General features: G+C 58.4%; 116 protein-coding genes and 4 tRNA genes (1 of these 120 cut by a window edge). 36 read left to right on the top strand and 84 right to left on the bottom strand.

Annotation, left to right across the window (positions count from 1 at the left end; all coding sequences use genetic code 11):
• Window positions 1–403, bottom strand: partial view of a sigma-54-dependent Fis family transcriptional regulator gene (locus tag SLW74_RS19795; RefSeq protein WP_410929842.1) — the 5' end (the start) only. It extends 1508 nt beyond the left edge of the window; only the first 403 of its 1911 coding nucleotides appear in the window; the start codon lies at window positions 401–403; its stop codon lies beyond the left edge, outside the window.
• A gap of 313 nt (window positions 404–716) precedes the next feature.
• Between SLW74_RS19795 and SLW74_RS19790 the strand changes: the two genes are divergently transcribed.
• The 8 genes from SLW74_RS19790 to SLW74_RS19755 all read left to right on the top strand — a co-directional run bounded on the left by SLW74_RS19790 (window position 717) and on the right by SLW74_RS19755 (window position 12956).
• Window positions 717–2237 carry an aldehyde dehydrogenase family protein gene (locus SLW74_RS19790; RefSeq protein ID WP_410929841.1) on the top strand — a complete coding sequence of 507 codons (1521 nt, stop codon included), beginning with the start codon at window positions 717–719 and terminating at the stop codon, window positions 2235–2237.
• A gap of 369 nt (window positions 2238–2606) precedes the next feature.
• On the top strand, window positions 2607–3254 hold the full coding sequence (locus SLW74_RS19785) for a DedA family protein (RefSeq protein WP_410929840.1): 648 nt from the start codon (window positions 2607–2609) through the stop codon (window positions 3252–3254).
• Between the two features lie 4 nt (window positions 3255–3258).
• Window positions 3259–4056, top strand: a complete 798-nt coding sequence (locus tag SLW74_RS19780) for a zinc-dependent peptidase (RefSeq protein ID WP_410929839.1) — start codon at window positions 3259–3261, stop codon at window positions 4054–4056.
• A 141-nt stretch (window positions 4057–4197) separates the two neighbouring features.
• Complete coding sequence (ppa, locus tag SLW74_RS19775) at window positions 4198–4725, top strand: inorganic diphosphatase (RefSeq protein ID WP_065988394.1); 528 nt, start codon at window positions 4198–4200, stop codon at window positions 4723–4725.
• A 439-nt stretch (window positions 4726–5164) separates the two neighbouring features.
• Window positions 5165–5887, top strand: coding sequence for a helix-turn-helix transcriptional regulator (locus SLW74_RS19770; protein ID WP_410929838.1), 723 nt, complete (start codon window positions 5165–5167; stop codon window positions 5885–5887).
• Between the two features lie 498 nt (window positions 5888–6385).
• The gene (locus SLW74_RS19765; RefSeq protein WP_410929837.1) at window positions 6386–8362 is read left to right on the top strand and encodes an N-6 DNA methylase; all 1977 of its coding nucleotides are present in this window, start codon (window positions 6386–6388) and stop codon (window positions 8360–8362) included.
• The gene (locus tag SLW74_RS19760; protein ID WP_410929836.1) at window positions 8359–9756 is read left to right on the top strand and encodes a restriction endonuclease subunit S; all 1398 of its coding nucleotides are present in this window, start codon (window positions 8359–8361) and stop codon (window positions 9754–9756) included. The genes SLW74_RS19765 and SLW74_RS19760 overlap by 4 nt, the downstream gene beginning before the upstream one ends.
• The gene (locus SLW74_RS19755) at window positions 9756–12956 is read left to right on the top strand and encodes a type I restriction endonuclease subunit R (RefSeq protein ID WP_410929835.1); all 3201 of its coding nucleotides are present in this window, start codon (window positions 9756–9758) and stop codon (window positions 12954–12956) included. Before SLW74_RS19760 ends, SLW74_RS19755 begins: the two co-directional genes overlap by 1 nt.
• A gap of 146 nt (window positions 12957–13102) precedes the next feature.
• On the opposite strand, the gene SLW74_RS19750 is transcribed toward SLW74_RS19755, so the two are convergent.
• A complete protein-coding gene (locus tag SLW74_RS19750) occupies window positions 13103–14119 on the bottom strand; it encodes a hypothetical protein (protein WP_410929834.1) in 1017 nt (338 codons plus the stop codon).
• 393 nt (window positions 14120–14512) lie between these two features.
• Complete coding sequence (locus SLW74_RS19745) at window positions 14513–14755, bottom strand: helix-turn-helix domain-containing protein (RefSeq protein WP_410929833.1); 243 nt, start codon at window positions 14753–14755, stop codon at window positions 14513–14515.
• 143 nt (window positions 14756–14898) lie between these two features.
• Here SLW74_RS19745 and SLW74_RS19740 point away from each other — a divergent pair, with 143 nt between their 5' ends.
• The 4 genes from SLW74_RS19740 to SLW74_RS19725 all read left to right on the top strand — a co-directional run bounded on the left by SLW74_RS19740 (window position 14899) and on the right by SLW74_RS19725 (window position 18764).
• On the top strand, window positions 14899–15303 hold the full coding sequence (locus SLW74_RS19740) for a hypothetical protein (protein WP_410929832.1): 405 nt from the start codon (window positions 14899–14901) through the stop codon (window positions 15301–15303).
• 516 nt (window positions 15304–15819) lie between these two features.
• A complete protein-coding gene (locus SLW74_RS19735; RefSeq protein ID WP_410929831.1) occupies window positions 15820–16410 on the top strand; it encodes a type VI secretion system-associated protein TagO in 591 nt (196 codons plus the stop codon).
• A 342-nt stretch (window positions 16411–16752) separates the two neighbouring features.
• Window positions 16753–17340, top strand: a complete 588-nt coding sequence (locus SLW74_RS19730) for a DUF262 domain-containing protein (protein WP_410929830.1) — start codon at window positions 16753–16755, stop codon at window positions 17338–17340.
• A gap of 158 nt (window positions 17341–17498) precedes the next feature.
• Complete coding sequence (locus SLW74_RS19725; RefSeq protein WP_410929829.1) at window positions 17499–18764, top strand: DUF262 domain-containing protein; 1266 nt, start codon at window positions 17499–17501, stop codon at window positions 18762–18764.
• 151 nt (window positions 18765–18915) lie between these two features.
• On the opposite strand, the gene SLW74_RS19720 is transcribed toward SLW74_RS19725, so the two are convergent.
• The 7 genes from SLW74_RS19720 to SLW74_RS19690 all read right to left on the bottom strand — a co-directional run bounded on the left by SLW74_RS19720 (window position 18916) and on the right by SLW74_RS19690 (window position 23984).
• Window positions 18916–19749 (bottom strand): hypothetical protein, encoded by an 834-nt coding sequence (locus SLW74_RS19720; protein ID WP_410929828.1) that lies wholly within the window; start codon window positions 19747–19749, stop codon window positions 18916–18918.
• 107 nt (window positions 19750–19856) lie between these two features.
• Complete coding sequence (locus tag SLW74_RS19715; protein WP_410929827.1) at window positions 19857–20510, bottom strand: helix-turn-helix domain-containing protein; 654 nt, start codon at window positions 20508–20510, stop codon at window positions 19857–19859.
• Window positions 20511–20512: 2 nt separating this feature from the next.
• Window positions 20513–21100, bottom strand: coding sequence for a recombinase family protein (locus SLW74_RS19710; protein WP_410929826.1), 588 nt, complete (start codon window positions 21098–21100; stop codon window positions 20513–20515).
• 211 nt (window positions 21101–21311) lie between these two features.
• A complete protein-coding gene (locus SLW74_RS19705) occupies window positions 21312–21719 on the bottom strand; it encodes a recombinase family protein (protein ID WP_410929825.1) in 408 nt (135 codons plus the stop codon).
• On the bottom strand, window positions 21719–21961 hold the full coding sequence (locus tag SLW74_RS19700) for an AlpA family transcriptional regulator (protein WP_410929824.1): 243 nt from the start codon (window positions 21959–21961) through the stop codon (window positions 21719–21721). Before SLW74_RS19700 ends, SLW74_RS19705 begins: the two co-directional genes overlap by 1 nt.
• Before the next feature lie 107 nt (window positions 21962–22068).
• Complete coding sequence (locus SLW74_RS19695) at window positions 22069–22749, bottom strand: hypothetical protein (protein WP_410929823.1); 681 nt, start codon at window positions 22747–22749, stop codon at window positions 22069–22071.
• A gap of 20 nt (window positions 22750–22769) precedes the next feature.
• Window positions 22770–23984 carry a tyrosine-type recombinase/integrase gene (locus SLW74_RS19690; RefSeq protein ID WP_410929822.1) on the bottom strand — a complete coding sequence of 405 codons (1215 nt, stop codon included), beginning with the start codon at window positions 23982–23984 and terminating at the stop codon, window positions 22770–22772.
• A gap of 319 nt (window positions 23985–24303) precedes the next feature.
• Between SLW74_RS19690 and SLW74_RS19685 the strand changes: the two genes are divergently transcribed.
• Genes SLW74_RS19685 through SLW74_RS19675 form a run of 3 tightly spaced genes read left to right on the top strand, consistent with a single transcriptional unit; the run spans window position 24304 to window position 26101 of the window.
• A complete protein-coding gene (locus SLW74_RS19685) occupies window positions 24304–24816 on the top strand; it encodes a TIR domain-containing protein (RefSeq protein ID WP_192133497.1) in 513 nt (170 codons plus the stop codon).
• Entirely contained in the window at window positions 24813–25610 is a 798-nt protein-coding gene (locus SLW74_RS19680) for a macro domain-containing protein (RefSeq protein ID WP_410929821.1), read from the top strand. The genes SLW74_RS19685 and SLW74_RS19680 overlap by 4 nt, the downstream gene beginning before the upstream one ends.
• A gap of 50 nt (window positions 25611–25660) precedes the next feature.
• Window positions 25661–26101: an HIT family protein gene (locus SLW74_RS19675; RefSeq protein WP_410929820.1), complete on the top strand. Its 441-nt coding sequence runs from the start codon at window positions 25661–25663 to the stop codon at window positions 26099–26101.
• 547 nt (window positions 26102–26648) lie between these two features.
• On the opposite strand, the gene SLW74_RS19670 is transcribed toward SLW74_RS19675, so the two are convergent.
• The 9 genes from SLW74_RS19670 to SLW74_RS19630 form a co-directional block, all read right to left on the bottom strand.
• Window positions 26649–26981: a hypothetical protein gene (locus tag SLW74_RS19670; RefSeq protein WP_369319235.1), complete on the bottom strand. Its 333-nt coding sequence runs from the start codon at window positions 26979–26981 to the stop codon at window positions 26649–26651.
• A gap of 184 nt (window positions 26982–27165) precedes the next feature.
• Window positions 27166–27414 (bottom strand): hypothetical protein, encoded by a 249-nt coding sequence (locus SLW74_RS19665; protein ID WP_410929819.1) that lies wholly within the window; start codon window positions 27412–27414, stop codon window positions 27166–27168.
• Between the two features lie 36 nt (window positions 27415–27450).
• The gene (locus SLW74_RS19660) at window positions 27451–28563 is read right to left on the bottom strand and encodes an endonuclease NucS domain-containing protein (protein WP_410929818.1); all 1113 of its coding nucleotides are present in this window, start codon (window positions 28561–28563) and stop codon (window positions 27451–27453) included.
• A 269-nt stretch (window positions 28564–28832) separates the two neighbouring features.
• A complete protein-coding gene (locus tag SLW74_RS19655; protein WP_410929817.1) occupies window positions 28833–29888 on the bottom strand; it encodes an ADP-ribosylglycohydrolase family protein in 1056 nt (351 codons plus the stop codon).
• A 223-nt stretch (window positions 29889–30111) separates the two neighbouring features.
• Window positions 30112–30543: a DUF6933 domain-containing protein gene (locus SLW74_RS19650; RefSeq protein WP_410929870.1), complete on the bottom strand. Its 432-nt coding sequence runs from the start codon at window positions 30541–30543 to the stop codon at window positions 30112–30114.
• Window positions 30544–30698: 155 nt separating this feature from the next.
• Window positions 30699–31580, bottom strand: a complete 882-nt coding sequence (locus SLW74_RS19645; protein ID WP_410929816.1) for a LysR family transcriptional regulator — start codon at window positions 31578–31580, stop codon at window positions 30699–30701.
• A gap of 58 nt (window positions 31581–31638) precedes the next feature.
• Window positions 31639–32391: an Asp/Glu racemase gene (locus SLW74_RS19640; RefSeq protein WP_410929815.1), complete on the bottom strand. Its 753-nt coding sequence runs from the start codon at window positions 32389–32391 to the stop codon at window positions 31639–31641.
• A 127-nt stretch (window positions 32392–32518) separates the two neighbouring features.
• Entirely contained in the window at window positions 32519–33904 is a 1386-nt protein-coding gene (locus SLW74_RS19635) for an MFS transporter (protein WP_410929814.1), read from the bottom strand.
• A gap of 134 nt (window positions 33905–34038) precedes the next feature.
• A complete protein-coding gene (locus SLW74_RS19630) occupies window positions 34039–34980 on the bottom strand; it encodes a LysR family transcriptional regulator (RefSeq protein WP_192133480.1) in 942 nt (313 codons plus the stop codon).
• Between the two features lie 121 nt (window positions 34981–35101).
• Here SLW74_RS19630 and SLW74_RS19625 point away from each other — a divergent pair, with 121 nt between their 5' ends.
• Both SLW74_RS19625 and SLW74_RS19620 read left to right on the top strand, forming a co-directional pair.
• Window positions 35102–36277, top strand: a complete 1176-nt coding sequence (locus tag SLW74_RS19625; protein WP_410929813.1) for a fumarylacetoacetate hydrolase family protein — start codon at window positions 35102–35104, stop codon at window positions 36275–36277.
• Between the two features lie 47 nt (window positions 36278–36324).
• On the top strand, window positions 36325–38109 hold the full coding sequence (locus tag SLW74_RS19620) for an IlvD/Edd family dehydratase (protein ID WP_410929812.1): 1785 nt from the start codon (window positions 36325–36327) through the stop codon (window positions 38107–38109).
• Between the two features lie 204 nt (window positions 38110–38313).
• On the opposite strand, the gene SLW74_RS19615 is transcribed toward SLW74_RS19620, so the two are convergent.
• Window positions 38314–39219 (bottom strand): LysR family transcriptional regulator, encoded by a 906-nt coding sequence (locus SLW74_RS19615; protein ID WP_296313260.1) that lies wholly within the window; start codon window positions 39217–39219, stop codon window positions 38314–38316.
• 116 nt (window positions 39220–39335) lie between these two features.
• Between SLW74_RS19615 and SLW74_RS19610 the strand changes: the two genes are divergently transcribed.
• The 6 genes from SLW74_RS19610 to SLW74_RS19585 all read left to right on the top strand — a co-directional run bounded on the left by SLW74_RS19610 (window position 39336) and on the right by SLW74_RS19585 (window position 46991).
• The gene (locus tag SLW74_RS19610; RefSeq protein WP_065988420.1) at window positions 39336–40343 is read left to right on the top strand and encodes a zinc-binding alcohol dehydrogenase family protein; all 1008 of its coding nucleotides are present in this window, start codon (window positions 39336–39338) and stop codon (window positions 40341–40343) included.
• Window positions 40344–40412: 69 nt separating this feature from the next.
• Window positions 40413–41582 (top strand): L-dopachrome tautomerase-related protein, encoded by a 1170-nt coding sequence (locus SLW74_RS19605; protein ID WP_410929869.1) that lies wholly within the window; start codon window positions 40413–40415, stop codon window positions 41580–41582.
• Window positions 41583–41866: 284 nt separating this feature from the next.
• On the top strand, window positions 41867–42109 hold the full coding sequence (locus SLW74_RS19600) for an exodeoxyribonuclease VII small subunit (protein ID WP_062384761.1): 243 nt from the start codon (window positions 41867–41869) through the stop codon (window positions 42107–42109).
• Entirely contained in the window at window positions 42106–42993 is an 888-nt protein-coding gene (gene ispA / locus SLW74_RS19595; RefSeq protein WP_410929811.1) for a polyprenyl synthetase family protein, read from the top strand. The genes SLW74_RS19600 and ispA overlap by 4 nt, the downstream gene beginning before the upstream one ends.
• Before the next feature lie 158 nt (window positions 42994–43151).
• Window positions 43152–45041, top strand: a complete 1890-nt coding sequence (dxs, locus tag SLW74_RS19590) for a 1-deoxy-D-xylulose-5-phosphate synthase (RefSeq protein WP_410929810.1) — start codon at window positions 43152–43154, stop codon at window positions 45039–45041.
• A gap of 66 nt (window positions 45042–45107) precedes the next feature.
• Window positions 45108–46991, top strand: a complete 1884-nt coding sequence (locus SLW74_RS19585) for a TonB-dependent receptor domain-containing protein (RefSeq protein WP_410929809.1) — start codon at window positions 45108–45110, stop codon at window positions 46989–46991.
• Between the two features lie 17 nt (window positions 46992–47008).
• Here the strand turns inward: SLW74_RS19585 and SLW74_RS19580 are convergent, their stop codons facing one another.
• The 11 genes from SLW74_RS19580 to nrdR all read right to left on the bottom strand — a co-directional run bounded on the left by SLW74_RS19580 (window position 47009) and on the right by nrdR (window position 55444).
• Complete coding sequence (locus tag SLW74_RS19580; protein ID WP_410929808.1) at window positions 47009–47806, bottom strand: cobalamin-binding protein; 798 nt, start codon at window positions 47804–47806, stop codon at window positions 47009–47011.
• A gap of 46 nt (window positions 47807–47852) precedes the next feature.
• Entirely contained in the window at window positions 47853–48470 is a 618-nt protein-coding gene (ribA, locus tag SLW74_RS19575; protein ID WP_074891807.1) for a GTP cyclohydrolase II, read from the bottom strand.
• Window positions 48471–48576: 106 nt separating this feature from the next.
• A complete protein-coding gene (locus SLW74_RS19570) occupies window positions 48577–49368 on the bottom strand; it encodes a substrate-binding periplasmic protein (RefSeq protein WP_410929807.1) in 792 nt (263 codons plus the stop codon).
• An 11-nt stretch (window positions 49369–49379) separates the two neighbouring features.
• A complete protein-coding gene (locus SLW74_RS19565; protein WP_065988427.1) occupies window positions 49380–49889 on the bottom strand; it encodes a phosphatidylglycerophosphatase A in 510 nt (169 codons plus the stop codon).
• Entirely contained in the window at window positions 49886–50851 is a 966-nt protein-coding gene (gene thiL, locus SLW74_RS19560) for a thiamine-phosphate kinase (RefSeq protein WP_410929806.1), read from the bottom strand. The genes SLW74_RS19565 and thiL overlap by 4 nt, the downstream gene beginning before the upstream one ends.
• Before the next feature lie 37 nt (window positions 50852–50888).
• Window positions 50889–51389, bottom strand: a complete 501-nt coding sequence (gene nusB / locus SLW74_RS19555) for a transcription antitermination factor NusB (RefSeq protein ID WP_065988429.1) — start codon at window positions 51387–51389, stop codon at window positions 50889–50891.
• Window positions 51386–51862 carry a 6,7-dimethyl-8-ribityllumazine synthase gene (ribE, locus tag SLW74_RS19550; protein ID WP_037017809.1) on the bottom strand — a complete coding sequence of 159 codons (477 nt, stop codon included), beginning with the start codon at window positions 51860–51862 and terminating at the stop codon, window positions 51386–51388. Before ribE ends, nusB begins: the two co-directional genes overlap by 4 nt.
• A 148-nt stretch (window positions 51863–52010) precedes the next feature.
• A complete protein-coding gene (gene ribBA / locus SLW74_RS19545; RefSeq protein ID WP_065988430.1) occupies window positions 52011–53102 on the bottom strand; it encodes a bifunctional 3,4-dihydroxy-2-butanone-4-phosphate synthase/GTP cyclohydrolase II in 1092 nt (363 codons plus the stop codon).
• Between the two features lie 17 nt (window positions 53103–53119).
• Window positions 53120–53791, bottom strand: a complete 672-nt coding sequence (locus tag SLW74_RS19540; RefSeq protein ID WP_065988431.1) for a riboflavin synthase — start codon at window positions 53789–53791, stop codon at window positions 53120–53122.
• 46 nt (window positions 53792–53837) lie between these two features.
• A complete protein-coding gene (gene ribD / locus SLW74_RS19535) occupies window positions 53838–54977 on the bottom strand; it encodes a bifunctional diaminohydroxyphosphoribosylaminopyrimidine deaminase/5-amino-6-(5-phosphoribosylamino)uracil reductase RibD (RefSeq protein ID WP_410929805.1) in 1140 nt (379 codons plus the stop codon).
• Between the two features lie 2 nt (window positions 54978–54979).
• A complete protein-coding gene (gene nrdR, locus SLW74_RS19530; RefSeq protein ID WP_065988433.1) occupies window positions 54980–55444 on the bottom strand; it encodes a transcriptional regulator NrdR in 465 nt (154 codons plus the stop codon).
• A 174-nt stretch (window positions 55445–55618) separates the two neighbouring features.
• On the opposite strand from nrdR, the gene SLW74_RS19525 reads away from it, so the two are divergent.
• The 3 genes from SLW74_RS19525 (at window position 55619) to trxA (ending at window position 57700) form a co-directional block, all read left to right on the top strand.
• Complete coding sequence (locus tag SLW74_RS19525) at window positions 55619–56071, top strand: hypothetical protein (RefSeq protein ID WP_133776016.1); 453 nt, start codon at window positions 55619–55621, stop codon at window positions 56069–56071.
• Window positions 56068–56724: a class I SAM-dependent methyltransferase gene (locus SLW74_RS19520; protein WP_065988435.1), complete on the top strand. Its 657-nt coding sequence runs from the start codon at window positions 56068–56070 to the stop codon at window positions 56722–56724. Before SLW74_RS19525 ends, SLW74_RS19520 begins: the two co-directional genes overlap by 4 nt.
• A gap of 103 nt (window positions 56725–56827) precedes the next feature.
• On the top strand, window positions 56828–57700 hold the full coding sequence (gene trxA, locus SLW74_RS19515) for a thioredoxin (protein ID WP_065988436.1): 873 nt from the start codon (window positions 56828–56830) through the stop codon (window positions 57698–57700).
• 88 nt (window positions 57701–57788) lie between these two features.
• On the opposite strand, the gene SLW74_RS19510 is transcribed toward trxA, so the two are convergent.
• Entirely contained in the window at window positions 57789–58142 is a 354-nt protein-coding gene (locus SLW74_RS19510) for a hypothetical protein (protein WP_065988437.1), read from the bottom strand.
• A gap of 182 nt (window positions 58143–58324) precedes the next feature.
• On the opposite strand from SLW74_RS19510, the gene SLW74_RS19505 reads away from it, so the two are divergent.
• From SLW74_RS19505 to SLW74_RS19485, 5 genes are all read left to right on the top strand, one after another.
• Window positions 58325–58903 (top strand): DUF2796 domain-containing protein, encoded by a 579-nt coding sequence (locus tag SLW74_RS19505; protein ID WP_065988438.1) that lies wholly within the window; start codon window positions 58325–58327, stop codon window positions 58901–58903.
• A 63-nt stretch (window positions 58904–58966) separates the two neighbouring features.
• A complete protein-coding gene (locus SLW74_RS19500) occupies window positions 58967–59677 on the top strand; it encodes an ABC transporter ATP-binding protein (protein ID WP_065988439.1) in 711 nt (236 codons plus the stop codon).
• Between the two features lies 1 nt (window position 59678).
• The gene (locus tag SLW74_RS19495; protein WP_369319259.1) at window positions 59679–60944 is read left to right on the top strand and encodes an ABC transporter permease; all 1266 of its coding nucleotides are present in this window, start codon (window positions 59679–59681) and stop codon (window positions 60942–60944) included.
• A gap of 16 nt (window positions 60945–60960) precedes the next feature.
• Window positions 60961–61476, top strand: a complete 516-nt coding sequence (locus SLW74_RS19490) for a DUF3299 domain-containing protein (protein ID WP_369319269.1) — start codon at window positions 60961–60963, stop codon at window positions 61474–61476.
• A 113-nt stretch (window positions 61477–61589) separates the two neighbouring features.
• Window positions 61590–62276, top strand: a complete 687-nt coding sequence (locus SLW74_RS19485; protein WP_065988442.1) for an OmpW/AlkL family protein — start codon at window positions 61590–61592, stop codon at window positions 62274–62276.
• A gap of 66 nt (window positions 62277–62342) precedes the next feature.
• Here SLW74_RS19485 and SLW74_RS19480 read toward each other — a convergent pair whose 3' ends face one another.
• Both SLW74_RS19480 and SLW74_RS19475 read right to left on the bottom strand, forming a co-directional pair.
• The gene (locus SLW74_RS19480; RefSeq protein ID WP_065988443.1) at window positions 62343–63272 is read right to left on the bottom strand and encodes an NAD-dependent epimerase/dehydratase family protein; all 930 of its coding nucleotides are present in this window, start codon (window positions 63270–63272) and stop codon (window positions 62343–62345) included.
• Complete coding sequence (locus SLW74_RS19475) at window positions 63265–64149, bottom strand: sugar nucleotide-binding protein (RefSeq protein WP_065988444.1); 885 nt, start codon at window positions 64147–64149, stop codon at window positions 63265–63267. Before SLW74_RS19475 ends, SLW74_RS19480 begins: the two co-directional genes overlap by 8 nt.
• A gap of 191 nt (window positions 64150–64340) precedes the next feature.
• On the opposite strand from SLW74_RS19475, the gene SLW74_RS19470 reads away from it, so the two are divergent.
• On the top strand, window positions 64341–68654 hold the full coding sequence (locus tag SLW74_RS19470; protein ID WP_410929804.1) for a DNA glycosylase AlkZ-like family protein: 4314 nt from the start codon (window positions 64341–64343) through the stop codon (window positions 68652–68654).
• Window positions 68655–68657: 3 nt separating this feature from the next.
• On the opposite strand, the gene SLW74_RS19465 is transcribed toward SLW74_RS19470, so the two are convergent.
• Entirely contained in the window at window positions 68658–70775 is a 2118-nt protein-coding gene (locus tag SLW74_RS19465) for a mechanosensitive ion channel family protein (RefSeq protein ID WP_410929868.1), read from the bottom strand.
• Window positions 70776–71028: 253 nt separating this feature from the next.
• Between SLW74_RS19465 and SLW74_RS19460 the strand changes: the two genes are divergently transcribed.
• From SLW74_RS19460 to SLW74_RS19450, 3 genes are read left to right on the top strand one after another with little or no spacing between them, the layout of a single operon-like run.
• The gene (locus SLW74_RS19460; protein ID WP_410929803.1) at window positions 71029–73383 is read left to right on the top strand and encodes an FdhF/YdeP family oxidoreductase; all 2355 of its coding nucleotides are present in this window, start codon (window positions 71029–71031) and stop codon (window positions 73381–73383) included.
• 57 nt (window positions 73384–73440) lie between these two features.
• Complete coding sequence (locus SLW74_RS19455; RefSeq protein ID WP_410929867.1) at window positions 73441–74019, top strand: TetR/AcrR family transcriptional regulator; 579 nt, start codon at window positions 73441–73443, stop codon at window positions 74017–74019.
• A 50-nt stretch (window positions 74020–74069) separates the two neighbouring features.
• Complete coding sequence (locus SLW74_RS19450) at window positions 74070–74549, top strand: DUF1348 family protein (protein ID WP_410929802.1); 480 nt, start codon at window positions 74070–74072, stop codon at window positions 74547–74549.
• Window positions 74550–74640: 91 nt separating this feature from the next.
• Here the strand turns inward: SLW74_RS19450 and SLW74_RS19445 are convergent, their stop codons facing one another.
• Window positions 74641–75180, bottom strand: a complete 540-nt coding sequence (locus SLW74_RS19445) for a single-stranded DNA-binding protein (RefSeq protein ID WP_410929801.1) — start codon at window positions 75178–75180, stop codon at window positions 74641–74643.
• A 9-nt stretch (window positions 75181–75189) separates the two neighbouring features.
• Window positions 75190–76584, bottom strand: a complete 1395-nt coding sequence (locus tag SLW74_RS19440; RefSeq protein ID WP_074891760.1) for an MFS transporter — start codon at window positions 76582–76584, stop codon at window positions 75190–75192.
• A 189-nt stretch (window positions 76585–76773) separates the two neighbouring features.
• Here SLW74_RS19440 and uvrA point away from each other — a divergent pair, with 189 nt between their 5' ends.
• Window positions 76774–79608 (top strand): excinuclease ABC subunit UvrA, encoded by a 2835-nt coding sequence (uvrA, locus tag SLW74_RS19435; protein ID WP_410929800.1) that lies wholly within the window; start codon window positions 76774–76776, stop codon window positions 79606–79608.
• Between the two features lie 72 nt (window positions 79609–79680).
• Here the strand turns inward: uvrA and bfr are convergent, their stop codons facing one another.
• From bfr to birA, 47 genes are all read right to left on the bottom strand, one after another.
• Window positions 79681–80145 carry a bacterioferritin gene (gene bfr / locus SLW74_RS19430; RefSeq protein WP_122623962.1) on the bottom strand — a complete coding sequence of 155 codons (465 nt, stop codon included), beginning with the start codon at window positions 80143–80145 and terminating at the stop codon, window positions 79681–79683.
• Window positions 80146–80384: 239 nt separating this feature from the next.
• Window positions 80385–80771, bottom strand: coding sequence for a 50S ribosomal protein L17 (gene rplQ / locus SLW74_RS19425; RefSeq protein ID WP_065988453.1), 387 nt, complete (start codon window positions 80769–80771; stop codon window positions 80385–80387).
• Window positions 80772–80813: 42 nt separating this feature from the next.
• On the bottom strand, window positions 80814–81815 hold the full coding sequence (locus tag SLW74_RS19420; RefSeq protein WP_007970428.1) for a DNA-directed RNA polymerase subunit alpha: 1002 nt from the start codon (window positions 81813–81815) through the stop codon (window positions 80814–80816).
• Between the two features lie 22 nt (window positions 81816–81837).
• Window positions 81838–82458 (bottom strand): 30S ribosomal protein S4, encoded by a 621-nt coding sequence (gene rpsD / locus SLW74_RS19415; protein WP_037017742.1) that lies wholly within the window; start codon window positions 82456–82458, stop codon window positions 81838–81840.
• An 18-nt stretch (window positions 82459–82476) separates the two neighbouring features.
• Window positions 82477–82866, bottom strand: a complete 390-nt coding sequence (gene rpsK, locus SLW74_RS19410; protein WP_002555466.1) for a 30S ribosomal protein S11 — start codon at window positions 82864–82866, stop codon at window positions 82477–82479.
• 30 nt (window positions 82867–82896) lie between these two features.
• Window positions 82897–83253 carry a 30S ribosomal protein S13 gene (rpsM, locus tag SLW74_RS19405; protein ID WP_037017739.1) on the bottom strand — a complete coding sequence of 119 codons (357 nt, stop codon included), beginning with the start codon at window positions 83251–83253 and terminating at the stop codon, window positions 82897–82899.
• A 130-nt stretch (window positions 83254–83383) separates the two neighbouring features.
• Window positions 83384–83500, bottom strand: a complete 117-nt coding sequence (gene rpmJ / locus SLW74_RS19400) for a 50S ribosomal protein L36 (RefSeq protein ID WP_002555468.1) — start codon at window positions 83498–83500, stop codon at window positions 83384–83386.
• A gap of 28 nt (window positions 83501–83528) precedes the next feature.
• On the bottom strand, window positions 83529–84860 hold the full coding sequence (gene secY, locus SLW74_RS19395; RefSeq protein ID WP_065988454.1) for a preprotein translocase subunit SecY: 1332 nt from the start codon (window positions 84858–84860) through the stop codon (window positions 83529–83531).
• On the bottom strand, window positions 84861–85292 hold the full coding sequence (gene rplO, locus SLW74_RS19390; protein ID WP_037017733.1) for a 50S ribosomal protein L15: 432 nt from the start codon (window positions 85290–85292) through the stop codon (window positions 84861–84863).
• Between the two features lie 3 nt (window positions 85293–85295).
• The gene (rpmD, locus tag SLW74_RS19385) at window positions 85296–85472 is read right to left on the bottom strand and encodes a 50S ribosomal protein L30 (protein WP_410929799.1); all 177 of its coding nucleotides are present in this window, start codon (window positions 85470–85472) and stop codon (window positions 85296–85298) included.
• A gap of 2 nt (window positions 85473–85474) precedes the next feature.
• Entirely contained in the window at window positions 85475–85975 is a 501-nt protein-coding gene (gene rpsE / locus SLW74_RS19380) for a 30S ribosomal protein S5 (protein ID WP_037017729.1), read from the bottom strand.
• A gap of 3 nt (window positions 85976–85978) precedes the next feature.
• Window positions 85979–86329, bottom strand: coding sequence for a 50S ribosomal protein L18 (rplR, locus tag SLW74_RS19375; protein ID WP_037017727.1), 351 nt, complete (start codon window positions 86327–86329; stop codon window positions 85979–85981).
• Between the two features lie 10 nt (window positions 86330–86339).
• Window positions 86340–86873 carry a 50S ribosomal protein L6 gene (gene rplF / locus SLW74_RS19370; protein ID WP_122536825.1) on the bottom strand — a complete coding sequence of 178 codons (534 nt, stop codon included), beginning with the start codon at window positions 86871–86873 and terminating at the stop codon, window positions 86340–86342.
• Between the two features lie 13 nt (window positions 86874–86886).
• A complete protein-coding gene (rpsH, locus tag SLW74_RS19365; RefSeq protein ID WP_037017722.1) occupies window positions 86887–87279 on the bottom strand; it encodes a 30S ribosomal protein S8 in 393 nt (130 codons plus the stop codon).
• Window positions 87280–87493: 214 nt separating this feature from the next.
• Entirely contained in the window at window positions 87494–87799 is a 306-nt protein-coding gene (gene rpsN / locus SLW74_RS19360; RefSeq protein WP_003186042.1) for a 30S ribosomal protein S14, read from the bottom strand.
• Between the two features lie 13 nt (window positions 87800–87812).
• Window positions 87813–88352 (bottom strand): 50S ribosomal protein L5, encoded by a 540-nt coding sequence (gene rplE / locus SLW74_RS19355; RefSeq protein ID WP_037017720.1) that lies wholly within the window; start codon window positions 88350–88352, stop codon window positions 87813–87815.
• 20 nt (window positions 88353–88372) lie between these two features.
• On the bottom strand, window positions 88373–88687 hold the full coding sequence (gene rplX, locus SLW74_RS19350; protein WP_002555478.1) for a 50S ribosomal protein L24: 315 nt from the start codon (window positions 88685–88687) through the stop codon (window positions 88373–88375).
• 11 nt (window positions 88688–88698) lie between these two features.
• Window positions 88699–89067: a 50S ribosomal protein L14 gene (gene rplN / locus SLW74_RS19345; RefSeq protein WP_002555479.1), complete on the bottom strand. Its 369-nt coding sequence runs from the start codon at window positions 89065–89067 to the stop codon at window positions 88699–88701.
• Between the two features lie 23 nt (window positions 89068–89090).
• On the bottom strand, window positions 89091–89357 hold the full coding sequence (rpsQ, locus tag SLW74_RS19340; protein WP_003194644.1) for a 30S ribosomal protein S17: 267 nt from the start codon (window positions 89355–89357) through the stop codon (window positions 89091–89093).
• 2 nt (window positions 89358–89359) lie between these two features.
• Window positions 89360–89551, bottom strand: coding sequence for a 50S ribosomal protein L29 (gene rpmC, locus SLW74_RS19335; protein ID WP_002555481.1), 192 nt, complete (start codon window positions 89549–89551; stop codon window positions 89360–89362).
• Window positions 89551–89964, bottom strand: a complete 414-nt coding sequence (rplP, locus tag SLW74_RS19330; RefSeq protein ID WP_003186052.1) for a 50S ribosomal protein L16 — start codon at window positions 89962–89964, stop codon at window positions 89551–89553. Before rplP ends, rpmC begins: the two co-directional genes overlap by 1 nt.
• 12 nt (window positions 89965–89976) lie before the next feature.
• Entirely contained in the window at window positions 89977–90663 is a 687-nt protein-coding gene (gene rpsC, locus SLW74_RS19325; RefSeq protein WP_003176422.1) for a 30S ribosomal protein S3, read from the bottom strand.
• 13 nt (window positions 90664–90676) lie between these two features.
• Entirely contained in the window at window positions 90677–91009 is a 333-nt protein-coding gene (gene rplV / locus SLW74_RS19320; protein ID WP_003103908.1) for a 50S ribosomal protein L22, read from the bottom strand.
• A gap of 13 nt (window positions 91010–91022) precedes the next feature.
• Window positions 91023–91298, bottom strand: a complete 276-nt coding sequence (gene rpsS / locus SLW74_RS19315) for a 30S ribosomal protein S19 (protein ID WP_002555486.1) — start codon at window positions 91296–91298, stop codon at window positions 91023–91025.
• A gap of 16 nt (window positions 91299–91314) precedes the next feature.
• Window positions 91315–92139: a 50S ribosomal protein L2 gene (rplB, locus tag SLW74_RS19310; RefSeq protein WP_003176423.1), complete on the bottom strand. Its 825-nt coding sequence runs from the start codon at window positions 92137–92139 to the stop codon at window positions 91315–91317.
• 14 nt (window positions 92140–92153) lie between these two features.
• Window positions 92154–92453: a 50S ribosomal protein L23 gene (gene rplW, locus SLW74_RS19305; protein ID WP_065988457.1), complete on the bottom strand. Its 300-nt coding sequence runs from the start codon at window positions 92451–92453 to the stop codon at window positions 92154–92156.
• A complete protein-coding gene (gene rplD, locus SLW74_RS19300; protein WP_410929798.1) occupies window positions 92450–93052 on the bottom strand; it encodes a 50S ribosomal protein L4 in 603 nt (200 codons plus the stop codon). The genes rplW and rplD overlap by 4 nt, the downstream gene beginning before the upstream one ends.
• A 12-nt stretch (window positions 93053–93064) precedes the next feature.
• Window positions 93065–93700 (bottom strand): 50S ribosomal protein L3, encoded by a 636-nt coding sequence (gene rplC / locus SLW74_RS19295; protein ID WP_065988459.1) that lies wholly within the window; start codon window positions 93698–93700, stop codon window positions 93065–93067.
• Window positions 93701–93781: 81 nt separating this feature from the next.
• On the bottom strand, window positions 93782–94093 hold the full coding sequence (gene rpsJ, locus SLW74_RS19290; RefSeq protein ID WP_003186070.1) for a 30S ribosomal protein S10: 312 nt from the start codon (window positions 94091–94093) through the stop codon (window positions 93782–93784).
• 139 nt (window positions 94094–94232) lie between these two features.
• Window positions 94233–95426, bottom strand: a complete 1194-nt coding sequence (tuf, locus tag SLW74_RS19285; RefSeq protein ID WP_024646116.1) for an elongation factor Tu — start codon at window positions 95424–95426, stop codon at window positions 94233–94235.
• A 31-nt stretch (window positions 95427–95457) separates the two neighbouring features.
• Window positions 95458–97563, bottom strand: coding sequence for an elongation factor G (gene fusA / locus SLW74_RS19280; protein ID WP_065988460.1), 2106 nt, complete (start codon window positions 97561–97563; stop codon window positions 95458–95460).
• Window positions 97564–97593: 30 nt separating this feature from the next.
• The gene (rpsG, locus tag SLW74_RS19275; protein WP_002555493.1) at window positions 97594–98064 is read right to left on the bottom strand and encodes a 30S ribosomal protein S7; all 471 of its coding nucleotides are present in this window, start codon (window positions 98062–98064) and stop codon (window positions 97594–97596) included.
• Between the two features lie 116 nt (window positions 98065–98180).
• A complete protein-coding gene (rpsL, locus tag SLW74_RS19270; protein WP_002555494.1) occupies window positions 98181–98552 on the bottom strand; it encodes a 30S ribosomal protein S12 in 372 nt (123 codons plus the stop codon).
• 232 nt (window positions 98553–98784) lie between these two features.
• Window positions 98785–102984 carry a DNA-directed RNA polymerase subunit beta' gene (gene rpoC / locus SLW74_RS19265; protein ID WP_192133301.1) on the bottom strand — a complete coding sequence of 1400 codons (4200 nt, stop codon included), beginning with the start codon at window positions 102982–102984 and terminating at the stop codon, window positions 98785–98787.
• 63 nt (window positions 102985–103047) lie between these two features.
• Complete coding sequence (gene rpoB / locus SLW74_RS19260) at window positions 103048–107121, bottom strand: DNA-directed RNA polymerase subunit beta (RefSeq protein WP_410929797.1); 4074 nt, start codon at window positions 107119–107121, stop codon at window positions 103048–103050.
• A gap of 221 nt (window positions 107122–107342) precedes the next feature.
• Entirely contained in the window at window positions 107343–107708 is a 366-nt protein-coding gene (gene rplL, locus SLW74_RS19255; protein ID WP_019409897.1) for a 50S ribosomal protein L7/L12, read from the bottom strand.
• A 78-nt stretch (window positions 107709–107786) separates the two neighbouring features.
• Window positions 107787–108287: a 50S ribosomal protein L10 gene (gene rplJ / locus SLW74_RS19250; RefSeq protein ID WP_065988463.1), complete on the bottom strand. Its 501-nt coding sequence runs from the start codon at window positions 108285–108287 to the stop codon at window positions 107787–107789.
• A gap of 197 nt (window positions 108288–108484) precedes the next feature.
• Complete coding sequence (gene rplA / locus SLW74_RS19245) at window positions 108485–109180, bottom strand: 50S ribosomal protein L1 (RefSeq protein ID WP_410929796.1); 696 nt, start codon at window positions 109178–109180, stop codon at window positions 108485–108487.
• Window positions 109180–109611 (bottom strand): 50S ribosomal protein L11, encoded by a 432-nt coding sequence (gene rplK / locus SLW74_RS19240; RefSeq protein WP_037017696.1) that lies wholly within the window; start codon window positions 109609–109611, stop codon window positions 109180–109182. Before rplK ends, rplA begins: the two co-directional genes overlap by 1 nt.
• Before the next feature lie 119 nt (window positions 109612–109730).
• Entirely contained in the window at window positions 109731–110264 is a 534-nt protein-coding gene (gene nusG / locus SLW74_RS19235; protein ID WP_003317113.1) for a transcription termination/antitermination protein NusG, read from the bottom strand.
• A 9-nt stretch (window positions 110265–110273) separates the two neighbouring features.
• Entirely contained in the window at window positions 110274–110642 is a 369-nt protein-coding gene (gene secE, locus SLW74_RS19230; protein WP_037017694.1) for a preprotein translocase subunit SecE, read from the bottom strand.
• Window positions 110643–110686: 44 nt separating this feature from the next.
• Window positions 110687–110762: transfer RNA gene (locus tag SLW74_RS19225), tRNA-Trp, on the bottom strand.
• 174 nt (window positions 110763–110936) lie between these two features.
• A tRNA-Thr gene (locus SLW74_RS19220) sits at window positions 110937–111012 on the bottom strand.
• A 26-nt stretch (window positions 111013–111038) separates the two neighbouring features.
• Window positions 111039–111112: transfer RNA gene (locus tag SLW74_RS19215), tRNA-Gly, on the bottom strand.
• Between the two features lie 27 nt (window positions 111113–111139).
• Window positions 111140–111224, bottom strand: a tRNA-Tyr gene (locus SLW74_RS19210).
• Window positions 111225–111366: 142 nt separating this feature from the next.
• Entirely contained in the window at window positions 111367–111804 is a 438-nt protein-coding gene (locus SLW74_RS19205; protein WP_410929866.1) for a hypothetical protein, read from the bottom strand.
• A gap of 57 nt (window positions 111805–111861) precedes the next feature.
• Window positions 111862–112818, bottom strand: coding sequence for a bifunctional biotin--[acetyl-CoA-carboxylase] ligase/biotin operon repressor BirA (gene birA / locus SLW74_RS19200; protein WP_410929795.1), 957 nt, complete (start codon window positions 112816–112818; stop codon window positions 111862–111864).
• Between the last annotated feature and the right edge of the window lie 256 nt (window positions 112819–113074).

The following is a 113074-nucleotide window of genomic DNA, read 5'->3' as shown; positions in this document are numbered from 1 at the left end:
CGTTGGTGCCCTCTCGCGCCTCGCTCCAGTCGGCGCCCAGCCAGAGGCCGGCGCGCTCAAAAATCCGTCGATCCCCTGGCTCGGTCACGCAATTGAGGATGATCCCGCGGGCGTCGGTCAGAAGCACCGCGCTGCCGCCGGCAAGCTGACGGTGCAGGCTGTTCATCTCGTCGCCGGCGATGGTCAGGACTTGCTGCAACTGCTCGCGACTCTCCAGCACGCGCGCATGCTCCAGCACGGTGGGCGCCATGGCCTGCGCAGGGTCGAGGTGGTAGTCCTCCAGGCACCGCAGCCAGGAGCGGGCAATGGAAGGGTCGGCGCCGGGGCCGTATTGATGGGGGATTTTGCCTTGAGTAACGGTCAGCACTTGTTCGGCGTGACGCGCCAGGTGATTGCTGTGCATTTTTATTCTTCATCCTGAGCCAGGGCTCTGCGGAGGATTTGCCGATCAGCATCCTCCTCGCCCCGATTCATTGCAATGCTGCGAAAGGCGGGGTCCGCCAAGCTGTCACGCAAAGGGTACAAAGTGTCACCCTTGCCGCCCCGCCGTTGATACACCACTCGGGCATGACCACAGGATTCATCGACAAAACCCCGATAAACAGGGCGCCGGACGGCAGTGGCCCGCGCTTTGCTCTACGCTCTACCCATGCGACCTAGTCATGCGCCGCAACGCGTTATCCCCAGACAATCACAAGAGCAAGGAGATATTCACCATGCGTTATGCCCACCCCGGTACTGAAGGCTCAATCGTTACCTTCAAGACCCAGTACGGCAACTACATCGGTGGCGAATTCGTGCCGCCGGTCAAAGGCCAATACTTCGAAAACATTTCGCCGATCACCGGCAAGCTGATCGCAGAATTCCCTCGCTCCACCGCCGAAGACATCGACAAAGCCCTCGACGCCGCCGATGCCGCGGCCGATGCGTGGGGTAAAACCTCGGTGCAGGAACGCTCGCTGACCCTGCTGAAAATCGCTGACCGCATCGAACAGAACCTGGAATTGCTGGCCGTCACCGAGACCTGGGACAACGGCAAAGCCGTGCGCGAAACCCTCAACGCGGACATCCCCCTGGCAGTCGACCACTTCCGTTATTTCGCCGGCGTGCTGCGGGCCCAGGAAGGCTCCGCTGCAGAGATCGACGGCAACACCGTGGCGTATCACATTCACGAGCCGCTGGGCGTGGTCGGGCAGATCATCCCGTGGAACTTCCCGCTGTTGATGGCCGCCTGGAAACTCGCACCCGCCCTCGCCGCCGGGAACTGCATCGTCCTCAAACCCGCCGAGCAAACGCCACTGGGCATCACTGTGCTCATGGAACTGATCGGCGATCTGCTGCCAAAAGGCGTGCTCAACGTGGTGCAGGGTTATGGCCGCGAGGCCGGTGAAGCGCTGGCCAGCAGCAAGCGTATCGCCAAGATCGCTTTCACCGGTTCGACGCCGGTGGGTTCGCACATCATGAAACTGGCGGCCGACAGCATCATCCCGTCCACCGTCGAGCTGGGCGGCAAGTCGCCGAACATTTTCTTCGAAGACATCATGCAGGCCGAACCGGAGTTTATCGACAAAGCCGCTGAAGGCGTGGTGCTGGCATTCTTCAACCAGGGCGAAGTCTGCACCTGCCCGTCCCGCTGCCTGGTTCAGGAATCGATCTACCCGCAGTTCATGGAAGTCGTGATGAAGAAGGTCCTGAAGATTCAGCGCGGCGATCCGCTGGACACCGACACCATGGTGGGTGCGCAGGCGTCGCAGCAGCAGTTCGACAAGATTCTTTCGTACCTCGAAATTGCTCAGGGCGAAGGCGCCGAGCTGCTGACCGGTGGCAAGGTCGAGAAGCTCGAAGGCTCGCTGGCGACCGGCTATTACATCCAGCCGACGCTGCTGAAAGGCAACAACAAGATGCGCGTGTTCCAGGAAGAAATCTTCGGCCCGGTAGTCAGCGTGACCACCTTCAAGGACGAAGCGGAAGCCCTGGCCATCGCTAACGACACCGAATTCGGCCTGGGTGCCGGCGTCTGGACCCGCGACATCAATCGCGCCTATCGCGTGGGCCGCGCAATCAAGGCCGGTCGCGTCTGGACCAACTGCTATCACTTGTACCCGGCCCATGCTGCCTTCGGCGGCTACAAGAAATCCGGCGTCGGCCGCGAAACCCACAAGGTCGCGCTCGAGCACTATCAGCAGACCAAGAACCTGCTGGTGAGCTACGACATCAACCCGCTGGGCTTCTTTTGATTTAGCGTAAACGAGCGACAAGCAACGGCCTCTTCGGAGGCCGTTTTTGTTGGCAGATAGCGACTATGCACCCTGTAGGAGCGTGGCTTGTCCCGCGATCTGGCGCGCAGCGGCAGCAATCCGGCCAATGCGGGCTATCCATAATCGCGCGGCGGCAGGTTTACGACTGCTTCGCAGCCGATCGCGGGGCAAGCCACGCTCCTACCGGTTCGTACCCGCCGCTGACACGTAGCAGACGCAAACCCTGCGGGAGTGAAAGGGGGCGGCATGTCGAGCGCCATAATTGCATTGCATGCCTCTATAATGCCGCGCACATTTCCCCTCTTCGCCCCGCACGACCCGGATCGGGTCTCAAAACCAGGTGCCTACATGGATTTCAATCCGCTTGATCTGATTATTCACCTCGACGTTTACCTCGACCTGCTTGTGACCCAATACGGCACCTGGGTGTACGCGATCCTGTTCCTGGTGATCTTTTGCGAAACCGGCCTGGTGGTCATGCCTTTCCTGCCAGGCGATTCGCTGCTGTTCATCGCGGGCGCCGTCGCGGCCGGTGGCGGCATGGACCCGGTGTTGCTGGCGTGCCTGCTGATGGCGGCGGCGATACTCGGCGACAGCACTAACTACATCATCGGCCGCACGGCCGGCGACAAGCTGTTCAGCAACCCGAATTCGAAAATCTTCCGTCGCGATTACCTGACCAAAACCCAGGAATTCTACGGTCGCCACGGCGGCAAGACCGTCACCCTCGCGCGCTTCCTGCCGATCATCCGCACCTTCGCACCCTTCGTGGCCGGTCTTGGCCGCATGCCTTACCTGCGCTTTCTCGGGTTCAGCTTGCTGGGCTCGGTGCTGTGGGTCGGCGGGCTGGTCACTCTGGGCTTCTTCTTCGGCAATATCCCGTTTATCAAGAAGAACCTCACGCTGCTGGTGCTGGCGATCATTCTGATCTCGCTGCTGCCGATGATCATCGGTCTGATCCGCAGCCGCGCAGGTCGCTCCGCCGAGGCGCGCTGAGGCCATGTGGTCGTTCCGGGAATGGCGCAAACGGCGCACGCTGGCCCGCCATCCGGTCGATCTGCAACTGTGGGAGCGCGTACGCCAGCGCTTGCCGATCCTCGACGGGCTGACGGCCGATGAGGACCGCTACTTGCTCGACGGTTGCGTGCTGTTTCTGCAAGCCAAACACCTGACCGAGCTGGAAGGGGTCGAGCTGGATGATGAATCGCGTCTGTTTCTGGCTGCTCAGGCGCAGCTGCCGTTGCTCGCCCTGGGCGATCTGAACTGGTACCAGGGTTTTCACGAAATCATCCTCTACGGCGACGATTTCATCAGCCCGCAACGCCACCGCGATGCCAGCGGCGTCGAGCACGAATGGGATGGCGAGCACAGCGGTGAGGCGTGGTCCCAGGGCCCGGTGATTCTGGCCTGGCCCGGTGTGCTGACCAGTGGCGGGTGGGACGCCTACAACCTGGTGATCCACGAACTGGCGCACAAGCTGGACATGCTCAACGGCGAAGCGAACGGCCTGCCGCCGCTGCACCCCGACATGCGCGTCAGTGACTGGGCCAGCGCCATGCAGAGCGCGTACGACGATCTCAACCGGCAACTCGACGCCAACCCGGACGCTGAGACGGCCATCGATCCGTATGCCGCAGAAAACCCCGCCGAGTTTTTCGCGGTCATCAGCGAATACTTCTTCAGCGCCCCGGATTTGCTCGTCGACGCCTATCCCGCCGTCTACGGGCAGCTGAAAGCGTTCTATCGGCAGGATCCGTTGGCGCGGCTGACGGCATTCCAGCGTGGCACTTTAGACTAGGACGCCGGTCTATCAGGCTCAACACGACGCCTGAAGCCCGCCGTCACGCATGGCAACGCTTCAGGAATGTGCCTATAATCCGGGCCACTTTTTGGCGTTGCATGCCAGATTCTGAATGGTCAACCAAGGGGGCAAAGCCCAATGAGCTACAGCAAGATTCCGGCCGGTAAAGACCTGCCGAATGACATCTACGTCGCAATCGAGATCCCGGCCAACCACGCGCCGATCAAGTACGAAATCGACAAAGAAAGCGACTGCCTTTTCGTTGACCGTTTCATGGCCACCCCGATGTTCTACCCGGCCAACTACGGTTTCATCCCCAACACTCTGGCTGACGACGGCGACCCCCTCGACGTGCTGGTCGTGACCCCTTATCCGGTCACCCCGGGTTCCGTGATTCGCGCCCGTCCGGTCGGCGTGCTGAACATGACCGACGACGGCGGCGGCGATGCCAAAGTCATCGCAGTCCCCCACGACAAGCTGTCCCAGCTGTATGTGGACGTGAAGGAATACACCGATCTGCCACCTCTGCTGATCCAGCAGATCGAGCACTTCTTCGCGAACTACAAAGACCTCGAAAAAGGCAAATGGGTGAAGATCGAAGGTTGGGCTGGCGCTGACGCCGCTCGCGAAGCGATCACCAAATCGGTAGCGGCCTACAAGGGCTGATCCGGTTGCGCCCCGCCGAAGCGCTCGCCGCTTCGACGGGGCCATGTTTGACCCGCATGTCCCCGCCTTCTGCTTTTTGAATACCCCTCCCCCGTACATCCCGCTTTTTTTGTCCTCTGTCGTTTCGCAAATGTTTAAAACTCGTCTCGTGCACACAGAGTGTTTAATTGCGTCGTATGATTTTCTTCTTTGAACACGATCGGGCGTTTGAAACTTCTCTGGCAGCCGCTTTAATCAGGCCGCTGTGTCCGTTAATCGCCCAAGCCCAAGAAGGACAACGGTTTCAGCCATTGTTGACGCAAACGAAAACAGTGAAAGAAACGGCCTACAAAAACAGCCGAAAGTTGTAATCCTTACATTCACGCCCAGGCATGACGGCGTGCTCATTTGAACACTTCGTTCATTTAAACGAGCTTCAACCCGCCGTAAACTTCGGCCCATGAATACATCAGGTGATCGACTGCGCGGCCTTTTGCGAGAGTGCCATCTCTCCGCAACAGACTTTGCCGCCAACCGAAAGGTTACGCCGCAACACGTGAACAACTGGTTCAAGCGCGGCATCCCCATGGCGCGCATTGAAGAAGTCGCTGAACTGCTGAGCGTCAACGCGCGCTGGCTGCGCAGTGGCGAGGGACCCAAGCACCCTGGACACGATCGGGACACTGGCCAGAAGGCAGAGACTCAACCACCCCGGCCCGAGCGAAACGTACGCGAAGAACTGGAAATGCCGGTCTACACCGAACTGGAGACGCAAAGCTCCGGGCGGACCGCGGTGGGCGAGATCCACAACCACAAAGTGCGCTTGTCCCGGCGCGTGCTCGAAACCATGGACGTGGAGCTGCACAACGCGATCTGCGTGGCGATGGTCGGCAACAGCATGGCGGACAAGATCCAGGACGGTTCGCTGATTGGCATTGATCGCGGGCGCGTGCAGATCATCGATGGCGAAATGTACGCCCTCGAGCACGACGGCATGCTGCGGGTGAAATACCTGTATCGCCTGCCGGGCGGCGGTTTGCGTCTGCGCAGCCACAATTGCGCCGAGTACCCGGACGAGATCTTCAGCGCCGAACAGGTGCAGGCGCAGCACATTCAGATCCTGGGGTGGATCTTCTGGTGGTCGACGCTCAACAACCGCCGCCATCCGGCCACATTGCGGTGAGGCTAGGAATGAGCGTGTTTCGGAACTGGGCAGACGCGAACAACATGGGTATCCTGCACGCCTTCGTTTCAGCACCCGTCGGCCACACGCGGATGGGTGATCGACCTGGCACCGTCTCCGTGACCTGCCCGGTCTACCTTACAAGCGCCTCCTCGCAGCGCGCACTTTTGCGGACGGGTGCGGTTAGCCAAAAACTAACCAAACCCGTCACCGAGAAGCCGGCCACAAGCCGGCTTTTTAATGTCTGAAGCCCTTATAAAATAAGGCCCCAACTACAGGACCACCCTCAGCCCATACCTCAGCCCATGCCCAGCCTTCAACCTTCCTATATCAATATGGCAAGCTCTAGGCTGTGGCGAATCGGACAGTTGCTGCTAATAAGTTCCGGTTGACCACAAGCAGAACCTCAAACTTTTACCGATCTTGCATTGCCTGAGGCATGTTGGCAGTTCAACGGGTTAAACTCGGCTTTTTTCGATTACCCCAAGGAACTGTCGCGTGAACACGGAAAATCATTCCCAAACGGCCGCCTTTCTCTGGTCGATTGCCGACCTGCTGCGCGGGGATTTCAAACAGTCCCAGTACGGCCGCATTATCCTGCCGTTCACGCTGCTACGACGTATGGAATGTGTGCTCGCACCAACCAAGGCTGAGGTGATCAAACAAACCTTCGCTCAGGAAGGCCGTCCGGACCAAGTGCGTGAGATGATTCTGCTCCGCGCTGCCGGTCAGCAGTTCTTCAATGGCTCGCCGCTGACCCTTGGGACACTGTCCGATACCCAGACCGCTGCCGATCTGATGAGCTACGTACAGGCGTTCAGTAAGGATGCTCGCGAGATTTTTGAGCATTTCCACTTTGAAGATTTCGCTCAGCAACTGGAAACCGCCAACTTGCTGTATCAGGTGGTGCAGCGCTTCGCCGCCACCGATCTAAGCCCCGAGTTCATCAGCAACTTCGGCATGGGCATCATCTTTGAAGAGCTGATTCGCAAGTTCGCCGAAAGCTCCAACGAAACCGCAGGGGAACACTTCACCCCACGCGACATTGTGCACCTCACCACATCCTTGGTGATCACCGATCAGGACCACAAGCTCGCGCCCAACAGCATCGTCACCATCTATGACCCAACCGCGGGTACGGGTGGCTTTCTGTCTGAGGGGGATGAGTACATCCAGTCCATCAGCGAAAAGGTCAGCGTGTCACTGCACGGCCAGGAGCTCAACCCCGAGTCTTACGCCATCTGCAAGGCGGACATGCTGATCAAGGGCCAGGACGTGGCCAGCATCAAGCTCGGCAACACCCTCTCCAACGACCAACTAGCTGACAAGCGCTTCGACTTTATGCTCAGCAACCCGCCGTTCGGCGTGGAATGGAAGAAGGTGCAAAAGCAGATCACCGACGAGCACACGGTGAAGGGCTTCGACGGCCGCTTTGGCCCAGGTCTGCCACGGGTGTCTGACGGGTCGCTGCTGTTCCTCCTGCACCTGGTCAGCAAGATGCGTGACCCGCGAGAAGGCGGCTCGCGCATCGGCATCATCCTCAACGGCTCGCCGCTGTTTACCGGCGGTGCGGGCTCGGGTGAGTCGGAGATTCGCCGCTACCTGCTGCAGAACGATCTGGTCGAAGCCATCGTCGCGTTGCCCACCGACATGTTCTACAACACCGGCATCGCCACCTATGTATGGATACTCAGTAACCACAAGGCCGCTGCGCGCCAGAACAAGGTGCAATTGATCGATGGCAGCCAGTACCACGCCAAAATGCGCAAGTCGCTGGGCAGCAAGCGCCAGTACATCACCGAGGATCAAATCAGCGAGCTGGTGCGCCTGTATGGCAGCTTCGAGCAAACCGCCCAGAGCAAAATTTTCCCCATCGACGCCTTCGGCTACCGCCGTATCACCGTCGAGCGCCCGCTACGTCTAAACTTCCAAACCAGCGCCGAGCGCATTGCCAAAGTGCTGGAAGAAAAAGCCCTGCAGAAGCTCGACAGCGCCGCTCACCAGCAACTGCTGGCAGCCCTGCAAACGATGGACGCCAGCGTGTTGCACCGCAACCGCGAGCAGTTCAGCAAGCAGCTGAAAAAAGCCCTCACCGCACACAGCGTCAGCCTCAGCACACCGGAACTCAAAGCCCTGATGAGCGCCCTAAGCGATCGCGACCCCGAGGCGGATATCTGCACCACCAAAGGCCAGCCGGAAGCGGACGCTGGCCTGCGGGATAACGAGAATGTGCCGCTTGGCGAATCGGTGTACGAGTACTTTGCGCGCGAAGTCATCCCCCATGTGCCGGATGCCTGGATCGACGAAAGCAAAACCGATGCGCAGGACGGCGAAGTTGGCATCGTCGGCTTCGAGATTCCCTTTAACCGACACTTTTACGTGTTCCAGCCGCCGCGCCCCTTGGCCGAGATCGATAGCGACCTGAAAGCCTGCACCGACAGCATCAAGCAGATGATCGAGGGGCTCTCGGCATGAGTTTTTCAGCTTATCCGGCGTACATGGATGCTGGTGTCGATTGGTTGGGCAAGATACCCGAGCATTGGCAGCAAAAATGGTTAGGGCTTCTTGCTGTGGAGTCACGCACAGCATTCGTAGATGGCCCTTTTGGTTCTGACTTGAAAAGCAGTGATTACCAGGAAGAAGGTGTTCCTTTAATACAGCTAAATAACATCAGGGATGGCCATCACGTTCTTCGGAACATGAAATTTATCAGTGAAGAAAAAAGAAACGAACTATCCCGGCACTCTGCTTTTCCAGGCGACATAGTCATTGCAAAAATGGCTGACCCTGTTGCGCGTTCAGCCATCGTTTCTGATACGTTCGCTGAGTATGTGATAGTTGCTGATTGCGTGAAAATGACTCCTGATTTGGCCTCAGTTGATCTGAGCTTCCTAATTTGGGCAATAAATTCTGACTGCGTACGAATTAGCGCAGAGCTCATGTCCTCCGGTGTCACGCGGATACGCATCAATCTTGGTCAAGTTAAGAAGCTCAAGATTCCTTACCCTCCTATTTGTGAACAAAACCAAATCGCCCGCTTCCTCGACCACGAAGCCGCCCGCATCGACGCGCTGATCGAAGAGCAGCAGCGCCTGATCGAACTGCTCAAGGAAAAGCGCCAGGCCGTGATCTCCCACGCAGTCACTAAAGGCCTCGACCCCACGGTGCCGATGAAAGACTCCGGCGAGGAGTGGCTGGGCGAGGTGCCGGCGCATTGGCCCTTGCCAAAACTTGGCCACTTAGCAAGGGTGTTGAATGGCTCAACCCCGAGTCGGGAGAATATGGATTATTGGCGTGAAGGAGATATCCCTTGGGTCGCGTCCGGTTCACTCAACGACTATCGAATTGACTTGGCATCCGAATTTATAACTAGGAAGGCTCTCAAAGAGTGCTCTGTAGAAATGATTCCTCGCGGGGCGATATTGGTTGGCCTGGTTGGACAAGGTAAAACTAGAGGGTTGGCTGCATTACTAAACATCGAAGCTACGATAAATCAGAATGTTTGCGCAGTTGTACCTAATAAAGAGAAGGTGCTTTCTGGTTTCTTGCACCTCTACTTGCACTGTATCTACGAAACTTTGAGGGATTTTGGTCGAGGAGCAAACCAAGCAGCGCTTAACTGCGAGCTGGTTTCGGCGGTGCGTATTCCATTGCCTTGTATGGAAGAGCAAAGTCGGATTGTTAAGTATGTTGAGAGCAAGTTGAACGAGTTTGATGCTTTGGAAGATTACGCGCAGCGCTCTATCGCTTTTATGCAAGAACGCCGCTCCGCCCTAATCTCCGCTGCCGTCACTGGCAAAATCGACGTGCGCGACTGGCAGCCACCCGCCAGCGCGCCAACTCCCGAATTAGCACAAGAGGCCGTGTAATGGCGGACAGCAAGGAAGCTCAGTTTCAACAAGACATCATCGACGCCCTGGCCGCCCAAGGCTGGTTGGTCGGCACTGCCAGCGGCTATGACCGCCGTACCGCGTTGTATACCGAGGATGTGCTGGGCTACTTCAAGGATGCCTGGCCGGAGCGTTGGGATAAATTCGCCAAGGCCAACCCGAATAACCCGGATGATGTGCTGGTGCAAAAGCTGGTACGCGAGCTGGAACAGAGCGGCACACTCGATGTGCTGCGCCATGGCTTTAAGCTGCCGGCGGTAAAGGTGGAGCTGTGCAGCTTCCAGCCCGACCACGGCATGAACCCGGATACCCTCAAACGCTATCAGTGCAACCGCCTGCGCGTGGTGCCGGAGGTGTCCTACTCGCCGCATGCGCGTGAGGCTGGCAGCAGTGGCCAGAGCTATAACCCACGGCTGGATCTGGTGTTGTTCGTCAACGGCATCCCCACCGCCACACTGGAGCTGAAAAGCGAGTTCAAACAGTCGGTGGAAAACGCCAAGCGCCAATACCGCCAAGACCGCCCGGTGAAAGACCCGCTCACGCGCAAGCCCGAGCCGCTGCTGATCTTCAAACGCGGCGCGCTGGTGCACTTTGCCGTGGGCCAGAACGAAGTGGCGATGACCACCAAGCTGGCGGGTAAAGACACGCTCTTCCTGCCGTTCAACCTCGGCAGCGCGGAAGGCGGCGCGGGCAACCCCATGCCGGAGGATGACAGCCAGTACGCCACCGGCTACCTGTGGCAACGCGTGCTGCAGCCGGATGCCTGGCTCAAAGTGCTGGGGCGCTTTTTGCATCTGGACAAGAAAACCAGCGAAGGCCTCGACGGCACGCCGGTGACCAAGGAAACGATGATCTTCCCGCGTTACCACCAGTGGGAAGTGGTCAACACGTTGATCAACACCACCCGCGCCGAGGGGCCGGGCAAGCGTTATTTGATCCAGCACAGCGCCGGCTCTGGAAAATCCAACTCCATCGCCTGGACGGCCCATCAACTGGCCTCGCTGTACGACGATGCCGGCCAGCGCCTATTCAATTCGGTGATCGTGATTACCGACCGTACCGTGTTGGATAAGCAGCTGCAGGACACCATCTACCAGTTCGAGCATGCCCAGGGCGTGGTCAAGCAGATCAACCGTGAAACCAGCAGCCAGAGCAAATCCGAGCAACTGGCCGAGGCGCTAGCCGAGCAGACGCGCATCGTCATCGTCACCATCCAGACCTTCCCGGCACTGTTCGATGCCCTGGACAAATACCCCAAGCTGGCCAGCGGGCGCTATGCGGTGATCGCCGACGAGGCGCATTCCTCGCAAACCGGCTCATCGGCCAGCAAGCTGAAACAAATTCTCGGCAGTGATGCCCTGGAAGGGGAAGAAGTCAGCGCCGAAGAGCTGCTGGACGCCGCCGTGCAGGCGCGCCAACCGAATGAGCGCATCAGCTACTACGCCTTTACCGCCACGCCCAAGGCCAAGACTCTGGAGCTGTTTGGTCGCCCAGCCGACCCAGCGCTGCCGACCAGTGCCGGCAACAAGCCCGCGGCTTTTCACCTGTACTCCATGCGCCAGGCCATTGAGGAGGGTTTTATCCTCGACGTGCTGCGTAACTACACCACCTACAGCACCGCCTGGAAGATCGCCCATCCGGATGGCGAAGACGACGAGGTGGATAGCAAGAAGGCGCGCATCAAGCTGGCGCGTTGGGTGCGCTTGCACCCGTACAACATCAGCCAGAAGGTTGAGGTGATCGTCGAGCACTTCCGCGCCAATATCCGTGGCCTGCTGAATGGTCAGGCCAAGGCCATGGTCGTCACCAGCAGCCGTCAGGAAGCGGTGCGTTACCAGTTGGCGCTGAAGGCTTACGTGCAGCAGATGGGTTACAACGATGTGCACCCGCTGGTGGCGTTCTCCGGCAGCGTGTTGCCGGATGAGGTAATCCCCGAAGAGGTGACGGAAAGCAGCAGCCTGCTCAACGCTGGCTTGAATGGCCGCGACCTGGCGCAGGCGTTCGACACCCAGGACTTCAACGTGATGATCGCCGCCAACAAGTACCAGACCGGCTTCGATCAGCCCAAGCTGTGCGCCATGTACGTGGACAAAAAGTTGCAAGGTGTAGACTGCGTGCAGACCCTGTCGCGGCTGAACCGCACCTTCGGTGACACCAAGGAAACCTTCATCCTCGACTTCTTCAACGAGCCGCAGGACATCCTCGACGCCTTCTTGCCGTACTACACCAAGGCCGAGCTGACCGACGTGACCGACCCGCAGATCATCTATGACCTGCAGAAGAAGCTGGATGCCGAGGGCATCTATCACTGGCAAGAGGTCGAGGCGTTCGCTATGGCCTTCTTCGACCCCAAGGCGGCCGCCAGCAAGCTCAGCTACTACTGCACGCCGGCCAAGGAGCGCTTTGCCAAGCGTTATGCCTTCTCCGTTGAGTCGCGCCAGCAGGCGCTGGACTTCAAACGCACCGCCGAGGCCAATGGCGACAGCGCCGGCCTGAAAAAGGCCGAGCACGCACTGAAAGAGGCCGGCGAGCAGGTGGATCAGCTCGACCTGTTCCGCAAGAACCTGCAGAGCTTTGTGCGCCTGTATGAGTTCCTCTCGCAAATTGTGCCTTATGAGGACCGCGAGCTGGAGCAGCTGTGTGTGTATGCCAAGCACCTGCACCCGCTGCTGCGCGTGGATCGCCTGCAAGAAGACGACGTGGACGTGGGCGAGCTGCAACTTAGCCACTATCGCCTGAGCAAGCGAGCCGAGCACCAGCTGCGGCTAAGTGAGGGGGAAGGCGAATACAAGCTAAAGCCGGGTAGCGATGTGGGCAGCGGTAAGCCGCATGACCCGGAGAAGAAGCGCCTGTCGGAAATCATCGACGCGCTGAACGATATCTTCGGTGCCGAGGTGAGCGATGACGACCAACTACAGTTCCTCACCGGTATCGCCCAGCGCATCAGCCGTCAGGAAGATGTGATGGCTCAGGTGAACAACCATTCGGTGGAGCAAGTAATGCACGGCCTGTTCCCCAAGCGCGTGCTGGATACCGTGTTGGACGCCATGACCGACCACGAGAAGCTGTCGCTGGAAGTGTTGGATAACGAGACGAACAGTCGTGCGTTCGCCTTGGTGATCCTGAAGATGCTGAAGACGGCATCAGGTCGCGATCACAGCGACTTGAACGGTATCTGAAAACAGACTCGAGAGTAACGATGTGCCGAGGGCTTCCTATTTCCCTCGCCCCTCTGCGGAAAAAGGGGCGTGGCTCTGCACTTCACAAGTGCTTGTTCAGTGCATGCCGACCAGTAGGGGCAGCACCACTGGCAAAGATTTCCTCTTCAAAGATTCTGAAAATCTCGGGATAGCATAGTAGATGCCAGTGACGGTTCCACAGCTTGATCGCCGGCAAACTGCTTAGCTGCTGCAAACCCTTCTCGGCGGAATCTTGCCAGCATTTCGTCGTAGTTGGTCAGCGCTCGGGTATTGAACCTTAGCCGCAAAGCAGTTCCTTGGTAAGAGGTCACCCGATCATGCTTGCCCGCGCTATCGAGCAGGATTCCAGCACCATTGCTTGCTATGAAGAAGCTACCGCCTGCACGACAAATACGGCTAGTCATGTACAAGCCGAAACCGGAGTTTTGCCAAGCATCGTTGGACCGCCTCTTTACACCACGATACATTTTGCCCGAGATCCCCGGTAGCAGAGCCATATGTAGTGCGTCACGGTCGCAGGTGATGCTTAGGTATGGGTTGTTGCGCAAACCGTGACGAACGCCCTGCCCTACATCAAGAATCGCTACCTCCACCATGCCCTGGCTCGGCCAATACTGGCCACAGTACTCGATGAACCCCGAGCCGGAATGCTCGACCACGTTGCGCATTATTTCGCGGATAGAGAAAGTTAGCGTATCAACGAGATTACTCTCGGGCTGTCTGGTCAGCAGTTGCGCTATCAGGGAAGCTTTCTCCTCAATGACATCACCGGGATTAACAGAACGCTGGGCGGCTTCATGCTCAATCTCGGCAACATCTAGGAGAGTGAGTGGAAGGTATGTGCTGCTACCGTTGGCTTGCCCAGGCGTATTTCCATGGGTCAGACCGAACGCCTGAAAAAACCCCATGTGGGCCGCGTATGTATGGTCCTTGAAATTGAGCGCACTGAAAGGCACCGCCTCTTTGCTTTGACGGAAGCGCTTCATCTCATTCGCCACATAGGCCATCGTGAAAGGCTCTACCCTTCCCATTCGGTGGAAATCAAACTCGTAAATCGTGTCTTGCGGCAATTCCCATAGCCGGTTACAAAAATTGATCGCCTCAGTCAGCGATAGGTTTTGAGGCACTACGATTTTAGTCAAAAAGCTTCACCTTGTATCACATCGGGCAGCCGCAATATCTCAATGATGGCATAGTGCTTCGGCGAAAATCACGCCCGACATAAAATTGTCATTTGGAGACGAGCAGCACCTACTGCCAGGACATTGCCAAGGGCCAACACACCCCAAATTATTCATTCGTTTTCCGGTGTGCAGACTCAGCACGCGTTGAATAGCATGGGCTGATATTCTGACGAACCTGACCCCTCTAGCATCGCTGTTGCAAAGTTACCGCGAAAGCGCCCCAACGAGGCGATGGCGGTCAAAGGATCCCAGTGAGCTCCTGCCATAAGATCCGGGAAGACTGAGCGGCTTATCCAGCCCTGATGCCAGCGCGCACCTTCGCGGCGCAGTTCAGGTTGAATATCCGGCAGCTCAACTGCGTTGCTGTCGCTCTAACGCTCTGAGAATCTCATACGCATCCGCGTCCAAATGCCTACAGACTTCTAAGAATTCGATCACGTCAAGACGACGCTCTCCACGCTCGTACTTGGAGACGAACGACTGCGGCCGGCTAAGCGCCTTGGAGAGCTGTTCCTGCGTGATGCTCGACTGCTTACGCTGCTTGATCAGTAATACGAGCAGCCGTTGATACGGTTCCGAGTGGATGGATTTCAAGATATGTCGCCAGGAAAAGGACTGGCGAATTAAATAAACCTCTTTTGGGATTATCCCAAAAGAGGTTTTTAGGTATTATTCGGCACCGTTTGCCTGAGCGTGTAGGGCAACGGACCTACTGAAAGTCGAAAAAGGATATCTCCGTGCTCAACAAAGCGTTGATTTTTGCCACCACCGTACTGCTTTCAGCCCCAACACTTGCGCAGGTCAAGGCAGACTGCTCGACAAAAATGAATGGCAGTACCCGCTGTGAGTTCATGAACAGTGGCTCGAAAAAGGACAGCGCTTGCGTGATCGTGGAAGTGTCTCGGGACTATGACGCCGATGTATACAGTGTTCGATCAGCCGGCGGTAAGGGGGCGGTGTTAGCTTCTGAAAAGATCTGTTCAGGACTCGTCGACCCGCAAGACATTCGTGAGCGTACACCCACTGGGTCGTTTACCGCTGGCGGACGAGCTATGACGCCTTTCGAGTTTTGCCAGTCAGATAACCCATGGTTCAAAGCTCCTTCCAACTGCACCATGACAACCAAAGTCGTTGCGAACTGACCGTGACTAAAGGACTGAACATGCGGGTGATCGTTGAAGCAAAGCATCGGAAAATACCGGGACTGGTCGCTGCCATGCTGCTTTTGACAGGGTGTAGCTATGGCTTAACCCAGCGAGGTATTGACTCGTCTCCAGTGACCAAAACTGTCACGGTGAAAGGGTCAGTGAAACAAGTCTATCAATCTCTCGCTAACGAGATGCAAGGCCCGGGCTGCCCCCCCGATCCATTCTAGTCAACTCTATGTAAACGGTGATGGCTTCGTCGTGTACTTTGGCGAGCACTTCATTGGGCACAGCTATATATGGGACGGAGCCTATGGCAAGAAAGATGGGGATTCAGTCATCGTCGCGATCAGGGACCAGAGTTATACGCCCCAGAGCGATTTCGTTGATGAGATCGAGCACTTCCTGAAAACCGCGTCATGCCAATGATCCTGCTGTTCCAAATTGAGGTACATTCGCAGGACTCCTGAGGGCTCTCTCAGGCAGTCTAGCCGGACTCATGAGAGGGACATCATGCGAGTTTTATCAGCAATTTTATTAGCAACGATTTGGTCAACGGGCCATGCCGCCAACGATTGCAGCACCCTCATCGAAGACAGCAAGCGGCTTGAATGCTACGACATGAAATTTCGTCCGGCGTCGACGACAACTCAGGCGTCCAACTGGGAAATACAGGAGGCTATCTCCAAGATTGACGATAGCAAGACCGTTGTTCTTCACACGACGTCCAAAGAGATGGTATCCAAGCAATACGGCGGCAGAGATACAGCGGATCTTTACATTCGGTGCTCTGAAGGAACGACATCGCTGTACTTCGTGCTAGCGGGAAATTTTCTTGCTGATACTGAGGACTACGGTCAGGTCACCTATAAGGTCGACAATAAAAAGGCCCGAACCTATAGCTTTTCATCCTCCACAGACAACAAAGCCCTGGGGCAGTGGAGCGGCCAGTATGCTGTTCCCGTGGTGAAGCATCTCCTGGATGCTCAGCAGGTGATCGTCCGTATCACCCCTTACAACGAATCACCAGTTACGGTCACTTTTCCTGTTTCAGGTCTTCGTGAGGCTATCGTGCCTTTGCAGGCAGCCTGTAAGTGGAAGTGATCAGAGGAGGGGCGAATCGGCAGGCCATGTGGCGCGTGCGGAACGACCGTACTCCCAAGACCTGATAGCCCAACGACATTTGTGATGCTTTGGAGCCCTTCAAAAACGGCCGCGCCCCCTACCTCCGTCACCGGCTTATACCGCGCTCCAGGAGCTCGACCTAGCGCTACAGTGAACTCGCCAGAGCTTCGCCAGCAATTTTCGAGCAGCATGGCGCTATGATGTTAGGATTCGTAGCACCAGGCTTTAGCAGCTATCTGAAAACCCTCCATGAGCACCTTGACTCGGTGCATGGTTGGTGCTGGCTGAGCTGAAGGAATTTCGGGTATATAAGGACATCGCATGCAACCCAGCAAAACAACAGTCATCGGCCTATTCAATTCTGATTTCCAGTATCAAATTCCCATTTTCCAGCGCGGATATGTGTGGACCCTTGAGAAACAAGTTGGCCCACTCTGGACAGATATCCATGATCAAGCTGAGGCGGTACTGTCTCGACAGGCCGCCCCGGTCACTATCCCTGCGCAAACCCTCAAGCCTGCTCCCAAGCATTTTTTGGGTTCGATAGTGATGACGCCTGTGCCTAGCACGTTTGGGCGAGTGGGTGCTTTTGAGGTAATCGATGGTCAGCAACGCTCCACCACATTGCAATTGCTGCTCCTAGCGCTCCGACAAGCTTCACCGAGCCTGCCCGATAGTCCGATACCTAAAATGTTGGAGTATCTCGTTCGAAATCGAGGCTCGTACTCACGAGATGAGGACTATTACAAGGTTTGGCCAACGCAGGCTGGCCAAGATGAAATACGACAGCTATATGACCCGGAAGAAACGGTCGAAGGGCTCTGCGCACGCTATCCAGCGAAAGACGGTAGGAGAAAAATCGACCGACCGTTGATGATCCAGACCTTCCCATGCGTGGGGTTGACTTAAACGACGAGGTTCCAGGAGGCAACGGAAGCACTTATAACGGTGCGCTTATCGGGAGCATACGTCGCAGTAACGAAGTCCCGATGCTAGCAGATGCGCTTCCACTGGACCCAGCGCGGGCGGAGGCCCTGTACATGGCGTTACAGGACCAGGTTCAGATAATGACCTTAACCCTGGAATCTGACGACGATCCTCAGGTCATTTTCGAGACTCTGAACGCTCGCGGGGAACCCCTGCTGGCATCCGATCTGATTCGAAACTTTGTTTTCCTTGAGGCCGCGCGGCAGATGCAGCCTGTTCAAGAGCTGTATTCAAAGTACTGGAGTCCCTTTGATATTGCGGGCGACGGCAAATCCAATGGAGCGAATGCATACTGGAGAGAGAAGGAACGGTTGGGACGTCTCGCCTCGCCACGTCTGGATCTATTCTTCTACAACTATACGATCCTTCGCAGTGGGGAAAGCGTTCTCACAAGCCACGTGTTCCAAGCCTTCAAAGCATGGTGGCAAAAAGGTCAGCCACGGAGCCTTTCAGATGAGCTCGGTCGGATCGTCCGCGCGAGCGAGCATTTTCAAGAGCTTGTTTCACCATATGGAACCGGATATGTGGCCGAGTTTGCAAGACTGATCAAATCCCTTGATGTCGGTACGGTGGGGCCAGTCTATCTTGCTCTTCGCGAACGTCTGGAGCCGGATAGTTTGCAGCTAAAGCAAGCTTTAGCAGACCTAGCGTCATATCTGACAAGGCGAGCAATATGCGGATTAAGTAGCAAAAGCTACGGCCATTTTTTTCTCCGCGTTGTGCAAGCGATAACAGCGGCCCCCCTTCAGCCTCATGAAGCTCTCCGACAGATCCTTCTTGCTGCCACCAGCACCAGTGAGATCTGGCCGGACGATGATAAATTTGAAGAATGTTGGCGCTCGTGCCAGGCATATCTAACACTTCGGCCCGCAAAAACTTGTGGCATTCTCCGGGCACTGGAGTATGGAGCTAGAGGAGCTCAGCAGGCGAGCAATCATGTTCCAGAGCAGTGCGATCTAACTGTCGAGCACGTCATGCCTCAGAGCTGGAAAAACGTGCCCAGCTACCAAGTTGATGAGTCGATGCAGCATATTCGGCAGGCAGAGTTGCACGGTTTTGGCAATCTGACGCTACTGACGCAACCACTCAATTCCGTCGTAAGCAATGGGCCGTATGTTGGGTCGGATGATGGTGCTTCTGAAATATCTGGAAAGCGCGCCAAGCTGGGGCAAAGTGCCCTTCTGATCAACACGTACTTCCAGCATCCTGCATGCGTCGCGTGGGATGAGGCCGCAATAGCTCGACGTTCTCGCGCCCTGCTAAAGGCAGCTAAGCTTGTGTGGCCTCGCCCTGCCAACGCCGCTGTAGGCCCTGATAAGGTCGCCTCTGCCCTATCAGGCTACTAATGGTCGTATTTTGAGTATGACCGCATGATCCGGCCCTATAGTCACGCTAGAGCAAGCGGCCGTGGGTACTGGCATCGGCCTACCGATTCGATATGCAGTAGGAGTGAGTGCCCGGGTAGATATCAGCACATATTGCGAACCAGCTGTTCAGCTACAAGGGATTCGACTTGAGCCACCTATCGATCTGATTGTAGAACTTCAATGCCTGCTGCGTTTGAGACCTACTTGAGTAAGAAGGCGAACTGATCCCGACCCCGCGTCGGGACAGGATTTCGACCGTCACTCCGGATTCCTTCACGCAGTAGCACGGCCAGAAATCGCCCTGTTGGGGTTTTTCGAGTCTCACCGCTACGTTGTTCCACCTGGATCGGTAACGCGATGCTAAAGCCTTGCGGAGGGCTTCCATGACCTCTGCAATCCGGCCCTCCGGGATACGCAAAGCACCATGGATATGCATCGGATGATTCTCCCTGAGGGCGCCATGTATGAACTCGAGATTGAAGACCAATTCGGTTTTGATGCCGAGTGCCTTTAGCTGCCTACTGATTAGTGTGGCGAGATAGTCAGCAGGGCCTCGAGGAGAGCTCAGAGCGGCCTCCGCGATGTCGTGTCCCAGTCGTATGGTTGTCGCGTAGGCGTCGGGCTGGCTCAGCAACTCACGAAGCCGGAAGAACTGCTTGATATCCTTTTCGAGAATTTTGGACCAGTTCGGAAGCCTAGTCGTCGAGAGATAGCTCCTCACTATGCCCCGGACGTGGGTGTCGATCTTTTGGAAACGCTTGATGTCTTGCTGATCTAGTTGAGGATCTAACTGACTAATAGCTACTAGCCGTTTTTCCATGCCTGCGGCGAGACTGGCGAGAACCCTTGCCTGCCCTACGGTTGCCAGGCTTTTTGAGCTCGTCCTTCGCCGTGCAATTTTTGCATTTACTCCAGCCCCTACCTCTTTGGGCACATAGGGAAAACGCGGCTCGTATTCGTTCACAGCTCGACGCTCCGAGTCTTGGTTCCGATTTTCAAAATGACCATACCGGCAGAACAGCCATGGTGGTCGATGCTTACACTGTGTTCTAAGGGTTTGACACTGACCGGTCAGGTTCCGGTCATAATTGAGTCATCGCCCTCGATCACGATGTCGTCATCTCCGCGACTCAACTGTGCCAGTCGTCTGGATGCCATCCATCGCAAGTTTTCATGCTCATCGTTGAGGCTCTGAAGATCTCCATTTCGCTCAGCTTCTTCGATGCGCTGCTGCATCCGCATCTCTGCAACATCGTCCTCCGTCATGATCCGAATCCGAAGCTCCGGTAGCTCCTCGATTTCCATCGCCTGACCGAGCTTGTCGACAGGCAACGCGCGACGAGTAACATCTTGAGTGAGCTTCAGTGCCGTCGAGGCCGCAGCGAGCCCACGGAAGGCTATGGGGTTCGTCGGATCGAGATTCTCAACCGAACTTGCTATCTTTTGCCGGATCTGCCGGACCAGCGCCAGCTCGTCGGCAACTAATGACGCAGCTGTCTGCTGAACCGCCTCCAAGGAGAACGCAGCAGTTAATAGTTCCTCTCTGGCCTTTTCAATCAGGGCCTGAGTCCCGGCGCCGGCAACCACATGATGCTTCTTCAAGAGACGCTGCACCGTGCTGACGCTTATGGCGAGCCGGTCAGCGATTGCCGATACGGTCCAACCGGCTTCTCTGAGCACCACTGCTTGTGTCTCTTGATCTGGAGTCTTCTGCTTACCTGACATAATTACGCTCCCTCCACCCTAACGGTCGCCGAAGATTTGCTGGCGCACGCCCGCTTCACTGCCGCAATCGATATTGAAAATTGTGTAGCCGTCTCCTGAATCGTTGCCTTGTTGGCCTCGCGCCAGGTCCGAACAGCCTCGTCATCGATACGCTTCGGAGCGCCCAGCTTCTGCCCTGTGGCCTTCGCTCGTGTAATACCGGCCAACTGACGGGCTTTTATGTTTGATCGCTCAAGCTCAGCGACCGCACCCAACATCGTAAGCATCGCTTTTCCGATGGGCGTTGACAGATCAAAACCTTCTCGTAGTGAAACTACTGCCACACCTTTTCCCTCTAGCGCTTGAACTGTCGTGAGCAAGTCCAAGGTATCGCGCCCCAGGCGGTCAATTGCAGCGACGACGAGGGTGTCCCCCTCTCGTGCGTATTTGAACAACTCGGCAAAACTTGGGCGCTCTAGAGCTTTCGTTGCGCCGCTGACAGCTTGATCCTCAAACCATTTACCGACGTTGTGCCGTTCAGTAATCGCGTGACGCTGAGCGTTTGTGCTTTGGTCGTCGGTACTGACTCGAACATAGGCTAGGACTGTCATGAGAACTCACCGCCATCTGGCTCAAAAGTATGGCTCAGAATATACGGCATGGCTCAGAATGAAACAACACTTCTGAGCCATCTCACCGCTCAACGTTTTCGGGGGGTACATCAATCTGGTTCTGCTGGCTAAAAAGGCACACTCTCTGAGCTAGCAACAATCGTGTGGACGAGGCCCGAGCCCCATCCACAACCATGCGGTGAGCATGAAGTCACCACTGCAAGCGCTGGAGCCTCACCTGCATCTTCACCACAGATCTGAGCAAAACCATGTACGCCTTTCCATCGGGGCTATCGAGGGTTACGCGTGCTCGCGCTAAGACGACTGACACACCTTTTCTGCTAAGTGACTGCAAAGCCCGCAGAAGCTCTTTTGGATTGGTGCCTAGGATGTCCGTTGCGGCAATGACGAATGTGTCCCCACAACTAAGCGCCCTGCGCACCTCTAGAAATTTCGGTCTTTTGAGGATGCTGACTGACCGGTTCGACGCTTCTTCTACGAACACATCATCTAGCTTTCCAATGCCGCAAGCCTGGGTAACAGCCTTAGCAATGTCGCAAGCTTGGCTAACAGTCTTGTCCTTGTTTCCGCTGAGAACGATATAACCGAAGGTCGCCATCAGAATGCTCCTCCTGCCAAGTTGCGACTGGAAGGATTACCGGAAATGCGATCCTCGACCCAACGCTCGACCGCGAGAGAGTCCCAACCCACAGCCCTGGGGCCGAGCTGAATTGATTTCGGGAAGCGACTCTGATTCATGAGGTTGTAGATGTGAGCCCGCTTGAATCCAGTGTGGAACTCAACATCTGGAAGCCTTAAAATCCGACGGCTCGGAGATGACTGTTGTGTAGGGATACTCATTGCTTGCTCCTTAGCGCTTAGTGGCGCTGCTTGGTGTGTGAGCAAGGTAAGCAATAAACAACAGCCAAAACCTCAATTGAGATTCGCCAAAATCTCAACAGGTCCTGTCAAACATCGCGGGGCAGGCACTCCTGGCGAAGGTAGGTGACAATGGTGTTTGGAGATAAAGGTGGGAGCCCCAGTCTCGCAGCCTCAGCAAGCAATATTCCCGCTAGTTTGTAATGACCCATGCTGTCCAGCCCGTTGAGCTCCACGAGCATCGCAATGAGCTTCAGCATGCTGTCTTTTTCACGCGTATCCAGAGGCCGGATCGTTGGGGGCTCGCCAACCAATAACTCGGCGAGCGAGTAAATATCAGTCGGTCTAAACCTAAGCATTGAGACTGCTCGCGGCACGCTCGCCTCCCATACACGAACCGTTTCCTCATAGTCGTCCGGCACATCCGAAAGCACAGGCCCAGCTAAAGTAAGAGAAGCGGATGCCTCGGGCCCTAGCCCCTGCAACCGTCCAATACTCACCACACGCTGATTTCCTGCGCCGAACACCACCATGGCGCGCTCCTCTAACTCATGGGCTTGTGTCAAACCTTTCAGCGGATCTCCTCCCAGGTAGGCGATGCAGTTTCCCTCCTCGCACTGACTAATCAGATCCTCAAGGCTCATGGACCAACCCGTCATAACCTTCATGCTTTCGAGCGTCTGATTTACAGTTAGAAAACTCAAGCGCTCATGATCTGGCCGCATACGCGCAAGGCGCTGCTTTCCTGAGCTTCTCGCAATTTTTTTCATGCCGACTTTCCTGAATGGATTCAACTTATGTGGGAGGCAGTGCTGTAATCAGCCCACTCCTGCATCAATGACCGACGCTTCTCGAGAAAGTCAGTCCGAGAGTATGCCCCTTCAGTTTGATTCCGCTCGTCATGTGCGAGCGCCATCTCACAGACCTCCCGAGGATGAACCGTATTTTCCGCAGCCCAATCCCGGAATGTTGATCGAAACCCGTGACGGGTAATCTCAGCATGCTTCATCTCATGCAGAAGTGTACGCACGGCATTTGCGTGCATCACCCCGCTCTTTCCTCGCCCTGGAAATAGGAATGAGCTCCCCTCAATGCGTGGGATTTTGGCTAACAGGTCTATGACCTGCTCGGAAAGCGGTATTGCAAACGCCTTCCGCGCCTTCATACGTTCAGCCGATAGCACCCAGATCTTGGAATCAAAATCGAACTCTTCCCAGCATGCGAACCGGGCCATGTGAGCCCGTGCGCCAGTCAAGATTAATAGCTGAGCAGCAAACGACGGGAGGGTGTCATCCTTTCGAAGATTCGCCATCAATACAGGTAACTCAGACCACTTCATAGCTGCAAAATGCTGGCGCTGTCGGGCCGCTTTCTTCGCATCTCTGGAGAGAAGATGCTCCAAGTTCCCCCGCCAACGCGCTGGATTCTCACCATCTCGCAAGCCTCGTGCTTTTGCAGCATCTAGCACCTGTTCGATTTGTCCCCGAACCTCGTCCGCTGTGCGAGTTTTCGCGCCCCATATGGGGTTCAAGATCTTTTGCACATGATCAACGCCGACTGACTCAGCAGGGAGGTCACCGATCAATGGAAACGCGTACTTTTCCATTTTTCGCACCCAACCCTTTCGCCACTTCTCAGAGTGCTTGCCGCTATGAGCTTGGTGGTACTCAAGGGCGAGGCTTTTGAACGAGTGACGCTTGGCTTCAGCCGCTAATTCTAAAGCTCTCTGAGCCTCGCGGGCGGTTTCTCGCTCCGAAAGAGGATCTACTCCCGCATTCAACATCCGACGAGCCCCTAGGGCATCCGTACGAGCGTCAGACAGACCGATGTCTGGGTAAGCGCCCAGCCCCATGTCACGGGACTTCCCGTTCCATTTGTAGCGAAAAATCCAGCTTCCTTTCCCATCCGCGCTGTACTTGAAATACAGGTTTCCTCCGTCACCGGCGTAGCCTCGTTTCCCAGACTTCAACAGCCCGGAAATTCCCTTCACTGTCAGCTTGACCATATCCCCACCAAAACTACAGCCCATACTTAGGCCCATACCCGGAACGGTAGATGATATTGGCGGGCACTGGCAAGCAGTAGACACTAGATAGCGTCACACCCAATATATAAGGGCTGAATCCTCAATACCCTCAGACGAGCCCGGACTTTACTGGACGTAGGAAAAGCCGCCCACAAGCCGGCTTTTTAACTTCCCATGAATACGTCGAACCGCTAATCCACGCGGCGCCTCCGCGCGCGCGTCAATCGGCAATCAATGGAATGAGCGCTTTGATCAACGAAGCAGACAACCGCCTCCGCTTTACTACAGGAAGTTCATCATGAGTTATCGCAACAAGACTTACATCGCCTTCGCCAGTGAAGACATCAAGCATTACTGGCTGATGAAAGCCTGGAAACAGAACGAGAGAATCGACTTCGACTTTTTCAATGCCCATGACTTGTTCGAAGCACGGGACAGCAGTTCGCCCGAGACCATCAAACGCCGACTGCGCGAGCGCCTCAACAACACCAAACAAGTCATCTTTCTGGGCAGCGAAGATGGCCGTCGCAAAGGCGGCGACGGGGATTCGTTTCTTGCTTATGAAGTCGAGGTGATTCTCGAACTCGACCTTCCGATCGTCATCGCCAATCTCTGCCAGAGCAGAAACATCGTCATGGATAACATTCCCCAGCCGCTGATCGATCAAAAACACTTCAATGTGTCTGTGTCCTTCCAGCCAAAAATCATTCAGTACGCGCTGGACAACTACGTCGAGGGCTACGCGAAGAGCGAGATGCAGGGTCCCCATCGGTATGTCGGAAGAATCTACAACGAGCTGGGCCTGCAATGACCATTCTTCAGGACATGCAAACGTGGCGCTTCTGGCGCCACTTCCTGGTGGCGTTGTTCGCCTGCGTCGGCGGACTGTCGACGATCATGCAGACCTTCAACGTCATTTACCCCGGCAGCCACGCGATGGAAGGCTTCGGCATCCTGATAGCGATCATCGTGGTGTCAGTTTCCGCAGCGCTTTTCAAGGCATGGCCGCGCCCGATTGCCGAGGAATACAACGCGCCGAAAACGCGGATCACCATCGTGCCCGGCGACCTTCTTAAGGAAGACGGCCATCTGGTGATTGGTACCAACGACACCTTCGACACGGAAACGCCGAACATCATTGCCACCTCCAGCCTGCAGGGTCAGGCATTGCAGGTCCTTTACGGCGGCGACCTGAGAGAACTTGATCGTCATCTGGACGACGCGCTGGTTAACACCCCCTGCGTCGGTACGCTCAACAAACCGGGCAAACAAGTGCAATACGGTGTCGGCACCATCGCCACGCTCAAGCACGCGCACCGGCTGATCTTCTTCCTGGCCTACTGCGAAATGGACGCCCAGAACGTCGCGCGCTCCACGCCGGACAAAGTGTGGAAGGGCTTGCTCGCGCTGTGGGCCGAAGTGTCCCGGCGCGGCAACGGCGGGACGATCTCGATCCCGGTGATCGGCGGCGGACAGGCGCGACTGTCCAGCGTCCTGCCCGCTCAGGACGCCATCCGCTTCACCCTGCTCTCGTTCATGTTCGCCTCCCGCAACTCGAAGGTCTGCGACGAACTGCGCATCGTCGTCCGCCCCGACGACTATTGAAAACTTGATCGTCTGGAGCTTCAGTCTTTCCTTTCGTCATTGAGGTCATCATGAGCAGGGAAACAAGCCTCGACCTGCCGGACAACCCCGACTGCGCGTTCTGCGCGTACCTGAAAGGCAAACGGCCCTACACCATCCTCTCGTGCACCACCGAAACCGCGACGTTCGTGACCCGCGAACAACGGGGTCACCCGCACGTGCTGGTGCTGCCCCAACGCCACGTGCCTTCGTTGCTGGAAATGACCGACGAGGAAGTGGCGGCGGTGGCGGTTGAAGTGCGCAATGCGGCGAGGCTGATTGAAAAGGCGTATGGGAAAGCCGGGATTGCGGTCTGGCAGAACAACGGCGTGCCGGCGGGACAGGCGATCGGGCATGTGCACTTTCATGTGGCGGGGACGCTGGAGGGCGGGGGGACGGAGTTTGGGGAGGTGCAGGAGATCTCGGTGATGGAGACGGATGAGATTGCGCGGCGGTTGCTGGAGGCGAGATAGGCCATCGCCGCAGCGTCGGCCACTTTCATTGCCGCGCACTTTTGAACACGCCCCAGAACAGCGATTTTGCGTTCCACGCGTCGTGGATCAAACCAAGGAAAATGAAGGGCTATGGATCTTTCAGTGTTGCGTGGGCCCGGTTCGGATCTGTTGGCCTGTTTGGGCAGCAGCCTGCTGCCCAATTGTCTTGGGCTTACTTAGAAACCCCGCGCAGGGGCGTCAACGGCTCCATGCTAGGGGAGTGCGAACTCGAAAACCATGAAGCAGTCTCACAGCCACCTTCTCACCTCTCATTCGGTGGAGTACACGTGCTGTTTGCGCGAGAAAAATCGGTTATCTCGCGCCACCTGAAAAGCATCTTTGACAGCAGCGAGTTGCAACGTCAGGCAGTTGTTGCAAAAAAGGCAACAACTGTCGCTGACTGCTGGTGATTCTGAAGATTTTGAAGTCGGCTGGGTTGGATACAGGCGACTACCGTAGCACTTCTTGACCCGCGAAGCGTTGCGACAGACGATCCAGTAGAGGCTTGAGGATGCATATCTCCCAATCAGAATCCGAAAAGTTTTTTTCTTCGGGTTTTGATTTCGCCGTCGAGCAATGCGCATACGGTGGTCAGGAATACATACAAATCGCCTTCGAAGTAGTCTTCGGCGAAGGAAGTATCTTGACCAAATGGAGGGTCGACGTACTCCAACCCTTCGGGCGTCATATGCCTTCGGATATAGACTTTTATTTGCCTTTTGAACAAGATCGCATGCAGCAAATCCAGAAAGCCGTCGCCGATGTATTCGCTGACTATCTGGGGCAGCGTGAGGGGTTCGAATTCTGTCTTTTCCTCCTCGGTTAGAAACTCGCCTACGGCATCGCCGACAGAAAACATGAATCCAGATAGGTATGTGTATCGCATATTCAGCCTTGGATAAATAAATAGCCTGTCAACGGCACGATTAGAGCCGAAGGAGCCTTCCTCGCCTCACCTTGATTTCGGCATCCAGCAAGACCAAGACGCTAGACAGGAAATCGTAAAGATCACCTTCAAAATAGTCTTCTGCGAAGGACGTTTCCTAGCCGAACGGAGGGTACACATACGCCAACCCGTCATCGGTCATGTATCGTCTAATGTAGGACCTAATCTGCCGCTTCAGAATTACGGCGTGGACAAGCTCCACGATCCCGCTTTTACCAAAAGATTTTCTTACGATCTCTGGAAGATTAAGCGGTTGGAACGCTGCCTTTTCTTCAGCTAATAAAAATTCGCCAACGCCTTCGCCGACCTCGTACATAAAGCTGTGCAGATGCATGTAGCTACTCATGAGCCGCCTCATAAGACCGATTCAGCAGCAACCCAGTTAACGGGACTCACCACTGCCCAGGCCGCCCTCATCACACCTTTGAAAAAAGGTTTTCAATCGCTCTACCGTCCACCGCCACTTTGGGGTACTAGGACGGCAGATCGTGTTCTGATTACCAAAGAATCCAACCTCGCGCACGGCTTCCGAAAGCGGGACCGTCTGTAACCATTCAACGCCAACGAAATACTCGCACCGTTCCAGGTCATCAAAAAACTCAGCGTGATAACTGCCGCGTGTCACCGCTTCCAGTACCGGGACGTCGACGCCATCCCTCATGACTGTAAACGCGCTAGCGGGCGCAGCCGCGGCGGCGACCCGGCATACGCCGACGTAACCTTGCTGCGGAACGTTCACCCAAACGCGGTCGCCTGGTGCAAGTACCCGCAAGGTTTTGCTGTACCAACTTCCGCCGCCACCAGAGACGAATCCGAATTCGATAGCGTCATCCCACGAGCGCGCCGTTGATACCCCGTAGGAGCAATAAAACTCACCATTCCACGGTTCGTTTTGAGACTCGCCCGTTGATGCTGCATTGACCTGAGTCTGCGCAGGATCGAGCAGCCACGACCGACTGAGCAGTTGACGCTCGCCAGCCTGAAAGATCTGGAAGCACAGGACGTTGATCGGGATGTCTCGCTCGCTTAGGTAGGAAACGATGCGCTCGCTGCTTGCATCCAGTTCTGTGGCGACAATGATCAACTGATGGCTGTTGTTCAGATCGCCTTCACCCAGCATGCGCCCAAATCGCTGACGGAAGTCATCGCCCAAGCTGCGTCCCGGCCGGAAACGTTTGTAGATCAATTCGATTTCGTCGCTGCGTAACTTTTCAATCCAGACGGCGTAATCAAGCGCCTGTGCAACGACCTCACGAGGAGTACGATCCCGTTTGAGCTCAATCAGCACTAGCGCACCGTCCGGAGCAACTGCAAGCAGGTCGATTCTTCCGCCCATGCCGGTACTTTCTTGCCGTCCGATGAGCATCCACTCGTCCGAGAGGATGTCCGGCGCACTCACGATCATCTCTTCGAGAAACTGCTCGCTTGGCAACCTACTCGGTACGAGTTTGGTGGGCGCAGCATCTACTGTCCAAATATCCGTTTTGATGGGCAAAGTCAGATCCTTCTGTATTGAAAAAAAACGCTTGAGCTACTTCATTGAGGAACTACCGAGGGTACCGGCGATTGGCCTTATTCCGCCAATACATGTTTGAAAAAACAGTCCCCTGCCGAGCGTATGATACCGAGGCACAGCATTCGGAATCCGCTAGCCAGGCAAAAGAATGTGAGGCTTGTAGAGCGCTCACATTTGGTCAGCAGGCCGCTGACCAAATTGATTGCCTTGCCGTAGCTGACCCGTTCAATTGGCACCACTCAAGCCCATCAACCCCCCGGATACCGCTCCCAAATCTCGTCATCAAACTCCCCGCTATAACCCGTAAACACCCTCGGCACCCGCTCTATATCCTCCGCCACCGCCTCAATCACCCCACGCAACTCAAGCGGCGCAAGCCAACGATCCGGGATCGCCTCCACGCCGTGCTGAATACCCAGCAGATGCCCAGCAATCAGCCCAGTGCTGTCACTGTCGCCGCTGTGATTTACGGCATTGATCACGCCGTCTTCGAACGACGTCGCCGTGAGTGCGCACCAGATGCCAATGGCCAAGGATTCCTCCGCGATCCATCCGCCGCCCAATTCCTCGATCCGCTCGGGGGTTGGGCGGTGGCCTTCGTAGCTAAAGAAGAGCACGCGCTCGACGATCGCTCGGGTTTCCTCCATTCCAGGTTTGTCCCCGTGCTCGGCCAGGCTTTTGGCAATGGCGTCATCCAGACTGTCCTGGCGGTCGACGATGCGCTGGAGAATGTCAGCGAAAAGACCGCCAGCCAGGTAGCCCGTTGGGTGACCGTGGGTCAGACGGCCGGAGTCAGCGGCGACGTCGAAGGCGTTGCGGAAGAATGCGCACGGCGCAACGCGCATGACGGCGCCACAGCCTTTGCTGTCGTTTTGAGCGAAAGAGCCAAATTCCGTACTGGCCTTCAGTGCGCTTAGACAGGTGAGGCCGGGCGCGCGGCGGGACCACAACTCGCGCTCCTCCACCAGCCAGCCATCCAGGCTGACGCTTGTGATGGCAGGCGAGTAGTCCTGAGTCATCAACCAGCGCAACAGCGCATGGTGGATGACGCCGGGTATGTGGCAAATACCGCGGGAGACACCGCGCACATGGGCGCGCAGCAGACCTTCAGCGGTGAAGAGCATCATTTGCGTGTCGTCGGTGATGGCGCCCACGCGGCCGTAAGCCGGGGCGAATTCGACGATGCCACGCGCACCGAATGTCGCGTGGATGTCGTTCCATTTGAGAAATTCAACCGGCGCACCCAGCGCATCGCCCACCGCGCCGCCGAGCAGGCAGCCTTTGATCCGTTCAAGTCTGTTCATCTGTGCTTCCTTACACTGGCTGCATTATGGTTTTGAGCGATTCGAGCGTTCTTTCAAGTGGCTCAACATAGGCTCTTTTTGCACGCGAAGTCCTGATCTTCTATGTGTTAATCCTCAAATTCAGGACCAGGATCGTGCTCACGTCGACGTGACCTCCAGCTCTTGTACCCCTCCGAAATCTCCACCTCGGTCATCACCATTCCGAACCTCGGAAAAGCCTGCTTCAGCTCCAGCTCAGCCGGAATGAAGTAATCCCCGCCCCTGATTGTTCGAACATCCCGTTGGGCACCTCACCGAAAGCGATGAGATCCGGCGCCTCAACTGGCAGCCCTTCTCCTTCGTAGGCATCGTATGCAGCCATGTAGAGCACATCATTGATATGCGCCTGAACGCTTCGGTCGCTACGCTTGAAAAAATGTACGGGTTGGAGGCTTTCTTCCCACACGTCGACGTGTCGCTGGAGCTCAGCCTGAGGCGGAATTTGCCCGCGAACATTACCCGCCAACACAAGCACTTCAAGAAGGTATCGAGCGTTGAACTGCTGCAGAAAACCCTGCACGTCGTTGGGTTTCAGACCCACAAACATCATCGCGTAGCGCGTGTCGACTTTCATGGCGAGCAGGACATGAGTCCTGCCGAATTTGGTGACGTGCAGTTGCCAGCGATTGGGCAGCGGCGGAGGGCTGCACAGCGCTGATGATCTTGCCCTTCACTTTCTTGGAGAAGAAATCAGCGGCGTGCTGGGTGCAATCAAAAATCAGCATGTCATAGGGTCCATTCGGCGATGGTCGAGGATACCGGCGATGATCCTCACCCCGCCAACACATGCCGCAAAAACAACGCCCCCGCCACCGACAAACCCTCCCTTGATCTCACACAAACGTTGAGTTCACGACTGGCCCATTCCTCTTCCAGCTGAACCACTTTCGCACCGTCCATTCGGTAAATCCCTACGCTGCCCTCGGGCATGACGCCGATGCCGACGCCTGCCTGAACCATCAGGCTCAAAGCGTCATAGCTGGCGACCTCCATGCGGATTCTCAGGGAGCGGCCGAGGTCATTGGCGGCTTTGATCAGCTGGAAATTCAGGTGGGTGCCGCTGCGCAGGGCGACGTATTCGTGGTCGAGGGTGTCGCTGAAACGAACAGATTCGCGGCCTGCCAGCGGGTGGTCGTTGGGTACGATCAATACGAGGCGATCAGTGCGGAACGGGAAGACCTCGATGTCGGCGCCATGGGGCAAGCGCGTGAATATGCCGATCTCGGCGCGGTTTTCGGCGACGGCTTTGGTGATCGCCAGGCTTTGTTGTTCTTCGAGGACGATGTTGATGAGCGGGTACAGCGCCATGAACGACTTGATCAAGCCGGGCATGAATTGGGTGATCGCGGAGATGTTCGCCAGCACGTGCACCGAGCCGCGCGTGCCGTTGGAGTAGTCGCGCATCTGCAGGACGATGTCGTTGAGGTTGTTCAGTGCGCTGCGGGCCATGAACAACAGCGACAGGCCGGCGTCGGTCGGCGTGATGCCTTTATTGGTGCGGGTGAGCAGTCGCGAGTCGAGCAGCTCTTCCAGTTCGCTGAGCCGCTTGCTGACGGCCGCCGCCGCGATGTGTTCGCGCTTGGCAGCGGCAGCGATGGTGCCTTCTTCGACGACGCTGACGAAGAGGCGCAGCGAGACAAGGTCGAGTTTCATGTGGGGTACCGGGCGTGCTGGCCTGAGTGGCCGCCATAGTACCCCGTCAGGCATCGCCTCAGAACGCGCCGGATAACAGATGGCCGGCGTTGGGAACCTGCGCTTTGAGGCCGAGGGTTTTAAGCATCTGGTAGACGGTCGCCACGGACGCGGACAGCACCGGCTTATCCAGCCGATCCTGTACGACCTGGATGGCGGGCAGCGACGGCATCTGCACGCAGCACGACAGCACGACGCCATCGGCTTGCCCGATGTTGAGCCGGTCGGCGTGGGAAACCAGATCCATCGGGTCGAGGCGACCGACTTGCAGGTTGTCGGAGACTTCCAGGCTGATGGCGTCCACCACCTCGATTCCGGCCGCTTCGATGTAGTCGATGACCTGTTGGGTGAGTGGCTTCATGTAGGGCGTGATGATCGACACTTTCTTGTAGTTGAGCATCTGCAGGCTGTCGATCAGCGCGCCGGCCGAGCTGAGCACCGGTGCGTCGGAGGCGTTGGTAGCGACGGTTTTGCTCAAGCGCTCCTGGGAGACTTTATGGTAGCCGGCGCCCTGGCACATGATTGCCACCAGGCAGGCATACGCCATGACATCGACCCGCGCATCGCTCAATTCCAGCGCGCAGCGGTCGCTGTCGATGTCCATCTTCTTCAGTTCTTCGGGGCTGACTTTCATCATGCGCATGCGGGAGGAGTGGAAGGTGAAGCGCTCGTCCGGAAACAGGGAGTACCGCGACGTGAGCATCGCCGGGATCTCGGTTTCCATGGTGGTGTTGGAGCTGGGGACGATCTGGCCAATCCGGAAATTTCTCACAGGGTCTTCTCCATTTCGCCGACGGCGAGGTCATGTGCGACCGATGCTAGGAGTGACCAAGAGTGGCGTATATCAGGCAATGACGAGCCTGCCATCGCGGCTGGCGATGGCAGGCCCTGATTCTCGTCTACGCGTGAGAAAGCACCTCGCCCCGCGCAGGCGCTTCGGCCTTGTGATTGCCCAGCATCGCCCGTGGGATGGAAAGAATCAGCCCCGCGCTGATGAACAAGCAGGCGCCCAGCACGTAGGTGCCGTTGTTGATGTTGCCGGTGAGGTTCTCGGCGACGGCGGTGATCATCGAACCGGTGAAGCCGGACAGGTTGCCGATGGCGTTGATCATGCCGATCCCCGCAGCGGCCGCGACGCCGGACAGCACGGTGCCCGGGAGGGTCCAGTAGATCGGCATCAGGCTCAGCACGCCGGACGCGGACACGCTGAGGAAGATGATCGACAGCACCACGTTGCTGGCGAAGTAGGCGCTGAGGATCAAGCCGATGCCGCCGATGATCGCCGGAATCGCTGCGTGCCACCGGCGCTCGCCAGTCTTGTTGGAGTGCCGCGCGTTGAGGGTCATGGCGATCACGGCGATGCCATAGGGAATGGCCGTCAGCAGGCCAATGTCCATCGGGTTGGAGACGCCGGCGCTTTTGATGATCGATGGCATCCAGAACGCCAGCCCGTAGAACCCGGTGTTGAACGTCAGCAGGATCAGCACCAGCAGCCACACGCGTCCGTTGAAAAACACCTCGCGCAAATTCGTCGCCTTGCCTTTGCTGTCGCTCTCGAGGTTGGCCTTGAGCATGGCCTTTTCCTGGGGCGACAGCCATTTGGCCGAGTCGATGTTATTGGCCATGAACGCCAGCACCACGAAGGCCATTACCACCGAAGGCAGGCCTTCGATGATCAGCAGCCACTGCCAGCCGGCCATGCCGTTGACGCCCTGCATTCGGGTCATCAGCCAGCCGGAAATCACACCGCCCAGCGTCAGACTGATCGGCATCGCCATCAGGAAACCCGCCATCACCCGGCTCTGCCGACGGGTAGGAAACCAGTAGTTGAGGTAAAGGATGACGCCGGGAAAGAAGCCTGCCTCACAGATGCCGAGCAAGAAGCGCAGCACGTAGAACATGGTTTCCGACTCGATGTGGAAAAACTTCGCCAGCGGCACGGTAAACGCGACGGCCATGGACACGATGGCCCAGGTGAGCATGATCCGGGCAATCCAGAACCGCGCGCCGAAGCGATGCAGCAACAGGTTGCTCGGGACTTCGAAGAGGAAATAGCCCCAGAAGAACATGCTCGCGCCGAGGGCATAGATGGTGTTGCTGAATTGCAGGTCGTTGAGCATGTCCAGCTTGGCGAAGCCGATGTTGACGCGGTCGAGGTAGGCCGCCATGTAACACAGGAGCAGGACGGGAAGGATGCGAAGGATGACTTTGCGGTAGGTGCGGTCTTCAAAGCTGGCGTGCCCGGGACCCGAGGACTCGGGCAGGCGCTGGGATACGGTTTCCATGGTGGGACCTCCAGGCACTCGAGGGCGCCTGTATTGTTGTTATGTGAGGGTCGAAACGCGGGCCGATGTTACTGACAACGGCATTGATTAGGATAATGACTTGTTTCCATTGATTGATAACGCCGCGTTATCGCCTATTGATGGGCCAGCCGCGCATTTGCCAGCAGGATCTCGGCAAATTCCGATGCAGCTCCGAGTAACGGCTCACCACGGCGGGTGAGAATTCCGTAATCCTGGGGCGCCAGTTTCAGCGGCGTATTCAGCACTTTCAGCAAACCGGAATCCAGATGCGGCTGCGCCATCGAGGCTGGCAACATGGCGATCATCGGCCCTGCCTGCAGCACCTGGAGAAAGGTCTGCATGGAGATGGTGTCGATGGTGTTCTTTGGGGTGGGGATGCCGGCTTTGGCGAAGGCCTGCTCCATCCGTGCGCGAATCGGCGTGCCCAGCGGATACAGAATCCATGGCCAGCTTCCGAGCGCTTGCAGCGGCGTCTGCGGCAATTCGATCAGCGGGTGACGACTGTTGACGACCATGCAGAATGGCTCCGGCGCCAGCGCCTGAAAGTCATACACCTGCTGTTGGTTTTCGTTGGTGTAGCGCGCCACCGCGAGATCAAGCTTCTTGTCGTCGAGCATTTCCATTAAATGGTCGCTGGTCTGCTCAACCACCTCGATCGACAGCAGCGGCCAGCGCGCTTTCAACTGCACGATGGCTTCCGGCAGCACCACCGCAGTCGCCGCGAAGATCGCCCCCACCTTCAGGAAACCATGCCCGCCCTCGCGCAGACTGCTGATCTGATCAACGAACTTGCTCGCGTCGTTCAGGGCGATCTGCGCATAGCGCACCACGTGTTCACCGAGGGCGGTCGGCGGCATGTTCCGCGGCAGACGCTCGAACACATCAAAACCCAGCAGCCGCTCGATCTCGCGCAGCATTTTGCTCACCGCCGGTTGGCTGAGGTTCATGTGTTGCGCCGCCGCGTGCATGTTGCGAGTGCGCGCGAGGGTTTCGATGAGCACCAGATGCTTGAACTTGAGCCAGTTACAGACCGTGGAAAATGAAATGTCCGACATGAGCGCGGCCTCAATAAGCGATAACCCAATGTTATCGATTCTTGAGCAGATGTCATTGGAGTTTATCGACGGCGCTGATTAGGGTCGTTTATAAATCATAAAAAGCGTTGAGGACTTCACCATGCCAATTCAGCTCACTCCCGAAAACACCCTCCCCGCCGACGGCCTGAATGGCACGCTGATCGGCCGCGCCTGGGTGCCCGGTAAAGTTGGCGGCCCGTCGCCCGTGGTGGTGCGTAGCGACGGGGTGTTCGATCTTTCGTCGAGCTTCGCCACGTTGAGCGACTTGCTGGAGGTCGACTCGCCATTGGCCGCCGTTCGCGAAGCCCAGGGTACGCGCGTCGCCAGTCTCGAAGAATTGCTGGCGAATTCGACCGCAACGCCCGATCCCAACAAACCATACTTGCTGGCACCGGCGGACCTGCAAGTGATCAAGGCCGCCGGCGTCACCTTCGCGGCGAGCATGATCGAACGGGTGATCGAGGAACAAGCGGCGGGCGACCCGGCCAAGGCGGAGAGCGTGCGCGCCATCGTGCAGAACGCGATTGGCGACAACCTGCGCAACATCAAACCGGGCTCCGAACAAGCCCGCACACTCAAGGCGCTGCTGATCGAGCAAGGCATGTGGTCGCAGTACCTTGAAGTCGGCATCGGCCCGGACGCCGAGATTTTCACCAAAGCGCCGGTGCTGGCGGCAGTGGGCAGCGGCAGCCAGGTGGGCATTCATCCGAAATCCGAGTGGAACAACCCCGAGCCGGAAGTGGTGCTGGCGGTGAACAGCCGCGGGCACATCCACGGCGCGACCTTGGGTAACGACGTCAATCTGCGTGACTTCGAAGGCCGCAGCGCGCTGCTGCTGAGCAAGGCAAAGGACAATAACGCCTCGTGCTCCATCGGCCCGTTCATTCGGCTGTTCGACGAAACCTTCTCCCTGGATGACGTGCGCAACTGCGTGGTCGATCTGCAGGTAAAAGGCGATGACGGCTACGTGATGAAAGGCTCAAGCTCGATGTCGCAGATCAGCCGCGATCCGGCCGACATTGCTGGACAGGCGCTCAACGCCAACCATCAATACCCGGACGGCTTCCTGCTGTTTCTCGGTACCCTCTTCGCCCCGACCGCCGACCGTGACCATGCCGGCGGTGGTTTCACCCACAAGTTGGGCGATCAGGTCAGTATCAGCAGCAGCCTGCTCGGCGGGCTGCACAATGAGGTGACCCACAGCAGTGACGCGGCGCCGTGGAGGTTCGGCGTCGGCGCGTTGATACGCAATCTTGCCGTGCGCGGTTTGTTGTAACGCTGAACACCTACGCAGCACACCTAATTCCAAGAGAGACCCGAACCATGTCCGACACGCCGAAACGCCCCCTTCGCAGCCAGCAATGGTTCGATGATCCGGAACACGCTGACATGACGGCGCTGTACGTCGAGCGCTACATGAACTACGGCCTGACCCGCGAGGAGCTGCAATCGGGCCGACCGATCATCGGCATCGCCCAGACGGGTTCTGATCTGGCGCCCTGCAACCGTCATCACCTTGAGCTCGCCCAGCGGGTCAAAGCCGGCATCCGTGATGCAGGCGGCATTCCGATGGAGTTTCCGGTGCACCCGATGGCCGAGCAGACGCGCCGGCCGACCGCGGCCCTGGACCGAAACCTGGCGTACCTCGGGCTGGTGGAAATTCTTCACGGCTACCCGCTGGATGGCGTCGTTCTGACCACCGGTTGCGACAAAACCACGCCGGCCTGCCTGATGGCAGCGGCGACCACCGACCTGCCGGCCATCGTGTTGTCCGGCGGGCCGATGCTCGACGGTCGCCACAAGGGCGAATTGATCGGTTCCGGCACGGTGCTGTGGCACGCGCGGAATTTAATGGCGGCCGGCGAGATTAATTACGAAGGCTTCATGGAAATGACCACCGCCGCGTCGCCGTCGGTGGGCCACTGCAACACCATGGGCACGGCGCTTTCGATGAACGCGCTGGCCGAAGCACTGGGCATGTCGCTGCCGGGTTGCGCGAGCATTCCGGCGGCGTACCGCGAGCGCGGGCAGATGGCCTACATGACCGGCAAACGCATCTGCGGTCTGGTCCGCGAAGACGTGCGCCCTTCGCAGATCATGACCCGCGAAGCCTTTGAAAACGCAATCGCGGTCGCCTCCGCGTTGGGCGCTTCAAGCAACTGCCCGCCGCACCTGATCGCCATCGCCCGGCACATGGGCGTCGAGTTAAGCCTCGACGACTGGCAGCGCATCGGCGAAGACGTGCCGTTGCTGGTCAATTGCATGCCGGCCGGGAAGTATCTGGGCGAAGGCTTCCACCGCGCAGGCGGCGTGCCGGCGGTGATGCACGAGCTGCAGAAGGCGGGCAAGCTGCATGAAGACTGCGGCACGGTCTCCGGCAAAACCATCGGTGACATCGTGCGCAACGCCGTCGCCCACGACACCGACGTGATTCGTCCGTACGAAGACCCGCTCAAACACCGCGCGGGCTTTATCGTGTTGAGCGGTAATTTTTTCGACAGCGCGATCATGAAGATGTCGGTGGTCGGCGAGGCGTTCCGCAAGACCTACCTGTCCGAGCCCGGCGCGGAGAACAGTTTCGAGGCGCGAGCGATCGTGTTCGAGGGGCCGGAGGACTATCACGCGCGGATCAACGATCCTTCGCTGGAAATCGACGAGCGCTGCATTCTGGTGATCCGTGGCGCTGGCACGGTCGGTTATCCCGGCAGCGCCGAAGTGGTGAACATGGCGCCGCCGTCTGCGCTGATCAAACAGGGCATCGACTCGTTGCCGTGCCTGGGCGATGGCCGGCAGAGCGGCACCTCGGCCAGCCCTTCGATCCTGAATATGTCGCCAGAAGCAGCGGTGGGCGGTGGCCTGGCGCTGCTGAAAACCAACGACCGGCTGCGCGTGGATTTGAACAACCGCAGCGTCAACGTGCTGGTCAGCGACGAGGAAATGGCCGCACGCCGCGCGCTGTTCGAGCCGAAGATGCCGGCCTCGCAAACCCCGTGGCAGGAGCTGTATCGGCAGTTGGTGGGGCAGTTATCCACCGGCGGATGCCTGGAGCCGGCGACGTTGCATTTGCGGGTGATTGCACGCAGCGGCGAGCCGCGGCATTCCCATTGAGCAGCCGCGCGCGCTCGTGTAGGAGCGCGGCTTGTCCCGCGATCGGCGACGAAGTCGTCGCAAAACCTGTCATCTGGGTGTGGAAGGTTTCCCGAGGTAGTCAATTTACGGCTGCTTTGCAGCCGATCGCGGGACAAGCCACGCTCCCACAGGGACATCATTGTGCCGAGAGTTGCGCCATGGACGCAGAGGGTTGGACAGCACTCACAACAACGCCGGCAACCCCTTTTCCATGCCGGCAAGGCGGTTTTTCAACAGCGAGTGCAGCTGTTGCACCGCCGGGGAAAACTGTTTGCGGTGCGGGCAGACCAGGTTGAGCGGGGTTGGCTCGCCCGGGTAATCCGGCAGCAACAGTTCCAGCCGCCCGGCGCGGACGTCCTCGCAGACATCCAGCCACGACTTGTACGCCACACCCTGCCCCGCCACCGCCCAGCGTCTCACCAGATCAGCGTCATCGGTGAGCAACGGGCCTGACACCGAGAACACCCGGCCACCGAGCCGCCACTTGTCATATACCCGGCCCGCCAGGGTGAACAGCAAGCACTCATGGCGCAGCAAGTCGTCGGAGACCACGGGTCGGCCCTTGCGCGCCAGATACTCGGGCGATGCCACCAGCACTCGGCGATTCCACGGCGCCAGCGCCAACGCGATGTAGTTAGCGTCTTCGATCACGCCGTAGCGAATCGCAACGTCCACCGGATCGCGAAACAGATCGGCCACTTGATCGGAGATAAACAGGCGCAGATTCAGCGCGGGGTGCTGACTGCGAAAATCCGTCAGCCAGGGCAGCAGCATGTTTCGCCCCAGATCCGAAGGCGCCGCCACTTGCAGCGTACCTTGCAGCTCAGCGCTTTCCCGCTGCAGCTTTTCCCGGCCATCCCGTAAGGCATCGAGCACCGTCTGGGCGGTCGGCAGGTACTGCTCGCCTTCAGCGGTGAGGCGCAGGCTGCGCGTCGAACGGGCAAACAGGCGGATATCCAGCTCTCGTTCGAGGCGCTTGATGGCCGCGGCGACTTGCCCCGGCAACAGATCCACCTCCCGCGCAGCATTGGAAAAGCTACCCAGCGCGGCGGTGCGGACGAAAAGGGTCAGGTCGTCGATGCGGATCATTTTCACTCCAGCCGTGAAAGTGTTGCCGGATTCTGCGGGTTTTTCTGCCCAACGAACAAGAACAAGATGGGTCCAACGTTTCAGCCACCTTTTGTCCACTGACTAGAGAGATCGCCATGAAAGCCATCGCCTTCACCCAGCACGGTCTGCCCATTGAAGACCCCAACGCGCTGCTGGACATGGACCTGCCCAAGCCAACGCCCGGCCCTCGGGATTTGCTGGTCGAAGTCAAAGCGATTTCGGTGAACCCGGTCGACACCAAAATCCGCGCCGGCTCTGCCGTCACCGAACCCAAAGTGGTTGGCTGGGACGCCGTCGGCGTCGTTCGCGAAACGGGAAGGGACGTCACGCTGTTCAAAGCCGGGGACGAAGTGTTCTACGCCGGCTCCATCGCCCGTCCGGGCAGCTACAGCGAATTCCACCTCGTCGACGAGCGCATCGTCGGGCACAAACCCAAGAGCCTCGACAACGCCCACGCCGCCGCGCTGCCGCTGACCTCGATCACCGCCTGGGAATTGCTCTTTGACCGTCTGGGCGTTAAAGAAGGCGGCGGCGAAGGTGACAGCCTGTTGATCATCGGTGCCGGTGGTGGCGTCGGGTCAATTCTGGTGCAACTGGCCCGCCAACTGACCAAACTGACCGTGATCGGTACAGCGTCCCGTCCGGAAACCCGCGAATGGGTCGAAAGCCTGGGCGCCCACCACGTCATCGATCACAGCCAGCCGCTGGTCGAGCAACTGAATCAGATCGGCGTCGGTCAGGTGAGCCATGTCGCCAGCCTGACCCACACTGATTCGTACTTCACGCAGCTGATTGAGGCGTTGAAACCACAGGGCCAGTTGGCGCTGATCGATGACCCGAAATCCCTCGACGTCGTCCCGATGAAACGCAAGGCCCTGTCGCTGCACTGGGAACTGATGTTCACCCGCTCGCTCTACGAAACCCCGGACATGATCGCCCAGCATGAGCTGCTCAATCGCGTCGCCGACCTGATTGACCAGGGCGTGCTGAAGACCACCCTCGGTGAGCACTTCGGCGCGATCAACGCCGAAAACCTGCGCCGCGCCCACGCCGTGATCGAGAGCGGCAAGGCCAAGGGCAAGATCGTTCTCGAAGGTTTCTAACCCTGTCCATTTTTTGAAGGGCCTGCTGCGGCAGGCCGGGAGCCGTTTGTGTCCATGAAGCAGAACATGATGTTGTCAGCGCTGGCCCTGTCAGTCGCTTTGATCAGCCAGACCGGCATCGCAGCCACGACCGCCACCGCACTACCCGCCAATGCACCGGCGGAGAAAACCATCGGTCAGCTTGAGCAGGTGTTCACCTTTCACGACGCCATGCCCACCGGCGTGACCGTGACGGAAACCGGGCGCATCTTCGTCAACTACCCGCATTGGGGCGACGACGTGCCGTTTACCGTGGGCGAAATCCGTGACGGCAAGGTCGTCGCCTACCCCGATGCAGCCATCAACAAAGAAGACCCAAAAGACCCGGCCAAAGGGCTGATCAGCGTGCAGAGCGTGGTCGCCGACGGTCAGGGCCGCGTCTGGCTGCTGGACACTGCCGCCCCGAATTTCGCCGCGCCAAAAGCCGGCGGCGCCAAGCTGGTGGCGGTTGATCTGGCCAGTAACAAAGTGGTCAAAACCCTGGTCTTCCCGGCCAACGTCATCCTGCCGAGCACCTACGTCAACGACATGCGCTTTGATTTTCGCAACGGCAAGGAAGGCACGGTTTACGTGACAGATTCGTCGGTCTCCGGGCCTGGCGCGATCATCGTCATGGACATCGCCAGCGGCAAGGCGACCCGTCGTTTGAGCGGCGCTAAATCCACTTCGGCCGACCCTGACTTCAAGCCGGTGGTCGAAGGCCAGGCCGCCCTGGTCACCAAAGGCCCGGACGGCAAGCCGAAAACCATGGCCGTTGCGTCTGATGGCATCGCGCTGTCCCCTGACGGCAAAACGCTGTATTTCAGCGCGCTTTCCAGCCGCCACCTGTATGCGGTGCCCACCACCATGCTGCGTGATGCCAACGTCAGCGAGGCTCAACTGAACGCAGCGGTCAAAGACCTCGGCGAAAAAGGCGCGTCCGACGGCCTGGAAGCAGACGCCAACGGCGCGGTCTACGCCGGCGACTACGAGCACAACGGCATCCGCAAACGCCTGGCGGACGGCAGCTGGCAGACCATCGTTCACGACCCTCGCGTGCTGTGGCCGGACACGTTGTCGGTCGGGCCGGACGGCTATCTGTATTTCACCGCCAACCAGTTGCAGCGCCAGGCCGGTTTCCACGATGGCAAGGACCTGCGCGAAAAGCCCTACAGCCTGCTTCGGGTGAAGATCGACGCCGCGCCTGCGCCGACGCGTTGATCGTGCAGGCACAGTCAGTCGCGCGAAAGCGCAGATCCTGTAGGAGTGAGCTTGCTCGCGAAGACGGTATTTCAGCCGCTGAAGATTGAGCCGATGTGCGGCCCCCTTCGCGAGCAAGCTCGACTCCCAGACGCCCATCATCTGCGGCCAACATCCGCGAGGCTGATGCAATTCTTGTGGGAGTGATGCACTGCAAGCCGTCACCTGCGTACCCCTTCTCATTTGCCCCGATGCGTGCGCTCTGCTAGTGTCGCGCCGGTTTAACGTCTACCGGGATAGCCGCCATGGCCCGCAAGAAAGCTGCACTGGATTTCGAACAGTCCCTCACGGATTTGCAAACGCTCGTCGAGCGTCTGGAGAACGGTGAGCTGTCGCTGGAAGACTCACTGACCGCCTTCGAACAAGGCATCCGCCTGACCCGCGAGTGCCAGAGCGCACTGGCCCAGGCCGAGCAGAAGGTGCAGGTCTTGCTGGAGCGCGACGGCGAACTGGCCGAAGAGCCGTTCGACGCGGAACAGCCGGAATGATCGCGGCGTATCAGGCACTCAGCCAGGCTCGCGTAAATGCGGCGCTGGAGACGCTGTTCGATGCGCCCGCCCCTGAATTGACCCGCCTTTACGCCGCCATGCGCTACAGCGTCACCAATGGCGGCAAGCGCGTGCGCCCGCTGCTGGTCTACGCCGCCTGCGAAGCCTTGGGCGGCAACGCCGAGCACGCCAACGGCGCAGCCTGCGCCGTCGAATTGATCCACGCGTATTCGCTGGTGCACGACGACCTGCCGGCCATGGACGACGACGATTTGCGTCGCGGCCTGCCCACGACCCACAAAGCCTTCGACGAAGCCTGCGCGATTCTCGCCGGCGACGGTCTGCAGACCCTGGCCTTCAGCGTACTGAGCGATAACGCACTGACCCCACAGAACGCCGAGACCCGGCTGAAGATGGTCGCCACCCTCGCCCGTGCATCCGGCCCTGCCGGCATGGTCGGCGGACAGGCCATTGATCTCGGCTCTGTCGGACTCAAGCTCGACCAGACGGCGCTGGAATTCATGCACCGGCACAAGACCGGCGCACTGATCGAAGCCAGCGTCAGGCTCGGCGCCTTGGCCAGCGGCAACGCAACCCAGGTCCAGCTCGATTCGCTGCAGATTTACGCCCGCGCCATCGGCCTGGCCTTTCAGGTGCAGGACGACATTCTCGACGTCGAGAGCGATACCGCCACGCTGGGCAAACGCCAGGGCGCCGATATCGCCCGGGACAAGCCGACCTACCCCGCGCTGCTGGGCCTGGAAGAAGCCAAACATTACGCACTTGAGTTGCGCGACCAGGCCCTTGTGGCCCTGCGACCGTTCGATGCATCGGCCGAACCCTTGCGAGCCCTGGCGCGTTATATCGTCGAACGCCGCAACTGAGCGCAGGTCATAAAACTTACCGGGTGTCGGCAGCCTTGCTGCCGCTGCCTGATTTCGCCGGCAATCGTTGCCCCTGAACATCCCGTTGCTGCACATCGTGCGCAGCCGGCAATGCATCAGGTAAACTGCCGCCTCTTTTACTTATAACGATTCGCCTGATGCCCACGACGTTCAAAGAGATTCCCCGCGAGCGCCCGTCCACGCCCCTGCTCGACAAGGCAGTGACGCCGGACGGCCTGCGCCGCTTAGGTGAAGCAGAGCTTGAAGCCCTGGCTGACGAACTGCGCCTGGAGCTGCTCTACACCGTCGGCCAGACCGGCGGCCATTTCGGCGCCGGCCTCGGCGTCATCGAACTGACCGTGGCCTTGCACTACGTCTTCGATACCCCCGACGACCGGCTGGTCTGGGACGTCGGTCACCAAGCGTACCCGCACAAAATCCTCACGGGTCGTCGCGAACACATGTCGACCCTGCGCCAGAAAGGCGGAGTGGCGGCATTCCCGCGTCGCAGCGAGAGTGAATACGACACCTTCGGCGTCGGTCACTCCAGCACCTCCATCAGCGCCGCGCTGGGCATGGCGATCGCCTCCCGGCTGCAAGGCAGTGAGCGCAAGTCCATTGCCGTGATCGGCGACGGCGCACTGACCGCCGGCATGGCCTTCGAGGCGCTGAACCACGCGCCCGAAGTCAGCGCCGACATGCTGGTGATCCTCAACGACAACGACATGTCGATCTCGCGCAACGTTGGCGGGCTGTCGAATTATCTGGCGAAAATTCTCTCAAGCCGCACTTACACGAGCATGCGCGAAGGCAGCAAGAAAGTACTGTCGCGTCTGCCCGGCGCGTGGGAAATCGCCCGTCGTACCGAGGAATATGCCAAAGGCATGCTGGTCCCCGGCACGTTGTTCGAAGAACTCGGCTGGAACTACATCGGTCCGATCGACGGACACGACTTGCCTATCCTGATCGCCACCCTGCGCAACATGCGTGACCTCAAGGGTCCGCAGTTCCTGCACGTGGTCACCAAGAAAGGCAAAGGCTTCGCGCCGGCCGAGGTCGATCCGATCGGCTATCACGCGATTACCAAGCTTGACCCGCTGAACGCACCTGTCGTGCCCAAAAAGGCCGGCGGTCCCAAGTATTCCGGCGTGTTCGGCCAGTGGCTGTGCGACATGGCCGAAGCGGACGAGCGTCTGGTCGGCATCACGCCGGCCATGAAAGAAGGCTCGGATCTGGTGGCGTTCAGCGAACGTTTCCCGGAGCGCTATTTCGACGTCGCCATCGCCGAGCAGCACGCGGTGACGCTGGCGGCGGGCATGGCCTGCGAAGGCGCCAAGCCGGTTGTGGCGATTTATTCGACGTTCCTGCAACGCGGTTACGACCAACTGATTCATGACGTGGCCGTGCAGAATCTGGACGTGTTGTTCGCCATCGACCGCGCGGGTCTGGTGGGCGAAGACGGCCCGACCCACGCCGGCAGTTTCGATCTGTCGTACCTGCGCTGCATCCCCGGCATGCTGGTCATGACGCCGAGCGATGAAAACGAGCATCGCAAGATGCTCACCACCGGCCATCTGTTCAAAGGCCCCGCAGCCGTGCGTTACCCGCGCGGCAACGGTCCCAATGCCGTGATCGAGAGCCGTCTCGAACCGCTGGAAATCGGCAAGGGTGTGGTTCGCCGTCAAGGCAGCAACGTCGCCATGCTGGTGTTCGGCGTGCAGTTGACCGAAGCGCTAATCGTGGCGGAGAAGCTTGATGCGACCGTGGTCGACATGCGCTTCGTCAAACCGCTGGACGAGTCACTGGTGCGCGAAATGGCCGGCAGCCACGACCTGCTCGTGACGATCGAAGAAAACGCCATCATGGGTGGCGCGGGCGCGGCGGTCAGCGAGTTCCTGGCGCGGGAGAACATTCTCAAGTCGGTCCTGCACCTGGGCCTGCCGGATGTGTACGTCGAGCACGCCAAACCAGCGCAGATGCTGGCTGAGTGCGGGCTGGATGTTGCTGGCATCGAAGCGTCGATCAACCAGCGCCTGTTGAAGATGTAGCCTCTCGCAAGCGTGACCGAGGTGCAGTCCACCCCGGTCATGCCTGCAAGTTATGCGATCAATCAAATGACCCTTTCCCGTCTTGCCCTCGCCTTCTCCCTGATCCCCGCCACGCAGGTCTTTGCCGATCAGCCTGATCGCGAACGCGCCCTGAAGCTGGACAGTGTGCTGATCAGCAGCAATCGTCAGGTCGAGCAGCGGGACGCCAGCAGTGCGGCGAATACCGTGTTCACTCGCGCTGACATCGAGCGGCTGCAACCGAGTAGCGTCACTGACCTGCTGAGTCGTGTCCCCGGTGTGCAAGTGGCGCCCAGCGGCGGCCGGGGCAGTTTGCCGGGGATTTTCATTCGCGGGACCAAGGCTGCGCAGAGTCTGGTGTTGGTCGACGGCCAGCGCATTGCCAATGCCACGTCGGCGGACAGTAACCTGCAATACCTCGACGTCGAGCAGATCGAGCGCGTGGAAGTGCTGCGCGGTTCACGTTCGGTCATCTACGGCGCGGACGCCATTGGCGGGGTGATTCAGATATTCACCCGACGAGGCGCCGAGCAAGGGCTGCAAGCTCGGCTGCATACGGGTTTCGGCAATCGCGGCACGCAGCAGCAGAGCCTCGGTCTGTCGGGCGGCGACCAGCAAACGCATTTCAACCTCAGTACCAGTTTGGATGAAACGGCAGGCATCAACCGTACCGGCCCGTCCTTCGCCAGCGATGACGACCACGACGCCTACCGCAATAAATCCCTGAGCCTGAACCTCAGCCACTGGGTCAACGACGACGTGGAAGTGGGTATCAACGCGCTGGATAATCGGGGCAAGACCGAGTTCGACAACCCGTTCGGTCTGTTCGACCCAGTCACGTTCGACACCGTGGGTCAGCAGCAATACAGCAAGTTTGAGCTGAGCAGCCTCGGCACTTACGTCGACGCCCGCATCAACCAGACTTGGAAAACCCGTCTGGAGCTAGGCCATAGCGAAAACCGCGAGAAGACGCTGGATAAGCTGAGCGACGATCACTACGTGTTCAACACCTACCGCGACTCGGTCAATTGGCAGAACGACCTGACGCTGAACGAACGCAATAGCCTGACGCTGGGGGGCGACTGGTACGAGGACCGTGTCAACAGCAGCACGGCGTTCGAGGAGGACAGCCGCTGGAACCGCGCGGTGTTCGTTCAGCACCGTTTCAAAAGCGAGCATTTCTCCACCGAGCTGGGCCTGCGCCATGATCAGAATGAGCAGTTCGGCAGCCAGAACACCTGGAGCGGCACGGTCACCGTTCCGCTCAATGACGCCAACGACGTGCTGCTTTCCTACAGCGAAGGCTTCCGCGCGCCGACATTCAATGACCTGTATTACCCGGATTTCAGCAACACGAATCTCAAGCCCGAGCACTCCAAAAGCTACGAGCTGCAATGGCGCAGTCGTCTGAGCGAAACCGCCCGTCTTGAGGCTTCGCTCTATCGCACCGACCTGCAGGACGCGATCGCCCTCGACAGCGACTTTCGCCCCCAGAACATCGGCTCGGCACGGATCAATGGTTTCGAAGGGTCACTTGAGCAGCAACTGTTCGGCTGGACCGGCAAGCTTGCGGCGTCGGTCATCGACCCGCGTGACCGAGACACTGGGCACACGCTCAACCGTCGCGCTCGCCGCACCCTGAATCTCGATATTGATCGGCAGTTTGATCGGCTCGGCGTCGGCGCCAGCTGGCAGGCCGTCAGTGACAGCTACAACGACGAGGCCAACACCCAGCATGTCGGGGGTTATTCGTTGTTCGGTTTGCGCAGCAGTTGGAAGGCCAGCGACGACGTGAAGCTGGAGTTAAAGCTGGATAACGCCTTGGACAAACGTTACAGCCGCACGCTGTACAGCTTCGATGGCAGCAATTACGGCTATCGCGAAGAGGGCCGGACGTGGATGTTTGGCGTGACCTGGACGCCGACGCTGTAAATGTATAGCCGCCTGATTTAGCGATCTGGCGCTATCACGCTGCACACTTTCGCCACCGCGCCCACCATTTGCCCGCTGGCTCGTTCGAGGCCTTTGTCGGGCACGGCAAACAGGCGGCCGGTTTTCACCGCCTTCAACTGCGACCAAGTCTTCCATCCCGGCAACAACGCGGCATCACTGGGCAGAATCACGTCCGGGTCGCGCTGCAGCACTGACTCGAGACTGACCTGAGGCGCAGGCAGTTTGAGGTCGTCAAAAACGTTGCGTGCGCCGCACACGGTCAGTGCATCGCTGATGATCTGCCCGCCGCCTACGGTATAAAGCGGCTGGTCCCACACTTGGTAAAAGACTTTCAACGGGACATCGCGTCGATACCGCTCACGCAACGCGGCCAGTCGCTGACGGACATCCTTCGCTGCCTGTCGTCCACGGTCAGCGCGGCCAAGGCGCTCGCCCATCTCCTCGATCTGATCAGCCAGCTCCTTCAGCGTATGGGGCTCGGCGGTGTAGGTGGGAATGTTGAGGCGCTTCAACTGATCGCGCTGGGCCGCGCTGACGCTGCCGGGCCATAGCAGCAAAAGATCGGGCTGCAAACTGAGCAGGCGCTCGATGTCGAGCTGCCCGTATTGGCCCACCGAAGGCAGGCCCGCGACCTTCTCCGGGCGCGGGCCGCCATCGAGCACGCCGACCAACAGATCGGCAGCATCCAGTTCGATAACGATTTCGGTAAGAGAGGGTGCGAGGCTGACGACCCGCTGTGCAGCGCCGGCCTGAAAAGCGATCAGCAACAGCAGGCAGGCAATCAGTGGGCGCATCAAGCGCGCCCAGCCAGCGCCAGACCACGGCGCAGGCTGCCGCGTGTCATGCCGGGTCGACTTCGCTCTGATGCTCGTTGCCCATCATATGACCCAGCTTGCCGGCCTTGGTCGCCAGATAGAGCTTGTTGTGCGGGTTGTGGCCGGTGTGCAGCGGCACGCGCTCGGCGACGGTGATGCCCATGTCGGTCAGCGCTTTGACCTTGCGCGGATTATTGGTCATCAAACGCAGAGACTTGATGCCCAGGTGCTCAAGCATCGGCAGGCAAATGCCGTAATCGCGCTGGTCAGCGGCGAAGCCCAGGCGCTCGTTGGCTTCAACGGTGTCGGCACCGCCGTCCTGCAATTCATACGCGCGGATCTTGTTCATCAAACCAATGCCGCGGCCTTCCTGGCGCAGGTACAACAGCACGCCACGGCCTTCGGCGGCGATGGCGCGCAACGCCGCTTCAAGCTGGGAACCGCAATCGCAGCGCTGACTGAACAGCGCATCACCCGTCAGGCATTCGGAATGCACACGCCCAAGCACCGGGGCGCCATCGGATACATCGCCCAAGGTCAGCACGACATGCTCGCGACCGTTTTCCTGCTCGAGAAAGCCATTCATCTTGAAAGTGGCAAAGGGGGTAGGCAGCTTGGAAGCCGCGACAAATACGACGGGCACCGGGTGCTCCTGATCAGTATGAGGGCTGGAAATTCGCAACATTGTAACAGCAGGTTCCGACAGACGCTTAGGCTGAATTGTGAGCCAATCAGATCAACTCGTTTGATCAGTGGCTCTCGCCAGCGCGGGACTGAGCATCGCCTGAATCGAATGGATACGCATGCTTCCAGCGCGCGAAGATCGGCCGCAGCTTGCCGCTGCGCACCAGATCGCTCATCCGCACGTCAAACAGATCCCGCAGCGCATGGCCTCGGGGAGTATCCGCGAAGCCGAGATACAGAGGAATGGCAGTGAGGTAGGTCAGTCGATAGCGCTGCGGGTCGCTGGTTTGCGCGAGGATGAAGTCCATCTCCGGCTTGGCATCGATGTACAGATCCGCGCGCCCATATTCAAGCATCGGCACAATGTGGTCACGCCGGGCGACTTCGTTGAAGTGCATCACGTTGGGCAGATAGTGCTGATACTCGTAGCCGCGGACCCAGGCCAGACGATATTTGCCCAGCGTCTGTAGCGAAGGGGGAGGCTTCGAAGCCAGACCCAGTGTGTAAATTTCGTCTGTGTCGTAGTGCCACTTTGAATAAAGCGCGCCCTCGACCTCACCCTTGTAGGCGGCAATCCAGGCATCGGCCTCGCCGCGCTGCACCAGCCCGACCGCGCGGGTGTAGGGCTCAATGCGCTGCTCGACCTTGACGCCAGCCGGCTCGAAGATCTCCCGCATCAGGTCCCAACCCAGCCCCGTGCCGTCGATTTCGGTGTAGCGAATCCAGTGCTCGCTCACCAGCAGGATGTCGGAGGGTTTATCAGACATCGGTGCAATGGTTGCAGCGCCGGCAGTCGCCCACACACTCGTCATCATCAACGCCAGACTCAGCAGCCATACCCCGCCTGAACGCCTCATGAGCGCAGCCCCTACATCACGGCCCACAACCAGACCAGCCCTTGCATCGCCAGCCATGCGAACACACCGGCCAGCACATCATCGAGCATGATGCCGACGCCCCCGTGCACGTGCTTGTCGATCCAGTGGATGGGCCAGGGCTTGAGGATGTCGAAAAAGCGGAACACCAGGAAACCCACCAGCAGCCAGACCCAGCCTTCGGGCACCAGCCACAGGGTGATCCACATGCCGACCATCTCGTCCCAGACGATGCCTTCGTGGTCGTGGACGCGCAGGTCATCGGCCACCTTGCCGCACAGCCAGAAGCCGAACAGCATGGTCAGGCCGAGCATCAGCCAATAGCCCCAGTCCGGCAGCATTTGCCACAACGGGATGAACGGCACGGCGACCATCGAGCCCCAGGTGCCGGGCGCTTTGGGCAGTGTGCCTGAGCCGAAACCGAAGGCCAGGAAATGCCACGGATTGGTCCATACCGACGGTGGAACGTTTTCCGCCGGGACCTGATTAGGATGATCTGTCACCGTGTCTCCTGAAAATGTTGATAGCCCCGAGTCAACGGGGTGACGTCCTGCCCAAGTGGGTCAATCAGCGCCACGCCGTGACCTTCGACCACTCGACCCAGAACGAAAACAGGCAAGCCGGCAGCCTGCAGTTCAGCCAGCCATGATGGCGGCAACGTGAAAGCCAGTCTGTAGTCATCGCCCCCACTGAGCGCGGCATTCAACGCAGCGTCAGGCCCGAAAAACGTCAGCAGCGCGTCAGACATCGGCACTTTCTCGCGCTCCACCAGCAAACGCACGCCCGATGCCGCTGCGATGTGTCCACAGTCGGCGAGCAGTCCGTCGGAGATGTCCAGCGCCGCGCTGGCCCTGCCGCGTAACGCAATGCCCAACTCGAACTGCGGCTGCGGCGACCAGTAACGCGCCAGCAAGGCCTGAGTGGTAGACGCCTCGGTGCTGCGCTGGTTCAACACCAACGGCAGCGCCCCGGCCGCGTCGCCCAGCGGACCGCCCACGCACAACAAATCGCCAGGCCGCGCGCCGCTTCGGGTCAAGGCCTGCCCGGTCGGGACTGTGCCGAAGACGGTGAGGGTCAGGCTCAAGGGACCGCGCGTCGTGTCGCCGCCGATCAGGCGCAGGCCGCAGCTCTGGGCAATGGTATTCAAGCCACGGGCGAACGCTTCCAGCCAGTCGGCGGAAACCTGCGGCAGGGTCAGGGCAAGGGTGAACGCGAGGGGACTGGCGCCCATGGCGGCCAGGTCGCTGGCCGACACGCCGAGTGCGCGCTGGCCAAGCAGGAAAGGATCGCAGCCGCCGGGGAAATGCACCCCGGCGACCAGCGTGTCAGTGGAGATGGCGAGTTGCTCGCCAGCGGCCACCGACAACAGGGCGCAGTCGTCGCCGATCCCCAAGGCAACGCCTTCGCCGGGCTGCGCGCAGGGCGCAGCGGCAAAGTAGTTGCGGATCAGCTCGAACTCGCCCATGGCGGAGACGCTCAGGTTCTGGAGAAACCCAGAAGCCTCAGCGCTTGTGCGCCTTCACTTCGACTTCGCGCAGACGCGGAGCCAGCTTGTCGAGCACGCCGTTGACGAACTTGTGGCCGTCGGTCGAACCGTAGACTTTCGCCAACTCGATGCCTTCGTTGATGACCACACGGTACGGCACGTCGATGCGCTCCAGCAGCTCCCAGGTCGACAGACGCAGGACAGCGAGTTCAACAGGGTCCAGCTCTTCGATGGTCAGGTCCAGACAAGGCGCTAGCGCCGCGTCGATCTTGTCCTGATTGGCCGGGACACCGTGCAGGATGTCGTGGAAATAGCTCGCATCGACGGAGGTGAAGTCGTTGTCGACGCGGAATTGGGCTTCGATTTCGTTCAACGACTGGCCAGCCATGTGGCGCTGGTAAAGGGCTTGCATCGCCATCTGGCGAGCTGCGCGGCGCTTTTCGCTTTTGGAGGGCTTGCCGGCGTCTGCCGCACGTGGATCACGCGGGTTGAACTGATCGCTTTCGTCGTTAATCACTTGGCCTCCAACTGCGCCAACAGGCTGACCATCTCGATGGCGGACAGCGCAGCTTCGGCGCCTTTGTTACCGGCCTTGGTGCCGGAACGCTCGATCGCCTGCTCGATGGAATCAACGGTCAGGACGCCGAAGGCGACCGGCACGCCAAACTCCATGGACACTTGGGACAGGCCCTTGGTGCATTCGCCAGCAACGTATTCGAAGTGCGGGGTGCCGCCACGAATGACGGCGCCGAGCGCGATGATGGCAGCAAATTCGCTGCGTTGAGCGACCTTCTGCACAACCAGCGGGATTTCGAACGCGCCCGGTGCGCGGATGATGGTGATGTCGCTTTCGCTCACGCCATGGCGAACCAGGGCATCAACGGCACCGCTGACGAGGCTTTCGACGACGAAGCTGTTGAAGCGGCCAACCACCAGGGCATAGCGACCTTGGGGGGCGATGAAGGTACCTTCGATGGTCTTCAGGGTCATTCGGCTGAGTCTCGTGTTCTCGTATTAAAGAGCATGAAAGCGCGCATAGGGCGCGCGCTTTCAGGGATTTTAGGCCACGAATCGGGCGACTGCCGGGACAAAAACCACCAACGGCTGAATGCTGTCGGGGCCTGTCACCTGCCGGCCTTTATTCGGAGGGCACGTATTCTACAACTTCCAGATCGAAACCGGATATCGCATTGAACTTCATTGGTGAACTCATCAAGCGCATTTTGCGCACGCCGAGGTCACGAAGGATCTGCGAACCGGCACCGACGGTGCTGTAAGTGGTCGGCGTCTTGATCGGTGTGCCGCCGGCGGTTTCACGCACATGGGCCAGAACCGTGTCGCCATCGAGCGGGTGACCGAGCAGCAGCACCACGCCGCTGCCAGCCTCGGCCACAGTCTTCATGGCAGCGCGCAGGCTCCAGCGGCCGGGCTGTCTGACCATCAACAGGTCGCGCAGCGGGTCCATGTTGTGCACGCGAACCAACGTGGCTTCTTCTGCGCAGATCTTGCCCAGCGTCAGCGCCAGGTGGACATCGCCTTCAACGGAATCGCGGTAGGTCACCAGATTGAAATGGCCCAGTTCGCTGTCGAGGGGCTGTTCGGCAATCCGCTGAACGGTACGTTCGTGGATCATCCGGTAATGGATCAGGTCGGCGATGGTGCCGATCTTGATGTTGTGCTCGGCTGCGAAAGCTTCCAGCTCCGTGCGACGGGACATGGTGCCGTCGTCGTTCATGACTTCACAGATCACGCCGGTCGGCTCGAAACCGGCCATGCGCGCCAGATCGCAGGCTGCTTCGGTATGACCTGCGCGGGACAATGTGCCGCCGGCCTGGGCCATCAACGGGAAGATGTGGCCAGGGCTGACGATGTCTTCGGCTCTGGCCTCTTTGGCCGCAGCCGCCTGAACGGTGCGCGCGCGGTCGGCGGCGGAGATCCCGGTGGTGACGCCTTCGGCGGCTTCGATGGACACGGTGAACTTGGTGCCGAAGCCCGAGCCATTGCGCGGCGCCATCAACGGCAGTTTCAGGGTTTCGCAGCGCTCGCGGGTCATCGGCATGCAGATCAGGCCACGGGCATAACGCGCCATGAAGTTGATGTGCTCGGCCTTGACGCACTCGGAGGCCATGATCAGATCGCCTTCGTTCTCGCGGTCTTCGTCATCCATGAGGATGACCATCTTGCCTTGGCGAATGTCTTCAACCAGTTCTTCGATGCTGTTGAGCGCCACGCGGCACCCCCTTCGATTCAGGATTTGAGGTAGCCGTTGGCGGCCAGAAAGCTTTCAGAAATGTTGCCGCCCTGGGCCGGCGTCGGGTCGGCCGCTTTGTCACCGAGCAGCAAACGCTCGAGGTAACGCGCCAGCAGGTCGACTTCCAGGTTGATCTTACGGCCCGCGCGGTAGTCGCCCATGATGGTTTCGGCGAGGGTGTGCGGGACGATGGTCAGCTCGAACTCAGCGCCATTGACTGCGTTAACGGTCAGGCTGGTGCCGTCGACGGTGATCGAGCCTTTGTGGGAGATGTACTTGGCCAGCTCGCGGGGGGCGCGCAGGCGGAACTGGATCGCACGGGCGTTTTCTTCCCGGGACAGCACTTCGCCGACGCCGTCGACGTGGCCGCTGACCAGATGGCCGCCCAGGCGCGTGGTCGGGGTCAGGGCTTTTTCCAGATTGACCCTGCTGCCGGTTTTCAGATCGACGAACGCAGTGACGTTCAAGGTTTCGCGGCTGACGTCGGCCCAGAAGCCGTCGCCTGGCAATTCAACGGCGGTCAGGCAGACCCCGTTGACCGCGATGCTGTCGCCCAGCTTGACGTCGGAGAGGTCGAGCTTGCCGGTCTCTACGTAGACGCGGACGTCGCCGCCTTTCGGAGTGATGGCGCGGATGCTGCCGATGGATTCGATGATGCCGGTAAACATGGGTGCTCCTGGAAAACAGGGCCAGCGCTGAACGCGAAAGCCGGAATTATACGCCGGGGTGCGACGCGGGTATCGCAATGACTCGCCAGTCATCGCCGACTGCACGCATTTCAACAATCTTGAGCTCGAGCGCTTCGCTCATCTGCGCCAGCGGCAGGTCCAGCAATGGCCGCGCCGACGAGCCCATGAACTTGCCCGCCACGAAGATCTGGTATTCATCCACCAGACCGAGCCGGGTAAACGCGCCAGCGAGCTTGGGCCCGGCCTCGACCAGCACGTCGTTGACGCCGCGGGCGGCCAGTTCGACCAACAGTTTGCGCAGATCCACATTCCCGCCACTGCTTGGCAGCGCCAGCATGTCGTGACCTTCGTCGTGGTAACGCTCGCGGGCCGAGGCAGCCGCGCAGGTCACCACCAGCGCATTGCCCGCTTTAAAGAAAGGCGCATCGAGGGGCACCCGCAAGCGCCCGTCGACCAACACGCGCAACGGCGGCCGGGTTGCGGCCAGGGCAGTCAGTTCGGCGTTCAGGCCCAACTCGTCAGGCCGCACGGTGAGCCGCGCGTTATCGGCCAGCACGGTATCGGCGCCGGTCAGCACCACACTCGACTGCGCTCGCAGGCGCTGCACAGCCGAGCGCGCTTCGGGGCCGGTGATCCACTGGCTTTCACCGCTGGCCATGGCCGTGCGTCCGTCGAGGCTCATCGCCAGCTTGACCCGCACGTAGGGCAGGCCGTGTTCCATGCGCTTGAGAAACCCTTTATTCAGCCCCCGCGCTTCGCTTTCGAGCACGCCGCTCTGCACCACAATACCCGCGCTCATCAGGCGCAACAGGCCACGGCCGGCCACGTCGGGATTGGGGTCTTGCATCGCAGCAACCACGCGCGCCACACCGGCGTTGACCAGCGCGTCGGCGCACGGCGGGGTGCGCCCATGATGACTGCAGGGTTCGAGGGTGACGTAAGCGGTCGCGTTCTTTGCCTTGTCGCCCGCCTGGCGCAGGGCATGCACCTCGGCGTGGGGTTCACCGGCGCGGACGTGCCAGCCTTCACCGACAATCTCGCCATCACGCACGATCACGCAGCCGACTCGCGGGTTGGGGTGCGTCGAGTAGACGCCCTTGCGCGCCAGTTCCAGCGCCCGCGCCATATAGGCTGCGTCGAGCACGCTTTGCTCTGTGGAGGTCATGCTCACTCTTTAACCGGCTCGCGAGCCAGTCGGTCGATTTCTTCGCGGAATTCGTTGAGGTCCTGAAACCGCCGATAAACAGAAGCAAAGCGGATGTAGGCCACTTCATCGAGCTTTTGCAATTCGCCCATCACCAGCTCACCGACGATCAGCGATTTGACCTCACGCTCGCCGGTCGCGCGCAGCTTGCTTTTGATGTGGGCCAGGGCCGCTTCCAGACGTTCGACACTGACCGGGCGCTTTTCCAGCGCGCGCTGCATGCCGGCGCGCAGCTTCTCTTCGTCGAAGGGCTGACGGCTGCCGTCCTGCTTGATCAGCCGGGGCAGAACCAGTTCAGCGGTTTCGAATGTGGTGAAGCGTTCTTCGCAGGCGACGCATTCACGGCGGCGGCGAACCTGATCGCCTTCAGCAACAAGGCGCGAGTCAATGACTTTGGTGTCGTTGGCACCGCAAAAGGGACAGTGCATGGTGGCAGGCAACAAAAAAAGGGAGGGCCATGGTAGCGCATCTCGCTGGCAAGACAAGTGCGAGGCTTTGAGGTATATAGACGCGCATTCAGTGCGGTGAAACCCGCCGCACTCAGCGATACTGCGCTATCCCGTGCGTATCCCGCCCGCATTCTGCTTTTTCTGGAGCTGTTCATGACGCTACGTACGCTTGCTGTAATCAGCCTTGTGGGCCTGCTCGCTGCCTGCAGCACGGCCGAGGCGCCGAAACCTGCCGCCCCCGCCAAGCCTGCCCCCAACGCCATTACGCTGCCGGAAGGGCAAGGTCCGCTGCAGCCCTTCCAGCGCGAACTGAGCGGCCAGTTGCTGGGCGTGCCGGCCGGCGCAGAGGTCGAACTGGCGTTGCTGGTCATTGACGATCGCAACCGCCCGCAAAAGCTGCTGACTAGCACCAAACTGGTGGGAAACAACCAGTCGCTGCCGTTCCAGTTGCGCTTCAATCCCGAAGCCTTCCCGGTGGGCGCGCGCGTGGAGCTGCGTGGTCGCGCCAGCAAGTCGGGCCAGCTGATTCTGCATCTGCCGTCCGTGCTGATCACTCAACCCACCACTCAGGCGCTGGGTCAGTTGCAATTCGCTCCCGCGCCGTGACCGCTCCGCTTCACCTGCAAGCCGCATTGAGCGAGCTGCTGGGCGATGCGCAACTGGTGGCCGAAGCGCTACCGGGCACGGACCTGAGGTTGTGGCTGATCGACGCGAACAATATGGATCGCGCGTTCAGCCCCGAAGAAACCCGGCGCATTCTTGAAGACCCGCCCTACTGGAGTTTCTGTTGGGCCAGTGGCCTGGCGCTGGCGCGCTTTATTGCCGAGCAGCCGCAGTGGGTCGCGGGCAAGCGGGTGCTGGATTTCGGCGCAGGCTCGGGCGTCGCAGGCATTGCGGCGATGAAAGCCGGCGCCCTTGAAGTGGTTGCGTGCGATCTCGATCCGCAGGCCATCGAGGCCTGCCGGGCCAACGCCGAGCTGAACGGCGTGACGCTTGAGTATTCGGGCGACTTCTTCGCCGAGGAAGATCGCTTCGACCTGATCCTGGTGGCGGACGTGCTGTACGACCGCGCCAACCTTCCGCTGCTGGATCAGTTTCTCAGTCGGGGGAAACAAGCGTTGGTGGCTGATTCCCGGGTGCGGGATTTCCAGCATCCTCTGTATCGGCGGCTGGGCATTCTTGAGGCGCTGACGCTGCCCGATCTGGCCGAACCGTGGGAGTTTCGCAGGGTGAGTCTTTACCATGCGGTCAGGTCATGACTCGCTTAGCGCCTGCAATTTAGCGACAGGCATCAACCGCGCTTCCGACAATCCCCCCAGCCCTTTATAGTTCGCGCCATCAAGCCTTCTTTCGAGACCCGCGATGAGCCAGGACACGCCGTACATCTTCGATGCCACCACCGCCACTTTCGATCAGATGGTCATCGAGAATTCCTTTCACAAACCCGTGCTGGTGGATTTCTGGGCCGAGTGGTGTGCGCCGTGCAAGGTGCTGATGCCGCTGCTGCAGCAGATTGCCGAGAGTTATCAGGGCGAATTGCTGCTGGCCAAGGTCGACTGCGACGCTGAACAGGACATCGTGGCGCGCTTCGGCATTCGCAGCCTGCCTACTGTGGTGCTGTTCAAGGACGGCCAACCGGTGGATGGGTTCTCCGGCGCCCAGCCTGAATCGCAAATCCGCGCGCTGCTTGAGCCCCATGTGCAGATGCCGCCGCCAGCCGCCGCCGACCCGCTGAAAACCGCGCAGGCGATGTTTGCCGAGAGCCATTTTGCCGAAGCCGAAGCGGTCCTGCAGACCATCCTCGCCGAGGACAACACCAACGCTGCGGCGCTGATTCTGTACGCGCGTTGCCTGGCCGAACGCGGCGAGCTGACGGAAGCCCGCACGGTGCTGGACGCGGTGAAAGGCGATGAGCACAAAGCCGCGCTGGCCGGAGCGAAGGCGCAATTGACGTTTCTGGCCGAAGCCGCCGCGTTGCCTGACGCCGCCGAGCTGAAATCGCGCCTGGCGCAGAACCCGCAGGACGATGAAGCCGCGCACCAGTTGGCGATCCAGCAATTGTCCCGTCAGCAATACGAAGCCGCGTTGGAGGGACTGCTCAAGCTGTTCGTCCGCAACCGCAGCTACAACGAAGGCCAGCCGCACAAGACGCTGCTGCAGGTGTTCGACTTGCTGGGTAATGATCACCCGCTGGTGACTACCTATCGTCGTCGGTTGTTTGCGGCGCTTTACTAGCCTTCCCGGCTGAAGCTCGTCCTACATTGACGGGCCGAGCCAGTCCCATAGATCTACGCGGTCCTATGGGGATCCTGCAGGCTGTGTATCACTCAACCCAGTGATACACCGGCGTGTCGCCCTGGCTTTCCACTTTCACGTTGGCGCTGTGACGCATGCGCACCATCAGGCGTTTGCCCGCAGCGGTGCTGCCCGACAGACCTTCCAGCTGACCGAGCAGATCCGGCCCGTTCAGGTGACCTGCCTTGCGCAACAGCGCCTGAGCGATATCCCAGACAGCATCGTTGCGACTGGCGACAGGCTTGACGGGCGTATCAGTGGGCGCAGACGCTTCCCGCACCTGCGTGCCCAACTGAACACCCAGCCGAGCCCAATCGGCGTCGTCCATTTCCACAGTCAGATCCACCGGCAGATCGCCGACGGTTCCACGGATTCGCAGCATGGGGTGTGTCCTCTGATAGGGCGGACCGGCATGGTCCCACAGGAATTGGCGACCTGCACGTGATCCCTGAACCCTCCGGGACGCACCTCCAGAAGCGCTGCCTGAAAAAGTTAAGAAACGGCGCCACACATTGTTATAAGATTACATAACACATTTCAGACTCGCTTCCGGAGCTTTCCCCCATGCGTCGTTTGCTACTTGCCCTGCCCTTCGCCCTGCTGCCCCTCGCCGTCGCCTTCGCGGCCGATGAGCATGACCACGATCATGAGCATGGCAGTCTCGGCGCGCACGTCCACGGTGTCGCGCGGCTGGATATGGCGCTGGACGGCCGCACGCTGGAACTGGAACTCGACACCCCGGCCATGAATATCGTCGGCTTCGAGCACCCGGCAACCACCGACGCAGACAAAATGACCCTGGCCCTGGCCAAGGAAACCCTGCTCAAGCCCCACGCGCTGTTCAGTCTTCCGGAAGCGGCCGGCTGCACCGCCACCAGACAACGGGTGGAAAGCACGCTGTTCGGCGACAAGGATGACGACGATCACGACCACGCCGATGGCGACGCCGCCGAACACGAGCACAGCGAAATTCATGGCCACTATCAATTCACCTGCAGCGCGCCAAATGTGTTCAACAAGCTCGATCTGACCCAACTGTTCAAAAGCTTCCCGGCCACTCAGACCATTCAGGTGCAGTTGGTGACACCGAAACGCCAAATGGGCGCCGAAGTGCGTCCGAGCAATCCGGCGATCAAGTTTTAACCAACGCCGCTCCATCAGCGACCGGGCTTCCCGGTCGATCACTTTTCAGACGCACGTGTGGCCATGACTCAAGCGCTCATTGAATTGTCCGAACTCGGCTTCAGCTGGCCGGGGCATCCGCAACTGCTGGACATTCCGGCGTTTCGCCTTGATGCCGGCGAAACCCTGTTCCTCAAAGGCCCCAGCGGCAGCGGCAAAACCACACTGCTGGGTCTACTGGGCGGTGTGCAGCGCCCGAGTCGCGGCAGCGTTCGCCTGCTCGGTCAAGAGCTGACACAGCTCTCGGCCGGAGCGCGGGACCGCTTTCGTGTCGATCACACGGGCTACATTTTCCAGCAGTTCAACCTACTGCCGTTTTTGTCAGTGCGCGAGAACGTCGAGCTGCCCTGCCGCTTTTCCACATTACGCACCCAGCGGGCGACCCAGCGCCACGGCAGCGTCGACAAAGCGGCTGAAACCCTGCTCGCTCACCTCGGCTTGAAAGACCCTGAAATGCTGGGCCGCCGCGCCGACTCGCTGTCCATCGGTCAGCAGCAGCGCGTCGCTGCCGCACGCGCCCTGATCGGCCAGCCGGAACTGGTCATCGCCGACGAGCCCACCTCGGCGCTGGATGCCGACGCCCGCGAAGCCTTCATTCAGCTGCTGTTCGCCGAATGCCGCGAGGCCGGTGCCAGCCTGTTGTTCGTCAGCCATGATCAGAGCCTGGCGCCGCTGTTCGACCGCAACCTGTCGCTGGCCGAACTCAATCGCGCCGCCGTCGCTGCAGAGGTTTGAGATGTATCTTCTTCGTCTGGCGCTGGCCAGCCTCGCCAACCGCCGCTTCACTGCATTCCTCACCGCGTTCGCCATTGCCCTCTCCGTCTGCCTGCTGCTGGCGGTCGAACGGGTGCGCACCGAAGCGCGCGCGAGTTTCGCCAGCACCATCAGCGGCACAGACCTGATCGTCGGCGCGCGCTCGGGCTCGGTCAACCTGCTGCTCTACTCGGTGTTCCGCATCGGCAACGCCACCAACAACATTCGCTGGGACAGCTTCGAGCACTTCGCCAACAGCAAGCAGGTGAAGTGGGCGATCCCGATTTCCCTGGGTGACAGCCATCGCGGCTATCGGGTGATGGGCACCAATGAATCGTATTTCGAGCACTACCAGTACGGTCGTCAGCAGCATCTCGAAATGGCCGACGGCCGGCCGTTTGCCACCGACCCGTTTGAAGTGGTGCTCGGCGCGGAAGTGGCGGACGCGCTGCATTACAAGCTCGGCGACAAGCTGGTGCTGGCCCACGGCGTCGCGACGGTGAGTCTGGTCAAGCATGACGACAAGCCGTTCACCGTCGTCGGCATCCTCAAACGCACCGGCACGCCGGTGGACCGCACGCTGCACATCAGCCTGGGCGGTATGGAAGCGATTCACATCGACTGGCACAACGGCGTGCCGGCACAAGGCGCCGGTCGGATCAGTGCCGACCAGGCGCGCAATATGGACCTCACGCCCACGGCCATCACTGCCTTCATGCTCGGGCTGAACAGCAAGATCGCGACCTTTGCCGTGCAGCGCGAGATCAACGAGTTCCGCGGCGAACCGATGCTGGCGATTCTGCCGGGGGTGGCGCTGCAGGAGCTGTGGAGCCTGATGGGCACCGCTGAAAAAGCGCTGTTCGTGATCTCGTTGTTCGTTGTCTTGACCGGGCTGATCGGCATGCTGACGGCGATTCTCACCAGCCTCAACGAGCGGCGCCGCGAGATGGCGATTCTGCGTTCGGTGGGCGCGCGGCCTTGGCATATCGCCAGTCTGCTGGTGCTGGAAGCCTTTGCCCTGGCGCTGGCAGGCTCGGTCTGCGGCCTGGCGCTGCTTTACATCGGCATTGCCTCCGCGCAGGGTTACGTGCAGGCCAATTACGGTTTGTATCTGCCGCTGTCCCTGCCCAGCGCCTACGAGTGGACGCTGCTGGCAGGCATTCTCGGCGCTGCCGTGTTAATGGGCACCGTGCCCGCGTGGCGAGCCTATCGCCAGTCGCTGGCAGACGGGTTGTCGATTCGTTTATGAGGTCGTTGTGATGCGGATGGGTTGGATGCTGTTAATGCTCGTCGTGACGCCGTTGTGGGCGCAGGACCTGCGCGTGCTGACGTGGCAGGAAATGATCCCGCCTGACGCACCGCCGGTGAAGCTGATCACCGCGCCCATTCACAACCTGTCGAGCATGGCGGACACCCTGTCAGTCGAGTCGGCGCCCGCCGCCCATCAACTGGCGCCCCATGCGCCGGTGGTCAAATCGCTCGATGGCCAGCGAGTGCGGCTGCCGGGGTATATCGTGCCGCTGGAAGTCAGCGAGGAAGGCCGGGTGACAGAGTTTCTGTTGGTGCCCTACTTCGGCGCCTGCATTCACGTGCCCCCACCGCCGCCGAATCAGATCGTCCACGTGACGAGCGAACTGGGCGTCAAGGTGGACGAGCTATACCAACCCTACTGGATCGAAGGCCCGATGCAGGTCAAATCCTCGACCAGCGAATTGGCCGACGCGGGTTACCAGATGGAAGCGGACAAGATTCTGGTGTACGAAATGCCGGATGAGCAGTGAGTGGCCGTTAACAGGCACACCCTAATCGAGTTTTCATTGAGCCAAGTCAAAAACCGCGACCTAGACGCTTCGTAACATACGGCATACCTTTTTTATGCCCTTACGGAGCCCCCATGCACAAGTACCTGCTCAGCGCGCCCCTGCTCGCGCTTGCACTCGGTGTCCCCCTCGCTGCTCACGCCCACCAGGCCGGTGACTTCATCATTCGCGCCGGTGCTGCAACAACGGCGCCCAATGAAGAGAGCGGCAACCTCAAGCTGGACGGCACCAAAGTCCCGGGGACCAAAGCGACACTGGACAGCGACACCCAACTGGGCCTGGCCTTCGCCTACATGCTCACCGACCACGTGGGCCTTGAGTTGCTGGCGGCAACGCCTTTCCAGCACACCGTTGCGGTCAAGGGCCTGGGCCCGGGTCTGGATGGCAAGCTGGCGGACGTGAAGCAACTGCCGCCGACCCTGTCGCTGCAGTACTACCCGATGGATGCGACGTCGAAATTCCAGCCCTATGCCGGTGTCGGCGTGAACTACACCTGGTTCTACGATGAAAACCTGAGCAGCGAACGCAAAGGCCAGGGCATGAATAACCTGCACATCAAGAATTCGTGGGGCTGGGCCGGTCAGATCGGCGCGGACTACATGCTGACGGACAAGATCATGCTCAACGCCGCCGTCTGGTACGTGGACATCGACACCCAAGCGACGCTGGACGGCCCGTCGGCGCTGGGCGTCGGCCGGACCAAAGTGAACGTGGACGTCGATCCGTGGGTGTACATGGTTGGCGTGGGCTACAAGTTCTAAGCGCTTGCGCCCCAACGAACAGGCATAAAAAAGGCACCTCATCGGTGCCTTTTTGCTGCGCGGGTTTCAGCGCCCCAGCAGTCGCGCCAGCCCGACCTTCAGCGGCGTGGGCTCTGGCACTTTGAAGCGCTCAAGCAGACGCTGATTGCTCGCCCGGGAATGCTTGATGTCACCCGAACGCGCCGGCAGGTAGCTTACCGCTGGCAGGTTCCCCACCACCTCGGCAAGGGCGGCCAGCAGCTCATTCAGCGAAGTCGTCGCGTTCAGGCCGACATTGACCGCGCCCTCTGCCACCGTCGGCATTTCGATTCCCTGTACCACAAGGTCAACCAGGTCCTCGACGTAGAAGAAGTCGCGGGTCTGCTCGCCATCACCGAAAACGGCAATCGGCAGGCCGTTTACCGCACGCTCCGCGAAGATGCTGATCACGCCGGAGTACGGCGATGAAGGGTCCTGGCGCGGGCCGAAGATGTTGAAGAAGCGGAACACGACAGGCTCGAAACCATGCTGACGGCGATAGAAATCGAAGTAGTGCTCACCGGCCAGTTTGTCCGACGCGTAGGGAGTCAGCGGTGCTTTCGGGGTGTCTTCGGTGATGGGCTCGCCTTCACCGTTGTTGCCGTACACCGCAGCGCTGGAAGCAAACACCACGCGTTTGATACCGGCCTGGCGCATCGCTTCGCAGACATTCAGCGTGCCGATGAAATTGCTCTGGTGCGTCTTCACCGGATCATCCACCGAGGCCTGCACCGACGCGACGGCAGCCAGGTGCGCCACGGCCTGGCAACCTACCGCCGCTCGGGCCACCAGCGCGGCATCGGCCACATCACCTTCGATCAGCTCGACACGCGGGTTGTCCAGCGGCAGGTTGCTGCGCTTGCCGGTGGACAGGTCGTCGAGAATACGCACGGCGTAGCCTTTGGCGAGCAGCGCGTCCGTCAGGTGCGAGCCGATGAAACCGGCGCCGCCGGTGATGAGGACAGGAGCATCAGACATGGCGGTAATAGCGGTCCAGTAGGTTGGGCAGGCCGGCACGCCAGGCGCGTGGCTTGATACCGAAAGTGTGGAGAATTTTCTTGCAGGCGAGCACGGCGTTCTGCGGCTCCTCGCTGGCGTCCGGACGTGCGGCGTGGGCCTGCGCGGTAGGTACCTCGATCGCCAGCGGGCGCAGCAGACGGGCTTCGGTCAACACGGCCTGACCGAACGCCAGTGGCGTGGTCGCTTCGTGGCCGGCGTAGTGATAAGTACCCCACAGCGGCGCGGCGCAATCGAGCTGTTTGAGCACCGAAATGATCACCCTCGCGGCATCGTCGACCGGCGTCGGATTGCCACGACGGTCGTCTGCCAGCAGCAATTCACCAGGGGATTCGGCGCGGCTGAGAAAGCGCCCCAGTACACCTTCGGCGCTGTCGTCGAGCAGCCAGCCAAAACGCAGCAGCACATGCTGCGGACAGGTTGCCCGCACGCTTTGCTCGATGCGCCACAGGGCCTGCCCACGGGAACCCAGCGGCACGGGCTCGTCTTTTTCGCTGTAAGCCGTCGCCCGCGAACCGTCGAAAACGCGGTAGCTGGAGGGTTGAACAAGGACGATGTTGTGGTGCTGGCACAGTTCAGCGAGACGCTCCACAGAGCGTTCCTGATTATCCAGCCTGTCAGCGCTTACCCGATCCGCCTGAAACCAGTCGAAGTAGTAAGCGAGATTGATCAAGGCATCCGGGCGGGTGTCATCGAGCAGTTGCGTCAGGCTTGCCGCATCCCAACCGTCTTGCGGTGGGCGCGGCGCGAGGAATCCAATGTTCTCCTCGGCACCTAGACGAATCAACGCCTGCCCGAGGGCATTCCCGCCGCCCAATAGCATAAGGCGCATTCGCATAGAGTCAGCAGGCTCAGTCTTCAGGTCGATTAAAATTAGGTGAAAAACGTCCGCAAACATAACACGTCGACGGGCAAGTCCCAACAGCCTCGGGCGCGCGGGACTGCGTGAAGCTGTTGAGGCGCGCCGCCGATCACTTGGCCCGGTATCTGCCTCTTGCATCTGCCTGCCTGCGCCCGCATTAATTAGCGATGAACCTTCCCCAGACACCCGACCCGGTGCTCGACGCCTTTCACCCGGCGGTCAGCGCGTGGTTTCGCTCGACATTCCCGGCCATTACCGCGGCCCAGGCCCAGGCGTGGCCGCTGATCAAACGCCGCGAGTCCACGCTGATTGCCGCGCCCACCGGATCCGGGAAAACCCTGACCGCGTTTCTGGCGGTCATCGATGATCTGGTGCATCAGGGGCTGGAGCGGGGTGGCGAGCTGCCGAACGAGACCTTCGTGGTGTACGTTTCGCCCCTGAAAGCGCTGTCCAACGACATCCAGATCAATCTGCAAAACCCGCTGGCGGGCATCACCGATCAGCTGATTCAGCAAGGTCTGCCCGGGCTGCGCATCACCACTGCCGTGCGCACCGGTGACACGCCGCAGAAAGAACGCACCGCGATGCGTAAAACCGCGCCGAACATTTTGGTGACGACGCCGGAATCGCTCTACGTGCTGCTGGGGTCCGACTCCGGTCGGCGCATGCTCGCGAGCACGCAGACCGTCATCGTCGATGAGATTCACGCGATCGCGGCCGGCAAGCGCGGCAGTCATCTCGCCCTGACACTGGAGCGTTTACAGGCGCTGTGTGCAAAACCGCTGCTGCGCATCGGGCTGTCGGCGACGCAAAAACCTATCGAGCGGGTGTCGCGCTTTCTGGTGGGCAGCGACCCGGTCAGCCGGCCGTGCGCCATCGTCGACATCGGCCACGCGCGCCCCCGGGATCTGGCTATCGAAGTGCCGCCTGTGGCCCTGAGCGCCGTGATGTCAAGCGACGTCTGGCAACTGGTCTACGACCGGCTCGCGGTGCTGGCGCGTGAACATCGCACCACGCTGATTTTCGTCAACACCCGGCGCCTGGCCGAGCGCATGGCGCGGCATTTGAGCGAGCGACTGGGCAACGAGGCCGTTGCCGCCCACCACGGCAGCATGGCCAAGGAACAGCGGCTCGACGCCGAGCAGCGCCTCAAGCGCGGTGACCTGCAGGTACTGATCGCCACGGCGTCGTTGGAACTGGGGATAGACATTGGCGACGTCGATCTGGTCTGCCAGATCAGCTCGCCCCGCTCCATCGCGTCCTTTTTGCAGCGCGTCGGCCGCTCCGGTCACCACGTAGGCGGCACACCCAAGGGGCGGCTGTTCGCGGTTTCCCGAGATGATCTGATCGAGTGCGCGGCGCTGCTGGATTGCGTGCGTCGCGGCGAGCTCGACACGCTGGTCATTCCCAAGGCGCCGCTGGATGTGCTGGCGCAGCAGATCATCGCCGAGGTCAGCTGTCAGGAATGGCAGGAGCAGGACCTGCTGGCGCTGTTCCGCAAGGCTTCGCCCTACGCCGACGTCGATGAAGGCCATTATCAGGCGCTGCTGAGCATGCTCGCCGAGGGTTACAGCGGGCGTCAGGGCGTGCGCGCGGCGTACCTGCATCGCGACGCGCTGACCCGCACGTTGCGTGGCCGGCGCGGTAGCAAACTCACGGCGGTCACCAGTGGCGGCACGATTCCGGACAACGCCGATTACAGCGTGGTCCTCGAACCCCAGGCGCTGAACATCGGTACCGTCAACGAAGACTTCGCCGTGGAGAGCGCCGCGGGGGACATCTTCCAGCTGGGCAACACGTCCTACCGGATTCTGCGGATCGAGTCCGGCCGCGTGCGGGTCGAGGACGCCCACGGCATGCCGCCGAACATTCCGTTCTGGATGGGTGAAGCGCCCGGGCGCAGCGACGAGTTGTCGTTCGCCGTCGCCCGCTTGCAGGCCGACATCGACGAGCAGCTCAGCGCCCACCCCGGCAATCTTCAGGCCTGCACGGACTGGCTGGTAAAAAGCCTGGGCCTGGACCTCGCCAGCGCCGAGCAGATCATTGAATACCTCGCCCGCGCGCACTCGGCCCTGGGCGCGCTGCCGTCACAGGACACGCTGGTCATCGAGCGCTTTTTCGATCAGTCCGGCGGCACGCAACTGGTGATTCATTCCCCGTTCGGCAGCCGGGTCAATCGCGCGTGGGGGCTGGCGCTGCGCAAGCGCTTCTGCCGAACCTTCAACTTCGAGCTGCAAGCCGCCGCCAGCGAGGACGCCATCGTGCTGTCGCTGTCCACGGCGCACAGCTTTGCGCTTGACGAAGTCTGGCGTTATCTCAACGCCGCCACCGCCGAGCATTTACTGATTCAGGCGGTGCTGGATGCGCCGCTGTTCGGCGTGCGCTGGCGCTGGAACGCCGGTGTCGCCCTGGCCCTGCCGCGTTACACCGGGGGGCGAAAAGTGGCGCCTCAGTTGCAGCGGATCAAGAGCGATGACCTGATCGCCACGGTGTTTCCGGACCAGATCGCCTGCCTGGAAAATCTGGTGGGCGAGCGGGATGTGCCGGAGCATCCGCTGATCGAGCAGACCCTGGACGACTGCCTGCACGAAGCCATGGACGCCGAAAGCTGGCTGAAATTGCTGCGGCGCATGGAGAACGGCGAAGTGCGTCTGGTCAGTCGCGATCTGCCTGCGCCCTCGCCGCTGGCGGCGGAAATCCTCAACGCCAAGCCGTATGCGTTTCTCGACAACGCGCCGCTGGAAGAACGTCGCACCCAGGCGGTGCTCAATCGGCGCTGGAGCGACCCGGAATCCACCGACGATCTCGGCGCGCTGGATGTCGATGCGATCAAAGCGGTGGCCGATGAAGCCTGGCCGCAGCCGCAAAACGTGGATGAGATGCACGAGGCGCTCATGAGCCTGGGGTGCATCACCGGCGTGGAGGCCCGCGAGCACAGCGACTGGATGAAATGGCTGGAGAGCCTGGCCCGCTCGGGTCGTGGCACGCGCTTGCAGGTCACCCCGGAACAGGCGCTGTGGATTCCTCTGGAGCGGCTGACGTGTTTGCAGGCGATCTACCCCGCAGCTGAAATGCACCCGCCATTGGCGGCATTGGCCGGGTTCGACGGAGCGTGGACCGAAGACGAAGCGCGCGTCGAAATCGTGCGGGCGCGGCTGGGCGGTTTCGGCCCGCTTACGGTCGCTGACATCGCCGAGCCGCTGGCGCTGACGCAGAACGAAGTCGCCCAGGCACTCGCGCAGCTGGAGAACGAAGGTTACGTGCTGCGCGGTCAGTTCAACCCTGACGCCGGCAAGGAAGAATGGTGCGAGCGGCATCTGCTGTCGCGCATCCACCGTTACACGGTCAAACGCCTGCGCCGGGAAATCGAGCCGGTGTCGCTGCAGGACTTCACTCGATTCCTGTTCGACTGGCAGCATCTCTCTGCGACCACCCAGAGCCAGGGCAAAGCTGCGCTGCCGGAAGTCGTCGCGCAGCTGGAAGGTTTCTCGTCGGCGGCAGGCGCCTGGGACAGTGATCTTCTTCCGGCACGCCTGAAGGACTATTCATCGATCTGGCTGGATGACTTGTGTCGGTCCGGCAAGGTGGTGTGGATGCGTCTGACCAGTCGCAACAAGGTTGGCAGCGCTGCGTTGCGCAGTACGCCGATTGTGCTGCTGCCGCGACCGCAGGTCCGCCTGTGGACCGGGCTGACCGAACAGCCGGCGCCGACTGAATTATCCCTGCGCGCGCAGAAGGTTCACGAGGTATTGTCGAGCCAGGGCGCGATGTTTTTCGATGAGCTGACCGGCGAAGCGCACTTGTTGCGGGCCGAGCTGGAAACGGCACTGCAGGAATTGGTCGGTGCCGGGTTGGTCAATGCCGACAGCTTCGCCGGGCTGCGAGCGCTGATCACCCCGGCGAGCAAACGCAGCAGCCACACCAGTCGACGCAATCGCGGCGCTTTCATTGGCGGCATGGACGATGCCGGGCGCTGGGCTTTGTTGCGTCGCGCGCCGGCGAAAGAAGAAGGCGCGTCACAACGGATCGACAGTGACACGCTGGAGCATGTTGCCATGACCTTGCTGCGCCGATACGGCGTGGTGTTCTGGCGCCTGTTGGAGCGCGAGGCGGACTGGCTGCCGACCTGGCGCGAGCTACTGCGCACGTTGCACAGGCTTGAGGCACGCGGAGAGATTCGCGGCGGGCGCTTCGTTTCAGGCCTGGCCGGTGAGCAATTCGCATTGCCCGAAGCCATCCCGCTGTTGCGCGAGGTCCGCAACCGCCCATTGGACGGCAGTTTGATTGCCGTCAGCGGCGTCGACCCGCTCAACCTCGCCGGGACGCTGCTGCCCGGCGCGAAGGTCCCGGCGATAGTGGGCAACAAGCTGGTTTACCGCGACGGCATTCCCATCGCCGCCATCATCGCCGGCAAGCCGCAGTACTGGGGCGACGTGGATGAGGCGCTGATGTTGCAGGTGCGTGATCGGCTGTTCCGGTAGATCTCAAGCCGGGCTTTCGGACCCGTCCTTGTTCACTACCGAGGTCTTGCCGGGCAGCGCTTGTTGCTCAGCGCCCTCTTCCCCCTCAGGTGCCTGGCGATTGTGCGGGCTCATCACCAGCTGTGGATAAGTTTGCGCGAATCGCACCTCGGGTGACTTATCCACAAGTCGCTTGAGCCGATCATTGAATGCACGGCTCACCGCGTACTGCCCGCCCGATGACGTACGGAACTGCGCCGTGATGACGATCCCATTCATGTCCATGCGGTCCAGCCCGAACACCTCCAGCGGCCCCTGCAGTTTGCTCGCCAGCAGTAAATCGTCGCTGATCGACTGGCCCGCTTCACGAATCAGCGAGGTCGCCGCGTCCACGTCGGTGTCGTAGGTGAACTGGAACGAGAAGAAGGCGTAGGCGAACTGCCGCGACTGGTTGGTGACCGCCTTGATCTGCCCGAACGGCACCGAATGCACGAAGCCCTTGCCGTCGCGCAGACGCAACGTACGGATCGTCAGGCTCTCGACCGTGCCGGCATGGCCTGAATCCAGCACCACCCAATCGCCGATGGAGATAGTGTCCTCGATGATGATAAACAGGCCGGTAATAACGTCCTGCACCAACTGCTGCGAACCGAAGCCGATCGCCAGACCGACAACCCCCGCACCGGCCAGCAGTGGCGCGACGTTGATGCCCAGATTGGCCATGGTCGTGATGGTGCAGATCACCACGAGGATGATCTTCATCGCGTTGCGCAGCAGCGGCAGGATGGTCTTCACCCGCGTGCTCGGCTGACGCGCGGAACGTCCATTGGCCGGAGGCTTCAGGGCTTCCTGAATGGCCGTGTCCATCACCACCCATAGCAGCCAGGTCACCAACAGAATCAGGCCGATGCTGCTGAGGGAATCGCTGATCACTTTGCCCAGTGCATTGCGTTGGGCAAATTCGAACAGCGAGAAACCCCAGATCCGGCCCAGCAACTCGATGAAGCCGATCGCCAGCGCAATACGCATGACCGCGTGCAACAGGCTCAGCAGACGCTCCTTGTAAACACTATCGGTCCGCGTCTCGGTGGGCTTGAACACGTGCTGGAACAAGGTGCTGAGAAACACCGCGCCAATCAACAGGACTGTCGTCAGCAACGCGCAACGCAGGGCTTCCTGACTGCCTTCGCCGGCACCGATCAGGTTTACCGCCGAGACCAGAATCATCAGCAGGATCGGCAAATGCCACAGGCTGGAGAAGATTTTCAGCGTCTGTTGCACCGCCGGCCGCGCCAACCGGGCGGCCAGCGGACGGTTGCGGATCAGATGCGCGATCGGCCGGCGCATGCGTATGACGACCATGCCAAACATGACCGACGCCATCAGCCCGGTGAACGCCGCGATGCTGGTGGTCACGTTGCCACCGAACAGCCGGGCAATCTGTGGGCTGGTCAACGCGTCGCTCAACGCCGCGAGAAAGCCGATGATGAACAGCGGATGCGGCGCGTAGTGACGAATGATGCGCACCGCTGGCCGTTTATGGCCCGAGTTGAACAGCACAATCAGGGACAACAGCACCGAGGTGGAGAAAATCCCGCTGCTGGTCGAGTACGCCAGACACAACGCCAGCGCGCGTCCGACCGATGTCGGCATGAAGTGGCTGACGTACAGGGTCAGCGGAAGGCAGATGAGCGCCGGCACCATATAAGGAAGCACATAACCCAGCACCCCGACCACGCGATCGCGGCGAATCAAAAACCGGTGCCGCGATAGCCGGGTGACGAGGAACGCGCCGATGCGATTGAGCAGCAGGAACGCCCCCGCCCACACCAGGGACAGCATCACGAAATCGCCGGCGATCCGCCACGCTGAGCGCGACTGCGGCTTGTTGACCAGCGCGTCGATCTCGTCGGCGGCGCGGTCAGCGCGCAGACGCCAGGAGTCGAGCAGGTGGCCATCCACATCGAGCTTGTCTTGCACGCTGTCGATGCTGGAACTGATGGCGCCGAGCAATCCTCCCTTGACCAGAATCTCCGCTTTGGCGGGATCCTCCGGTGCAGAATCGGCGGGTGCTGCAGCGGCAGCGGTTGTTGCGGCGGGGGCGTCAGCGGCTTGAACATTGACGCTGCAAACGCTTAACAGCAGGCAAAGCAACAGAAAGGGTTTGAAATTCGGCAAAACGCGAGTCACTCCTTCGATCAGGGAACCGTGGAAAAAACGGCCCTCTGACACTGATCGGATTTCACCCGGCAAGTTCGCTCCGACACGCAATCGTCATGTTGGCCGTTGACGGTCCTCTTACCGACAAATGTAACGAACCTTTACCGAGCCGCTTCGTCGTAGCCTTACGAGGGCGACTGTCTCCAGTGCGCCCGCTCCGCCGAGGATCAACTCCATGTCGCTCATCCATCCCAAAGCCCATTTCCGCCCCTACACCTCTGCCGCCGGCGGTTGGGGCTCGGCGAAGTCGGTGATGGAGATCCTCTGGCGTGAGCAGGCACCGATTCGTGCAGGCCTGCCGCTGATCAAGCAGAACAAGCCGGGCGGGTTTGCCTGTGTCAGCTGCGCATGGGCCAAGCCCGGCAAACCCCACAGCCTGGAGTTCTGCGAAAACGGCGCGAAGGCCACCGCGTGGGAGCTGACGTCGCGGAAGACCGACCCGGCCTTTTTCGCCCGGCACACCCTCACCGAGTTGCGCCAGTGGCCCGATTACGACCTTGAGCAACAGGGCCGCCTCACGCACCCCATGCGGTACAACGCTGGAACTGATCGTTACCAGGAAACCACGTGGGAGGAGGCCTACCGCGACATTGGCGCGCAGCTGAAAAGCATGACGCCGGAGAGCGTGGTTTTTTATGCATCGGGGCGGGCCTCGCTGGAAACGTCGTTCATGTACCAACTGATCGCCCGTGCCTACGGCAACAACAATTTGCCCGACAGCTCGAACATGTGCCACGAGAGCACGTCGGTCGGCCTGCAGGAAAGTATCGGCGTACCGGTAGGAACAGTGACGCTGGATGACTTCGAGCACACCGATTGCATCCTGTTTTTCGGCCAGAACGTGGGCAGCAACAGCCCGCGTATGCTGCATCAGCTGCGTGAAGCGCGGCAGCGTGACGTGCCGATCATCACGTTCAATCCGATCCGCGAGCGCGGCCTGGAACGCTTCGTCAATCCGCAGTCCCCGGTGGAAATGCTCGGGCCGAAATCGACGGTCATCAGCACTCAATATCACCAGCTGGCAATCGGTGGCGACACGGCGGTGGTGCTGGGCATTGCCAAATCGCTGTTCGAAATGGACGAGGCGGCGTTGGCTAAGGGTCAGCCCGGAATCATCGATCAGGCGTTTATCGCCCAGCACACCGAAGGATTCGCCGAGTTCTGCAACTGCGCGCTCGAAACGCCTTGGGACACCATCGAGCGTCAGGCAGGACTGAGCCGCAGCGCGCTGGAGGCGGTGGCGACGGTGTATGCCAGACACGAGCGCGTGATGCTGGTTTACGGCATGGGCATCACCCAACACCGGCGCGGCGTGACTAACGTGCAGATGTTGGTGAACCTGCTCCTGCTGCGCGGCAACATCGGCAAGCGCGGCGCGGGCATCTGCCCGGTGCGCGGTCACTCCAACGTGCAGGGCCAGCGCACCGTCGGCATTACCGAAGACCCGAACAAGATTCCTGTGGATAAGATTGAGGCACTGTATGGCTTCGCGGTCCCCTCGAAAAAAGGCCTGAATACCGTTGAGACCTGCGAAGGACTTCTGGACGGGAGCGTGCGCGGATTCATCGGGCTCGGCGGGAATTTTCTGCGGGCGATCCCCGACACGTCCCGCATGGAGCCGGCCTGGAATACCTTGGACCTGAACGTTCAGATCGCCACCAAGCTGAACCGTACTCACCTGGTTCCGGGGAAAAATGCATGGATCCTGCCCTGCCTCGGGCGCATCGAAAAGGATGTGCAAAACGGCGTGGAGCAGGTTTATACCACCGAAGACAGCACCGGCTGCGTGCGGGCGTGGCAGGGTAACAGCGAACCGGCCAGCGCCCACGCCCGCGCCGAAGCCGCGATCCTCGCTGGCATTGCCGAGGCAACATTATCCGGTGCCACCCGGATCGATTGGGACGCCTGGCGCCGCGATTACGCGCTGATCCGTCAGGGCATCGCTCAGGTCTATCCCGAGATTTTCCACGACATGGAAACCCGCATGTGGGAAACCGGCGGCTTTCATCGCCCCATCGCGGCAGCGAAGCGTGAATGGAAAACCGAGAGTGGCCGCGCGATGTTCATCACGCCCGAACTGCTCGAAGAAAACGATGACGTGTACCCGAACCACACACGCCGCGACGTGCTGCAACTGATGACGTTGCGCAGCAATGACCAGTTCAACACCACGATTTACGGCTACGAAGATCGCTTCCGTGGCGTCAGCGGCACCCGCGCGGTCATCTTCATGAACCGCAACGACGTCCTGCGAATGGGCTTCAAACCGGGAGACTGGGTCAACGTCACCACCGCCATCGAGCCTCAGGTCACGCGCTCGGTAGGACCTCTGCAGATCATTGCCTATGACATCCCCGAGAACTGCTGCGCGGCGTACTACCCCGAGTGCAATCCACTCGTTCCCTTGTGGCATCACGCTGAACGCAGCAAGGTGCCTGCGGCTAAATCCATCCCCGTAACGCTGGCCAAGGCTTCACCCAGTGCAGAGGATTTGAAACGCGCGCTGCCGGAGTCTGATCAGGTGCGCTGAGCCTGTTCTTGAAGGAGCGGCTTGACGCGGGAGAACGGACGTTCTACCTTCTGCGTCATGAATACATTAACGGCCAACACCCGCGAGAAAATCCTCGCGACCGCCGAACAGCTTATTTACCAGAATGGCATCCAGGCCACCGGCATGGACCTTCTGGTAAAGACGTCGGGCGTCGCGAGGAAAAGCATCTATCGCTACTTCGCTACCAAAGACGAGGTCGCGGCTGCTGCGCTCAACGCACGTGACGTACGCTGGATGGACTGGTTTCGGACTGAATCAAGCAAGGCCGACACCCCTGAAGCGCGCGTTCTAAATATGTTTGATGTGATCAAAGGCTGGTTCGAGTCCGAAGGCTTTCGCGGCTGCGCGTTTATCAATACCGCCGGCGAAGTTGGCGATCCACAGGACCCCATCCGTCTTATTGCCAAGCTGCACAAGCAGAAACTGCTGGATTACACGCTGGAGCTCTGCGAGCAGCTTGGGATTGCCGATCCGCACACTCTTGCCAGACAGCTGCTCATCCTCATGGAAGGCGCGATCACCGTCGCCCGCGTCATGGGCGACTACAGTGCTGCAGAAAGCGCCAAGGCTGTTGCCCAGTTGATGCTCGAACAGCGCTTGCGTTCCAGTTCCTAACCACACACGTCCCCACCCACCGCCGAATCATCACCGCCTGGAGGCCCATCATGTCGTCCAATGCCCAGACTCGCCCGCCACTTCCTCCTTTCACCCGAGAATCCGCCATCGAAAAGGTTCGCCTGGCTGAAGATGGCTGGAACAGCCGGGACGCTGAAAAAGTCTCGCTGGCCTACACACTCGATACCCAATGGCGCAATCGCACCGATTTTGTCGAGAACCGCGAGGAAGCGAAAAATTTCCTGATCCGCAAGTGGAACAAGGAGCTCGACTACCGCCTGATCAAAGAGCTCTGGGCGTTCACCGACAACCGCATCGCGGTCCGTTACGCCTACGAATGGCACGACGATTCAGGCAACTGGTTCCGCTCGTACGGCAACGAGAATTGGGAGTTCAATGAAGACGGCTTGATGGCGCGGCGTTTCGCCTGCATCAATGACATGCCGATCAAAGAGGCAGAGCGCAAGTTTCACTGGCCGCTGGGACGCCGTCCTGACGATCATCCCGGGTTATCGGATCTGGGTTTGTAACCCTCGAACGCGACCCAAAACAAAGCCCCCGACAACTGAGCTGTGCGGGGGCTTTTGTTTGCCGCGTTATCGCGGCTGGATCAAGCGGTGTTTAGAAAGGAATGTCGTCATCGAAGCTGTCGAAATCAGGCGCTGGCTGCGGCGCTTGTTGCGGCGCAGGGCGTGATTCACGCTGTGGCTGAGGAGCGGATTGCTGTGGGCGTGCCTGCTGCTGCGGACGCGGTGCCGAGTTCTGGGAGTTCTGATAACCGCCACCACCCTGGCCCTGAGGAGCGCCTTCGCCTTGAGGACGGCCACCGAGCAACTGCATGGTGCCTTGCATGTCGACGACGATTTCAGTCGTGTAACGCTTGATGCCGTCTTTTTCCCATTCGCGGGTCTGCAGCTTGCCTTCGATGTAGACCTGCGAACCCTTGCGCAGGTACTCGCCGGCGATTTCGGCGACTTTGCCGAACATCGAAACACGGTGCCATTCGGTCTTCTCGACCTTCTGACCGGTTTGCTTGTCAGTCCACTGTTCGCTAGTTGCCAGACTCAGGTTGGTCACGGCATTACCGTTAGGCATGTAGCGGACTTCGGGATCCTGGCCGCACGTGCCGACCAATATGACTTTGTTTACCCCACGGGCCATAACGTTCTCCTAGGCTTCACACGTTTCCGACGCTGGATTGACCACTTCGTCGAAAGACGCCCGATCCAACAGTTCTTTGTCAAATTTGATATAGATGGCAGCCTCATCGGCGACCACTACTGCATCTGTTACTCCACGTACGGCCAACACGCGATCGGCAAGGCCTGTGTCGCGTTGAGCCTCGGGCGACAACGGCAAGCGAAGGCTGGTTACGTAGGGAGGTTCGCGCATGGTAACAGCAAACGCCAGCCAGATGGCGGCCAGCCCGGCGCCGCCGAGGAACACCACATCCAGGCCGCCGTGCTGGAAAAGCCACCCGCCGAGGATGCCCCCCGCCGCCGAACCCAGGAACTGACTGGTGGAGTAAATCCCCATCGCCGTGCCCTTCCCGCCCGCCGGAGACACTTTGCTGATCAGCGACGGCAGCGACGCTTCGAGCAAATTGAATGCGGTAAAAAAGACCACAGTGCCGATGACCAGCGCCCGCAGCGTGTCTCCGAACTCCCAGAAGAATAGCTCAGTGAGCATCAGCACCAGCACGGCGCCGAGCAAGACCCGCTTCATCTGACGCTTCTTTTCGCCGTAGATGATGAAAGGGATCATCGCGAAGAAAGAAATCAGCAGCGCTGTGAGATACACCCACCAGTGCTGCTCCTTGGGCAAGCCGGCTTTTTCGACCAGCGCCAGCGGCAATGCAACGAAACTGGACATCAGCATGGCGTGCAACGCGAAGATACCCAAGTCCAGACGCAACAGGTCGGGATGACGAAGCGTCGCGCCCAATGCCTGTCGTGCCAGACCGGATTCCCGGTGCTGCAGGGTCACCGTGGACTTGGGCACGACGAAGGCAACGATCGCCACGCCCACCAGCGCCATCGCGCCGGTCGCCAGAAAAAGTCCGGACAATCCGAATGCACTGGTCAGAATGGGGCCGACCACCATCGCAACGGCGAACGACACGCCGATCGTCATGCCGATCATCGCCATGGCTTTGGTGCGATGCTGCTCGCGGGTCAGATCGGACAGCAACGCCATGACCGCCGCGGAGATAGCACCCGCGCCTTGCAGGACCCGGCCGGCGATCACGCCCCAGATCGAGGTGGACTGGGCGGCCAGCACGCTGCCGAGGGCAAACACGATCAGCCCTAAATAGATGACAGGGCGACGGCCGATGCGATCGGAAATAATGCCAAACGGAATCTGCAGGACCGCCTGTGTCAGGCCATAAGCGCCGATCGCCAGACCGATGAGTGCCGGGCTCGCGCCGGCCAGGTCCATCCCGTAAGTGGCGAGTACGGGGAGCACCATGAACATGCCAAGCATACGGAAGGCGAACACCAGCGCCAGACCGCCCGCCGCGCGGGTTTCGCTGCCGCTCATGCGCTCGCTGTGAGAATCGTGCATGAAGAAACCTCGTATGAACCGGCGGCGATTCTACCAGTCCCATCGTTTAGAGCACATACGACGGTTTGCCGCGCATCGCAGGAATATTCTTTTTTCCGAGTGAGGCGGCACGCCCTTCAATAGTGTGTATCCATCCAGTATTTCCCCGTATACTTCCACGTTTTACACGCCCGCCGTGCGAGGCCAGCTTTGGACAAGATCTTGATTCGTGGGGCTCGAACCCACAACCTGAAGAACATCGACCTGACCCTTCCACGCGACAAGCTGATCGTCATCACCGGATTGTCCGGCTCAGGAAAATCGTCCCTGGCGTTCGATACGCTCTACGCCGAGGGCCAGCGCCGCTATGTTGAATCGCTGTCCGCCTACGCGCGTCAGTTTCTATCGATGATGGAGAAGCCGGACGTCGACACGATTGAAGGCCTCTCCCCGGCCATTTCCATCGAGCAGAAGTCAACGTCCCACAACCCGCGCTCGACCGTGGGCACCATCACCGAAATCTACGACTACCTGCGCCTGCTCTATGCACGAGTGGGCCAGCCGCGCTGCCCGGATCACGACATTCCTCTGGAGGCGCAGACCGTCAGCCAGATGGTCGATCTGGTGCTGGCACAACCCGAAGGCACGAAACTGATGCTACTTGCTCCCGTGGTTCGGGAGCGTAAAGGCGAGCACCTGGCGGTTTTCGAAGAGCTGCGCGCTCAGGGTTTCGTACGTGCCCGGGTCAACGGCCGTCTGTGCGAGCTGGACGAGCTGCCGAAGCTCGACAAGCAGAAAAAGCATTCGATCGACGTCGTGGTTGACCGCTTCAAGGTACGCTCAGACCTGCAACAGCGTTTGGCCGAATCCTTTGAAACCGCGCTGAAGCTGGCAGATGGCATTGCGCTGGTCGCGCCGATGGACGATGAGCCAGGCGAAGAGATCATTTTCTCCGCGCGCTTTGCCTGTCCGATCTGCGGTCATGCGATCAGTGAGCTGGAGCCAAAGCTGTTCTCGTTCAACAATCCTGCCGGCGCATGCCCAACCTGCGACGGCCTGGGCGTGAAGCAATTCTTTGACACCAAGCGGCTGGTCAATGGCGAACTCACGCTGGCAGAAGGCGCGATCCGTGGCTGGGACAGGCGTAACGTCTACTACTTCCAGATGCTCGGCTCGCTGGCCAAGCATTACCGCTTCAGCCTCGAGGTGCCGTTCAAGGAGCTCCCTGCCGATCTGCAGAAGGTCTTGCTGGGCGGCAGTGGCAAGGACAGCGTCGACTTCCGTTACTTGAACGACCGTGGCGACATCGTCAAACGTGCGCACCCGTTCGAAGGCATCGTTCCCAATCTGGAGCGCCGTTACCGGGAAACCGAATCGACCACAGTCCGCGAGGAGCTGGCGAAATTTCTCAGCACCCAGCCCTGCCCCGAGTGCCGCGGCACGCGGTTGCGCCGTGAAGCGCGTCACGTGTGGGTCGGCGAGAAGACACTCCCCGCCGTGACCAACATGCCTATTGGCGACGCTACCCATTATTTTGGCGAGTTGAAGCTGACAGGCCGCCGCGGTGAAATCGCTGACAAGATTCTCAAAGAGATTCGCGAGCGCCTGCAGTTCCTCGTTAATGTCGGGCTGGACTATCTGACACTGGACCGTAGCGCCGATACGCTCTCTGGCGGTGAGGCGCAGCGGATTCGTCTGGCCAGTCAGATCGGTGCCGGGCTGGTCGGCGTCATGTACATCCTCGATGAGCCTTCAATCGGCTTGCATCAGCGCGATAACGATCGTCTGCTGGAGACGTTGCGACACCTGCGAGACATCGGCAACACGGTGATCGTGGTTGAGCACGACGAGGACGCCATCCGACTGGCCGACTACGTAGTCGACATCGGTCCGGGCGCAGGCGTGCATGGCGGCAAGATCGTCGCGGAAGGCACGCCGCAGGAAGTGATGGATCATCCGGACTCGTTGACGGGTAAGTACCTGTCGGGCCGGGTGAAGATCGCTGTGCCTGCCAAGCGCACGCCGCGTAATAAAAAGCTGTCGCTCAAACTCAAAGGCGCGCGCGGCAACAACCTGCGCAACGTCGATCTGGAAATTCCAATTGGCCTACTGACCTGCGTGACCGGTGTATCGGGCTCGGGCAAGTCGACGCTGATCAACAACACCCTGTTCCCTCTCAGCGCCACCGCACTCAATGGCGCAACGACGCTCGAGGCTTCGGCACACGACAGCATGGACGGCCTGCAGCACCTAGATAAAGTCGTCGACATTGACCAGAGCCCAATCGGGCGTACACCACGGTCGAACCCTGCGACGTACACCGGGCTGTTTACACCCATCCGTGAGTTATTCGCGGGCGTGCCTGAATCAAGGTCACGGGGTTACGGGCCTGGCCGATTCTCCTTCAACGTGAAAGGGGGTCGCTGCGAAGCGTGTCAGGGTGACGGTCTGATCAAGGTCGAGATGCATTTCCTGCCTGACATCTACGTCCCTTGCGATGTGTGCAAGAGCAAGCGATACAACCGTGAGACGCTTGAGGTCAAGTACAAGGGCAAAAACGTCCACGAAGTACTGGAGATGACGATCGAAGAGGCGCGGACGTTCTTTGACGCCGTACCTGCTCTCGCCCGGAAGTTGCAGACGCTGATGGATGTGGGTCTTTCCTATATCAAGCTGGGTCAGTCGGCGACCACGCTTTCCGGTGGCGAAGCCCAGCGTGTGAAGCTGTCTCGCGAGCTGTCCAAGCGTGACACCGGCAAGACCCTGTACATCCTCGATGAGCCCACCACGGGTCTGCATTTCGCGGATATCCAGCAATTGCTGGACGTCCTGCATCGCCTGCGAGATCACGGCAACACGGTCGTCGTGATCGAGCACAACCTGGACGTGATCAAGACCGCGGACTGGTTGGTCGACCTGGGCCCGGAAGGCGGTTCGAAAGGCGGACAGATCATCGCTACCGGTACGCCCGAGCAGGTGGCGGAAATGAAACAGTCCTACACCGGCCACTATCTGAAGCCGCTCCTGGAGCGTGATCGCGCCTAATCGCATGCTCCTAATAAAAAGCCCCTGTCGCGATCTGCGGCAGGGGCTTTTTTGTAGCGAGCTTTTCAGTCCTCAGAACTGCGACTGAAGGTAATTCTCGAGGCCGATGGATTTGATCAGGCCCAGCTGCTTTTCAAGCCAGTAGGTATGGTCTTCTTCCGTGTCGGCGAGCTGAATGCGGAGGATGTCACGGCTGACGTAATCCCTGTGCTGCTCACAGAGCGCAATACCTTTGCACAGCGCGGCTCGGACCTTGTATTCCAGACGAAGATCGCTGGCGAGCATCTCGGGGACCGTAGTACCCACATCAAGGTCGTCCGGACGCATGCGTGGGGTGCCTTCGAGCATCAGAATCCGGCGCATCAACGCATCAGCGTGCTGAGCCTCTTCTTCCATCTCGTGATTGATACGTTCGTAAAGCTTGCTGAAACCCCAATCTTCGTACATCCGCGAGTGGACAAAATACTGGTCGCGCGCAGCCAGTTCGCCAGTCAGCAGGGTATTGAGGTAATCAATTACATCCGGGTGGCCTTGCATCGCCGTCCATCTCCTCGTGAAAGGCGTTAGTTTGAACCAACCAGACTGGTTGGTCACCCTATGGGATAGCAAATAAAGTCAGAAATACTGCGAAATTCGGCCATTTGGTACCGATGAGGAGGGTTCCGATTATCACTTAGAGTCACCCCATATTCGAGACAATCCGGTTACCAGGGGATGATTATCGCAGGCAACAAAAAACCGGGCACTGGGCCCGGTTCTTTGTAATGACTGATGTCTTATTCAGCGGTTTCTACAGAACCACCGACAGGACGATCAACCAGTTCGACGTACGCCATTGGCGCGTTGTCGCCAGCGCGGAAGCCGCACTTGAGGATGCGCAGGTAGCCACCCTCACGAGTTGCATAACGCTTGCCCAGATCGTTGAACAGTTTGCCGACCATTTCTTTCGAACGGGTACGGTCAAATGCCAGACGACGGTTAGCAACGCTGTCAATCTTGGCCAAGGTGATCAGCGGCTCAGCAACGCGACGCAGTTCTTTGGCTTTCGGCAGGGTAGTTTTGATCAGCTCGTGCTCGAACAGCGACACCGCCATGTTCTGGAACATGGCCTTGCGGTGAGAGCTGGTACGGCTCAGGTGACGTCCACTTTTACGATGACGCATGGTTCATTCCTTACCAAACACTACGTTCGGTGATTACGACGATCAGGCAGTCGCCTTGTCGTCCTTCTTAAGACTTGCAGGCGGCCAGTTGTCGAGGCGCATGCCGAGGGAGAGACCACGAGAAGCCAGAACGTCCTTGATCTCGGTCAAGGATTTCTTGCCCAGGTTCGGAGTCTTCAACAGTTCTACTTCGGTGCGCTGAATCAGGTCGCCGATGTAGTAAATGTTCTCCGCCTTAAGGCAGTTGGCCGAACGTACGGTCAGTTCCAAATCGTCAACCGGACGAAGCAGGATCGGATCGATCTCGTCTTCCTGTTCGACTACAACAGGTTCGCTGTCACCTTTGAGGTCGACGAACGCAGCCAACTGCTGTTGCAGGATGGTTGCTGCACGACGGATAGCCTCTTCAGGATCCAGAGTACCGTTGGTTTCCAGATCAATAACCAACTTGTCCAGGTTGGTACGTTGCTCGACACGGGCGTTTTCCACAACGTATGCAATGCGACGGACCGGGCTGAACGAAGAGTCGAGCTGCAAGCGACCAATGCTGCGGCTTTCGTCTTCATCGCTCTGACGCGAGTCTGCTGGTTCATAACCGCGACCACGAGCTACAACGAGCTTCATGTTCAGGGCGCCGTTAGACGCCAGGTTAGCGATTACGTGATCGGGGTTAACGATCTCGACATCATGATCCAGCTGAATATCGGCAGCGGTAACCACCCCCGAACCCTTCTTCGACAAGGTCAGCGTAACTTCGTCTCGACCGTGCAGCTTGATAGCCAGACCTTTAAGGTTCAACAGGATTTCAATGACATCTTCCTGTACACCTTCGATGGCGCTGTACTCATGGAGCACACCGTCAATCTCGGCCTCGACTACTGCACAGCCGGGCATGGAGGACAACAGGATGCGGCGCAGCGCGTTGCCCAGGGTATGGCCGAAACCACGCTCGAGAGGCTCGAGGGTGATTTTGGCGCGGGTCGGACTGACAACCTGCACATCAATGTGGCGGGGTGTCAGGAACTCATTTACCGAAATCTGCATGGATGCACCTATTTTCTAGCCCTTACTTGGAGTAGAGCTCGACAATCAGGCTTTCGTTGATGTCGGCGGACAGATCACTGCGAGCTGGAACGCTTTTGAAGACGCCAGATTTTTTCTCAGTGTCTACTTCTACCCATTCTACGCGGCCACGTTGGGCACACAGATCGAGAGCCTGGACAATACGCAGTTGGTTCTTCGCTTTTTCACGAATTGCCACTACGTCACCAGCACGAACCTGGTAGGACGGAACGTTAACGGTTTTGCCGTTTACGCTGACCGACTTGTGCGATACCAGCTGACGCGATTCGGCACGAGTCGAACCAAAGCCCATGCGGTATACAACGTTGTCCAGACGGCATTCGAGCAGTTGCAGCAGGTTCTCACCAGTTGCGCCTTTCTTGCCGGCAGCTTCTTTGTAGTAGCCGCTGAACTGACGCTCGAGAACGCCATAAATACGACGGACTTTCTGCTTTTCACGCAGTTGAGTGCCGTAGTCGGACTGGCGACCGCGGCGTTGGCCGTGGATACCAGGTGCTGCTTCGATGTTGCACTTCGATTCGATCGCGCGCACGCCGCTCTTCAGAAAGAGATCGGTGCCTTCGCGACGAGCGAGTTTGCATTTTGGACCAATGTAACGAGCCATTCTTTACAATCTCCTGGATTACACGCGGCGCTTCTTCGGCGGACGGCACCCGTTATGCGGGATTGGCGTCACGTCGGTGATGCTGGCGATCTTGTAGCCGCAGCCGTTCAAAGCACGGACAGCAGATTCACGACCTGGACCTGGACCTTTGACGTTGACGTCGAGGTTTTTCAGGCCGTATTCCAGCGCAGCTTGACCAGCACGTTCAGCAGCTACTTGAGCAGCGAACGGCGTGGACTTGCGAGAACCGCGGAAACCCGAACCACCGGAGGTTGCCCAGGAAAGAGCGTTACCTTGACGGTCGGTGATGGTCACGATTGTGTTGTTAAAAGATGCATGGATGTGGGCGATGCCATCAACCACTGTCTTTTTAACTTTTTTACGAGGACGAGCAGCAGGTTTTGCCATGATTTAATTCCTGTCGATTCGCTGGGGCGATTACTTGCGGATCGGCTTACGCGGACCTTTGCGGGTACGCGCGTTAGTCTTGGTACGCTGACCGCGCACTGGAAGACCACGACGATGACGCAGACCGCGATAGCAACCGAGGTCCATCAAGCGCTTGATTTTCATGTTGATTTCGCGACGCAGATCACCTTCAGTGGTGAACTTCGCGACTTCGCCACGCAGCTGTTCAATCTGCTCGTCGCTCAGATCTTTGATCTTTACCGCCGGGTTAACCCCGGTAGTAGCACAGATTTTGTGTGCAGTTGTGCGACCAACACCATAGATGTAGGTCAGCGAGATAACAGTATGCTTGTTATCTGGAATGTTAACGCCTGCAATACGGGCCATTCAGTGGGACTCCAATTGACAGCTACCTACGCCCCGGAAGCCAAGAAATAGGGCGCGAGATAATATCGCTGTAATAACAAATAATCAACCCAGCAGCGCACTAGCTGCTGGGCTTTTAGCACAGATCACATTAGCCTTGGCGCTGCTTGTGACGTGGTTCCGCGCTGCAAATTACTCGAACAACACCTTCGCGGCGAATAATCTTGCAGTTGCGGCACAGCTTTTTCACCGATGCACGAACTTTCATCACCAACTCCTCGAACCTTATGGGTGCTTCAGCGCAGCATGCCGCTGCCGTAGCCCTTCAGGTTGGCTTTCTTCATCAGGGATTCATACTGGTGCGAAACGAGGTGCGATTGCACTTGGGACATGAAGTCCATCACAACCACGACCACGATCAGCAACGAGGTCCCGCCAAGGTAAAACGGCACGTTTGCAGCGACCACGAGAAACTGTGGGAGCAGGCATACGGCCATCATATAGAGAGCACCGAACATGGTCAGACGAGTCAGAACGCCATCAATATAGCGCGCCGACTGCTCACCAGGACGGATGCCCGGAATAAAGGCACCGGACTTCTTCAGGTTTTCCGCTACGTCTTTCGGATTGAACATCAACGCCGTATAGAAGAAGCAGAAGAAAATAATCCCTGCACTAAACAGCAGAATATTCAACGGCTGACCAGGTGCGATCGACTGCGAGATGTCCTGCAACCAGCCCATACCCTCAGACTGACCGAACCAGGCACCCAGCGAAGCCGGAAACAGCAAGATGCTGCTCGCGAAGATGGCAGGAATAACACCCGCCATGTTCACTTTCAACGGCAAGTGGCTCGTCTGCGCAGCGAAGACCTTACGGCCCTGCTGACGCTTGGCGTAGTGAACAGCAATACGACGCTGACCACGCTCGATGAACACCACGAAACCGATGATCGCTACTGCCAGCAAACCGATGGCGACCAAAGCGAAGATATTGATATCACCTTGACGTGCAGACTCGAAAGACTGCCCGATCGCTCTCGGAAGACCGGCGACGATACCCGAAAAAATCAACATCGAGATACCGTTGCCAACACCGCGCTCAGTGATCTGCTCGCCCAGCCACATCATGAACAGCGCACCAGCAACAAACGTGGTGACTGCAACGAAGTGGAAGCCGATATCTGCTGAGAACGCAACGCCCTGCCCGGCCAAGCCAATGGACATGCCAATGGCTTGAACCAGGGCCAGAACGACGGTGCCATAGCGGGTGTACTGGCTGATCTTACGACGACCAGCCTCACCTTCCTTCTTCAACTGCTCCAGCTGTGGGCTGACTGCGGTCATGAGCTGCATGATGATCGATGCCGAGATATACGGCATGATCCCCAGTGCAAAGATGCTCATGCGCTCCAGCGCACCGCCGGAAAACATGTTGAACAAGCTAAGAATGGTCCCCTCATTCTGTCGAAACAGGTCCGCCAGTCGGTCAGGGTTGATACCCGGAACTGGGATATGCGCACCGATCCGATAGACGATAATCGCCAGGAACAGGAAACGCAGACGAGCCCAGAGTTCGGACAACCCGCCGCTTTTGCCTAGCGCTGAGAGAGCACCTTGCTTAGCCATTTATTCCTCGAACTTGCCGCCAGCTGCTTCGATAGCCGCACGCGCACCTTTGGTGGCTGCGATACCTTTGAGGGTGACTGCGCGAGTAACCTCACCGGACAGCATGATTTTCACACGCTGTACGTTTTGGTTGATCACGTTGGCATCCTTCAGGGACTGCACAGTGACGACGCCTTCAACTTTAGCCAGCTCGGAGGTGCGAACTTCAGCACGATCCATAGCTTTCAAAGAGACGAAGCCGAACTTAGGCAGACGACGATGCAACGGCTGTTGGCCGCCTTCGAAGCCCGGAGCAATGGTGCCACCGGAGCGGGAGGTCTGACCTTTGTGGCCACGGCCACCGGTCTTACCCAAACCGCTACCGATACCACGGCCCGGACGATGCTTTTCGCGACGGGAACCCGGCGCTGGACTCAGATCATTGAGTTTCATCGATTAACCCTCGACGCGCAGCATGTAGCAAGCCTTGTTGATCATCCCACGGTTTTCCGGGGTATCAACGACTTCTACAGTGTGACCGATGCGACGCAGACCCAAACCCTTAACGCACAATTTGTGGTTAGGGATGCGGCCGGTCATGCTTTTGATCAGCGTTACTTTAACGGTAGCCATGATCAGAAGATCTCCTGGACGTTCAGGCCGCGTTTAGCAGCGATGGACTCAGGGGACTGCATGGTTTTCAAACCCTTGAACGTTGCGTGAACAACGTTGACCGGGTTAGTCGAACCGTAGCACTTGGCCAGAACGTTGTGGACGCCAGCAACTTCGAGGACGGCGCGCATTGCACCGCCAGCGATGATGCCAGTACCTTCCGACGCAGGCTGCATGTAAACCTTCGAAGCCCCATGAGCTGACTTGATGGCGTACTGCAGCGTAGTGCCGTTCAGATCAACCTGGATCATGTTGCGGCGAGCAGCTTCCATTGCCTTCTGAATCGCGGCAGGCACTTCACGTGACTTACCACGGCCGAAGCCAACGCGCCCTTTACCATCACCAACCACGGTCAACGCGGTGAAAGTGAAGATACGGCCGCCTTTAACGGTTTTTGCTACGCGATTAACTTGTACCAGCTTCTCGATGTAGCCTTCGTCGCGTTTTTGGTCGTTATTTGACATAACTTAGAACTCCAGCCCGCCTTCACGAGCAGCATCAGCCAGCGCCTTAACGCGACCGTGGTACTTGAAGCCAGAACGATCAAAAGCCACTTGCGATACACCGGCGGCTTTCGCACGCTCAGCGATCAGCTGGCCAACTTTAGTGGCCGCGTCGATGTTGCCAGTGGCGCCATCACGCAGTTCTTTGTCCAAAGTCGAGGCGTTTGCCAAGACTTTGCTGCCGTCGGCCGAGATGACCTGGGCATAAATGTGCTGCGAAGAGCGGTACACGCAGAGACGCACGACTTCGAGTTCGTGCATTTTCAGGCGTGCTTTGCGAGCGCGACGCAGTCGGGTAACTTTTTTGACGGTCATTTGCTATGCCCTACTTCTTCTTGGCTTCTTTACGACGGACGACTTCGTCCGCGTAACGCACGCCTTTGCCTTTGTACGGCTCTGGACGGCGGAAGTCGCGGATCTCAGCGGCCACTTGACCAACCAACTGCTTGTCGATACCGCGGATGACGATATCGGTTTGGTTGGGAGTCTCAGCGGTGATGCCTTCCGGCAATTCGTAGTCCACTGGGTGCGAGAAGCCAAGGGCCAAATTCAGCACCGTGCCTTTTGCTTGCGCTTTGTAACCAACACCGACCAGCTGGAGCTTGCGCTCAAAGCCTTGGCTTACGCCTTGGACCATGTTGTTTACCAACGCACGAGTGGTACCAGCCATTGCGCGAGTTTGTTGATCGCCATTGCGAGCAGCAAAACGCAACTCACCGGCTTCTTCAACAATTTCAACGGCCGAATGAATGTTCAGGTCTAGAGTGCCCTTGGCACCCTTCACCGAAAGCTGCTGGCCGACGAGTTTAACTTCGACGCCTGCTGGCAACTTAACGGGGTTCTTAGCTACGCGTGACATGCTTATCCCCCCCTTAGAACACAGTGCAAAGCACTTCGCCGCCGACACCGGCAGCGCGCGCAGCACGATCCGTCATCACACCTTTGTTGGTGGAGACGATAGACACACCGAGGCCGCCACGAACTTTTGGCAACTCATCGACGGACTTGTACTGACGCAGGCCTGGACGGCTAACGCGCTTCACTTCTTCGATGACCGGACGGCCTTCGAAGTACTTCAGCTCGATGGATAGCAACGGCTTGGTTTCGCTGCTGATCTGATAACCCGCAATGTAACCTTCGTCCTTCAGGACTTTGGCTACAGCCACCTTCAACGTGGAGGATGGCATGCTTACGACGGGCTTTTCAGCCATCTGGGCATTACGGATACGAGTTAGCATGTCCGCTAACGGGTCCTGCATACTCATGGGCTAGACGCTCCTGATACAAAAAAAATGAGCCTTACGGCTACAACCTATCGCCTTAAAATTTCGGGCACGTGCAAGCACTGGCTCTGGCGAGCCGGCAATTCTAGGCGCACCCCAGAAATGAATCAAGCCCCAAAAGGGGCTTGATTCAAATTCAGGCTCTACGCCCATCGGTTCATGGTGATCACGATGGACGCAGTGCGAGAATAGCTGCTTACCAGCTGGCTTTAACCAGACCTGGTACGTCGCCACGCATTGCTGCTTGACGCAGCATGTTACGGCCGAGGCCGAACTTGCGATATACGCCGTGCGGACGACCTGTCAGGCGGCAACGGTTACGCATGCGCGAGGCACTTGCGTCACGTGGTTGCTTCTGCAGTGCGACCGTTGCTTCCCAACGTGCTTCTGGACTTGCGTTCAGATCCACGATGATCGCTTTCAGCGCAGCACGCTTGGTAGCGTACTTGGCAACGGTGAGCTGACGCTTCAGCTCACGGTTTTTCATGCTCTTCTTGGCCATGGTCCTACTCCAATCAGTTGCGGAACGGGAACTTGAAAGCACGCAGCAATGCGCGACCTTCTTCGTCCGTACGAGCAGTGGTGGTCAGGGTAATGTCCAGACCGCGCAGGGCATCGATCTTGTCGTAGTCGATTTCCGGGAAAATGATCTGCTCTTTAACGCCCATGCTGTAGTTACCACGACCATCGAAGGACTTGGCATTCAGGCCGCGGAAGTCGCGGACCCGAGGCAGGGAGATCGACAGCAGACGATCCAGGAATTCATACATACGCTCACGGCGCAGAGTCACTTTGACACCGATCGGCCAACCTTCACGGACTTTAAAGCCTGCGATAGATTTGCGAGCGTAAGTCACAACGACTTTTTGGCCGGTGATTTTTTCCAGGTCTGCAACAGCGTGCTCGATGACTTTCTTGTCACCGATCGCTTCGCCCAGACCCATGTTCAGGGTGATCTTGGTAACGCGTGGAACTTCCATCACGTTCGAAAGCTTAAGTTCTTCCTTAAGCTTCGGTGCGATTTCTTTCCAGTAAATCTCTTTTAGTCGTGCCATGGTCTTCTACCTAGCAGTGTTCAAGCATCAACCGCTTTTTGGGTCGACTTGAAGACACGAATTTTCTTGCCGTCTTCAACTTTGAAACCAACGCGATCAGCTTTGTTGGTTGCGCCGTTGAAAATGGCGACGTTAGAAGCGTGCAGTGGCGCTTCTTTCTCGACGATACCGCCCTGTACGCCCGACATCGGGTTTGGCTTGGTATGACGCTTCACCAGGTTGATCCCACCAACGACCAGACGGTCGTCAGCGAGAACCTTGAGCACCTTACCGCGCTTACCTTTGTCTTTGCCGGCGATCACGATGATCTCGTCGTCACGACGAATCTTTTGCATGTCGGATCTCCTTACAGCACTTCTGGGGCGAGCGAGACGATCTTCATGAACTTCTCAGTACGAAGTTCACGGGTCACTGGCCCAAAGATACGGGTGCCGATCGGCTCTTGCTTGTTGTTCAACAGAACAGCAGCGTTGCCATCAAAGCGGATGATGGAGCCGTCTGCGCGACGAACACCGTGGCGAGTGCGGACTACTACGGCAGTCATCACTTGGCCTTTCTTCACCTTACCGCGCGGAATTGCTTCCTTGACGGTAACTTTGATGATGTCACCGATACCAGCGTAACGACGATGAGAGCCACCAAGCACCTTGATGCACATAACGCGGCGTGCGCCGCTGTTATCGGCCACATCGAGCATGGATTGAGTCTGAATCATATAATTTCTCCGACCCCTAGCCCTTAGACTTCCACAGCGCGTTCGAGAACATCAACCAGCGCCCAAGATTTAGTCTTGGCCATCGGACGAGTTTCACGAATAGTGACCTTGTCGCCGATGTGGCACTGATTGGTTTCGTCGTGCGCGTGCAGCTTAGTCGAACGCTTAACGTATTTACCGTAGATTGGGTGCTTGACGCGACGCTCGATCAGTACGGTGATGGTCTTGTCCATCTTGTCGCTGACGACACGGCCAGTCAGCGTACGGACGGTTTTTTCGGCTTCAGCCATGATTACTTACCTGCCTGCTGGTTGAGCACAGTCTTCACGCGAGCGATGTCACGCTTAACTTGCGAGAGCAGGTGAGACTGCCCCAACTGGCCAGTTGCTTTCTGCATGCGCAGATTGAACTGGTCGCGCAGCAAGCCGAGCAGTTGCTCGTTCAGTTGCTGTGCTGATTTTTCACGAAGTTCATTCGCTTTCATCACATCACCGTCCGCTTAACAAAGGAGGTGGCGAGCGGCAGCTTTGCAGCAGCCAGGGCGAAAGCCTCACGCGCCAACTCTTCGGAAACACCCTCGATTTCATACAGGACTTTGCCTGGCTGAATCTGGGCAACCCAGTACTCCACGTTACCCTTACCTTTACCCATCCGAACTTCGAGGGGCTTTTTGGTAACAGGCTTGTCCGGGAATACACGGATCCAGATCTTGCCGCCACGTTTAACGTGACGGGTCAGTGCGCGACGCGCTGACTCGATCTGACGAGCGGTGAGACGACCACGAGCAACAGACTTCAGCGCGAACTCGCCGAAGCTGACTTTGCTACCGCGCAGTGCCAGACCACGGTTGTGGCCGGTCATCTGCTTGCGGAACTTCGTACGCTTAGGTTGCAACATTTGGCGTACCCCTTACTTAGCAGCTTTTTTACGAGGCGCTGGTGCTTGCGGCTTCAGCTCTTCTTGGCGACCACCAATTACTTCGCCTTTGAAGATCCAAACCTTTACACCGATCACACCATAAGTGGTGTGAGCTTCGTAGTTGGCATAGTCGATGTCGGCACGCAGGGTGTGCAAAGGCACACGACCTTCGCGATACCATTCAGTACGTGCAATTTCAGCACCGCCGAGACGACCGCTCACTTGGATTTTGATGCCTTTGGCACCAATGCGCATGGCGTTCTGCACTGCGCGCTTCATAGCGCGACGGAACATTACACGACGCTCCAGCTGCTGAGCTACGCTCTGCGCAACCAGCATACCGTCGAGCTCCGGCTTACGGATCTCTTCGATATTGATGTGCACAGGCACACCCATTTGCTTGGTCAGGTCCTGACGCAGCTTCTCAACATCTTCACCTTTCTTCCCGATAACGATACCTGGACGAGCGGTGTGGATGGTGATGCGTGCAGTCTGCGCCGGACGATGGATATCGATACGGCTTACGGACGCGCTTTTTAGTTTGTCTTGGAGATACTCTCGCACCTTCAGATCAGCGAACAAATAGTCCGCATAAGTCCGACCGTCTGCGTACCAGACGGAGGTGTGCTCCTTGACGATTCCCAGGCGAATGCCAATGGGATGTACTTTCTGACCCATCTCTTCGACTCCGTTACTTGTCAGCAACCTTGACAGTGATATGGCAAGACCGCTTGACGATGCGATCAGCACGGCCTTTGGCACGTGGCATGATTCGCTTCAGCGAACGCCCTTCGTTGACGAAAACGGTGGAGACCTTAAGGTCATCAACGTCTGCGCCTTCGTTATGCTCGGCGTTGGCTACGGCCGACTCCAGCACTTTCTTCATGATCTCGGCGGCTTTCTTACTGCTGAAAGCCAACAGGTTGAGCGCTTCGCCCACCTTCTTCCCGCGGATCTGGTCGGCGACCAAGCGGGCTTTCTGGGCGGAGATTCGAGCGCCCGACAACTTAGCGGCTACTTCCATCGTTCCTTACCCCTTAACGCTTGGCTTTCTTGTCTGCCACGTGCCCACGATAAGTGCGGGTACCGGCAAACTCGCCTAGTTTGTGGCCGACCATGTCTTCGTTCACGAGAACAGGAACATGCTGACGACCGTTATGCACAGCAATGGTCAAACCGACCATTTGTGGCAGGATCATAGAACGGCGCGACCAGGTCTTAACTGGTTTGCGATCGTTCTTTTCCGCCGCCACTTCGATCTTCTTCAGTAGGTGAAGATCAATAAAAGGACCTTTTTTCAGAGAACGTGGCACTGTCGTATCCCTCTATTTACTTGCGACGACGGACGATCATTTTGTCGGTACGCTTATTACCACGAGTCTTCGCGCCCTTAGTCGGGAAGCCCCACGGCGATACCGGATGACGACCACCAGAGGTACGACCTTCACCACCACCATGTGGGTGGTCAACCGGGTTCATGGCAACACCACGAACGGTTGGGCGAACGCCACGCCAGCGTTTGGCACCAGCTTTACCCAGCGAACGCAGGCTGTGCTCGGAGTTCGAGACCTCGCCCAGAGTCGCACGGCATTCAGCCAGAACTTTACGCATCTCACCGGAGCGAAGACGCAGGGTCACGTAGACACCTTCACGAGCGATCAGCTGTGCAGATGCACCAGCGGAACGAGCGATCTGGGCACCTTTACCCGGCTTCAATTCGATGCCGTGAACGGTAGAACCCACTGGAATGTTGCGCAGCTGCAGAGCGTTGCCTGGCTTGATTGGAGCCAGAGCGCCTGCGATCAGCTGGTCGCCAGCACTCACGCCTTTAGGCGCGATGATGTAACGACGCTCGCCGTCTGCGTACAGCAGCAGTGCGATGTGAGCAGTACGGTTTGGATCGTATTCAATACGCTCGACGGTGGCAGAAATGCCATCCTTGTCGTTGCGACGGAAATCGACCAGACGATAATGCTGCTTATGACCACCACCGATGTGACGAGTAGTGATGCGGCCATTGTTGTTACGACCACCAGTCTTCGATTTTTTCTCGAGCAGCGGTGCGTGAGGAGCGCCTTTGTGCAGCTCCTGGTTGACCACCTTGACCACAAAACGGCGGCCAGGGGAAGTCGGTTTGCATTTAACGATTGCCATGATGCACCCCTTCCTTACTCAGCACTGCTGCTGAAATCGAGATCTTGGCCTGGCTGAAGGGAGATAACTGCCTTCTTCCAGTCATTACGCTTGCCCAGACCGCGAGCAGTGCGCTTGGTCTTACCCATAACATTCAGGGTAGTGACACGCTCTACTTTCACGCTGAACAGGCTTTCGACGGCCTTCTTGATTTCCAGCTTGGTTGCATCAGTAGCAACCTTGAAAACGAACTGACCTTTTTTGTCTGCCAGAACCGTAGCCTTCTCGGAAACGTGCGGGCCAAGCAGAACTTTAAATACGCGTTCCTGGTTCATCCCAGCAGCTCCTCGAATTTCTTCACGGCCGACACAGTGATCAACACTTTGTCGTATGCGATCAGACTAACTGGATCGGAACCTTGAACATCACGCACATCAACGTGCGGCAGGTTACGAGCAGCCAGGTACAGGTTCTGATCAACAGCGTCCGACACGATCAAAACGTCGGTCAGGCTCATGTCGTTCAGCTTGCCCAGCAGATTTTTGGTTTTCGGCGATTCAACAGCGAAATCCTGAACCACGACCAGACGATCAGTGCGAACCAGTTCAGCAAGGATGGAGCGCAGTGCAGCGCGATACATCTTCTTGTTGAGCTTCTGAGAATGATCCTGAGGACGTGCTGCGAAAGTGGTACCGCCGCCGCGCCAGATCGGGCTACGGATAGTACCGGCACGAGCACGGCCAGTACCCTTTTGACGCCAAGGGCGCTTACCGCCACCGGATACGTCAGAACGGGTCTTTTGCTGCTTGCTGCCCTGACGACCGCCAGCCATGTAGGCCACGACTGCCTGGTGAACCAGCGTCTCGTTGAATTCGCCGCCAAATGTCAGTTCGGAAACTTCGATCGCTTGGGCGTCATTTACATTTAATTGCATGTCAGCTTCCCCTTAACCGCGAGCCTTGGCTGCTGGACGTACAACCACATTGCCGCCAGTAGCGCCAGGAACAGCACCCTTGACCAACAACAGATTGCGTTCAGCGTCCACGCGCACTACTTCCAGGGACTGCACGGTCACGCGCTCAGCGCCCATATGACCGGACATTTTTTTGCCCTTGAATACACGACCAGGAGTCTGGCACTGGCCGATAGAGCCCGGGACGCGGTGGGACACGGAGTTACCGTGAGTATTATCTTGGCCACGGAAATTGTGGCGCTTGATAGTACCTTGGAAGCCTTTACCTTTGGACTGACCGGTAACATCTACCATCTGGCCAGCAGCAAAGATTTCTGCATTGATCAGATCGCCAGCCTTGTATTCGCCCTCTTCAAGACGGAATTCCAAGACAGTACGACCAGCGGCAACGTTCGCCTTAGCGAAGTGACCTGCTTGAGCAGCAGTCACACGGGAAGCACGACGCACGCCGACAGTGACTTGCACTGCACGATAGCCATCGACTTCTTCGGTTTTGAACTGGGTGACGCGATTCGGCTCGATCTCAATGACCGTAACCGGAATGGAGACACCTTCTTCGGTGAAAATACGGGTCATACCGCATTTACGACCGACTACACCAATAGTCATGTTGTAAACCTCATGAGTGTACGGGGCTTTCACCCGCTATGGCCGCCCATTTCAGAGCGTTACACGACTAAGACCCGAGTCTTAGCCGAGGCTGATCTGTACTTCCACACCTGCCGCAAGATCAAGCTTCATCAGCGCATCAACGGTTTTATCCGTTGGCTGGACAATGTCCAGAACACGCTTATGAGTACGGATCTCGTACTGGTCGCGCGCGTCTTTGTTGACGTGCGGAGAAACCAGAACGGTGAACCGCTCTTTACGGGTAGGGAGTGGAATCGGACCACGCACTTGAGCACCAGTACGTTTCGCGGTTTCCACGATTTCCTGGGTGGATTGGTCGATCAGGCGATGGTCAAAAGCCTTCAACCTGATACGGATTTGCTGATTTTGCATTGGATTTCAGACTCCAGGCTACTTCCCACCGAGCGCAATACGCCCGTTTAAAGGAGGCGCAATTCTATAGACGAGCTAACAGGGTGTCAACCCAATAAAAAAGCCCCCGCAAGCGGGGGCTCTTTTTGAAGATCATCGCTTACGCGATGATTTTGGCTACGACGCCAGCGCCGACGGTACGACCGCCTTCACGGATAGCGAAACGCAGACCGTCTTCCATTGCGATTGGCTTGATCAGGGTAACGGAAACTTTCACGTTATCACCTGGCATAACCATCTCAACGCCTTCCGGCAGTTCGCAGCTACCAGTTACGTCGGTAGTACGGAAATAGAACTGTGGACGGTAGCCTTTGAAGAAAGGAGTGTGACGACCGCCTTCTTCTTTGCTCAGAACGTAGATTTCAGCTTCGAACTGAGTGTGAGGCTTGACGGTACCTGGCTTGACCAGAACCTGACCACGCTCAACGTCGTCACGCTTGGTGCCGCGCAACAGAACGCCGCAGTTCTCGCCAGCACGACCTTCGTCGAGCAGCTTACGGAACATTTCAACACCGGTGCAGGTGGTGACGGTAGTGTCACGCAGACCAACGATTTCCAGTGGATCTTGAACCTTGACGATACCGCGCTCAACACGACCAGTCACAACAGTACCGCGACCAGAGATCGAGAATACGTCTTCGATTGGCATCAGGAACGGCTTGTCGACAGCACGCTCTGGCTGAGGGATGTAGCTGTCCAGAGTTTCAACCAACTTCTTGACGGCAGTGGTGCCCATCTCGTTGTCGTCTTTGCCTTCCAACGCCATACGGGCGGAGCCGATGATGATTGGAGTGTCGTCACCTGGGAAGTCGTAAGTGCTCAGCAGATCGCGCACTTCCATCTCAACCAGTTCCAGCAGCTCAGCGTCGTCTACCAGGTCAGCCTTGTTCAGGAAGACCACGATGTACGGAACGCCTACCTGACGGGACAGCAGGATGTGCTCACGAGTCTGTGGCATCGGACCATCAGCAGCCGAACAAACCAGGATAGCGCCGTCCATCTGGGCAGCACCGGTGATCATGTTCTTGACGTAGTCAGCGTGACCCGGGCAGTCAACGTGCGCGTAGTGACGTACAGACGAGTTGTACTCAACGTGAGCAGTGTTGATGGTGATACCGCGAGCCTTCTCTTCTGGTGCGCTGTCGATCTTATCGAAGTCAACACGAGCCGAACCGAAGACTTCGGAGCAGACGCGAGTCAGAGCAGCGGTCAGCGTGGTTTTACCATGGTCAACGTGACCGATGGTGCCAACGTTGACGTGCGGAAGGGAACGATCAAATTTTTCTTTAGCCACGACAAATAACTCCTAGCCTAAAGGCGCTGAATCAGCCTTGTTTTTTGGTTACAGTTTCGACGATGTGCGACGGAGCTGTATTGTATTTTTTGAATTCCATAGAGTAGCTTGCGCGACCTTGGGACATGGAGCGAACGTCGGTCGCATAACCGAACATCTCACCCAACGGAACCTCGGCACGAATTACCTTGCCGGAGACCGTATCTTCCATACCCAGGATCATGCCGCGACGACGGTTAAGGTCGCCCATCACGTCACCCATATAGTCTTCAGGCGTAACAACCTCTACAGCCATGATCGGTTCAAGCAACTCACCGCCGCCCTTCTGGGCCAGTTGCTTGGTCGCCATGGAAGCAGCCACCTTAAACGCCATCTCGTTCGAGTCGACGTCGTGGTAAGAACCATCAAACACGGTAGCCTTCAGGCCGATCAGCGGATAGCCGGCGACAACGCCGTTCTTCATCTGCTCTTCGATACCCTTCTGGATAGCCGGGATGTATTCCTTAGGAACCACACCACCCACTACTTCGTTCACGAATTGCAGACCTTCCTGACCTTCGTCAGCAGGTGCAAAACGGATCCAGCAGTGGCCGAACTGACCACGACCGCCGGACTGACGAACGAACTTGCCTTCGATTTCACAGTTCTTCGTGATGCGCTCACGATACGAAACCTGAGGCTTACCGATGTTGGCTTCGACGTTGAACTCACGGCGCATCCGGTCAACCAGGATGTCCAAGTGCAGCTCGCCCATGCCAGAGATGATCGTTTGACCAGTCTCTTCATCAGTTTTGACGCGGAAAGACGGGTCTTCTTGAGCAAGCTTGCCCAGTGCGATACCCATTTTTTCCTGGTCATCCTTGGTTTTAGGCTCTACGGCAACCGAAATAACCGGCTCCGGGAAGTCCATCCGAACCAGGATGATTGGCTTGTCAGCGTTGCACAAGGTTTCACCAGTGGTGACATCCTTCATGCCGATCAAGGCCGCGATGTCGCCAGCGCGTACTTCCTTGATCTCTTCGCGAGCGTTGGCGTGCATTTGCACCATACGACCCACGCGCTCTTTCTTGCCCTTGACCGAGTTGATCACGCCGTCGCCGGATGCCAACACGCCCGAGTAAACACGGACGAAGGTCAGCGTACCCACGAACGGATCGGTAGCGATCTTGAACGCCAGAGCCGAGAACGGCTCGTTGTCGTCCGCGTGACGCTCCATTTCCTCTTCCTCGTTATCAGGGTTGGAACCCTTGATAGCAGGAATGTCGACTGGAGCCGGCAGGTAGTCGATCACAGCGTCGAGAACCAGGGGAACACCCTTGTTCTTGAAGGAAGAACCGCAAACAGCAAGAACGATCTCACCAGCAATAGTACGCTGACGCAGAGCAGCCTTGATTTCCTCGTTGGTGAGTTCCTCACCCTCAAGGTATTTGTTCATCAGTTCTTCGCTGGCTTCAGCCGCAGCCTCAACCATGTTGCTGCGCCATTCGTCAGCCAGCTCCTGCAGCTCAGCAGGGATAGGCTTGCGAACAGGGACCATACCTTTGTCGGAATCGTTCCAGTAGACCGCTTCCATAGACATCAGATCAATCTGACCCTGGAAGTTGTCCTCAGAACCGATTGCCAACTGGATCGGCACCGGAGTGTGACCCAAACGCTGCTTGATCTGGGCAATTACGCGCAGAAAGTTTGCGCCAGCACGGTCCATTTTGTTCACGTAAACGATACGTGGAACCCCGTACTTGTTGGCTTGACGCCATACGGTTTCGGACTGAGGCTCTACGCCAGAGGTACCACAGAAAACAACGACCGCGCCGTCGAGTACACGCAGGGAACGCTCAACTTCAATCGTGAAGTCTACGTGGCCCGGGGTGTCAATCACGTTGAAGCGATATTGGTCTTTGTGCTGCTTCTCGGAACCCTGCCAAAAGGCAGTAATAGCAGCAGAAGTAATGGTAATACCACGCTCCTGCTCCTGAACCATCCAGTCGGTGGTCGCGGCGCCATCATGCACCTCGCCCATCTTGTGGCTTTTGCCGGTGTAAAAAAGGACGCGCTCGGTGGTGGTGGTTTTACCAGCATCCACGTGAGCGACGATACCAATGTTACGGTAACGGCTGATCGGTGTAGTACGAGCCATAAAGCCCTCGCAAAATTAGTGACGCTGAAATTAGAAGCGGTAGTGCGAGAAAGCTTTGTTGGCTTCAGCCATACGGTGCACGTCTTCACGCTTCTTGACCGCAGCACCTTTACCTTCGGCGGCGTCCAACAGTTCGCCAGCCAAACGCAGAGCCATAGACTTCTCACCGCGCTTGCGCGCGAAGTCTACCAGCCAACGCATTGCCAGAGCATTACGACGGGACGGACGAACTTCGACCGGGACCTGGTAAGTAGCACCGCCTACACGGCGCGACTTCACTTCGACCAGCGGAGCGATGGCGTCGAGAGCTTTCTCGAAGATTTCCAGGGGATCGGAGTTCTTGCGTTCTTTAACCTTTTCGAGCGCGCCATAAACGATACGCTCGGCAACGGCTTTCTTGCCGCTTTCCATAACGTGGTTCATGAACTTGGCCAGAATCTGGCTGCCGTATTTTGGATCGTCAAGCACTTCGCGCTTGGCTGCTACGCGTCTTCTTGGCATGGATAAGCCCTCAAACGGTCTTCAGGTTCGCTCGGAATCAGCACCTAATGGCGCCTCCGACCTTACTCTTATCGACTCAGAAAATAAGATGATTCAGTTTTTTCAAAAAGCCGCTACTACTTAGGCTTCTTGGTACCGTACTTCGAACGACCCTGGTTACGACCTTTGACACCGGAGGTATCCAACGAACCGCGGACGGTGTGGTAACGAACACCTGGCAAGTCTTTTACACGGCCGCCGCGAATCAGTACGACGCTGTGCTCTTGCAGGTTGTGGCCTTCACCGCCGATGTACGAGGAAACCTCGAAACCGTTGGTCAGACGCACACGGCATACTTTACGCAGTGCCGAGTTAGGTTTTTTCGGCGTAGTTGTGTACACGCGAGTGCACACACCACGACGCTGCGGGCAGTTCTGCAGCGCAGGCACGTCGGATTTCTCGACGATACGCTTACGCGGCTGACGTACCAGCTGGTTGATAGTTGCCATCTACTAGCTCCACTGTTGTCTTGCGACGCTATTGTCTTACAAGAAAAGCAAAATGGCAGGACATACGTCCCGCCAGATTTAGGGGTACAAGAGTCTAAAGAGGATCCTGCCCCCAGTCAAGGCAAAGCCCCGGTGTCCACAGCCACTGGCAAGGCAAAGCCCCGGTGTCCACAGCCACTGGCAACCCATCAACCGGTTGAGACCAATGACTGTGAAAATCGGGGCCCTACTCTCAATTACTGCTTGAGTTCAACGCTTCAGTGAGCGCGGCTTCAACTTCGCTCGCACTTACACGCATCGGCTTGTCGGCTTCACGACGACGCTTGCGCTCGCTGTGATATGCCAGACCGGTACCTGCAGGGATCAGACGACCCACTACCACGTTTTCTTTCAGGCCGCGCAGATAATCGCGCTTGCCGGTAACCGCCGCTTCGGTCAGTACGCGAGTGGTCTCCTGGAAGGAGGCCGCCGAGATGAACGATTCGGTGGACAGCGACGCCTTGGTGATACCAAGCAACACACGAGTGAATTTGGAAACAAATTTCTCGTCGGTCGCAAGGCGCTCGTTTTCAACCAGGACATGCGTCAACTCCATCTGGTCACCCTTGATGAAGCTGGAGTCGCCAGACTCAGCGATCTCGACCTTACGCAGCATCTGACGAAGGATCGTTTCAATGTGCTTGTCGTTGATCTTCACGCCTTGCAGGCGGTAAACGTCCTGAATCTCGTTGACGATGTATTTCGCCAGAGCGCTGACACCCAGCAGGCGCAGGATATCGTGCGGATCGCTTGGGCCGTCGGAGATAACCTCACCACGGCTGACTTGCTCACCTTCGAAGACGTTCAGATGACGCCATTTTGGAATCAGCTCTTCGTACGGATCGGTACCATCGTTTGGCGTGATAACGAGACGACGCTTGCCTTTGGTCTCTTTACCAAACGCGATCGTACCGCTGACTTCAGCCAGGATCGATGCTTCTTTAGGGCGACGCGCTTCGAACAGGTCGGCAACGCGCGGCAGACCACCAGTGATGTCACGGGTTTTGGAGGTCTCTTGCGGGATACGGGCGATAACGTCACCCACACCCACTTGCACACCATCCGCAACACCGACGAGGGCGTTTGCCGGCAGGAAGTACTGAGCCGGTACGTCAGTACCCGGCAGCAGCAGATCCTTACCATCAACACCAACCATCTTGACCGCAGGACGAATGTCTTTACCTGCTGCAGGGCGATCTTTGGCATCCAGTACTTCGATGTTCGTCAAACCGGTCAATTCGTCCGTCTGGCGCTTGATCGTAATACCTTCCTCCATGCCCACGTAGGTCACGGTACCTTTCATCTCGGTGACGATTGGGTGAGTGTGTGGGTCCCACTTGGCCACGATGGACCCGGCGTCGACCTTGTCACCTTCCTTCACCAGAATCACAGCACCATACGGCAGCTTGTAGCGCTCGCGCTCACGACCGAACTCGTCGGCTATTGCCAACTCACCGGAACGCGACACCGCGACCAGGTGACCATCAAGACGCTCAACGTGCTTCAGGTTGTGCAGACGAACGATACCGCCGTTCTTCACCTGAACACTGTCAGCAGCAGAAGTACGGCTTGCCGCACCACCGATGTGGAACGTACGCATGGTCAGCTGGGTACCCGGCTCACCGATCGACTGAGCCGCGATAACGCCGACCGCCTCACCGATGTTCACCTGGTGACCGCGCGCCAGATCACGGCCATAGCACTTGGCGCAGATACCGAAACGTGTTTCACAGCTGATCGGAGAGCGTACGATCACTTCGTCGATGCTGTTCAGCTCGATGAATTCAACCCACTTCTCGTCAACCAGTGTGCCGCCTGGAACGATGACATCTTCAGTGCCAGGCTTGAATACGTCGCGGGCGATCACTCGACCCAATACGCGTTCGCCCAACGGCTCTACGACGTCGCCACCTTCAATGTGCGGCGTCATGACCAGACCGTGTTCAGTACCGCAGTCAACCTCGGTAACGACCAGATCTTGTGCCACGTCTACAAGACGACGAGTCAGGTAACCAGAGTTCGCGGTTTTCAACGCGGTATCCGCAAGCCCCTTACGAGCACCGTGCGTCGAGATGAAGTACTGAAGAACGCTCAAACCTTCACGGAAGTTAGCAGTGATCGGTGTCTCGATGATCGAGCCATCCGGCTTGGCCATCAGACCCCGCATACCTGCCAACTGACGAATCTGTGCTGCGGAACCCCGCGCACCCGAGTCAGCCATCATGTACATCGAGTTGAAGGATTCCTGATCAACGGTCTCACCGTGACGATCGACAACCTTCTCTTTCGAGAGGTTCGACATCATCGCCTTGGAGACTTCATCGTTGGCCTTGGACCAGAGGTCGATCACCTTGTTGTACTTCTCGCCCTGGGTAACCAGGCCGGAGGCGTACTGACTCTCGATTTCTTTCACTTCATCGGTTGCTGCGTCGATGATGCGAGCTTTTTCATCAGGGATAACAAAGTCGTTAACGCCGATGGAGACACCCGAGATCGTCGAATAGGCAAAACCGGTGTACATCAGCTGGTCAGCGAAGATTACAGTCTCTTTCAGGCCAACCACGCGGTAGCACTGGTTGATCAGCTTGGAGATTGCCTTCTTCTTCATCGGCTGATTGACGACGTCGTATGACAAGCCGGCCGGAACCACTTGGAACAGCAGCGCACGGCCGACGGTTGTGTCGACGATACGAGTGTTCTTGACGCTGCCACCGTCACGATCATTGATCGTTTCGTTGATGCGCACTTTCACTTTTGCATGCAGAGCGGCTTCGCCCGCACGGAATACACGGTCCACTTCCTGCAGATCCGCGAATACACGACCTTCGCCTTTGGCGTTGATCGCTTCACGAGTCATGTAGTACAGACCCAATACAACGTCCTGCGAAGGAACGATGATTGGCTCACCGTTCGCTGGCGACAGAATGTTGTTGGTCGACATCATCAGCGCACGGGCTTCGAGCTGGGCTTCCAGCGTCAGCGGCACGTGAACAGCCATCTGGTCACCGTCGAAGTCGGCGTTGTATGCCGCACAGACCAACGGGTGCAGCTGGATCGCTTTACCTTCGATGAGAACCGGCTCAAACGCCTGGATACCCAGACGGTGAAGCGTCGGCGCACGGTTCAGGAGCACCGGGTGTTCGCGAATGACTTCGGCGAGAACGTCCCAGACTTCTGGCAGCTCGCGCTCGACCATTTTCTTGGCAGCTTTGATGGTGGTAGCGAGACCACGCATCTCGAGCTTGCCGAAAATGAACGGCTTGAACAGCTCCAGTGCCATCTTCTTGGGCAGACCGCACTGATGCAGACGCAGGGTCGGACCTACGGTAATTACCGAACGGCCAGAGTAGTCAACACGCTTACCGAGCAAGTTCTGACGGAAACGGCCCTGCTTACCCTTGATCATGTCAGCCAGGGATTTCAGAGGACGCTTGTTCGAACCTGTGATGGCGCGACCGCGACGACCGTTATCAAGCAACGCATCCACAGCTTCCTGCAGCATGCGCTTTTCGTTGCGCACGATGATGTCAGGAGCAGACAGATCGAGCAGGCGCTTCAAACGGTTGTTACGGTTGATCACTCGACGATAGAGATCGTTAAGGTCGGAAGTCGCGAAACGACCACCATCCAGCGGGACCAGTGGACGCAGATCTGGCGGCAGAACCGGCAGGACGGTCAACACCATCCATTCTGGAAGGTTGCCGGAACCCTGGAAGGCTTCCATCAACTTCAGACGCTTGGACAGCTTCTTGATTTTGGTCTCGGAGTTGGTTTGCGGAATCTCTTCGCGCAGCCGCCCAATCTCGTGTTCCAGATCAATAGCGTGCAGCAGCTCGCGGACAGCCTCGGCACCCATACGGGCGTCGAAGTCGTCACCGAACTCTTCGAGAGCTTCGAAGTATTGCTCGTCGTTAAGCAGTTGCCCTTTTTCGAGCGTGGTCATGCCCGGATCGATAACGACATAGCTCTCGAAGTAGAGAACGCGTTCGATATCACGCAGGGTCATGTCCATCAGCAAGCCGATACGGGACGGCAGCGATTTCAGGAACCAGATGTGAGCGACCGGCGAGGCCAGTTCGATGTGAGCCATGCGCTCACGACGGACTTTGGCCAGCGCGACTTCAACGCCACACTTCTCGCAGATGACGCCACGATGCTTCAAGCGCTTGTACTTACCGCACAGGCACTCGTAATCCTTGACCGGGCCAAAGATCTTGGCGCAGAACAGGCCGTCACGCTCAGGTTTGAACGTACGGTAGTTGATGGTTTCCGGCTTTTTAACTTCACCGAACGACCACGAACGGATCATCTCAGGCGACGCCAATCCAATACGGATAGCGTCGAACTCTTCGACTTGACCCTGGTTTTTCAGCAAATTCAGTAGGTCTTTCAAGGCCTTTCCTCCTGGCGGAGCAGAGGGCAGTCATACCGACCCACCCTCGATTCGCGTCACGTGTTATTCGGTTTCCAGATCGATATCGATACCGAGCGAACGGATTTCTTTGATCAACACGTTGAAGGACTCGGGCATGCCCGGCTCCATACGGTGATCGCCGTCCACGATGTTCTTGTACATCTTGGTCCGACCGTTCACGTCGTCCGACTTCACTGTGAGCATTTCTTGCAGAGTGTACGCCGCGCCATAAGCTTCCAGCGCCCAAACCTCCATCTCCCCGAAACGCTGACCACCGAACTGAGCCTTACCACCCAGCGGCTGCTGGGTAACCAGGCTGTACGAACCAGTGGAACGCGCGTGCATCTTGTCGTCCACCAAGTGGTTCAGCTTCAGCATGTACATGTAGCCAACGGTGACCGGACGCTCAAACTTGTTGCCGGTACGGCCGTCGAACAGCTGCATCTGGCCACTGTCTGGCATGTCCGCCAGGCGGAGCATTGCCTTGATTTCGGATTCTTTGGCACCGTCAAATACCGGGGTAGCCATTGGAACGCCGCCACGCAGGTTCTTCGCCAGATCCAGAATTTCCTGATCAGACAGGTCATCTAGACTCTCTTGACGGCCGCCAATCTCGTTGTAGATCTCGTTCAGGAACTTACGCAGTTCAACGACTTTACGCTGCTCTTCAAGCATGCGGTTGATCTTCTCGCCCAACCCCTTAGCCGCGAGGCCGAGGTGGGTTTCCAGGATCTGACCGACGTTCATACGCGAAGGTACACCCAACGGGTTGAGGACGATATCCACCGGAGTACCGTTGGCATCGTGCGGCATGTCTTCAACCGGCATGATCACGGAGACCACACCTTTGTTACCGTGACGACCGGCCATCTTGTCGCCAGGCTGGATACGACGGCGGATGGCAAGGTAAACCTTGACGATCTTGAGTACACCTGGAGCAAGATCATCGCCCTGCTGCAGCTTGCGCTTCTTGTCTTCGAACTTGTCGTCAAGCAGACGGCGACGATCGACGATGTAAGCCTGAGCTTTCTCGAGTTGCTCGTTCAGCGCATCTTCGACCATGCGCAGCTTGAACCACTGACCGTGTTCCAGGCCGTCCAGAACTTCGTTGGTGATTTCCTGCCCCTTCTTCAGGCCAGCACCACCTTCAGCGGTACGACCCACCAGAGCGGAACGCAAACGTTCGAACGTTGCGCCTTCAACAATGCGGAACTCTTCGTTCAGGTCCTTGCGGATCTCGTCGAGCTGGCTCTTCTCGATGGACAGCGCACGAGCATCACGCTCAACGCCATCACGAGTGAAGACCTGAACGTCAATAACGGTGCCTTTGGTACCGGTAGGCACGCGCAGGGACGTATCTTTAACGTCGCTTGCTTTTTCACCGAAGATCGCACGCAGCAGCTTCTCTTCCGGGGTCAGCTGGGTCTCGCCTTTCGGAGTGACCTTACCTACCAGGATGTCGCCAGCGCCGACTTCAGCGCCTACATAAACGATACCGGCTTCATCCAGCTTGTTCAGTGCTGCCTCACCCACGTTAGGGATGTCGGCAGTGATCTCTTCAGGCCCGAGCTTGGTATCACGCGCCACACAGGTCAGTTCCTGAATGTGGATCGTGGTGAAGCGGTCTTCCTGAACAACACGCTCGGACAGGCAGATGGAGTCTTCGAAGTTGAAGCCGTTCCACGCCATGAACGCGATGCGCATGTTCTGACCCAGCGCCAGTTCACCCATATCGGTGGACGGGCCGTCAGCCATGATGTCGCTACGCTGAACGCGGTCACCCTTGCTCACCAGCGGACGCTGGTTGATGCAGGTATTCTGGTTCGAACGTGTGTATTTGGTCAGGTTGTAGATGTCGACACCGGCTTCGCCTGTCTCAACTTCGTCATCTGCAACACGAACCACGATACGGCTGGCGTCTACCGAGTCGATCACGCCGCCACGACGGGCCACGACGCAAACACCGGAGTCACGCGCAACGTTGCGCTCCATGCCAGTACCAACCAGCGGCTTGTCAGCGCGCAATGTTGGGACAGCCTGACGCTGCATGTTCGAACCCATCAACGCACGGTTGGCGTCGTCGTGCTCAAGGAACGGGATCAGCGATGCCGCGACCGATACAACCTGCTTCGGCGAAACATCCATCAGGGTGACGTCTTCCGGCGCCTTGACGGTGAACTCGTTCAAGTGACGAACAGCAACCAGCTCGTCAATCAGGATCTTCTTGTCGTTCATTGCGGCAGAAGCCTGGGCAATGACGTGATCTGCTTCCTCAATAGCCGAGAGGAAAACAATTTCGTCAGTTACCAGAGCATCTTTAACCACACGGTACGGGCTCTCGAGGAAGCCGTACTGGTTGGTGCGCGCATAGGCAGCCAAGGAGTTGATCAGACCAATGTTCGGACCTTCCGGCGTTTCAATCGGGCACACGCGCCCGTAGTGAGTCGGGTGTACGTCACGGACTTCAAAGCCAGCACGCTCACGCGTCAGACCACCAGGGCCGAGTGCAGAGACGCGACGCTTGTGAGTGATCTCGGACAGCGGGTTGTTCTGGTCCATGAACTGTGAAAGCTGGCTGGAACCGAAGAACTCTTTCACCGCCGCCGCTACAGGCTTGGCGTTGATCAGGTCTTGAGGCATCAGGCCTTCGCTTTCCGCCATCGACAGACGTTCTTTGACCGCGCGCTCAACACGCACCAGACCTACACGGAACTGGTTCTCGGCCATCTCACCTACGCAACGAACGCGACGGTTACCAAGGTGATCGATGTCATCGACGATGCCTTTACCGTTACGGATGTCGACCAGGGTCTTCAGCACAGCGACGATGTCGTCTTTGTGGAGCACGCCAGAACCTTCGATCTCGGTACGACCGATACGACGGTTAAACTTCATCCGACCTACAGCCGACAGATCGTAACGCTCTGGGCTAAAGAACAGATTGTTGAACAAGGTCTCGGCAGCATCCTTGGTAGGTGGCTCGCCAGGACGCATCATCCGATAGATTTCGACCAGGGCTTCAAGCTGATTGCCGGTCGAGTCGATCTTCAAGGTGTCGGAAATGAACGGGCCGCAGTCGATATCGTTCGTGTATAGCGTCTCGATACGGACAACCTGAGCCTTGGCAATCTTCGCCAGGACCTCGGTGTTCAGTTCGGTATTGCACTCGGCAATGATCTCACCCGTCGCCGGGTGCACGATCGCCTTGGCGCTAGTGCGGCCGATTACGTAGTCGAGCGGAACTTCAAGGGTCTTGATGTTCGCTTTTTCGAGCTGGTTAATGTGGCGAGCCGTGATACGACGGCCTTGCTCAACAATGACCTTGCCCTTGTCGTCCAGTATATCCAGAACGGCAATTTCGCCACGCAGGCGCTGAGGCACCAACTCCAGATTCAGGTTCTCGCCATGAACATGGAATACGTTGGTGGTGTAGAAGGCATCCAGCACTTCTTCAGTGGTGTAACCCAATGCACGGAGCAGAACCGATGCAGGGAGTTTGCGGCGACGGTCGATACGTACGAAGACACAGTCTTTCGGATCGAATTCGAAGTCCAGCCACGAACCACGGTAAGGAATGATGCGAGCCGAGTACAACAGTTTGCCGGAGCTGTGCGTCTTACCGCGGTCGTGGTCAAAGAACACGCCTGGGGAACGGTGCAGCTGGGAAACGATCACTCGTTCGGTACCGTTGATAACGAAGGTACCGTTCTCAGTCATCAGGGGGATTTCACCCATGTAGACTTCTTGCTCTTTGATGTCCTTGATCGCTTTATTCGACGATTCTTTGTCGAAAATGATCAGACGTACTTTTACCCGCAAAGGTACGGCGTATGTCACACCGCGGAGCACGCATTCCTTGACATCAAAAGCCGGTTCGCCCAGACGATAACCCACATACTCCAAAGCAGCATTGCCGGAGTAGCTGATGATCGGGAAAACAGATTTGAAGGCCGCATGCAGGCCCACGTCGCGGAACTGATCTTTAGTCGCTCCCGCTTGCAAGAATTCACGATACGAATCCAGCTGGATGGCCAGGAGGTAAGGCACATCCATGACGTCCGGCAACTTGCTAAAGTCCTTGCGGATACGTTTTTTCTCAGTATATGAGTAAGCCATCAGCGTTCCCCAGCTTGGTCACCTGCTTGTTTGGCTCCTCCCGACGGGAGCAGCCAGAAAAATCTTGCGAACCCCATGGTTCGCGCCACCGTTCAAGGTGGGTAGATCACGTAATCAGCGCTAACCGAATCAGCTGCCAACAACGGAAAAAGGCCGGTGGCAGAAGCCACCAGCCATCAGCCTTTCGCTTAACGCTTGGGCTGGAAACGCAAAGTCGATGCTTACTTCAGCTCGACTTTAGCGCCTGCTTCTTCCAGGGTAGCCTTGGCTTTGTCAGCAGCGTCTTTTGCTACTGCTTCCAGGACCATTGCTGGAGCGCCGTCAACGACTGCCTTGGCTTCTTTCAGGCCCAGACCGGTCAGTTCACGAACTGCTTTAATGACGTTAACTTTCTTCTCGCCCGCTTCCAGCAGCATGACGTTGAATTCGGTTTGCTCTTCAACAACGGCAGCAGCAGCAGCTGGACCAGCGGAAGCAGCGGCAGCGCTAACACCGAATTTTTCTTCGAATGCTTTGATCAGCTCTACAACCTGCAGAACGGACATTTCAGCTACGGCGTTGAGGATATCGTCTTGAGAGATAGACATGACTCTAATTCCTGAATTGGGGGACGGCCTACGCGACCATCGAAATAAACAAAAATACGCGAGAGGAAGTGCCTGCCCTTAGGCTGCAGCGGCTTCTTTCTGTTCGCGGATGGCCGCCAGTGTACGAGCGAGCTTGCTGGTAGCGCCTTGAATCACGCTCATCAGCTGCGAAATCGCTTCGTTGCGGGTCGGCAATGTTGCCAGTACGTCGATCTGATTAGGTGCGAGGAACTTGCCCTCGAACGCAGCTGCCTTGATCTCGAACTTATCCTGACCTTTAGCGAACTCTTTGAACAAACGGGCAGCAGCGCCAGGGTGTTCATTGGAGAACGCGATCAAGGTCGGGCCGGTGAACACATCGTTGAGGACACTGTATTCAGTGTCAGCAACGGCGCGCTTGAGCAGGGTGTTACGTACGACACGCACGTATACGCCAGCTTCACGAGCCTCTTTACGGAGTCCGGTCATCGCGCCTACTGTCACACCGCGGGCATCAGCCACAACAGCAGACAGAGCGTTTTTGGCAGCCTCGTTGACTTCAGCGACGATGGCCTTCTTGTCTTCGAGTTTAATTGCCACGGGTTTAACTCCTGCTTGTTACCGTTTCATCTGACCTGAGCCGGATGTCGTTTTGGTGTCTGATTCGGTAAGGAACCGGGAGCACCATCTGCGTAGGCTTGAGGTTTAAGACTTTCGCCGCCTACGGTCTTGGATAGCCCCCGCCAGGCAGGGACCCCAATTTTCGCAACGGCGCGGTTACCCGCGCCGTGCCAGTCTCACGCGTCCAACGAACCTTGGTCGATGACCAAGCCTGGGCCCATAGTGGTGCTCAGGGTTACGCGCTTGACGTAGATACCTTTCGAGGAAGCAGGCTTGATACGCTTCAAATCAGCGATCAGTGCTTCAACGTTCTCACGCAGCTTGCCTGCTTCGAAGCCGACCTTGCCAACGGAAGTGTGGATAATGCCGTTTTTATCGGTGCGATAGCGAACCTGACCAGCCTTGGCATTTTTAACGGCAGTGGCTACGTCTGGAGTAACAGTACCGACCTTCGGGTTAGGCATCAGGCCACGCGGGCCGAGGATCTGACCCAACTGACCAACAACACGCATTGCGTCCGGGGAGGCAATAACGACGTCATAGTTCAGATCGCCGCCCTTCATTTCAGCAGCCAGATCGTCCATACCAACGCGGTCAGCACCGGCAGCCAGAGCAGCTTCAGCAGCTGGACCCTGAGTAAATACGGCTACACGAACGGTCTTGCCAGTGCCGTGTGGCAGTACGGTAGCGCTACGTACAACCTGGTCGGATTTACGTGGGTCAACACCGAGGTTCACAGCAACGTCTACGGACTCGCTGAACTTCACTGTCGACAACTCAGCCAGCAGGGCAGCAGCTTCGTTGAAGTTATACGATTTGCCAGCTTCAACCTTGGAAGCGATAGCCTTTTGGCGCTTAGTCAGCTTAGCCATTACACACCCTCCACGTTAAGGCCCATGCTGCGAGCGGAACCGGCGATTGTACGCACGGCGGCGTCCATATCAGCAGCGGTCAAGTCGGCATTTTTTGCCTTGGCGATTTCTTCAAGCTGAGCACGGGTCACAGTGCCAACTTTTACGGTATTCGGACGAGCCGAGCCGCTGGTCAAGCCAGCTGCTTTTTTCAGCAGTACCGAAGCCGGGGTGCTTTTGGTTTCAAATGTGAAGCTGCGGTCACTGTAAACAGTGATGATCACAGGAGTAGGCAGACCTGGCTCAATACCCTGAGTACGGGCGTTGAACGCTTTGCAGAACTCCATGATGTTCACGCCGTGCTGACCCAGCGCAGGACCAACGGGCGGGCTCGGGTTAGCCTGAGCGGCTTTCACTTGAAGCTTGATGTAAGCGGTAATCTTCTTGGCCATGAGGCACTCCAATTACGGGTTCTAGCGCCTCGAGAGGCTCCCCGGTTACTTGCGCGTTTATCCCGGTGACGAAAAAACCCCACAGCCCAAGGCTGCGGGGTATGGGATTCTGAGATCAGTTACGCCTTTTCGACCTGACTGAACTCCAGCTCCACCGGAGTGGAGCGTCCGAAAATGAGCACGGCAACTTGGATCCGACTCTTCTCGTAATTGACCTCTTCAACGGTACCGTTGAAGTCAGCAAACGGACCGTCTGTAACACGAACGACTTCGCCCGGCTCGAACAGAGTTTTTGGCTTTGGCTTATCGCTGCCATCAGCGACGCGACGCAGAATGGCTTCAGCTTCTTTATCGGTAATTGGGGCAGGCTTGTCTGCAGTGCCGCCAATGAAGCCCATGACACGAGGAGTATCCTTAACCAAGTGCCAGGTACCTTCGTTCATGTCCATCTGGACAAGCACATAGCCAGGGAAGAACTTACGTTCACTTTTGCGTTTCTGGCCGTTACGCATTTCCACTACTTCTTCAGTAGGGACCAGAATTTCGCCGAAGCCATCTTCCATGCCTGCAAGCTTTACGCGCTCAACCAGTGAGCGCATGACATGCTTCTCGTAACCCGAGTAGGCATGCACTACGTACCAACGCTTAGCCACGGGACACCCTTAGCCGACAATCAAGGAAACAAGCCAGCCGAGCAGGGAATCCAACCCCCACAACAGCAGCGCCATCACAAGAACCACTGCAACCACGATCAAAGTGGTCTGGGTAGTCTCTTGGCGCGTAGGCCACACGACTTTACGAATCTCAGCGCGCGCTTCCTTGGCCAAAACAAAGAAAGCCTTGCCCTTCCCCGTCTGCAGCGCCACATAGGCTGCCACGGCGGCGATTACAAGCAGGGCAAGAACGCGATACAGGATTGGTTGCGCAGAATAGTATTGATTTCCAACGACACCCACGACCACCAGAAGCACTACTACAAGCCACTTCACGAGATCAAACCGGGAGTCTTGGGCTTCAGCCTTTGGATTCATCTACTAAAATCCTGTGAAAAGAAAGCCAGATACATTTGAGAATCTGGCAGGTCAGGAGGGAATCGAACCCCCAACCTACGGTTTTGGAGACCGTCGCTCTGCCAATTGAGCTACTGACCTAAAAGCAAAATCAGGCCGAACATTATGCGGACCTGACAGGAAGATTTCAACAGCAACTCGATAATGCGATGGCAAAAATCGACTCACTGCAGCACCAGCTCACCAAGAGCGTAAAGATCCCGGGATTCTTGGCGCCTAAAACAAAGGCAGATACTCACATATCTGCCTTAGTAATGGAGCTCTTGAGCGGATTTGAACCGCTGACCTCACCCTTACCAAGGGTGTGCTCTACCAACTGAGCTACAAGAGCAAAACACATTGCACAACCAGCAAACTTGGAGCGGGTAGCGGGAATCGAACCCGCATCATCAGCTTGGAAGGCTGAGGTTCTACCACTAAACTATACCCGCTGAGCTTTGCTGCTTACGCTCAAAATATGGTGGAGGGGGAAGGATTCGAACCTTCGAAGTCGTAGACGTCAGATTTACAGTCTGATCCCTTTGGCCGCTCGGGAACCCCTCCTAAGCGAGGCAGCATTCTATATCATGCCACCCTTCTGTCAACCTTTTTCTCAATAAAAACTTGAGGTTACAAGCATTGACTCTCGCTACATCAGTACGAATCAAGCGATCTGCACTGCGAAGCGGGCGCCATTCTATTCAAACTAATCTGGGGTTGCAATGCCTTCACACGACATTATTTCATTTTTTAGCATGGGAAAATCTCTACGGAGCTCGGCGATAAGCGCATCGCTCACCAGCCGCCTACTCGCAGGCGCAATTTTTAGCCAAAACACGCCGCCTTGCTGATCCAGGCGCTTTCCCAGGTGAGTATCGATATCCAACGCAACAAGGCGCTGCTTGAGAAGCGTCACCTCAGCCCGCTTGGCGGTGCCGCCCAAATAGAGGCATTTCTCTTGCTCTGCGTCCATCCGCTCCTTACCCCTACCCAATCCGGACTCGCTAAGCAGCCGAATATCCTGGCCATATGATCGATGGGTTAACAGCGGCTCGACCTCTTTCGGGCGTAGCGGCGCATCCTGCTGCTGCCAGACAAAATAAAGACCGTTCAACATGAGCAACGAAAAAAACGCCCAGGGCATAATCACCTCATAGACAACACGCATCCGAATGCATATATACCAACTCCTATCTCTACCCTAATTACCCTCGAGCCTCAGACTCACCTCCCCCCCGGCAAACTGCTCCTCACGGCCACCTACCTCCAGCCGTAGCGCTCCATCGTCACCAACTCCCAAGACCACACCCTGGGTGATCTTCGCACCCGTAGTGAGAGCGACCGCAAGGCCCTGCCATAAGTGCTTGTCTTCCCAATCTCTTCGGTAGGCCGCAAAGCCTTTCTCCTGATGACCAGCAAGATAAACGCTGAGATTTCGACTGAGCGCGCAAGCAACGCGATTCCGATCCTGAACATGCACAAGCTCCAGAGCCAATGAAGTCCAAGCCTGGTCTACGTTAATGGATTCACGCATATTTACGTTGATCCCAATACCAATCACTACATGACATACATTGGCAGGATCGCCGGTGAGTTCGAGCAGAACCCCAGCAATCTTCTTACCGCCAACCAGAATGTCGTTAGGCCATTTCAGCCCCGCAGTACCAATACCGAGCTCTCGCAGCGTATCTACCACAGCAAGGCCTACAAGAAGACTGAGGCCATCCAGGCGGCGCGTCCCGCCATCCAGACGCAAGGCGAGGCTGTAATAGAGATTTTCAGCGAAAGGACTTACCCACTGACGGCCACGCCTTCCGCGGCCAGCCGTCTGCCGCTCTGCAAGAACCAAGCAAGGAAGTTCAGCGCCTGAATTCGCTACTCGCATGGCTTCAGCATTAGTTGAGTCGATAATTTCGTGAATCCTGCACGTCCAACCCAACCCGATATGCTCCCGGCGCAGCGCCTCATAGTCCAGCAAGGACAGCGGCGACGCCAATCGGTAGCCACGACCGCGCACCTTGTAAATTTCTATGCCGAGGTCAGCCTGGACCTGCTGCAGCTTCTTCCAGACGGCGCTCCGGCTGACGCCCAGCGCAAGCCCCAGATCCTCGCCGGAGTGAAACGCACCGTCTTCAAGTAGCTTTAGCAGTGTATGCATGAGTGAGAGTGCCTAGTAGTAAGACGCGCATGATAGCCATACAGAAGACCTGCGCAAGCATACGTTTCACCACTTGGGCCGCAGGCGTGCTGCGCTTGAGCTCTAATTGGTTGGGAGGGTTAGTTGGCAGCTTTTTCCACGCGCCAAAACAAAACCCCATCTGCTTTCGCAAATGGGGTTCTGGAATTTAATCTTGACGATGACCTACTCTCACATGGGGAAACCCCACACTACCATCGGCGATGCATCGTTTCAC

The organism is Pseudomonas sp. W5-36 (genome assembly GCF_046540455.1).
GTDB lineage: Bacteria > Pseudomonadota > Gammaproteobacteria > Pseudomonadales > Pseudomonadaceae > Aquipseudomonas > Aquipseudomonas graminis_B.
The sequence above is the reverse complement of the archived record's forward strand: the minus strand, read 5'-3'. Positions and strand labels throughout refer to the sequence as shown.

What these genes read in the sequence shown, in the direction of transcription:
- SLW74_RS19790 (WP_410929841.1), top strand. Translation starts at nt 717, where the DNA reads ATGCGTTATGCCCACCCCGGTACTGAAGGCTCAATCGTTACCTTCAAG.
- SLW74_RS19785 (WP_410929840.1), top strand. Translation starts at nt 2,607, where the DNA reads ATGGATTTCAATCCGCTTGATCTGATTATTCACCTCGACGTTTACCTC.
- SLW74_RS19780 (WP_410929839.1), top strand. Translation starts at nt 3,259, where the DNA reads ATGTGGTCGTTCCGGGAATGGCGCAAACGGCGCACGCTGGCCCGCCAT.
- ppa (WP_065988394.1), top strand. Translation starts at nt 4,198, where the DNA reads ATGAGCTACAGCAAGATTCCGGCCGGTAAAGACCTGCCGAATGACATC.
- SLW74_RS19770 (WP_410929838.1), top strand. Translation starts at nt 5,165, where the DNA reads ATGAATACATCAGGTGATCGACTGCGCGGCCTTTTGCGAGAGTGCCAT.
- SLW74_RS19760 (WP_410929836.1), top strand. Translation starts at nt 8,359, where the DNA reads ATGAGTTTTTCAGCTTATCCGGCGTACATGGATGCTGGTGTCGATTGG.
- SLW74_RS19755 (WP_410929835.1), top strand. Translation starts at nt 9,756, where the DNA reads ATGGCGGACAGCAAGGAAGCTCAGTTTCAACAAGACATCATCGACGCC.
- SLW74_RS19735 (WP_410929831.1), top strand. Translation starts at nt 15,820, where the DNA reads ATGCGAGTTTTATCAGCAATTTTATTAGCAACGATTTGGTCAACGGGC.
- SLW74_RS19730 (WP_410929830.1), top strand. Translation starts at nt 16,753, where the DNA reads ATGCAACCCAGCAAAACAACAGTCATCGGCCTATTCAATTCTGATTTC.
- SLW74_RS19725 (WP_410929829.1), top strand. Translation starts at nt 17,499, where the DNA reads ATGACCTTAACCCTGGAATCTGACGACGATCCTCAGGTCATTTTCGAG.
- SLW74_RS19715 (WP_410929827.1), bottom strand. Translation starts at nt 20,510, where the DNA reads ATGTCAGGTAAGCAGAAGACTCCAGATCAAGAGACACAAGCAGTGGTG.
- SLW74_RS19710 (WP_410929826.1), bottom strand. Translation starts at nt 21,100, where the DNA reads ATGACAGTCCTAGCCTATGTTCGAGTCAGTACCGACGACCAAAGCACA.
- SLW74_RS19705 (WP_410929825.1), bottom strand. Translation starts at nt 21,719, where the DNA reads ATGGCGACCTTCGGTTATATCGTTCTCAGCGGAAACAAGGACAAGACT.
- SLW74_RS19700 (WP_410929824.1), bottom strand. Translation starts at nt 21,961, where the DNA reads ATGAGTATCCCTACACAACAGTCATCTCCGAGCCGTCGGATTTTAAGG.
- SLW74_RS19695 (WP_410929823.1), bottom strand. Translation starts at nt 22,749, where the DNA reads ATGAAAAAAATTGCGAGAAGCTCAGGAAAGCAGCGCCTTGCGCGTATG.
- SLW74_RS19690 (WP_410929822.1), bottom strand. Translation starts at nt 23,984, where the DNA reads ATGGTCAAGCTGACAGTGAAGGGAATTTCCGGGCTGTTGAAGTCTGGG.
- SLW74_RS19685 (WP_192133497.1), top strand. Translation starts at nt 24,304, where the DNA reads ATGAGTTATCGCAACAAGACTTACATCGCCTTCGCCAGTGAAGACATC.
- SLW74_RS19680 (WP_410929821.1), top strand. Translation starts at nt 24,813, where the DNA reads ATGACCATTCTTCAGGACATGCAAACGTGGCGCTTCTGGCGCCACTTC.
- SLW74_RS19675 (WP_410929820.1), top strand. Translation starts at nt 25,661, where the DNA reads ATGAGCAGGGAAACAAGCCTCGACCTGCCGGACAACCCCGACTGCGCG.
- SLW74_RS19670 (WP_369319235.1), bottom strand. Translation starts at nt 26,981, where the DNA reads ATGTTTTCTGTCGGCGATGCCGTAGGCGAGTTTCTAACCGAGGAGGAA.
- SLW74_RS19665 (WP_410929819.1), bottom strand. Translation starts at nt 27,414, where the DNA reads ATGAGTAGCTACATGCATCTGCACAGCTTTATGTACGAGGTCGGCGAA.
- SLW74_RS19655 (WP_410929817.1), bottom strand. Translation starts at nt 29,888, where the DNA reads ATGAACAGACTTGAACGGATCAAAGGCTGCCTGCTCGGCGGCGCGGTG.
- SLW74_RS19645 (WP_410929816.1), bottom strand. Translation starts at nt 31,580, where the DNA reads ATGAAACTCGACCTTGTCTCGCTGCGCCTCTTCGTCAGCGTCGTCGAA.
- SLW74_RS19635 (WP_410929814.1), bottom strand. Translation starts at nt 33,904, where the DNA reads ATGGAAACCGTATCCCAGCGCCTGCCCGAGTCCTCGGGTCCCGGGCAC.
- SLW74_RS19630 (WP_192133480.1), bottom strand. Translation starts at nt 34,980, where the DNA reads ATGTCGGACATTTCATTTTCCACGGTCTGTAACTGGCTCAAGTTCAAG.
- SLW74_RS19625 (WP_410929813.1), top strand. Translation starts at nt 35,102, where the DNA reads ATGCCAATTCAGCTCACTCCCGAAAACACCCTCCCCGCCGACGGCCTG.
- SLW74_RS19620 (WP_410929812.1), top strand. Translation starts at nt 36,325, where the DNA reads ATGTCCGACACGCCGAAACGCCCCCTTCGCAGCCAGCAATGGTTCGAT.
- SLW74_RS19615 (WP_296313260.1), bottom strand. Translation starts at nt 39,219, where the DNA reads ATGATCCGCATCGACGACCTGACCCTTTTCGTCCGCACCGCCGCGCTG.
- SLW74_RS19610 (WP_065988420.1), top strand. Translation starts at nt 39,336, where the DNA reads ATGAAAGCCATCGCCTTCACCCAGCACGGTCTGCCCATTGAAGACCCC.
- SLW74_RS19605 (WP_410929869.1), top strand. Translation starts at nt 40,413, where the DNA reads ATGTTGTCAGCGCTGGCCCTGTCAGTCGCTTTGATCAGCCAGACCGGC.
- SLW74_RS19600 (WP_062384761.1), top strand. Translation starts at nt 41,867, where the DNA reads ATGGCCCGCAAGAAAGCTGCACTGGATTTCGAACAGTCCCTCACGGAT.
- ispA (WP_410929811.1), top strand. Translation starts at nt 42,106, where the DNA reads ATGATCGCGGCGTATCAGGCACTCAGCCAGGCTCGCGTAAATGCGGCG.
- dxs (WP_410929810.1), top strand. Translation starts at nt 43,152, where the DNA reads ATGCCCACGACGTTCAAAGAGATTCCCCGCGAGCGCCCGTCCACGCCC.
- SLW74_RS19585 (WP_410929809.1), top strand. Translation starts at nt 45,108, where the DNA reads ATGACCCTTTCCCGTCTTGCCCTCGCCTTCTCCCTGATCCCCGCCACG.
- SLW74_RS19580 (WP_410929808.1), bottom strand. Translation starts at nt 47,806, where the DNA reads ATGCGCCCACTGATTGCCTGCCTGCTGTTGCTGATCGCTTTTCAGGCC.
- SLW74_RS19570 (WP_410929807.1), bottom strand. Translation starts at nt 49,368, where the DNA reads ATGAGGCGTTCAGGCGGGGTATGGCTGCTGAGTCTGGCGTTGATGATG.
- thiL (WP_410929806.1), bottom strand. Translation starts at nt 50,851, where the DNA reads ATGGGCGAGTTCGAGCTGATCCGCAACTACTTTGCCGCTGCGCCCTGC.
- ribE (WP_037017809.1), bottom strand. Translation starts at nt 51,862, where the DNA reads ATGACCCTGAAGACCATCGAAGGTACCTTCATCGCCCCCCAAGGTCGC.
- SLW74_RS19540 (WP_065988431.1), bottom strand. Translation starts at nt 53,791, where the DNA reads ATGTTTACCGGCATCATCGAATCCATCGGCAGCATCCGCGCCATCACT.
- ribD (WP_410929805.1), bottom strand. Translation starts at nt 54,977, where the DNA reads ATGACCTCCACAGAGCAAAGCGTGCTCGACGCAGCCTATATGGCGCGG.
- nrdR (WP_065988433.1), bottom strand. Translation starts at nt 55,444, where the DNA reads ATGCACTGTCCCTTTTGCGGTGCCAACGACACCAAAGTCATTGACTCG.
- SLW74_RS19525 (WP_133776016.1), top strand. Translation starts at nt 55,619, where the DNA reads ATGACGCTACGTACGCTTGCTGTAATCAGCCTTGTGGGCCTGCTCGCT.
- trxA (WP_065988436.1), top strand. Translation starts at nt 56,828, where the DNA reads ATGAGCCAGGACACGCCGTACATCTTCGATGCCACCACCGCCACTTTC.
- SLW74_RS19510 (WP_065988437.1), bottom strand. Translation starts at nt 58,142, where the DNA reads ATGCTGCGAATCCGTGGAACCGTCGGCGATCTGCCGGTGGATCTGACT.
- SLW74_RS19505 (WP_065988438.1), top strand. Translation starts at nt 58,325, where the DNA reads ATGCGTCGTTTGCTACTTGCCCTGCCCTTCGCCCTGCTGCCCCTCGCC.
- SLW74_RS19500 (WP_065988439.1), top strand. Translation starts at nt 58,967, where the DNA reads ATGACTCAAGCGCTCATTGAATTGTCCGAACTCGGCTTCAGCTGGCCG.
- SLW74_RS19495 (WP_369319259.1), top strand. Translation starts at nt 59,679, where the DNA reads ATGTATCTTCTTCGTCTGGCGCTGGCCAGCCTCGCCAACCGCCGCTTC.
- SLW74_RS19490 (WP_369319269.1), top strand. Translation starts at nt 60,961, where the DNA reads ATGGGTTGGATGCTGTTAATGCTCGTCGTGACGCCGTTGTGGGCGCAG.
- SLW74_RS19485 (WP_065988442.1), top strand. Translation starts at nt 61,590, where the DNA reads ATGCACAAGTACCTGCTCAGCGCGCCCCTGCTCGCGCTTGCACTCGGT.
- SLW74_RS19480 (WP_065988443.1), bottom strand. Translation starts at nt 63,272, where the DNA reads ATGTCTGATGCTCCTGTCCTCATCACCGGCGGCGCCGGTTTCATCGGC.
- SLW74_RS19475 (WP_065988444.1), bottom strand. Translation starts at nt 64,149, where the DNA reads ATGCGAATGCGCCTTATGCTATTGGGCGGCGGGAATGCCCTCGGGCAG.
- SLW74_RS19470 (WP_410929804.1), top strand. Translation starts at nt 64,341, where the DNA reads ATGAACCTTCCCCAGACACCCGACCCGGTGCTCGACGCCTTTCACCCG.
- SLW74_RS19460 (WP_410929803.1), top strand. Translation starts at nt 71,029, where the DNA reads ATGTCGCTCATCCATCCCAAAGCCCATTTCCGCCCCTACACCTCTGCC.
- SLW74_RS19455 (WP_410929867.1), top strand. Translation starts at nt 73,441, where the DNA reads ATGAATACATTAACGGCCAACACCCGCGAGAAAATCCTCGCGACCGCC.
- SLW74_RS19450 (WP_410929802.1), top strand. Translation starts at nt 74,070, where the DNA reads ATGTCGTCCAATGCCCAGACTCGCCCGCCACTTCCTCCTTTCACCCGA.
- SLW74_RS19445 (WP_410929801.1), bottom strand. Translation starts at nt 75,180, where the DNA reads ATGGCCCGTGGGGTAAACAAAGTCATATTGGTCGGCACGTGCGGCCAG.
- SLW74_RS19440 (WP_074891760.1), bottom strand. Translation starts at nt 76,584, where the DNA reads ATGCACGATTCTCACAGCGAGCGCATGAGCGGCAGCGAAACCCGCGCG.
- bfr (WP_122623962.1), bottom strand. Translation starts at nt 80,145, where the DNA reads ATGCAAGGCCACCCGGATGTAATTGATTACCTCAATACCCTGCTGACT.
- rplQ (WP_065988453.1), bottom strand. Translation starts at nt 80,771, where the DNA reads ATGCGTCATCGTAAAAGTGGACGTCACCTGAGCCGTACCAGCTCTCAC.
- SLW74_RS19420 (WP_007970428.1), bottom strand. Translation starts at nt 81,815, where the DNA reads ATGCAGATTTCGGTAAATGAGTTCCTGACACCCCGCCACATTGATGTG.
- rpsD (WP_037017742.1), bottom strand. Translation starts at nt 82,458, where the DNA reads ATGGCTCGTTACATTGGTCCAAAATGCAAACTCGCTCGTCGCGAAGGC.
- rpsK (WP_002555466.1), bottom strand. Translation starts at nt 82,866, where the DNA reads ATGGCAAAACCTGCTGCTCGTCCTCGTAAAAAAGTTAAAAAGACAGTG.
- rpsM (WP_037017739.1), bottom strand. Translation starts at nt 83,253, where the DNA reads ATGGCCCGTATTGCAGGCGTTAACATTCCAGATAACAAGCATACTGTT.
- rpmJ (WP_002555468.1), bottom strand. Translation starts at nt 83,500, where the DNA reads ATGAAAGTTCGTGCATCGGTGAAAAAGCTGTGCCGCAACTGCAAGATT.
- secY (WP_065988454.1), bottom strand. Translation starts at nt 84,860, where the DNA reads ATGGCTAAGCAAGGTGCTCTCTCAGCGCTAGGCAAAAGCGGCGGGTTG.
- rplO (WP_037017733.1), bottom strand. Translation starts at nt 85,292, where the DNA reads ATGAAACTCAATGATCTGAGTCCAGCGCCGGGTTCCCGTCGCGAAAAG.
- rpmD (WP_410929799.1), bottom strand. Translation starts at nt 85,472, where the DNA reads ATGGCTACCGTTAAAGTAACGCTGATCAAAAGCATGACCGGCCGCATC.
- rpsE (WP_037017729.1), bottom strand. Translation starts at nt 85,975, where the DNA reads ATGTCAAATAACGACCAAAAACGCGACGAAGGCTACATCGAGAAGCTG.
- rplR (WP_037017727.1), bottom strand. Translation starts at nt 86,329, where the DNA reads ATGACCGTCAAAAAAGTTACCCGACTGCGTCGCGCTCGCAAAGCACGC.
- rplF (WP_122536825.1), bottom strand. Translation starts at nt 86,873, where the DNA reads ATGTCACGCGTAGCTAAGAACCCCGTTAAGTTGCCAGCAGGCGTCGAA.
- rpsH (WP_037017722.1), bottom strand. Translation starts at nt 87,279, where the DNA reads ATGAGTATGCAGGACCCGTTAGCGGACATGCTAACTCGTATCCGTAAT.
- rpsN (WP_003186042.1), bottom strand. Translation starts at nt 87,799, where the DNA reads ATGGCCAAGAAGAGCATGAAAAACCGTGAGCTGAAGCGTCAGCTCACC.
- rplE (WP_037017720.1), bottom strand. Translation starts at nt 88,352, where the DNA reads ATGGCACGACTAAAAGAGATTTACTGGAAAGAAATCGCACCGAAGCTT.
- rplX (WP_002555478.1), bottom strand. Translation starts at nt 88,687, where the DNA reads ATGCAAAAGATTCGTCGTGACGACGAGATCATCGTGATCGCCGGCAAA.
- rplN (WP_002555479.1), bottom strand. Translation starts at nt 89,067, where the DNA reads ATGATTCAGACTCAATCCATGCTCGATGTGGCCGATAACAGCGGCGCA.
- rpsQ (WP_003194644.1), bottom strand. Translation starts at nt 89,357, where the DNA reads ATGGCTGAAGCCGAAAAAACCGTCCGTACGCTGACTGGCCGTGTCGTC.
- rpmC (WP_002555481.1), bottom strand. Translation starts at nt 89,551, where the DNA reads ATGAAAGCGAATGAACTTCGTGAAAAATCAGCACAGCAACTGAACGAG.
- rplP (WP_003186052.1), bottom strand. Translation starts at nt 89,964, where the DNA reads ATGTTGCAACCTAAGCGTACGAAGTTCCGCAAGCAGATGACCGGCCAC.
- rpsC (WP_003176422.1), bottom strand. Translation starts at nt 90,663, where the DNA reads ATGGGTCAGAAAGTACATCCCATTGGCATTCGCCTGGGAATCGTCAAG.
- rplV (WP_003103908.1), bottom strand. Translation starts at nt 91,009, where the DNA reads ATGGAAGTAGCCGCTAAGTTGTCGGGCGCTCGAATCTCCGCCCAGAAA.
- rplB (WP_003176423.1), bottom strand. Translation starts at nt 92,139, where the DNA reads ATGGCAATCGTTAAATGCAAACCGACTTCCCCTGGCCGCCGTTTTGTG.
- rplW (WP_065988457.1), bottom strand. Translation starts at nt 92,453, where the DNA reads ATGAACCAGGAACGCGTATTTAAAGTTCTGCTTGGCCCGCACGTTTCC.
- rplD (WP_410929798.1), bottom strand. Translation starts at nt 93,052, where the DNA reads ATGCAATTAAATGTAAATGACGCCCAAGCGATCGAAGTTTCCGAACTG.
- rplC (WP_065988459.1), bottom strand. Translation starts at nt 93,700, where the DNA reads ATGACTATTGGTGTAGTCGGTCGTAAATGCGGTATGACCCGTATTTTC.
- rpsJ (WP_003186070.1), bottom strand. Translation starts at nt 94,093, where the DNA reads ATGCAAAATCAGCAAATCCGTATCAGGTTGAAGGCTTTTGACCATCGC.
- fusA (WP_065988460.1), bottom strand. Translation starts at nt 97,563, where the DNA reads ATGGCTCGTACTACACCGATCAGCCGTTACCGTAACATTGGTATCGTC.
- rpsG (WP_002555493.1), bottom strand. Translation starts at nt 98,064, where the DNA reads ATGCCAAGAAGACGCGTAGCAGCCAAGCGCGAAGTGCTTGACGATCCA.
- rpsL (WP_002555494.1), bottom strand. Translation starts at nt 98,552, where the DNA reads ATGGCAACTATCAACCAGCTGGTACGTCAGCCGCGTAAGCGTATCGTC.
- rpoB (WP_410929797.1), bottom strand. Translation starts at nt 107,121, where the DNA reads ATGGCTTACTCATATACTGAGAAAAAACGTATCCGCAAGGACTTTAGC.
- rplL (WP_019409897.1), bottom strand. Translation starts at nt 107,708, where the DNA reads ATGTCTATCTCTCAAGACGATATCCTCAACGCCGTAGCTGAAATGTCC.
- rplA (WP_410929796.1), bottom strand. Translation starts at nt 109,180, where the DNA reads ATGGCTAAGCTGACTAAGCGCCAAAAGGCTATCGCTTCCAAGGTTGAA.
- rplK (WP_037017696.1), bottom strand. Translation starts at nt 109,611, where the DNA reads ATGGCCAAGAAGATTACCGCTTACATCAAGCTTCAAGTGAAAGCCGCT.
- secE (WP_037017694.1), bottom strand. Translation starts at nt 110,642, where the DNA reads ATGAATCCAAAGGCTGAAGCCCAAGACTCCCGGTTTGATCTCGTGAAG.
- SLW74_RS19205 (WP_410929866.1), bottom strand. Translation starts at nt 111,804, where the DNA reads ATGCCCTGGGCGTTTTTTTCGTTGCTCATGTTGAACGGTCTTTATTTT.
- birA (WP_410929795.1), bottom strand. Translation starts at nt 112,818, where the DNA reads ATGCATACACTGCTAAAGCTACTTGAAGACGGTGCGTTTCACTCCGGC.